Origin of the sequence: Leptothoe sp. PORK10 BA2 (genome assembly GCF_034932105.1) — a bacterium.
GTDB lineage: Bacteria > Cyanobacteriota > Cyanobacteriia > Phormidesmidales > Phormidesmidaceae > Leptothoe.
Map to the genome: position 1 here is coordinate 1 of NZ_JAYGIG010000001.1, position 115343 is coordinate 115343.

The window sequence follows — 115343 nt, forward strand, 5'->3', positions numbered from 1 at the left end:
ATGTTCTGCCGTATTCGCGGTTACCTATCCACTCTACGCAAACAGGGGCATAACGTTCTGGATGCCCTCATGGGATTGTTCTCTGGAAACCCTATAACTCTCCTACCCCAGCCTGAGTAGTTACAAATTAAGTGAGAAACCTATATCCGGATAAAATAGAAAAAAATTGAGAAACCTATATCCGGACAAAATAAAAAAATAAATGAAAACCCTATAAAAACAAAAAAGAGGTTAAATTCCGCCATCTCTGACCTTTTTTCCCAATAAATTCCCTTTTTCAGGTTAGGTTATTGTGCATTAAGGTTATATTTTTTGGCAATGAAATGAATCAGCTCCCTACTTTTATCGGATTAGCCGCTGCAAGCCTACTAGCATTTTCTGCGTCTCCTGCCTCTGCCGGTCAATTTACGGGCTCCTATGATTTTGGTGGCCCGGCCACAAATGGGGATATTTTCAGGTTTGAGTTTGATGGTACGGTTAATGGCAATTTAATAGAGAACGTATCTAACCTGGGAAATTTTTCTTTGGGTGGGGCTCCCATTTTTGAACCAGACAATCCTGGTTTTGTTGTGGTTCCTACGCCTTCGTCCACTGAAAACACCCTTTCTTTTGATGGGGTTGGTTCTAATTTTCTTGCATTAGTAAACTTAAATCCTAGTGATTTTAGAGGTTTTGGTTTTAGTTTTGGTAGTGGTGAGGCAAAGTTGTCTTTTTCTGAAAATACTGGTGGTTTTTTGGTAGAAAGTTTTGATCCAAACCAGTTTTCGGTTATTGATACCACCACCGCCATTCCTTCGCCAGCCCTACTCCCAGGCCTCATCGGCATGGGCTTCGCCGCCATCCGCAAACGCAATCTAGCCCAGTCCGACGAAGCATAGAAAACGTAGGTGGGGTGAGCTGTGAGAATTTTATAGCCACCCTGATGACGTTGCAGGGTGGCTATCTTTTTGGCCGCTTTCCTAACAGCTCCGCCACCCTCCCCACCAGTATCCTCACCCATCATTCGATCTCTCCTAAACCCAGCACATCGAACCACCACCATAAAAAAGGGAGGATGAACAATACCCACCCTCCCAATAACAAAATTCAATCAACCACTAAACAGCTACTTTCGCCTTAAACATCAGTCGCTCATTCTCCACATCAACCACAATCGTGTCGCCACCCTTGTAGTCGCCTCGCAGAATTCCCTTCGCCAGAGGCGTCTCCAAGTCTCGCTGGATCGCGCGATTCAGCGGGCGGGCCCCATACACCGGGTCATGTCCCGCCTCTGCCACAAAGTCTAAAGCCTCTTCCGATATCGCCAGCCCCAGCTTCTGCTCCGCTAGACGCTTCTCCAAAGCCTTCACCTGCAGTTTCACAATCTCTCGCAGCTGAGACTTCTGCAAACTGTGGAAGATAATCATCTCATCCACCCGGTTCAGAAACTCAGGACGGAAGCTAGAACGCAAGGACTCCATCACCCGATTGCGCATCTCCTCATAGCGACTGTCATCCCCAGCTACATCCAGAATGTACTGGGAGCCGATATTACTAGTCATGATGATCACCGAGTTCTTAAAGTCCACGGTGCGACCTTGGGAGTCAGTCACGCGACCATCATCAAGAATTTGTAGCATGATGTTGAACACATCTGGGTGAGCCTTCTCGATCTCATCGAAGAGAATCACGGAATAGGGACGCCGTCGCAAGGCCTCGGTCAGCTGACCGCCCTCGTCGTACCCCACATACCCCGGAGGCGCACCAATCAACCGAGACACGGCATGTTTTTCCATGTATTCCGACATGTCAATGCGGACAATGGCTTCTTCCGTATCAAACAGATAGCTGGCCAGGGCCTTGGCCAATTCTGTTTTACCCACCCCCGTGGGACCTAAGAAGATAAAACTGGCGGTGGGACGATTGGGGTCGGCCAACCCGGCGCGCGATCGTTGAATGGCATCGGCCACCGCCACCACGGCTTCATCCTGGCCAATCACCCGCTCATGGAGTTCATCTGCCAGGTGCAACAGTTTGGCCATTTCCGACTGCACTAGCTTGCTAATGGGAATGCCGGTCCATTTGGAAATAATCTCGGCAATATCCTCCTCAGTGACTTCTTCCCGCAGCAGCGTATGGCCGCTGGACTGGGATTCGGCCAGCTTTTTCTCTGCCTGGGAAACTTGTTCCTGGAGCTCGGTGAGTTTACCGTACTTGAGTTCGGCAGCTCGGTTATAGTCGTAGTCTCGCTCCGCTTGGGCCACTTCAATATTGACCCGATCAATCTCTTCCTTAATCACCTGGATTTGATCGATGCCATCTTTTTCTGACTGCCATTGGGCATTGAGGGTGCTTTGTTCCTCTTTTAGATTGGCCAGTTCCCGCTCTAGGCGATCCAGACGCTCAACCGACCCCGCATCGGTTTCATTCTTGAGAGAGAGGCGTTCCATCTCTAGCTGCAAAATCTTGCGGTCGACCTCGTCTAGCTCTTCTGGCTTGGAGGTGATCTCCATTTTTAGTTTGGCCGCCGCTTCATCCATCAAGTCAATGGCCTTGTCGGGCAAAAAGCGATCGCTAATGTAGCGAGTTGACAAAGTCGCCGCCGCCACTAACGCATTGTCCGCAATGGTGACACCATGGTGCAGCTCATAGCGTTCCTTGAGACCCCGCAGAATGGAAATGGTATCGGGGACCGTGGGTTGATCAACATAGACCTGCTGAAACCGACGCTCTAGGGCAGCATCTTTTTCTATATATTGCCGGTACTCGTCTAGGGTGGTGGCCCCAATGCAGCGCAGTTCGCCCCGGGCTAGCATGGGCTTGAGCAGGTTGCCCGCATCCATGGCCCCCTGGGTAGCTCCAGCACCGACCACAGTGTGAATTTCGTCAATAAATAGTACGATCTGCCCTCGGGAGTCGGTGACTTCTTTGAGAACGGCTTTTAGTCGTTCTTCAAATTCACCCCGATATTTGGCTCCGGCAATTAGGGCGCCCATATCTAGGGCAATCAGTTTGCGATCGCGCAGCGACTGGGGCACATCATTATTAATAATCCGCTGGGCCATGCCCTCAGCAATGGCCGTTTTACCCACCCCCGGCTCACCGATCAGGACCGGGTTATTCTTGGTCCGGCGGGACAAAATCTGAATCGTACGGCGGATTTCGTCGTCTCGACCGATCACCGGATCCAGCCGTCCCTCCCGCGCATATTCAGTCAGGTCACGGCCATATTTCTCTAGCGCTTCGTATTTACCTTCAGGGTTTTGATCTGTCACCTTTTGATGGCCTCGTACATTTTCAACAGCGGTCTTCAGCTGCTTGGCGTTGATCTTCGCCTCCCGCAGCAGGGCTTTCCCAAAGCGATCATCCTCTGGATAGCCCAGCACCAAATGCTCAATGGAAATGTAATCGTCGTCAAAATCTTTGCGAAATGCTTCAGCGCGGTCTAGCAGAGTATTCAGAGAACGCCCTAAATATACGGTGTCGCTCTGCCCTTTGATCTGGGGTTGCTTACGCAAAAATGCTTGGGTGGCGCTGCGCAGGTCCCCCACGGAAGCCCCCGCCTTTTGCAAAATCCGACTGGCCAACCCATCTTCGTCTAACAGAGCCAGCATCAGATGTTCAGTTTCAATCTGCTGGTGTTGCCACTGTTTGGCTAGATCGGTGGTGGTTGCGATCGCAGCCCAGGCCCGTTCCGTAAACTGATTTGGATTTGATGGTTGCATAAGCCCAGCCTCCCGTTGCATGTGCGCTTGCATGTGCGCCTGTTTGCATTCTAGGCACAGACCCACCCATGGGGTGATCGGTGTTCCCCCTAACAGAAGGTGGGTATTGCCGCCCATGGGGCCACATACCTAGCCCACAAAACTTCAAAAGTTATATAAGGTCACTAAAAATAGTGTCATCTTACCCGTAACGGCTAAGGGCAAGCGGGTATGTTACAAATAGGGGCTGATGGGCTGCAGCCAAGATTTCTAAGATTCTAAGATTCTTAAGTGGATCGAGTGGATCGATCGATGGAAATCTGTATCTTGAAAAGATGAGTGTTGACTAGCTAGACGTTTTGCCAAACCTTCCCCCACGAGAGACTGGGCCGCTGCATTCTGCGCTGCGTCAGACGCTATATTCCACCTACTGCGAGCAGCAACCGCTACGACGGATCTCGCGGACATTTTCGCCGCTCGAATTTCTGCGTTTTCTCAGTTATATCAACATCCGCACCGTCAAATCCGTAGTGCGATCCACGCTCCAGCGCCGCCTGCCCAGTTTAGCCTCCGAAATGGCCTACAATGCCATGCTGGGCTTGTTTCCTGGCATCCTAGCCCTGCTGACAGCCATTGGTCTAGTCAACTCCCTAAAAAATACCTTCACTCGGCTGGCCATGAACCTGGGAGAGATTGCCCCAGGAGCCGTGAACGATCTGATCCAAAATTTCGCCAATGAAGTCAGCGCCGGGGAAAACAAAGGCCTATTTTCCATCAGTTTTGTTATTTCCCTGTGGGCCTCCTCCGGAGCCATCAGCGCCGCCATGCGGGCCCTAGACGAAATCCATCAGATTCCTGTCGAACAGCGACGACCCTTTTGGAAAGCCCGACTGCTCTCCATCGGTCTCACCATTGGCACCATCATGCTGCTGATGATCGCCTCCTACCTCGTCTTTATTAGCGCCGGGGTGATCAAACTCGTAGCCCAACAGAGTGGAGGCAGCGTTGGCGTTTGGGTGCTGCGAATTTGGGAATTGCTCACTTGGCCGCTGGCCCTGGGCATTGTGTCGTCCGCCTTTGCCTTTGTCTATCGGTTTGGTCCCAGCCGCTGGACTCGGGGCAAACCCCTGATGCCAGGGGCCGTCCTCGCCGCCCTATCCTGGGCGCTATTATCTGCCTCATTTCGCCTCTATGTGGCCCAATTTGGCAACTACAACAAGGTTTACGGTGCCATTGGTACGGTAATTATTTTGCTGCTGTGGTTATTTCTCACCTCCCTGGTCATGCTGATCGGCGACCAACTGAATGTCACCGTCGGCGAACTGATGATCCACAGCCCGCGCGTGCCCCTAAGCAGACCCAAACGGAAAGGCTCCCAACCGGGGCCTAACCCCTCTAGCAAACTACCTAGCCTAGATAAATCCACCATCAACAAAGATAAACACCGTTAGGGTGAGCCATATCCCCCATCCCATGGCTGTCCCCACCGCCAACAGCCATGGCCTGCCCACCCGCCAAAATTCAAGCCAATATTTCCACAACATCTCCCACCTGCACTATCCCCTCACCCTGGGCGATTAAATTTTGACCAAACCAAATCGCATGGTCCCAACGCCGATAGGTGGCTAAGGTCTTCAAAGGCTCCTTTCCCTGTTCCCCCGTCGATTGCTCTACCCCTGGCACAGAGCAACGGGAGCAGGCTTTAGCTACATCAAAGACGATGTTGCCAATTTTAATGTGCCGCCAGGTATCCTCGGCAAAGGCATCACAGCCCTTCACCACCAAGTTGGGGCGAAACCGGTTCATGGGCACCGACTGCGCCAAACGTCCGTTGAGATCCGCCAGGGACGCTTCTGAAATGAGCAGAAACGGATAGGCATCGGCAAAGCTATTGGGCAAATCAAAACGGCCATGGTCCACAGGACGATGGGTACTCTCCGGCATATACACCAGCTGACAGCCCACCCCCAAAAAATCACTCAGCCACTGGGCGGCCTCATCCCCCATGGAACAGGCCATGCAGTCATCGCCCCACACATCCACGGCCACCATCGCCCCAGGTGTGGGCACCAGCGGCAGCTCCAGGGCAGGGATGTGATGGTTAGCAATAGTCAGCCGTAGGGTCTCTCCGACAGAAACCTGAATCAGGGCCATTTGGGGAAATTTACGCTGGGTCAGAAATTGGCCGTTGCGATCGCACACCATCCAACGCCGATCGTGCATCAGTCCCCGGGCCGTTACCAGGGACTGGTCTAACGTAATCCCCGCCGCCGATTTAATCGGATAGGTATGCAAGCCGCTCAGGGTGATCAAAGCCATCACAATTCTCCTAAGGACGGTTATCCCGCCAAGGATACCCCTGGTTCAACCGTCGTAAAATTATCTATAACATTAGGATAGGCCGACAAAATTGACCCACAGCAGCGCCATGGATAAGCTCTATGCAATGGAAGACGCCCAACGGATTTTGCAACTTGCGATCGCGCAGGAAACCGAATCGGGTGAACTCTCCCGCCAACAGCTGCTAGAAATCGCCGAAGAACTCAACATCAGCCCCGCCACCTTAAAAACAGCTGAGCAAGAGTGGCAGATCATGAAAGGACAAGCCGAAGACCACCGTCTTTTCCAACAGCAGCGTAGACAGAAACTCCAAAGTCAGCTCGTGCGCTATGGCATTGTCATCAGCTTTTTAGTCTTAATCGATGCCGTCACCGTCGGTGGCACCGTCCTCGGTCACCTCGGATTTTCCCTCTACGTTGCCCTGTTCTGGGGCCTGGGCCTATCGCTCAAAGCCTGGCGTACGCTACAAACCTCAGGGGAACGCTATGACCGCGACCTGAACAAATGGCGACGCAAGCGCACAGTACAACAGACTCTCAACGGTGTGGTCAATCGTTTTTTAGGCTCTGCCTAGCCGCTCCATCTAAACGAAAATCCTAGACAAAAATCCAACCCACTAGCTGCCACGGCGTTGTCCATCGGGCCCAGCTCCAGCCTGGTCGTTTTCCCGTCGGTCTGGCAACGGGCTTAAAACTCGGGCTTAAAACTCGTGCTAAAACCGAGTTCAAGGCCGAGTTTTAAGCTGACATAAAGTTTTAATCAAGTTATTTGTGGCCGATCACAACAGACAAAAACTGTTACAAAGCCTACAACCAACGCAGGTCAACGCCAGTCATCGTCAAAAAAGTAATCTCACCAAAGCTAGAAGCATCAACGGTCAGGCTATTTTTTATAAACTTTCCTTGTAGATGCCAAAATCAGTTGCACTTCTTGGACAATCCTGCAATGATATGAGACACAAGGTTGGTTGTGTGTTCCCTTGGTTTCACTAAATAGCTGCGGATATGATTGATTTAGCTCTCTCATACCCGCAGCTATTTAGCTTTAAAATAGTCCTGCGCCAGCCCATGGAAAAATTGCCACCGGATAGCCCAGCGAACCCGCCACCCCCCCAGCGCCGCTTTATTCAAGTTTGCCAATATCGCAGCTGTCAACGGTTTGACTCAGACGCCGTACTCACTGCCTTAAAACAGTACGCTAGCCCTGACCTCATGGTGGCTGCCAGTGCTTGCCTCGGCCAGTGCGGCTCAGGCCCCACCGTCAGAGTTGTCCCAGACAATGTTTGGTACTGCCGGGTCCGCCCCAACGACGCCGATGAAATCTGTGCTCAGCATATTGAACAAGGCAAGCCCGTTCAACGGCTGTTACATCCTCGATTCCATCCCGATTACAACCGACTAATGCAGCGCTTAGCATCCCTAGGGGAAACCGTATAATTCACCCACCAACCCCTCCCTTTCCCCTTTTCATCCCATTGCCCAAATAAATATACATTCCCCACTGGAGAACCGGAGTATACTAAGAGGGTTGCAGCTACAACGCCCTGTGGAACTCTCCTGCAAAAGTGAATACGCCCTCCTAGCCCTGGTGGAACTTAGCCTGAGCTACGCCAAGGGTGAACCCTTGCAAATTCGCCAAATCGCCACCCAGCAAAATATTCCCGATCGCTATCTCGAACAGCTATTGGCCACCCTCCGTCGTGGCGGGTTTGTGAAAAGCCAACGCGGCGCCAAGGGGGGATACTTGCTCGCCCAAGCCCCGTGGAATGTCATGCTGCTGGACATTGTGAATTGTATCGAAGGTCTAGAAAATAAGGACAATGGGAGCGATGCTGTACTGACAACGGAGCGACAGGTTGTTCGGGGGGTATGGCAAGAGGTCCAGGAAGCAGCTAGAACTGTGCTGTCTGCCCATACCCTGCAAGACCTAGTGGATCAGTGCAATGCTAAGCACCAAGTAGATTTGATGTATTACATTTAGCGCATCGGGGAATGGCTAGCCATGCGGATCGCCCAAAACATTACTGAACTAGTGGGTCGCACCCCCTTAGTTCAACTTAATCGCATTCCTCAACATGAGGGCTGCGTAGCTCAACTTGTCCTCAAACTGGAGGGCATGAATCCCTCCGCTTCAGTCAAGGACAGAATTGGCGTCAATATGATTGCCACCGCCGAAGCCGCTGGCCAAATCGAGCCGGGTAAAACCACCCTGGTGGAGCCCACCTCCGGCAATACGGGCATTGCCCTGGCGATGGTATCAGCGGCCAAAGGCTATCGATTGATTTTGACCATGCCAGAAACCATGAGCGCCGAGCGTCGGGCCATGCTGCGGGCCTACGGGGCTGAGTTAGAGCTCACCCCTGGGCATGAGGGCATGGCGGGCTGCATTCAGCGGGCTCAGCAGATTGTAGAATCCATCCCCAATGCCTACATGCTGCAGCAGTTTCGCAACCCGGCCAATCCAGACATCCATCGTCGCACCACGGCCACAGAAATCTGGCAGGACACCGATGGACAGGTGGACTTTTTAGTATCAGGAGTGGGCACTGGCGGCACCATTACCGGCATTAGTGAGGTGCTCAAACGCCACAAAACCACGTTTAAAACCATTGCCGTCGAACCCGCCAACAGCCAGGTGCTCACCGGGGGCAAGCCAGGCCCCCATAAAATTCAAGGCATTGGGGCTGGCTTTGTGCCGGAGGTACTCCAGGTAAACCTGATTGATGAAGTAATCGCCGTCAGTGACGAGGATGCGATTTCTTTTGGCCGCCGTCTGGCCAAGGAAGAAGGGATTCTATCGGGAATTTCTAGTGGTGCAGCCCTATGTGCGGCCATTGAGGTGGGTCGTCGGCCTGAAAACGCAGGCAAATTAATCGTGGTGATTCAACCTAGCTTTGGGGAGCGCTATCTGAGTACCCCCCTATTTCAAGATCCGTCCCTAACGTCCCTAGCCGACCCCCATTAGGGATTCCATCCAAAGCAATCACAGCTACGCCAGCACACCTGCCAAGCCAACCAGCACAGCCACCTCCACCCACTCAACCAGAGCACCATAGGTATCTCCGGTGTGGCCCCCTAGCCGCTGGTTCAGCCAGTGCGCCACCCACCAAGAACTGATCACCCCTAGAGCCACCGCTGTCAGTCCAGCCCACCAGGGCAGCCACCCCAGAGCTACTGTCAACGCCGTCCACCCCATCAGACCCATCAGCCAGGGCAATGTGTGCCAGCGGGAGGGCAGGGCCTGTTTGTGAAATGCGCCTTTACCCTCTGGTTTGAGATAGGCATAGCTACCGATGGCCCATTGCTGTCCCCAACGGCCCCAAGCAGCGGCGGATAAAAGGGCAAACCAGCGATGGTGGGTCATGGCTGCCAAGGCTGTGGTTTTGAGCAGGACAATAGCGATCGCAACCATCACCCCAAAGGCCCCAGAACGACTGTCCGCCATCACCCCCAACCGTCGCCCAGGGTCTTGCACCGCTAACCCATCCGCCGTATCCATCGCCCCATCCAAATGCAGCCCTCCGGTCAGCCATACCCCGACTAAAACAACCAAAGTACTCCGCAATAAAGGGGGCAACCCCAGCCCCAAGAGCCCATCCACCCCGGTCAACAGCCCCCCCAAAGCCAGGCCCACGCCGGGGGCTAACCAGGCAATTTTGTCAAATGCCACCGGCCATGCTGGGGGTAAGGGTAAGCAGGAATAGAACAAAAAAGCTCCATTTAACAAAGCCCACTGCCGATGAATAGCCTGGCAAACAGCCTGAATCCACAGCCCCATACGATAGCCCCATACAGTGCCTCAAAAATACCTAGAATGCCTCAAAAAGCATAACAGCAGTGCATTTGAGGAATTTACTCAGCTCAAAAAACCTAGACAAACATACCTAGAGCAATTAATGATCAGTATTCTGGCCGAAGGCAGTACGAATTTCTGCTGAAATAATTATGAAGACAAGCAGCAATAACCCAGGAAAAAGATTATTTTCACCTTGGACGTTCCAAATAATCAGATTTCATCTATCTTGAATATAGATCGCCTAAGCCTCGGTGTTTTACGGGCCCACTGCTGACTTTAAGCGCCCATCTACCGATCCTGTTATGAGTTATAAACCTTCAAGAAATTCTCTCCCAGCCCCCTGCCTTGTCGATACGGGCACCATCATCAACAAGAAAGATATGGTGCGCATTCTTCAGCATGTGGGACGTGTCCGGTATATCCATTTTCAAGAAGAACAAGTCCTTAAACAGGGCGAAGGATATGTAGTTGAGGTGTTTAACGATCCTCAGCAGTCAACCATTGTGGCCAATAGCAGCCTTTATCTCAACGTCACCAGCTTTGATTACATGGAAATGGATCAGACAGACAGTAATCAGCCCTGTTTCGATCTGGTTCAAGACAATCGCCGCCTGCGCATCCTGCCCTTATCCAACCCCCTGACGGAACGTAGCAGCTGTGGCCTCAATGACGCCACCCTAGAGGCCATGTTAGTGGAAACCCTCACCGCCAGATGGGATGCCTGTTTGGACGATGAAAGTAATCATTTTCCTCACTAGTCGGGTTGTGCCCGCTGTCCCAAATCGAGTAGGGTTTCTTCACAACCGCACCTTGAGGACAGCGCTAACCGTTGGCTATTAAGCATTTCACCTTTGAACACCAAGCATCCTGCTCCCACACTCAGGCTAGAGCAGGCACGTTTCACACCCCCCATGGTCCAGTCCATACGCCACGGTTCATGCCCGTGGGTACACTGGCTAATGTCAAAACCGTAACTCCCGCTCAGCTGCATGACACCGGGGCCCAGATGGTGCTAGCCAACACCTACCACCTACATCTGCAGCCCGGCGAAGATTTAGTGGCCGAAGCGGGGGGCCTGCATAAATTTATGGCCTGGCCTGGCCCAATGCTGACTGACTCCGGAGGCTTTCAGGTATTTAGCCTGAGTAACATGCGCACCATTGCCGAAGAGGGGGTTACCTTTCGCTCCCCCCGAGATGGTCGGATCATCCACATGGGCCCCGAAGAATCCATCCGCATCCAAAATCAGCTGGGGGCAGATGTCGTTATGGCCTTTGATGAGTGCCCCCCCTACCCAGCGACCCGGGAGGCAGTGGAGGCTGCAACTCAACGCACCTACCGCTGGCTCAAGCGCTGCATCAACACCCACCAGCGGAGCGACCAAGCATTATTTGGCATCGTGCAAGGGGGCGTTCACCTGGATTTACGCCAGGCGGCTGCCGAGCAGTTAGTTCAGCTTGATCTGCCCGGTTATGCCATCGGCGGTGTCAGTGTTGGCGAACCCCCTGAACTGATTGAAAAAATTGTTCAGGCCACCACTCCCCTCCTGCCCCCAGATAAACCCCGCTACCTAATGGGGGTGGGGACTTATCGTGAAATGGCCCAAGCCATTGCCGCTGGTATGGATCTGTTTGACTGCGTCATTCCCACTCGATTTGCCCGCCACGGAGCAGCCCTGGTACAAGGGGAACGCTGGAATCTCAAAAATTCAAAATTTCGCCGAGACCTCAAACCCTTAGATGAAACCTGTCCCTGCTATACCTGCCAAAACTTTACCCGCGCCTATCTGTGCCATCTCATCCATGCCCACGAACTCCTGGCCTACACCCTCATATCCATCCACAACATCACCGAGCTAATTCGCTTCACCCAGGCCATTCGTGAAGCAATTTTACAAGATCAGTTTGCCGCAAAATTTCAAGCCTGGCTAGAGCCCTCTAGCAATAACGGTTAGAAAGGATTTCAACAAAGCTTAGACAGACCCACATCATGTTAAGATGTGAGTCAATTATTGAAGCAAACTATCGCAAACGTAGAGAGGTTTTCATGGACGCGGTCCTACTGTTAGCTAAACTCCCCGAAGCTTATCAAGCATTTGCTCCTCTGGTAGATATTTTGCCTATCCTACCAGTCTTTTTCTTGTTGCTGGCCTTTGTTTGGCAGGCTTCCGTTGGCTTCCGTTAAGGTGGCGGTTATCTAAACTGTTATCTGACATGAAAGACCTCCTAGGGTCGCCCGTTGTCGAACGTAAATTGGCTTTTTAGGTTAACTAAAGTTGTCTTTTGCGATCGCACCCTCAACACACTCACTAAACCAATTTCATAACAAAAAGGAAGCACCCTGTAATCGGGATGCTTCCTTTTTGTTATGTCTGTTAGCTGATAACTGAGGAACCTATAAATTCAACCAGGAGCTGGTTCAGCAGGAGGTGGCAATCACTGGAGTCAGCGCGGTGACACCCCTGTCTAGACACCCCTGCCTAAAGGGTCATGTGGGTGTACTTATGCTGTTTAACATTATCTTCAGCAGTGACATTGTGGGAAGCATTCAAAATGCGCTTCTTTTCCGTCGTAAAGTTCATCTCAGAAAATTCCTGGCCATGGGGAACCATATCCTGAATTTCGGCCTTAGTTTGATAGGTTCTGGCAGCAGCCAAGGCCCGTTCGACAAAATCCTCACAAAACTGAACATCCGCCGCCAACGGTATATGGGCTGATGACGGCTGATCATCTTTAACCACCTCCCCCAGCCGCAGACTATAAAGGGTTTTATAGGACGTCGGCACCCCTTTAAGCAGCGCTTCAAAATAGGCAGACGGCACCGGCTCTAGCACTTTGACCGGCAACACCTCACCGTCCTGTTTTGTAAAGCAATGGGCGACACCAACAATTACGTAGTCGCTGTCTGATAGCGCAGCTGGCACAGAAGAAAAAGTCATAATTGCCTGGAACGATTTTGATAGCTTTACCAGACCCAATCCTAACGCCCTAAAGCTAGGGACAGATGATTATGGCTGAATCCGTCATAAAACCCCATGAGCCTTAATGTTTGGCAATCCTGAACTAGATACATCAGCCCACACCAAAAAATTTAGGCGGTGACTGAACCCAGGCAAAACCAATCAATCAATAGAGATAGTTTGTGGCCCTTTGCCAGCGTTGTCGTCGTCGTTGCTACTGCTAGAAACATCAGCCCCTTGATTCTCCAGCCAGCTTTTAACGGGGTCATCCGCCAAGTTCAGCTTTAGCAGACCGGAGGCAAACCCACCGAAAAAGGCCAAAGGCTGCCCTAAAATCTCCTGCACCAGGGGTGTCAGCTCGTCGAGAAACATAAGATTAACAGACTGTTACAAAATACCTTAGTTATCCTAACGCGGTGATGGAAAAACCGGGGCACAATCACCGGAAATGCTTAAGACTGTAAATGTGTTCTAAAACAATAGCTACCGGAGACCTCGGCGACCGCTGGGATAGATCGTATTCCAGTTCGTTTTGGCCTCCGTCAACTGCCGATCAGTCAGCTTAGCCCCAGTCAAATCAGCCCCACACAAGTTCGCCCCCTTGAGATTTGCTCCGGTAAAATTACAGCGGGCCAGGTTTGCCCCCCGCAGATCGCAATTTTCCACATTGGCCTCCCCAAGGTAGGCATTGGGTAATTTGGCATTTTTAAAATTGCATTGGCGTAAATCTGCTTTACTCAGATTCACATTAGTTAAATCAGCCCCTTGTAAGTTACAGCCCGCCAGCTGAGCCCCGGCAAAACTGGCGCCGCTCAGGGCCATCCGCTGTAAGTTAAGCCGAGCTAGAGGCTGCATCGAAAAATCACGATGTCCCCGACGGTAAGCATTATGTAACGCTTCGGGGGTGATTTTTTTGCCATTTCCAGAAAACGGGCCGGACTGACTAGAACTACTGGATAGTAAATTGCCGGAGGGTCGCCGGGGCGACACTGGGGAAGGTTTCGTATGCTGACGTCGCTCCCGGCGAGCCCGAATAGCGGCCGCCATCCGAGCCGATGGAGATACCCCCTCCTGGGAATCGTCTAACCCTAATACTGCCGCCGTATCATCACTGTTAAACAATGGCTGGCTGGAGGGCTCCACATCCTTCGGCACAGTCGTCGGAATCGCCATATTTTGGGCCAGACTATTTAGGTAGGGCTCTAAATCCAGATCCCTGAGAATCGCATCAGCAGAGCTATATCGATGCCGCACCGATATTTCCAACATTTTGCTCAAGACCCCCGCAAAGTGATCGCTCACCTTGACGTGCTGCTGCCATAGGATTTCCCCAGATTGAGGATCGTAGGACATTTCCTTGGGGGATTTGGCCGTTAGCAAATAGAGGCAGGTGACCCCAATGGCATAAATGTCACTGGCATAGACCGGCCGCATGGCCATTTGCTCAGGTGGCGCATATCCGGGTGTGCCCACGGCATAAGCCGTTAAGGCCGTATGCCCGGATTCTTCAGTAGATTTGACCGGATTGACTTTATCTTTAACTGCACCAAAATCAATCAGCACCAATCGCTTATCGGCATCGCGGCGAATCAGATTAGCGGGTTTGATATCTCGATGAATAACTTGATTGCGGTGAATGTACTGCATCACTGGCAGCACTTCGCTCAAAAATTGCTTTGTCCCCGCCTCACTAAACGCGCCTCGGGTTTTGACCTCTTTTTGCAGGGTGGCTCCGTGGATGTATTCCTGGACCAGAAAAAAGTCTGTCCCGGCTTCAAAATAATCCAGCAGACGCGGCAACTGAGGATGATTGCCAATTTTTCCCAGGATCTTAGCTTCCCGAGCAAATAGATCCCGTGCCATTTGCATCACATGGGGAGATTCCGCCGTTGGATGCAGCTGCTTGATCACACAGGGAGGACAACCGGGTAACCCCTCGTCATGGGCCAAAAATGTAGTGCCGAAACCGCCCTTGCCTAATGCGCCACTGACACGATAGCGATCGCGCAGCAATAGGTCCGCTCCACAAGCCAAACATTGTCTGGCCGTAGACGGATTTTTAGGGCTAGGACAATCTGATTTAATGCAGTAGGTCATGTAGCTTTAGCCACCCTGCTCACATATCTATGACTGGGGCTAGATTTAACTATGGCAAGACATTTCAAAACGATTGGGCAGGAAACGACCCTTCACCATCAATCCATCCAAAATAAAAGCGATTGAAACTCGCGCTGTAATATTCAATTACTTTGCAATCCTCAGCCATCAGACATTAGTGATGGAATAGGTACGATTCTTCTAATAGCTTAATTTTATTCCGTCCCAATGCTAAATATTTCCCAGATTGGTCCTCACAGGATGCGCATCAGCCTCAAAGCAATATTGCTGATCGGACGATGATATTTAAATTTATTTATTATCTTTATTATCTTATCCAATAATCTGTGTGGTCATTAGCAATTTAAGAATTGACACCTTTCCAAGCCAAAGGATTGAGCCTAGCTTGAGCAATTGATGGAGAGATTCTCTGAACCTAAAACGACGCGCTCAAACAAACGGATGACCATGACTGAATTGAGCGGATAATATTGATCGATTAACCGGACACTGGTCATCTTTCTTTCAGTTCCAAGCATCCCGAGGTTCAGCAACGGCCACGGATTAAAGCGAAGCTTCAACGGTAGAATAATTTCGGTCTTTTGCTAATTACTACCCTTTTAACCCAGGCTCCATGCGCATTTCTGTCAACTGGCTCAAAGAATTTGTCGATCCACAGTTAACACCTGAGGCCATTGGTGACGCCTTAACCATGGCTGGGTTTGAAGTGGAAGATATGGAGGAACGTCACAGCTGGGCGGATGGTGTAGTCGTGGGTCGGGTGATCGATCGGCAGCCCCACCCCGATGCGGACAAACTCAGCGTATGTACCGTTGATATTGGGGCGGAAGAACCCTCCACCATTGTCTGTGGGGCCGCCAATGTGAGGGCGGATATTTTTGTCGCCGTGGCGCAGGTGGGCACCTACTTACCCCAGGTGGACTTGAAGATTAAGCCCCGTAAGGTGCGGGGTGTGCTTTCGGCGGGCATGATTTGCTCCCTAGCAGAGCTGGGTTTAGGCAAGGATGCAGCAGGTATTCACATTTTTGAGCAGCCTGATTTGCAGCTTGGACAGGATGTTCGGCCTTTACTGGGACTCAATGACACCATCTTGGACCTATCCTCCACCGCCAATCGAGCCGATGCCCTGAGTATGGTGGGCATTGCCCGTGAGGTGGCGGCGATTACGGGGGCCAAGCTAACATTGCCGATGACCGATGGGGCTGCCCCTGGGAAAGCCCAGGGGCGGGTTGCGATCGCCCTGTCAGATCCTAAAGCCTGTCCCATTTACATTGGCACCATCCTAGAGCAGGTGACCATTGGGCCATCCCCCGCCTGGCTCCAGCAGCGCCTAGAAGCCGCAGGCACCCGCTCCATCAACAACGTGGTGGACATTACTAACTATGTGCTGCTGGAATGGGGGCAACCGCTCCATGCCTTCGATTTAGATCGGCTGAGCCAGGGGGCTAACACCACCGTCAGCGTCAGGTTTGGTCAGCCTGGCGAAACCCTCCGGACCCTGGATGGCCAAGACCGCACCCTCAAGGCGGAAACCCTAGCTATCACCGCCAATGATGTCCCCGTTGCCTTGGCGGGGGTGATGGGTGGGGCAGAGTCGGAAGTCCATGGCGGCACCCAAAATGTCTTTCTAGAGGCAGCCTTTTTTGATTCGGCGGTGATTCGGCGCTCGGCCCGGAGCCAAGGATTACGCACCGAAGCCTCGGCTCGCTACGAGCGAGGGGTCAATCCGGCAGAGCTATCACTGGCAGCAAATCGCGCCATCCAGCTCATGGTGGAACTGGCCGATGCCAAGGTCACCCACCAGCAGGATGAACGTACCGAGGTGGGTAAAATCACCCCCATGCGCCAGGTGGGTCTACGGCTGGAACGGGTGCGCCACATCCTGGGTAACTATGTTGCCGACGACGGCATCCCAACGGCCCTGGCTGCAGCGGATGTGGAAGATACCCTGACTCGCCTGGGGTGTAGTTTGGCCGCCGAGGGGGACGGGGTGTGGACGGTGACCGTGCCCGCCTATCGCTATCGCGATTTAGAGCGGGAGATTGACCTGATCGAAGAAGTCGCTCGTCTCTTTGGCTATAACCGGTTTGATCATACCCTGCCCCAACAGACCGCCCGAGGACAGCTCTCGCCAGAGGCGGCCTTGGCCCGACAGGTCAGGTATGCCTTTCGCGGTGCCGGTCTGACGGAGGTGTTGCACTACTCTTTGACTAATCCAGGCCCCCAAAAAGTGGTGCTGGAAAACCCCCTCTTTACTGAGTATTCTGCTCTGCGCTCCGACCTACTGACAGGCTTAATTGACGGCTTTCAGTTCAATTTAGAACAGGGCAATGGTCCCTTGAATGCCTTTGAAATGGGTCATATCTTCGTCAATGAAGCCGGTGAGCTGAATGAGTATGAACGGGTGGGGGGTATTTTGGGAGGCAATGCGGCCCAGGGCCAATGGAGCGGACGCACCGCCCCCATGTCCTGGTACGAAGCCAAGGGCATCCTCGAAACCGTATTTCAGCAGGTGGGTCTACAGGTAGAGTATCGCGCTGATTCAGCAGACGACCGGCTCCACCCTGGCAGAACCGCCTCCCTGTGGGTGCGGGGTCGCACCAGGCTGGGTACCTTTGGCCAACTGCATCCCCGGCTGCGCCAAGAACGGGACCTGCCGGAGGAGGTCTATGGCTTTGAACTGGATTGGGATGCGATCGCAACCTGCCTCGGCAGCGACCGATTCCGCGCCCCCATCTTCAAGGGCTATTCCACCTATCCTGGCTCTGACCGTGACATTGCCTTCTATGCCCCGATGGATGTTCCCGTGGCGGATCTAGAAAAGCTCATTGCCCGCACCGGGGGCCAGCTCCTGGAAAAGGTGATTCTGTTTGATCAGTACAAGGGCCAGGGGGTGCCCACTGGCCAGCGGAGCCTGGCCTTTCGCATGTTTTATCGGTCTAGCGATCGCACCCTCACCGATCAGGACATCGACCCCCTCCAGGACAAAATCCGAGCCGCCCTGGAGAAAAGATTCAAAGTTAGTCTGCGCAGTTAAGGTTAGCCGCCGCCGTTAAACAATTTAGCCAGCCGACGGTGGCTCCGGTGGCTGCTCCTCCTGCTTTTCCTTCGGCGGCCCATTAAAGTAAACCTCTAAAATCTCTTTCACCATGGGGGCCGCAAAGGCACCGCCGCCCCCCCCGGAATGCTCCCCAAAGGCCACCACCACCACCTCTGGCTTTTCAAAGGGGGCATAGGCCCCAAACCAGGTGTGGTTTTCAAAGGGCGGTGCTTCCGCCGTACCACTCTTACCGGCAGGGTTGGGAATGGTCGGCACATTGAGCCGGGTACCGGTGCCGCTGGTCACCACCTTCCGCAGCCCCTCTTGAATGACTTTGACCGTAGCTGGCTGCATGCCCACGGATTTTTTCCATTGTTTAGACTCAGCCCCATCCAGCAAAAGGTGGGGAGTAACCAGGTAGCCACCGTTGGCCGCCACCGCAAACATCACCGCCGTTTGCAATGGGGTCACCTGCATAAACCCCTGACCAATGGTCATATTGATCGTATCGCCCAGATACCATTCTTCTCCAAACATCTCCTGCTTCCAAGCCTCATCGGGCACTAGCCCCGGAGACTCCTCGGTGACCAGTTCAATGCCGGTTTTCGCCCCGAGACCATATTTACGCATCCACTCAATTAGGGGTTCATGGCCCATCCTCATGCCCACCTGGTAGAAAAAGGTATCGCTACTCCATTGCAGGGCACCGGCAAAACCCAGGGGACCAAATCCGGCGTTATTCCAATCCCAAAATACAATGCCTCCAGCGTTAATGTTGGGAAAGGTGGACAACACTGTATCGGCAGAAAAAGTGCCCGACTCAATCCCGGCAGTGGTGGTGATGATCTTAAAGGTACTGGCGGGGGGATAGGCCTGGAGGGCACGGTTTAGAAACGGATTGCCACGACTGTTGAGCTGCTCCCACTGGGCCTGGGTAATGCGGGTGGAAAAGATATTAGGGTCAAAGGTGGGGCGGCTGACCATAGCCAAAATAGCCCCATCGCGGGGGTCCATGGCTACAATGGCACCATTTTTCTCCCCCAGGGCCTTTTCCGCCGCCTTTTGCAGCTCCAGATCTAAAGTCAGGCGAATGTTTTGCCCCGCCTCCGGGGGTTTCTCCCCCATGATGCTCAGCACATTGCCCGCACTGTCCACCTCCACCTGTTGGCCCCCCCACACCCCCCGCAGCAATGGCTCAAAGGACTTCTCAGAACCCATTTTGCCAATGATGTCACCGAGGCGATAGTTTTCACCATTATCGGCAAACTCGTCATATTCTTCCTCGTCAATTTCCCCCGTGTAGCCAATCACATGGGCAGCTAAATCCCCATTGGGATAGCTGCGAATGGCTTCTGCTTCCACCCGTACACCGGGCAATTCGGAGGCATATTCTGCTAGGGCGGTGGTTTGGGCGGGGCTGAGGCCGCGTGCGATCGCAATGGACTGGGTGGACTCATAGCCCGCCGATGCAATCCGCTGCTGAATCTCCTCGATGGGGATTTCCAGCAATTGGGCTAGGCGCTGTACCACCTGATCCCGTTGCTCCACCGGCAGGGCAATCGGCCAGATTGATACCGAATGGGACAGACGACTGCCCGCCAAAATCTTGCCATTGCGGTCAAACATCGTGCCCCGAGCCGGTCGTCGAGGGAGTAGCAAAATCCGGTTTTCTTCCGCTAGCTCACGGTTGCGATCTCCCTCCACCAGCTGCAGGTAAAACAACCGGCTGCCAATTCCCCCCAACATGACCAAGGACAGCACAATCATCATGATCATTGACTGGTACTGACGACCAACAGTGCGTCCTCCCTTGTTATCAGCCTGGGATGCGGGATATTGAAAAAAGGCCATGATTGGGGGTGAGAAGGTTCAGCAATTACAGACGGATTAGCATGAGAGGATCAAACTAATATCAGGGTTAGTCTCCAAGCTGTGACCAGTTTAGCCCCTCGGACTAGATTCCCGCAGCAGGTAGAACCGTGACCATGCAATCTAAAACATGTTTCGGTGAACCCTTAGTACTAGATATTATTAATTGGGATTTGGATCAACTCCCCCTAAAATTAATGCAAACGGACCAATCACAAAGGTTGAATCCTATGGCTCAAACCATCTCTTCACCAACGGTAGACACCACCAAGGTATTGGACGTAGAACTCAAAAACATCGTCAAAACCTTTGGTGACGAGACGGCGGTCCAGGGCCTCAACTTACAAATTCAGCAGGGAGAGTTCTTTGGCATTCTCGGCCCCTCAGGCTGTGGTAAAACCACCACCCTCCGCATGATTGCTGGCTTTGAGAACCCCACCTCAGGAGAGCTAACCATCCAGGGACAGTCCATGAATGGCGTCCCCGCCCATCGCCGCTCGGTCAATACCGTGTTCCAGAGCTATGCCCTGTTTAACCACATGAGCGTATGGGACAACGTGGCATTTGGCCTCAAGGTAAAAAAAATCCCCAAGACTGATCTACGCCAGCGGGTGGGGGAAGCCCTCACGTTAGTCCAGATGGAAAGCTTTGCTAAGCGTTACCCCACCCAGCTCTCCGGCGGCCAGAAACAGCGAGTAGCCCTGGCCCGAGCCCTAGTCAATCGCCCCGCTGTGATGCTGTTGGATGAACCCCTGGGGGCCTTGGATTTAAAACTGCGCAAACAGATGCAGGTAGAACTGACGAACCTGCACCAGCGGCTGGGCATCACCTTTATCATGGTGACCCACGACCAGGAAGAAGCCCTATCCCTATCAAATCGCATTGCGGTGATGAAGGATGGGCAGATCGAGCAAGTGGGTTCCCCCAAGGAAATTTACGAGCATCCCAACACCGCCTTTGTGGCTGATTTTATTGGGGATACCAATCTACTATCAGGCCACATTCAGCAGCATCCTGGGACCCTGACCCTAGCTAGCGGACTGCAAATTGAGATTGCCCCCACTCAGTTAAACGATGGCAATCCGGCAGATATCAGCATTCGCCCTGAAAAAATCCAGCTCTTTGCCCAAGCCCAAACAACGCCACCAGGCCACCAGGCCAACCAGCATCAAGGGGAAGTTAAACACACCCTATATACAGGTCCCCATATTCATTGCATTATTGAATTAGCCACTGGGGAACAGTTACGCGTTCTGCAGCCCAACCACATCCGGTATCAACCCGGGGACAAGGTCTATGTGTCCTGGGCCGCTACCGACTGTCAGGTACTGGGGTCCCCCAGCCCCCCGTAATCAGCTCGCATCTACCACCGCCTAAAACGGTTATCACCCAGGGATCTGGCAGAAAGGATCAGCATGAACAAATTGCCATTTCCCAATCGCTTAAGGTCAGAAAGTGGCTTTAAACTATCAATGGTGTTTGCTTAGAGGAGAAAGACTGTGCCCCCCCGCCTATCTCGCAACTCATCGTTGCTAACCAATACATCCCGTCGTCGCTTCTTGCAGGGTTCTGCCGCTGTCCTCGCGGGAGTAAGCCTCTCAAACTGTCGCCGTACCATCGGTGAGGCCGAGACTACGCCCACTAGTGACCCCAAGGCCGCCGCCCCAGCATCGGGCGTCCTACACATTTACACCTGGGCCGACTACACCGACGATGAGCTGGCCGCACAGTTCACCGAGGCCACGGGCATCGAAGTCAAAATCGATGTCTACGATTCGAATGAAACTATGCTGGCCAAGATGCAAGCCGGGGGTGGTGCCAACTACAGTCTGATCTACCCGTCAGATTACATGGTCAGAGAAATGATTGGCCTAGACTTGCTGACAACCTTGGACAAATCTCGGCTCGTGGGCTTCGATAAAATCAGTGAGAAATGGCAAGATCCTGTGTACGATCCTGACAGTGCACACAGTGTTGCTTATAGCTGGGGCACAACAGGGCTGCTCTATAACTCCGAAGTACTGACAACCGCCCCCACCGATTGGGACTATCTCTGGGACAACCGCGATATACTATCTCGCAAAATGACCCTGCTCGATGACGTGCGGGAAACCATGGGAGCCGTGCTGAGTTCCTTGGGCTATTCCTACAACGCCACTGACCCGGCTGAACTCGAGGAGGCTTACCAGAGACTCCTCGAACTCAAACCCTCCCTAGCTTCTTTCAAATCCTTTGGCTGGCAAGACGAGCTGCTTGGCGGTGACTTGTTACTCTCCATGGTCTATTCCGTGGAAGGCATCCCAGTCAGCCTGGAAAATCCCACCTTTCAGTATGTGATTCCAGAAAGTGGGTCATCGGTGTGGACAGATACCATGGTCATTCCCACATCGGCTCCCAATGTGGATGCCGCCTACGAATGGATCAATTTCAATCTGCAGCCCAAGGTATCCCAGGAAACCGTAGAGCGGCTGTTCTTTGCCACCCCCAATAGTGAGGCCATGACCCTACTCTCCCAGGAGCTGTTGGACAACAAAAACCTGTTCCCGCCTGAAGAGTTGCTGGCCAAGTGCGAAGGCATTGGTCCGGTGGGTGAGGCCAGTGCTCTTTACGACGAGTATTGGACTCAGGTCACGAGTGCTTAGAACAGATGGATAAAGGCATTCGATCCACTACGGTCTTCCCCCATCCCTCGATGCTAGCCACCGTTGGCCGCACTTTAAAGGCGAGTATTGGGCCCCTAGGACTCTTGGGCCCAGCGGGAATTTGGCTGTTGCTACTCATGGTGCTGCCCACGTTGCTGATCTCCGAACTCAGCCTGGTGCCAGGGTTGAGGCCGGGGCAGACGATTGAGGGCTATGGCATACTCAACTACCTGAGGATTTTAGAACCGACTTATTTGCAGGTTTTACAACGCTCAGCCACCTTTGCCACGGGCACTACTTTGCTGTGTTTGGCCCTTGGCTTTCCCGTGGCCTATTGGTTGGCCCTGATGGCTCCTAAGCGCTGGCGAAATTTGCTGCTGGTGCTGTTTATTTTGCCTCTGTGGACATCGTCCCTGCTACGGACCTATGCCTGGATTACGCTGCTGCGATCCTCCGGAGTAATTAACTTGGTGTTGACCAGCCTGGGGCTGCCCCCCCAGGGATTGATGAATACGCCCTGGGCCGTCTATATCGGCATGACCTATAGCTTTTTGCCCTATATGGTGCTGATTTTGTACGCCTCCCTGGAGCGGCTCGATCTACAGCTGTTGGAGGCCGCCGCTGACTTGGGGGCAAATCCACGGCTGGCCTTTTGGCGGGTGACTGTGCCCCAAACCTTGCCAGGGATTGCGGCGGGTTGCCTGCTGGTATTTGTTACCAGCTTGGGGGATTTTGTGGTGCCCACCCTCCTGGGGGGCACCAGCAGCATGACCATTTCCCGATTGATCTACAACCAGTTTTTGGGGGTAGCTCGCAACTGGGGCTTTGGTTCGGCCCTGAGTATGGTGCTCATTTTGATGGTGAGCTTGGCGATCGCACTGCTGCTGAAATATGGCGATCGCAACCCCGATATTTATTCATAATTTACCCAGCACTAATATCCACCCAGAATGCCCATGGACCCTGCCCCTAGTCAGACTGAAAATTCATCCCGGAGGCTACGCATTTCATGGCAGGGAGCCCTAAGCCTGTTGATGTACGGATTTATGTACATCCCCATTATCGTTTTGGGTATTTACAGCTTTAATGAATCTCGCTATGGGTCAATTTGGAAAGGGTTTAGCCTCACCTGGTATCGCAAACTTTTGGGGGATGAGCGGCTGTTGTCAGCCCTGGGGGATAGCTTGACAATTGCCATCTGTGCAGTGTCGGTTTCTTCGGTCCTGGGCACCCTGATGGCAGTGGGTCTGGCGAAATATCGGTTCCCCGGCAAGTCGCTCTATGTCGGCATTTCCTATCTACCGCTGATCATTCCAGATATTGCGATCGCAGTCGCTACCCTAGTCTTCCTAGCCTCAGTCGCCATCCCCCTGAGCCTCTGGACCGCCATTGCCGCCCACATGGTCTTCTGCTTAGCCTACATTGCCATTGTGGTGTCTAGCCGTCTCAAGGGTTTAGATCCAAACCTGGAAGAGGCAGCATTAGATCTAGGCGCTACCCCCACCCAGGCCCTGTTAAAAGTATTAATCCCCCAGCTAGCCCCAGCCATTGTGTCAGGCTGTCTGCTCGCCTTTGTACTCAGCATGGACGACCTGTTAATCTCCAGCTTTACCGCCGGTGGAGCCAATCCCCTACCCATTGAAATCTTTAGCCGCGTTAAAACAGGCATCAAACCCGACATCAATGCTCTCAGCGTCTTACTGATCCTGGCATCCGGCTTACTTGCCTCCTGCTCAGAATATTTTCGCTACAAAAGCGAGCGCAGCTAAAGCTTCATTCATCTCGCCCCGATGAACAGCTCACGAGCATCAACTCATTTATGGTTGATGCTCTTTGACGCATTTAGGTAAGATCACTCAAAAAATGTGCCAACGATCACATCTTCAAGACCTCAGAATCACGGCAAAAGCCTTGCCCATAGACCATAGTAGGGATAAGCCATAAACGTTCTCTCCTCTGACTTTATGACTCACTTCCTGTGATTGTTCCTGGAGTAGACATCATGTTAAGCCACCCCCAAACGACTCAATCCTTAGACAGTCTAATGAGTTCGATCCTCAACCACCGTCGGATCACTCGAGAAACGCAGCGCATACTCATGCAATCTCTCCTAGGCAAAAATCAACTCAACCGCCAGGAACAAGAACAGGTTCAAAAAATCTTTGAGGGAATTACCCAGGGACGTTTACGGGTAATCGACTAAACCACCAGACTAATCTACATCCGTGGATGAATCAGCAGCATCCTTAGGCGTATCAACGTCAGGAATAAAATCGGGCCGAGCGGCATCTTCCCAACCGGGTGGACGCTTGGAGTTGTACCAGGCAAGGGAGCCAATGACGACCGCCGCAATAAAGCCCACGACGTATACCAGCTGAAAATAGTACATGGGAACGCCAGATGCACCGACTTCCCCAAAGAAAAATGCCATAAACGAGACTGTCCTGTTTTACTAATGGCTCACCTGGAAGAGTAAGCCCAACATTATTTGAGTGACTTATATAGTACGTGATTTACAGCGTCCTATTCTGCAGGTGGCCCTGAATCTACGGGTGCTGGCGCAGGGGCCACGGGTGCAGGGGCGGGCGCAGGGGCCACGGGTGCAGGGGCGGGCGCAGGAGCCACCGGTTCTGGCGCAGGAGCCACCGGTTCTGGGATAGAAGGAGCCACCGGTTCTGGCGCAACATCAGGAGCGGGAGCAGCAATGGGATCGGGGGAGGGAGCCGGTTCAGAGGGGGCAGAGCCACTACTGTTGGGTTGGGGCTCTGAAAATCGAGGCTCATCAGACCTGGGCTGGGCGGGGGCAGGCTCTGCCGGAGCCGGAGCCGGAGAGGAGCCGGAACTTTCAGGACGGAAGCTAGGTTCTTCCTCCTCAGAGTAGGTTTGGGAACTGCTACCCGCTTTGTCGGCCACAACTTTGCCCGGTTTAACGGGTTTGGCCTTAATGGAGCCTTTTCGACCCGATAGCCTTGGCAACTCTGGAAATCTTTCGACCGGCAAACCTTCGATAAACTGAGATACGAACTTACGCCAGGCATAGGCAGCCGTACTACTAGCCCCTCGGGTGGGGCTACTGTCGTCGTTGCCGAACCATATCCCTACCACCAGCTGAGGGGTAAAGCCAATGAACCACATGTCTCGATTTTTCTCAGAGGTGCCGGTTTTACCAGCCACCTGGCGACCACTAATGTAAGCGTTACTGCCAGTTCCCCCTTCCACCACGCTGCGTAGCATCCAGGCCATAATGGCGGCGGAGTCTGCATCAATTGCCTGCTTGGGTTCATCGGCAAACTCATAAAGCACCTTACCAGAGCGATTGGTAATGCGTTTAATCCCGTGAGCTTCAACATGCTTACCCTTGGCGGCAAAGGTGCCGTAGGCATTGGTGAGTTCTAGCAGGTTGACTTCCGAAGCCCCCAGGGCCAGGGAATAGGCAGGTAGTAAATCTGACTTGATACCCATGCGCTTGGCCATGGCGATAACGGGTTCAAAGCCAACTTCTACTAGCACTTTGACCGCCACAATATTGATCGACGAGGCTAAGGCCTGTCTCAGCTCCACATTGCCCCGATAGTTTTTTCCGTAATTTTCGGGCTCATATCCATCCACCACATAGCGGGCATCCACATAGTTTTGGTAGGGAGAAGTACCACTTGCAATCGCAGTGCTATACACAAAAGCCTTAAATGTCGATCCTGGCTGACGCTGGGCCTGAGTCACCCGGTTGAACTGACTCTCCTCAAAGTCCGTTCCCCCCACCATGGCATGCACATGACCGGTTTTCGGATTCATCGCCACAATCGAGCCCTGCTCAAACCGTTGCCACCCACCGTACTCCTCCAGCACTTCCTCCAGGGTGGTTTCCGCTGCCCGCTGCCACTTAGGCTTCAATGAGGTTTCCACAATCAGTCCCCCCGCCTCAATCTCATCCGCCGAGATCAGTTCCGGCAGCTGCTTTTGCACATAGATGGTGAAGTAGGGAAACTCACTGTACAAAAACTTCGGCTCATTCGGGGTTGTCGCCACATCACTCTGATAGGCCGTACTGGCTTGGGACTCAGAAATGACCCCATTTTCCAGCATCCGACTGATCACCTTATCCCGTTGCACTCGGGCAGCCTCTTCATCCACCAACGGAGAGTAAAGACTAGGTGCCGGTGCCATGCCCGCAATCAGGGCAATTTCTGCTACCGTCAGCTTTTCCACTGACTTGCCAAAGTAGATCCAGGCAGCATCGGCCACACCATAGGCCCCGGCACCCAGATACACCAAATTCAGATAGCGCTCTAGGATCTTTTCCTTACCCAGTTCTTCCTCTAATTTGTTGGCCAGCAGGGCCTCACGAAACTTGCGCTGAAAACTCCGATCCTGATCCAAAAATACAATTCTGGCTAACTGCTGGGTAATCGTACTGGCCCCTTCCACCAGATCACGATTGCGCAGATTGGAATACATGGCCCGGGCAATCCCCTTATAGTCAATGCCCGCATGCTCATAAAAGCGACGATCTTCCGCTGCAATAAACCCTTGCACCAGGGTGTCCGGCATGTCATCAAAGTCAAGATATTCCTGGGTCGCTGGCCCAATCTTTTGCAGCACGCTGCCGTTGTCGTCTTTGATAGTAATGGTGCCTGTCCGTTCAAATGTCAGAGCATTAGACACATCAGGTAGTTTGGCATTCGCCTCCAACCAAAAGCGATAGCCACGGGTTAATGGCCCCGCTAAACCGACACCCACCAGTAGGGTCAGCCAAAACAAAACAGTCCTGTACAGTGGCTTGGGCAGATTCTCCTTCACGCCCGAGGCAGCAGCCGAGCCAGGAACCTTACCCGTAGACCCATACTGCTTTAATTTACCAATCCAATTAGCCACGTTAAAGAAACCCTACTACCCATCATGCTCGAAACGGTTCACTCATTAATCACCGAGACTTCATTCATTAACGGTGATTAAGTCTGATAGATACCCACACCTGAAACTAATCAGCAGCTCGATTGAGATATCTTGCACATACCTCCAAAAAGGCTATCAGAATCTGTCCTAACTCACCAAATAATCGGTATGTCCCAAGGCTAGCCCCAAAATCAACATACCAATTACTAAAAAGGGTTGCGCACTTGCCTGATATTTCACATCGTTAGTCAGGGGATCCCGTAAAAAATACATGTCCTGAAACGTTATTTGCGGAATAATCATCAGAATCAATAAGACCGCATAGAGGTTTTTATGGATGACCATCAGGTAGACCGCCATGCCCGCCTGAAAAATGTCGATCATCAAGACGCAGATCCACGCCGCTGTCCCCACCCCAAACATAACGGGCAGGGATTTTAGACCGAGGGCCTCATCCCCTTCCACACTCTTAAAATCATTCACCACGGCAATACCTAAGCCCGCCATGCTGTAGAGCAAGGTGAGGACAATCACCGTGGGATTGAGTTGACCAAATAGGGCATGGCCAGCCCACCAGGGCAAGGCAATATAGCTGGCTCCTAGGGCATAGTTACCCAGCCAACCATTTTGCTTCAGCTTGAGGGGTGGAGCAGAGTAAATATAGGAAACTAAGGAGCCCCCGAGGGCTAGGGCCGTCAACATGGGGAAGTCATGCTGAGCCCAACGGTCTAAACCATAGGCAACCCCAATGCCACCGAGCAACAACACCCAAATTTGCACCTGCACCTGCCCCAGACCAATGGCTCCCGAAGGAATCGGGCGATAGGGCTCATTGATGGCATCCAGATCACGATCGTAGTAGTCATTGATGGTCTGGGTGTAGCCAGTCAGCAACGGCCCCGCCATCAACATGCAGGCAAAGGCGGCCACGACATGATCAACGCTCCACACAAAATAGCCTGAGGAGGCTGCCCCGCAGAGCACACCCCAGATTAAAGGGATCCAGGTGATGGGCTTCATCAGCTGCAGGCGAATTTTCCAAATGGAGGTTTCCCCATCGGCAGCACCTTTCATGCCCAAAAGCTGACGGGCCTTGGAGCCTTCTGACACTGGCAGGGCATCGTCGGGCTTGGAGTTAACTGGGGAGGGATTATCAGCCATGGACTTCCAAAATTGGTAAAGGATTTCTAGGGGCCACGAAAACAGCCCTTAGCCAAAGGACAGGATGAGATAACCGGATTGAAACTTAGCACCGGTCACAGAACGCCCCTGCAAAGTCTTAGGTAGGGTTAAGTTCCGGCGTTGGTCCCCGGCCTCAATGGTGACCTCCGGACCATACTGGGTGAGCTGAATCTGCTTTTTATCCAGGCTGGGTAAAAATAGACGCACAGTATTAGTGGCCAAGTCGATTTCCACCGGCGCTGGCGCTGATGGAGCAGCGACATAGTCTGGCAAGGATGCCATCAGCGACTGCCAGTCCCCTATGGGGGCAGGTAACACATACACAGGCAAGGGTTCAAAGTCTTGGCTCTTAGCGGGGGACCGATTGAGCAGCACCCCAGCTACTGTCAGTTCTATTTGCTGGGCCGCGCCCCACAAGTAGCGGGCGGTGGCGATCTCGATATCATTATTACTGGACACCAGATAGGCTCGCACCCGCATGGGATCCTTCACCGCCGCAATCCCTTGTCCGACGAGCCCAGTGCTTTGCTGCACTTCGGGCTGATTGAATAGGTCCCCAGAAAGCCCCTTACCACCGCTGAGCACGGCTCCGGCTAGGGGCTGCACAAAGGGCATCACGGCTTTAGAAAATTGGGAGGCCTGAAATACTTGCTTAAAGCGCCGGAAATACCAGTCTATGCCGGCGGGCATGCCCCACATGCGCAGGCTAGCCTGATTTCCAGGTCCGTCATGGACAATCACGTCGTAGTCACCACTGGCATCATATTCCCGCAGTGCATTCAAGGTCAGGGCCTGATCCATCCCTGGTAGCAGACTGAGTTCTTGACCGTACACCGCCTTAAAGAATGGGTCCCGCAGATATTCGGCCTCTAGTTTTTTCAATTGCTCCCAGTTTTGTTCTAACAGTTGAGCAAACTTGAGCTGCAAACACCATAAGTTGCTGCCTAATGGGGTTGGGATAGAAGCGACCTCATGCCCCAACAGCAGACCAAACCCAGGGCCAGCATCTTCCGTCACCAGTAACACCCGCTGGCCTTGGGCCGATAGCTTTTTGGCAGTTGCGATCGCACAGGTCGAACGACCACTCCCCCCTTTACCCAAAAACGTCAGAATTAAAGCCATCAGTGACCAGCCAGAAAATTAGCAAACAAATAGCCCCTAATCACAGCAAAGAGCACCCCTAAGATGGAGTGCCTTAACTGGAATGCCTGAACCAGCAGCAGCTCTAGGAAACAGCCCCTAGGCAGAAATCTTCCCACGGGTCAACTAACCTGCTTCAGCTCGTCCTCAAAAAACCAGCTAGAAAACTTATCGGAAAACTCCACCACAAGACCAACACCACTACCATCCACCATCTTGAACTGGGTAACCATCCCCTCCTGCCCCAAACGCTTAGCAATAGCGTCCGAAACCCGGTCCCTGACACGTACTACCTTTACCTTTTGCCCTACATCCAACGCCATGCTCCAAGGTCTCCTTGCTAAATCAAATGACTTAAAATATTAAGAATTAAAACCAATCCTCAGTTTATCAGTGTCTTGCTCTTTGTAAGCTATCCTAAAGAACTGTTGCTGGATGTATACCAGCCGCCCTTATTTATGTAATCCCCATCTTTCCTCAATCCCTATGTTGGCCAAGCGAATTCTGCCCTGCCTCGATGTCAAAGCAGGTCGAGTAGTCAAAGGCATTAATTTCGTAGAACTAAAAGATGCCGGTGATCCCGTAGAACTAGCCCAGGCCTACAACCAAGCCGGAGCAGATGAGCTGGTATTTTTAGATATTACGGCCACCCACGAAGACCGCAGCATCATCTTTGATGTGGTACACCGCACCGCTGAACAAGTATTTATTCCTCTCACCGTTGGGGGTGGCGTCAGCTCCATTGACACCATCAAACAGCTCCTACGGGCGGGCGCGGACAAAGTTAGCATTAATTCCGCCGCCGTTCACAACCCTGACTTTATCCAAGCCGCTAGTCATCGCTTTGGCAGCCAATGTATTGTCGTGGCCATTGATGCCAAACGTCGTTCCAATGGCTCAGGCTGGGATGTCTTTGTCCGGGGTGGTCGAGAAAATACCGGTTTAGACGCCATTGAATGGGCACAAAACGTCGTCGCCCGCGGCGCAGGTGAATTACTCATCACCAGCATGGATGCTGATGGCACCAAAGCCGGATACGACCTAGAACTCACCCGCACCATCGCCCAGGCCGTCGAGGTTCCCGTCATCGCCTCCGGCGGAGCTGGCACCTGTGAACACATCCATGCCGCCTTAACCGACGGTCATGCAGAAGCCGCGCTACTGGCATCCCTGTTACATTACGGCCAGCTAACGGTGGCAGAAATCAAAGCCTATTTGACCCAGCAGCGGGTTCCCGTTAGACCCTAACAACAAACCTACCTAAGACTATGTATAGATAGCTCTGACCAAGAGCATTGAATTCTTAAAACACTACTGCTAATTCAGAGCCGTTTTATGATAGCTCTGTTACAGTATGTGAAAGATAGTCGAGATTCTTTAAGATCTGTCTTTTGTATTTTTATCGATGACTTTTTTAATCATAGCCATCGTTGCTGGTTTAGTTATATGGGCCCTCCGCCTGATGGATCGGGCCTTAGTCAGTCAGGAATTTTCCCTGATGCTTGCAGGCTTTCTAGTGGCTTCTTCGGCAGCGGCCATTGTGGGCGTTTACTTCTTGATGGGCGACTACATGATGTATATGAATCAAGGTGAGTTCACATACCAGGACCAGTACTCCTCTGAATTCATCATTTTAAATGAACAAGTATCCTCAGATCAGCTCCTGGATAGTGGATTACTCACCTTCGATCTGGCCAATCTTCCCGAATAATCGCCCATACCTTAAGCTCCATAGATTAACTAGTGGCCCTGGGCAATTTTGCCCAGGGTTTGCTATTTTGTGCCCATAGTTCGCACCCTAACGGATGGCTATGTTCTGGGCTTGTCCCCTACTTTGGCCAGACTTCTGAACTATTGCAGGAGTTTTTGCCATGTGGCGGCACCAACGATGCCATCCACCCCTAAGCCAGCCTGACGCTGAAAGTTTTCCACCGCTCGCTGGGTTTGGGAACCAAAGACACCATCAATCGGCCCCGTATAAAAATTGAGCGCTGACAGTCGCCGCTGTAATTTACTGACATCAGCCCCAACATCATCTAGCCGCAAAACTTGCAACTCTCCTGCCGTACCGGATGCTGGTACATTCCTTGGGGTCTGTGTCCTGGAAGTCTCTGCGCTTGGGCTGCCAGCCCCACCGGAGGAAGATGGACCAGGTAAAAGGGGCTCCTGAGGTTCAGTCAGAACAGCTGGTGTAGGTAAGAGTCGCCGCCAAGTTGCAGGACCAACAATCCCATCGGCCTCTAGTCCTGCATCAGTTTGAAATTGACGAACTGCTGCCATGGTGCCCTGCCCATAGGTGCCATCCACAGCACCAGAGTAGTAACCCATCAGAGCCAACATCGCCTGCAGCTCCTTAACACTAGAGTCGGTACTTCCCAATACCAAAACCCCCTCCGCCTGAGCCAGTACCCTAGGTTTAGGCGACCCAGCCCTGAAGGGATCCGCAGACAAATCAGCCGGTGTCACCGGTGCTGTTACAGCCAGTGCAGGTGTCACCATAATCCCCGACACCGCGGCTAAAGACCAGAGAGGAAAGATCGGATATGAGCCCCAACGTTTCATGTAACAAAAAATCCTATTTTTGGCATGAGCATCGGCCATTGTGGCCTGACACCCAGCTCAAGCCAACCATAAAGATGGCACAGCATGGCTATGGAGTCCAGATAAATTGAGATTTGTAGTGATGTTTCTTGATAGTTGTAGTTAGTCAAACCATGGTCACTCTTTCAACCGCCGATAGGTTCCTGGGCAGCCTACTGGGAACCTACCTAGGGCATAGCTATGTCAATCAGCACCCATGGAACTGCCTCCAGACTAAGGACAGCCAACTCTATCAGTCATGGCTACAGGATATGCAACAGGACCCGCCACCGGGGCCAACGGGATTAGATTTCAGTCCTGCGATCGCATTGCCCTGGTTTTTATATCACCACGCTGACCACCGCACCCGCCATGGCTGGATCGCCCAAACGCTGGCGGCGGATGCCTTACCCCAAGCTAGTCATGCCACTGTACTGATGTATTGTCTGGGGGATAGTTTAGAGTGGCTCATGCAATGCCCTCGCACCGTTCAACACCCGCTGCCCTTGCTGTGCGAACACCTTCAGCGGCAAATCCCCACTTACCCCCCAGGGGTTGTCTCCCAGGTGAACCAGCTGATTGCTTGGCTGGCCCCCGAGCCAGCCAAGCAATCAGCCATACTATCGCCCTCCACGGCGACGAGTCCTTTACATAGCATTAGCCCCTTAGAGGCTGACGTCCCCATGGCGGCTATGGCATTAGCCATCAGGCAATGTCTGAACTACCGAGAAAACCTGGCGTTGGCATTAACCGGTCAGTCAGGACAACCGATCCCTACCATCATCGGCTGTTTAATGGGGGCATGGGGTGGCGCAGCCGTTATTCCAACGCCATGGATCATGTCCCTATCCCCTGAATCTAGACAGCACCTCCGCCATATAGTTCAGCATCTTTATCGTCACTGGGCTGGGATCCGCTGCCTGGGAAACACCGCCGAAACCCTGCCCCTAGATTTATAGGATTTGGTCATGCTCAAAATTGAACTGGCTATAATAGAAGGATAGGTACGCTAAGCATCTCCCAACACTATCAGCCGATTAAGAGGCCGTGGATAAGAAGAGTGATACGCTAAAGCGACTGCTGTAATCATGCTCAACAGACTGTGGAACCAGCGAACCGCAGTACTGTTATCAGTATATTTTTAGGCGTGGATTTTGGGATGTAGGTGAGCTTTTTCAGGCTCTGCCTAGATTTAGGATCTAGGCGAATCCGTAGAACACCACCCATACCTTCAATAGGTTGTTACCCCTAATAACCTCAAGCATTGAAGTTCGTTTTCCAAGACATCTAGGGTATGACCAGGGACATCACAATCTTCCCTTTAACCTTAAAACCAGTGTCTAGTGCTATCAGGCAGTTAGCTCAAGGATATTATCCATCCATTGAGCACCATGACAGCCTGAATTATTGAGGCTTTTCATGCAGTCGGTGACATTCATGGTCAAAGGAATTTGGCAACGTTTGCGTACTTCGGTCGGCTGGTGCAAAGATCAGTTGCCTGAACTCTCTACATCTATACAGCAAAAGTCCAACACAGCCATCCGTCAGTCTACCCGGTCAGGAAAGCATGCAACGGATTTATATGTTGTTTCGCGTCATACGCCCTTCAACCAAACTCAGGTAGCCATTGTACTCACGGTTTTGCTCCTGACGTCGTTCCTTGGTCAAAGATTTTATAATCAACCCTCCCTGACTGTGGGCACCATAGCAGCCGATAATTTTATCGCCCCCTACGATGCCACCCTGCCGGACATGATCACCACTGAAGAAAACCGTCAGGCGGCGCGCAGTGGTTCGATTATTATTCTCCAAATTGATCAAGAAAAAACCCAGGCAATCCTGGAGGAAGCCAACGGAATTTTAGGCCAGGGTAGCAGCCTACGGCAGCAAGCGGGCGCTATTCCCTATTTGTCCACAGCTCAACTATCTAGTAAAACCCAGCAATACTTACGGCAAGCCCCCGCCAAAGATTGGGAGGAACTCTGGCAGTTAGCCCAGCGGTCAGATCTGACTACCAGCATTCTAAAGGGTGGGGGCAAGGGTTCGGCCCAGGGACAAATTAAGTCCTTAGGCACTGATCAGCGCATTGCCCTGGAGGAGTTAGTGCGTCTCCGGGAGCGGGTGTCCCGCCAGACGATGACAGCCGTTCGCAGCCAAGTGGAGGCTAACCGCCAAAAATATATAACGACCAAACCTCAGCTACAGCATCTGACGACTCGCAATGGGTTACAGCCTTTAGATCCTCGACTATTTGATTTGAGTGATGCTGATTGGTTAGCCGTCCAAGCCACTAGCCGCTTGGTGTTAAACCGCATGTTAACCCAGGGTATTCATGCCGGCATGCCAGCTGATTTATGGCAAAAAGCGATTGAGAGCCAGCTGCAAGGGGCGTTACAACTTAAAACTCCAGCGCATCTCAATCGCGATGAGCTGCTCGCTCAAGAGACGACAGCGAAGGAGATTGTAGCCCAAATTGTCGGTGCTGTTTTACAGCCTAACCTGATTGAAGACCAAGAACAAACCAGACTACGGGCAGAACAGGTGGAAAATGAGGTTGAAACCGTAACCGTATCGATTGAGCGGGGTGACGCCATTGTGAATGAGGGCGAAAGCATTAGCCAAGGTGACTTTGTTTTACTCGATCACTTTAATCTCACCCAGCGGCGGTTTAACTGGCTAGGGTTTTCGGGTTTTGGGGTTTTAGTCAGTTCCGGCGTTGGCGCATTGCTATGGATTGATCATTGGCAAGCGGGCGGCCTCCGCCAGCGCGATCATTTACTGGTGCTGTGTCTGATTATGGGTGTAGCGGCGCTGATGGCGCTGAAAATAGCTGGGTTGGGACTGCCTGCAGTCGGTCTATTACTGGGTAGTTTTTACGGCTATATTTTGGCAACGGCCACCATTGGCCTGTTAGTCGTTCTTTTGCCTGTGGGGGGCTCGGTGGCAGTGTTACCCCTCTGTGCGGCAGCCTGTGCGGCCCTAGTGGGGGCTTGGATTGCGCCTCGGTTGCGATCGCGCGAAGAATTTGCCCTCCTAGGAGGCGTGGTGGGCCTGACCCAAGGCCTTGTCCACTTGGTCCTCACCCTCATGTTTAACAGTGTGGCCGCCTCGGTGTGGTACACCGTCATCCGCGACTCAGCCTTATTTGGCGTCTATGGCATCGCCTGGAGCATTGTGGCCCTAGGGGTGAGCCCCTATCTAGAATCCTTGTTTGATGTGGTCACCCCCATTCGCCTCGCCGAGCTGTCAAACCCCAACCGCCCCCTGCTAAAACGACTGGCCGCAGATGCCCCCGGCACCTTTCAGCACACCATGTTTGTGGCCAACCTGGCGGAAGCCGCAGCCCGTGCCCTGGGCCACAATGTGGAGCTAGTGCGGGCAGGCACCCTGTATCACGACATTGGTAAAATGCATGATCCCCTGGGGTTTATTGAAAACCAGATGGGGGGACCCAATAAGCACGACTTGATCAATGACCCTTGGGTCAGTGCAGACATCATCAAAAAGCACGTCACCGAAGGGTTGGTCATGGCGAAAAAACATCGCTTACCGAATGCAATCCAGGCTTTTATACCTGAGCACCAAGGGGCGATGTTAATTAGCTATTTTTACTACCAGGCCCAGGAAATCGCTAGCGAAAATCCTGAGATGGAAGTCAAAGATGAGGATTTCCGCTACGCTGGCCCCATTCCTCAATCACCGGAAACGGGCATTGTCATGCTGGCCGACTCCTGTGAAGCCGCGTTGCGATCGCTCCACCCCGAAGCCTGTGCTGAAGACGCCTACGCCATGGTAAACAAAATCCTGCGGGCCCGGTGGAAGGAGCAACAGCTAATCGATTCTTGCCTCACCCGTAAGGATATGGATGTGATTGCCAATGTATTTGTCCAGGTATGGCAGCAGTTTAACCATAAACGCATTGCCTATCCGAAGGGGGGGTTTACCGCCAAGTAGGCGGCATTTAGTCAGGGTTCACTGCCCTAAAGGTATTCGACGCCTGAGTTTCTGGCTAATAACGCCGTACTTGGGGGCGCAGAACATGGCGATGGCAAACAGGATAGTCATGAGCACCACGATGCTGCCACCGGTGGAAACGTCCAGGTGATAGCTGAGGTAAGTCCCTAGGACACAGGAAATAACGCTGGTCGCCACGGAAATAACCAGCATATGGTCAAAGCGATCGGTGAGTAGATAGGCTGTGGCTCCTGGGGTGACGAGCATGGCTACCACCAGCACAATCCCAGCGGTTTGCAACGCCGTGACGATGGTGAGGGCCAGTACTGACAGCAGCGTGTAGTACATCAGCTGGGTATTGAGGCCAATGGCCTTGGCATGGTTGGGGTCAAAGCAAAACAGCAGCAGATCTTTGCGGCGAAACAAAATGATGGCCAGCGTAGCTCCCCCGGCAATAAAGGTTTGAATAATATCTGACTGGGAAATCCCCAGCACATTGCCAAACAAAATGTGAAACAGGTCCACGTTGCTCGGTATTTTTGTCGCCAGGACTAACCCAAAGGCAAAAAATCCGGTAAAAATCACTCCGATGACAGCATCTTCCTTCAGGCGGGTTTGGGATTTGACATAGCCAATCATCACCGTCGCCCCAAACCCAAAGGTAAACGCCCCAACGGCAAAGGGTAAACCCAAGGCATAGGCCACCACCACACCGGGGACTACCGCATGGGAAACGGCATCCCCCATAAGGGACCAGCCCTTAAGGGTGATGTAGCAGGACAGTACGGCACAGACAACACCGACAAAGGCACTGACCCAAATGGCCTTGACCATGAACCCGGCCTGCAGGGGTTCGATTAACCATTGCCACAGGGGACCGAGCAGGCCCAACACAGGCAAGGTGGCTAAATTATTCATGGTGCCCCTGGAAACGGGACTGGAGCTGGGGCAAACTGCTGAGGGGCAGACCGCCAAAGGTCATGGAGAGGTTTTCTTCGGTAAAGGTTTCGGCGGTTGTGCCTTGGGCCAGGATGGTGCGGTTGAGCAGGATGGTGCGATCGCAAAACGTAGAAATTGACGCCAAATCGTGGGTGGACACCAAAATCGTATGCCCCTCATCCCGCAACTGCAGCAGCAGATTCACCATCCGTTTTTCCGTTTTCACATCCACCCCCGTAAAGGGTTCATCCAGCAAAATTACCCGGCTATTTTGCGCCATGGCCCGCGCCAAGAACGTCCGCTTTTTCTGACCGCCCGACAGTTCACCGATTTGGCGCTGGCCAAAGTCCGTCATGCCCACCCGCGCTAAACTTTCCGACACCTGCCGCCGATCCTCACGGCCCGGAATGCGCAGCATATTCATATGGCCATAGCGACCCATCATCACCACATCCGCCACACTCACCGGAAAGTTCCAGTCCACATCATCCGCCTGGGGCACATAGGCCATCAGCTGACGTTTTTGCGCCATTTTTACCGACAGACCATCAATGTGGACCCGGCCTTGATCAGGGTGTATAAACCCCATAATGGTTTTGAACAGGGTGGATTTACCCCCACCGTTGGGACCGACCAGTCCGGTAATGGTACCGGGCTGAACATAGCAACTGGCGTTGTAGAGCGCCAGATGGGCGTTGCTGTAGGTAACGCTGATGTTTTCGACAGTGATGCCAAAGGTGTCTGATCGCATCGTGGGATAGGGGGTAGAGGAAGAGAGACAGTAAGGTCTCAGGTTTTGTATAAAACTTTAAAGTCTGCGCTTATCCCCTCCAGGGAGGGGTGCCGGAGGCGGGGTGGGTCTCTTGAGCGCCAGCAACCCACCCCGTAGACCTTCCCTGGATGGGAGAGGTGTTGGTAAATTGCCAAACATCATGGTGATAGCAGCCCCTCGCTAATCACCTGAGCGTCATATTCCAGCAGGTCAAGAAATGTCGGCACGGGGCCATCCGCCGTAGACAGCGAGTCCACATATAAACTGCCGCCAAACTTAGCTCCGGTAGCGCGAGCTACTTCCTGCTGACCTTCGTCACTGACGGTGCTTTCGCAAAAAACTGTAGGAATGTTGTGGGCTCTGACCTGCTCGATCACCTCCTGAATCTGCTTGGGGGTGGACTGCTGCTCGGCATTGATAGGCCAAAGGTAGACTTCTTGCAGGTTGTAATCGCGGGCCAAGTAGGAAAATGCGCCTTCGCAACTGACTAGATAGCGCTGGTCTTCGGGTACCTGGGCCAGGTTTGTCTGTAGCTGTTGATCAATCGACTGCAGCTGTTGACTATAGGCAGCAGCGTTAGCGTTATAGGTTGCTGCGTTTTCAGGGTCGAGCTCCACAAACGCCTGGCGAATGTTCTCTACATATATCAGCGCGTTTTTGGGGGACATCCAGGCGTGGGGATTGGGCTTGTCGGCGTAGGGGCCGGTTGCGATCTCAACCGGCTCAATCCCCTCCGTCAAAACTACCGACGGCACCTCCTGCACATTGCCCAAAAACTGCTCAAACCAGCGCTCCAGCCCCATGCCGTTATAGAGAATCAACTCCGCCTGCTGCGCCTTGACCAAATCACTGGGCGTAGGCTCATAGCCATGGATTTCCGCCCCAATGCGGGTAATAGACTCCACCTGCAGCTCATCCCCCGCCACATTCTGTGCCATGTCCGCCAAGATCGTAAACGTTGTCAATACAACTTTTTCCTTACCTGGAGTCGAGTTTTCAGATGAGGGCAAACTTTGTCCACACCCCACAAGGCCCACCAGCAAAGCTATGGCCGATAGCAAAAACCTCGGTTTAACTTGCTTGAATGCTGCCGACACTGCCATTTCATAATCGTTTCATTTTTCATAATTATCTCATAATTGCAGGGCGATGGGGGAATATGCAGCTTAAAATCTGCTTAGACCTGTTTCACCGTGGCTATGCCTGGTCTGGAGCTAAGGTTTACGCCAGGGAGCTTCCACAAGTCAATTCGCCACGTTCACCCCGAGCAACGCTGCCGACGATGGCTTACCCAGCGACTATCCGATGGAGGTAGGGGGATTTTTAGACTGACTGGCCCATAGAGTTGGATTCGGCTGGTTTTGAAGAGGTTGGAGGGTGCGATCGCACCCTCAGACTTTTAGGCACAACAATCGTAAAACTAGTCCCCCAACCTAATACAGACTCACAAATCAGCTCACCACCATGCTGCTCCACAACGATTTGATAACTGATCGCCAACCCCATTCCAGTTCCCTCACCGACGGGCTTCGTCGTAAAAAAAGGCTCAAAAATTTGCTGCTGTAAAGCCTTAGGAATACCAGGACCATTATCAGCAATCGTAATGGCAATACAGTCTGGCCGATCCTCCGTTTTAATCGTAATTTTGCCCGCTTCGTGAGTCCCCAATACATCAATTGCATTATTCAATAGATGCAAGAAAACCTGATTCATCGCCCCGGCATAACATTGAATCCTTGGCAACGTGCCATAGCGCTTATCCAGCAGAATCTTAGGCCGTCTAGAAGTGACATTCAATCGATGAGTGAGCATCATCAAGGTATTGTCCAAATCTGAATGAATATCGACAGTTTTGGCCTCTGATTCATCAAATCGGGCAAACTTTCTTAAGGACTGCACAATATTACGAATGCGCTCTGTCCCCGTGGTCATCGAAGCAATCAATCGGGGAAAATCTTGCCGAATAAACTCCACATCGGCATTATCAACATCAGTTTGCGCATCAGGTGGCAAATTAATGGACTGTTTCTGATAGTGACTAATCACCAGCAGTAAATCATCAACGTACTGCATCGCATGTTCAAGATTGCCATAGATAAAACCCACAGGGTTGTTAATCTCATGGGAAATGCCAGCCACTAACTGCCCTAAGCCCGCCATTTTTTCGCTCTGCAATAACTTAGCCTGGGCCGACTTCAACTCATTTAATGCTTGTTTCAGTTGACTCGCCGTTCTGCGGGCCTCTAGTTCCGACGACATCAGAGCCGCCTCTGCTGCCTTACGATCCGTAATGTCTCTCACCATAATGGTCAAAAAGTTTTCGGACCTTAGTTGGGAAGCCATCGCGGAAACCTCAATGGGAAACCGTCGCCCACCCTGATGTATTCCCATGGCGACATAGGCTGCCCCTGTAGAGCAACCATGGTCCAAAAATTGTTGTAGAGATTGAAAAGCCACATCCTGGGATTGGGCCAAGTCTGTTTCCATCAACTCAGTCAGGGGCTGCCCAATCGGCTTTAACCAGGGGGAGCCAAAAATTGTTTCAACCGCCGGATTCGTACTCCGAACAACCAAGGTCCTAGGATCAACCGTCAAAATACCATCTGCAGCCGTGGTGATAATGGCATTTGTTCTAGCCGTGGACCGCTCTAATGCGTCAACCACCTGGTTATACCACCGGCTAATCTGACCAATTTCCGTCAATGCGCTAGCCGTTGCTATGCGTCGCTGTAAGTTCCCAGTGCGCGCATGGATTTGCATGGTTGCAAACAAATTTTGAAACTCATTCTGTGCCCCATGCTCTGACACGTTTAACCCGACATACTCTTCCCGATGGGATACCCGTAGCAACCCATACTTCTTGAGCAGGACTACAGCCAGTAACGTGACGGTAAAGGCCCATAGTCCACAAGCCAAAACCCCTGACACTTGGACCAAAAACTGATCCCAACGGCTCAACCCAGTTCCCAATCGGTCTAAATCACCCAATAATGCGACGGCCAGGGTGCCCCAAATTCCTGGGCCAAGGTGTACGGGAATAACCCCCACAGCATCGTCAACTTGAAGATTATCCAATAGGGTATCCACTGCTACCATCACAATGCCCCCGACACTACCAATGACCACCGCACCACCGATGGACACCGCATGACAACTGGCTGTAATTGACACTAGGCCAGCCAAGCTACCATTCATCACTGATTTAAAGGGGATATGACGCTTTTGGGCAATTAAGGACCATATCAGGGCAGCCATCAGACCTGCAGATCCGGCCATCAGAGTATTGACTAAAATTCTGGGTACCTGCTCATTAAAGGCAAAGGTGCTGCCACCATTGAACCCAAACCAACCAAACCACAGCAATAGCGCACCTAAAAACGCTAAAGGTAGATCTGAACTGGGTGCTTGTTGCTTGAAGTTTTGTCGAGAAAAACGACCCAGGCGCGGTCCAATCACCACCAAGGCAGCCAGAGAAATCCATCCCCCCAAACTATGGACTACGGTGGAACCGGCAAAATCTACAAAGCCCTTTTGATCTAGCCAACCAGTCGTCACAGTGTGATCTGGAACGCCCCAAACCCAATGACCAAAGACGGGATAGATAAAGCCAGATATCAGTACCGTAAGCAACAAATATGCCCTAAAGGTCATGCGCTCAGCCACTGCACCGGACAGGATCGTAACGGCAGTGCTGCAAAACATGGCCTGAAATAGAAAAAAGATAATGGGCCAACTACCAACCTGGTCAAACTCAGGCAAAAAGTCACTAAAGCCCCACCAGCCGTAGACAGATGTCCCAAACATCAATCCATAGCCAAAAGCCCAAAACACGAGGACTGAAAGGCCCAGATCAGAAATATTTTTGAGGGCGACGTTAATATTATTTTTGCGCCGAGTAGACCCGGCCTCAACACATAGAAACCCGGCTTGCATCAAAAACACTAGGCTGGCACTCACAATCACCCAAAGTTCATCTAATGACATTGGCATGATGGTTCAGTCTCATAGACATACAGTTACTCAACTCGCCCTCAAACGCTGCTAGTCCGGAGACTTAACGATCCCTTGATACATCTGGTGGAGTTGCAAGCGCCTCTAAGCGGGTTTCCGCCACACAATCCACCCTAAAATTGTCAGTGCAGATAATCCTGATACCGCGTCACCCCATGGCATCCGGACAAACACCAGCAGCCCTCTGACAATTTAATCAACTTAAAGCTGCCTCAAGAGTGCCCATCAATCGCCCTTAGCTCGCTTGGGTTCTTCGACTAGAAACCGAGTTTTGTGCTGTAATACGGTCTTAAGTCGTTAAAATCGGTCACTTATGTGGTGCATTATTGAGCCCCAGCTATATTTTGCACAGATTTGCCATCTAAGACTTCGTAAATGCGCCCAAGGCAATCATCAAACGTACCTAACAGCAAAGAATAGCAGGTCGATAATTGCAATATTGCGGCATCAGCGTTCATAGCTTAATCAGAAAAACTACAGTTCTGGCAGTGGACAAGGTTTAATTAAAAAGCTGCATTGGCGACACGTGTTTTGAGTTCTGACAGACCCACCCTCCTAATCATCGACGGTCATTCCCTGGCGTTTCGCTCCTACTACGCCCACGCCAAAAGTCGCGATGGCGGCCTGCGCACATCGACAGGGATTCCCACCAGCGTGTGCTTTGGCTTTCTCAAGTCCATGAGCGACATGATGGTGGTCGAAAAACCTGACTATGCAGCCGTCGCCTTTGACCTGGCCGAGCCCACCTTTCGCCACGAAGCCGCTGAAAGCTACAAAGAAGGCCGACCGGAAACACCGGAAGACTTCATTGAGGATGTGGAAAACCTCAAGGAGCTGCTGGCAGGATTCAAGCTGCCCATTTTGACAGCGCCTGGGTTTGAAGCGGATGACGTCATCGGTACGCTGGCGATCAAAGCCGAGCAAGAAGGGTATGCGGTACGCATTCTCAGCGGGGACCAGGACTTATTTCAACTAATTGACGATAACGAGCACATCAAGGTCTTGCATCTGGGCAGCACCTTTGGCCGCACCAATGGTTTGGCGAAGGAGTTTGGGATTCAAGAAGTCGAAGAAAAGCTGGGGATTAAACCAAACCAGGTCATTGACTACAAAGCTCTATGTGGTGATACGTCGGATAATATTCCTGGCGTACGGGGTATTGGTAAAAAAACTGCTATTAAACTACTGACAGACCATCAGACCCTAGAAGGGGTCTATGCTGCCCTGCCCGAGATGAAGGGGGCCATTAAGCAAAAGCTAGAGGCCGGCAAAGCCGATGCAGAACAATCTAAGTACTTAGCCACCATCGTCACGGATATGGAACTGACTGTGGAGCTAGCAGACTGCAAGCTGGAAGGCTTTGATGAAGGGGAAGTAATTCCGCTGCTCAAGCACCTAGAATTTCAGCACTTTATGAACCGTCTCGGTCAGTTGCAACAAGCCTTTGGGGGTAAGGCAACAGCCACAGCTAAGAGCGTTGCCTCACCAGTTGAGGATGCAGAAACAGCCTTTTTCACAGCGGAAGAAACTGACACTGCCAGCACAGTAAAAGAGATGGCGATTAAGCCTCTGGTCATTACCACAGCTGAGCAGCTGCAGACATTGGTAGTCACGTTGAAGTCCCACACCGATCGTTCTAAACCAGTGGCCTGGGATACAGAAACCACATCCCTTGAACCGATGGATGCGGACTTGGTGGGTATTGGCTGCTGCTGGGGCGCTGGTCTGGAGGACCTGGCCTATATTCCCGTGGGCCATGAAGTGGGGGAACAGCTGCCTCTAGCGGATGTATTGAATGCGCTGAAGCCCATTTTGGAAAGTACTGACTATCCGAAGTCACTGCAAAATGCTAAGTACGACCGGGCCGTTCTGAAACGTCAGGGGATCGACCTAGGTGGGGTGGTATTTGACACCATGCTGGCTAGCTATGTACTCAATCCTGAAAACAGCCATAACCTGACGGATCTATCGCTTCGCTACCTGAATCTGGCAGCCCAAAGCTATGGCGACTTGGTGCCCAAGGGTAAGACGATTGCGGAAATTGCTATAGATCAGGTGGCGGTTTATTGCGGTGGGGATGTTCATGCCACCTATCGGTTGGTACCCATTTTGCAGGCTGAGTTAAATGCAGTGAATGCCCTTGCCACCCTATTCCGCGACATTGAAGTCCCCCTCGAAGCGGTCCTCGCCGATATGGAATCCATCGGCATCCGCATCGATGAAGCCTTTCTCCACCATTTTTCAGAACAGTTGGAAGCCGATCTTTACGAACTACAAATCCAAGCCTACGACTATGCCGGCGAAGAATTTAACCTCAGCTCCCCCAAACAGCTCAGCGTTCTGCTGTTTGAGACCCTCGGTCTGAGCACCAAGAAAACCCGCAAAACCAAAACCGGCTACTCCACCGATGCCTCTATCCTGGAAAAACTCCAGGGCGACCACCCTGTGGTGGACTGCATTGTTAACCATCGCACCTTATCTAAACTAAAATCCACCTATGTTGATGCTCTGCCAAAGCTAGTTCGAGCTGACACGGGTCGGGTCCATACGGACTTTAACCAGGCGGTCACCGCCACTGGTCGCCTATCATCCTCCAATCCCAACCTGCAAAATATTCCAATTCGCACTGCCTTTAGTCGCCAAATTCGTCAGGCGTTTCTCCCCCAAGAGGGCTGGTTGCTGGCCGCCGCCGACTACTCTCAAATTGAGCTCCGGATTCTCACCCACCTCAGCGGCGAGTCAGTCCTCGTCGATGCCTATCGCACTGGCCAAGATGTCCATCGTCTCACTGCTCAACTGTTATTGGACAAAGAGGAGGTCACCTCCGACGAGCGGCGCATGGGGAAAATCATCAACTTCGGCGTTATCTATGGCATGGGTGCCGTGCGCTTTGCCCGAGAGATGGGGGTGAGCCGCATCGAGGCAAAATCCTTTATCGATAAATTTAACCAGCGCTATTCGCGGGTGTTTGAGTATTTGCAGCAAATGCAGCGAGAAGCTGTTGCCCATGGGTATGTGGAAACCATCCTGGGTCGGCGTCGGTATTTCAACTTTGCCAGTAATAGTTTGAAACCGTTAAAGGGGAAATCCCCTGACGAGATCGATCTAGATAATTTACGCCCCGGTGGCTATGATGCCGGTCTATTAAGAGCGGCAGCCAATGCACCGATTCAAGGCTCGAGTGCTGACATCATCAAAATCGCCATGATCCAGCTCCATGAAATCCTCAAGGGATATCAAACAAGGCTGTTATTACAGGTCCATGACGAACTGATTTTTGAAATCCCCCCGGATGAATGGCCGGAGCTGGAGGCAAAAATTGCAACGACTATGGAGTCCGTTGTGAAGTTGTCAGTGCCTTTGAAAGTAGAAATCAATGCTGGAAAGAATTGGATAGATGCAAAATAGCCTTCTGAATAGCACTCTTCAGTAAAAAAACGCTCTCCCCCAAAAGGTAGATCAGTATTTTCACGGGCATATCCAATCATAGATCCAGTATCTCGACTTAGGTGATCGCGGAACCATCATGTCTCGATGGCAAAGATCCCCGACGATATGCCCAATATCTACGCATCAACGGCATCCAGACAATGATTAGGCTCCCACATCAAAATACCTTGATTCAGTAAAACTACTAGTTTCATAGGCATTTTAAAACCTGCTATAAAGCGTTGATTGGAATCTGCTCAACCACCATTCACCTTGGGCATGATGTTTTTAAGCCGAAGTGATATTTGATACTCGGCAATCAGCACCTAGAAACATCATCGATATTAGGTAAGAGAATGAAACTACGTCACTTGGCAACTAGCATTGGTATTGCTGCAACCACACTAGCCGTCGCAGTACAAGCGCCCGCGAATGCATTTGAATTTACGACTAACTACAGCAGTGATTTCAGTGGGAATGACCGCTGGAAAAATAATATCTGGTTAGATTCTGTTGAGTTTACAGACGCATCGGGTAAATTCAAGTCCATTAGCGACTTTACCCTGGTGAAATACGTGGACAACGTCACCAATGACCTCTGGACGGGGGGCAACTCTGGAGCCGCTAGTGTGGACTTGGGCGACTCGGCCACGCTTGATTTAGGAAATGGCACAATTTTGACCCAGGGTGTCGAAGCACCTTCGAGCATTGAACTAAGTGCTGTTCTCAGCAATAAGAATCTGAATAACATCGTCGATACCGAAGATGTGGGTAATTTTGCGATGGATCTTTACTTCGACCAAGCGGTTGATAACCTATTTGTTTGGGAACGAGGCAAGAACAGCAAGATGGACCTCCAGGCCATTGACAATGCCGGTAACGTCATTGGTAATCTGTTGGCACTGAGCAGCTCTAGCAGTTGGAAAGATGCTGGCTTTTCGCTGAATACTCAGGAAATCGGTAGCGCTCAGAAGGTAGGCTCCATCGGTGTTAGCTTAGCTGACCTAGGAGTTGCAGCACCCATCGCAGGTGTGCGAGTCTTCAGCCGTGGCAAAGCTTACCAGGGACCTGACTGGAAAATTCTAGGGTCGATTGCTGAAAAGCAGCCCAGCCCCCCAGAAAGCGTACCGGAACCTTCTGCACTAATCGGTCTGATGGCTGTCGGTGCGATCGCAGCCCGTCACCTCAAACTAGCCTAACGCCCCCTAGAGCAGAAACGAGATGACTAAAAGAGTGAATGGTCTACATAAGGCCATTCACTCTTTTAGTTTGTAGGATTAATTCAACTTCAACACCGCCATAAACGCTTCCTGCGGTACATCCACCGTGCCAATTGCCTTCAGACGTTTCTTCCCTTTGGCCTGTTTCTTCAATAGCTTTTTCTTACGGGAAATATCGCCACCGTAGCACTTGGACAACACATCCTTACGCAGGGCTGGAATACTCGCACTGGCGATAATGCGACTCCCAATCGCCGCTTGAATTGGGATCTTAAACTGGTGTCTGGGAATCAGCTCTTTTAGCTTTTCGGCGAGGGCCTTGCCAACATGATAGGCCTGGTCACGATGGACAATCGCCGCTAATGGGTCCACCTTATCGCCGTTGATCAGCACGTCCAACTTCACCAGAAAGTTAACGCGATAGCCGATGAGTTTATATTCCATGCTGGCATAGCCCCGAGACCGTGATTTCATTTGGTCAAAAAAGTCGGTCACCACTTCCGCCAGAGGGATCTCATAAATTAGGGTGGTACGTCCTTCGGTCAGGTACTTCATGTCTTTGAAGTCGCCTCGGCGGGTTTGGCACAGATCCATCAGGGTGCCAACAAATTCTTCAGGCGTGAAAATCTCGATCTTGACGTAGGGCTCCTCAATCTTTTCCCGGGCTTGGGGGTCAGGCAGCTCGCAGGGATTGTCAATTTTCAGCACTGTACCGTCAATAGTCGTGACTTGGTACACGACGGAGGGAGCGGTGGTGATCAAGTCTAGGTCATATTCTCGCTCCAGCCGCTCTTGCACAATTTCCATGTGCAGCAGCCCCAAAAAGCCACAGCGAAAACCAAAGCCCATGGCGCTGGAGGTTTCGGGCTCATACTTTAGGGCAGCATCGCTGAGGCTTAGTTTTTCTAAGGCATCCCGGAGATCTTCATAGCGATCGGACTCGGTGGGAAAGAGACCGCAAAAAACCATGGGGTTAGCTTCTATGTAACCTGGCAATGCTTCTTCGGCTCTATTTTTCACCAGGGTAATCGTGTCACCGACACGGGCGTCGGCCACAGCCTTGATCGAAGCAGAGATATACCCCACTTCCCCCGCATGAAGTTCATCAACTTCTACTTGTTGGGGGGAAAGCACCCCCAACTCATCAATTTCATATTCTTTGCCAGAGGCCATCAGGCGGATGCGATCGCGACGGCTGATGGAACCATCAATGATCCGAAAATAGACAATCACACCACGATAGCTGTCGTAATAGCTATCAAAAATTAGGGCCCGTAAAGGCTTGTCGGTGGTGTCTTCCGGCTCAGGGACGGTAGCAACAATGGCCTCTAGTATTTCGTCAATGCCGATCCCCGCCTTGGCTGACGCCAAAATGGCATTACTACAGTCCAGACCGATAATTTCTTCGATTTCATGTCTAACCCGCTCTGGATCTGCCCCAGGCAAATCGACCTTATTCAAAACAGGAATAATTTCTAGATCATTTTCCAACGCCAGATAAACATTAGCCAGGGTTTGGGCCTCCACCCCTTGGGAAGCATCCACCACCAGCAACGCTCCTTCACAGGCCGCTAAAGCACGGGACACTTCATAGGAAAAGTCCACATGTCCTGGCGTATCGATCAGGTTCAAGACGTATTTCTCGCCATCCTCAGCCTGATAGTTCATCCGGGCGGCTTGGAGTTTGATGGTAATTCCGCGCTCCCGTTCCAGGTCCATGGTATCGAGCACCTGAGCCTTCATATCCCGCTCGCTGATGGTTTTAGTTTCCTGTAGCAACCGGTCAGCCAGGGTGGACTTTCCATGATCGATATGGGCAATAATCGAAAAATTGCGAATACGGGAAACGGGTACGTCGGTCATGGAAACACAATTCTCAGAGGAATGATCACAGAAGCGCTCAGCTTATCTTAATGCTTTGCTTCAATACTTTGCCTATCCTTGAGACGAACGGAGTGTATCTCAAGGAATCCCTTGCCCACCGAGGACGTCTATTACTTTTAAAGTAATCACCATCTAATCATCTACTGCTCCGTGGCCCATGGCCATGCCATCATTCATGCCATCCATAGTGACAAGGTTTACAAAAAGGGATGACCGTTGATTAATCCCGTGACAAGATGAAGGGTAGATAACCGTCTTACCAACGGACAATCCAGTGCATCTTGCATCAGGCACTAGTAGGATTGATTTACCTTCTGATTCAGAGAATCTGGGGTTTGTCATGCTGCTGACAAACAAGTTTGGTATAGATGTTGCTGATCTAGACAGGACAATCTCGTAAGCATTGTTTAAAGATAGGGCCCATAATTTCTTTCGAATTATGCGATCGCAAGTGACAGCCGACTCAGAGCCTATGGTCGTTCCAGCCACAGTTAATCATTCGTCCCTCGAAGTCATTCACGATCCCGATGGCCAAATTGTGGCCATCCGTTGGCCCGATACGCTACAGGAAAAGCCCGATCGCTACTTACACAAATCCATTAGTCAGCTGTTTGGCCCCGTCGCCATTGCCCCCTATCTGGAACGCGTCACCCAAGTTTTAACCAATGGCGAACCCCAGCAGTTTCAATGTGTTGTGCGCTGTGGCCCCCATCCAGTGGGCCTGGACTTTAACCTCAGCTTAGCCGAATGGCCTGACCAGCCCGGCCAAAAATACCTCAAAGGACAAGGCTCTATCCTCACCGTTGCCAACAGTGCCCGGATGCCACAACAGCTAAGTACCATGGGTATTGTGGCTGACACACCCGCCAGCGCCCAGGCCGGACTCCTAGCCAACCTATCCAATTACCACGGCGTTCTGACCAATATCGCCTCCAATATTCGTAAAACCTTAGAACTCAAAACGATTTGGCAACAAACCGTAGACGGATTAGGGAATCTATTGGATTTACACCGCTGCTTGGTCTGTGATTATTCGGTTGCCATGCAAACCCTAAATGTGGTCGCTGAGTTTCACCAACCCGATCTTGAACCCTGTTTGGGGAAGACGTTTGAGCTAGCCAACAAATCAGATTTCCGGTGCACGATCAATACGCTCAAACCGGTACTGTCAGATTTTGAACGGGAAGACAATAACTCTGGACCCTACACCGTTTTGACAGTGGCCACCTGCTATCGCGATGAGCCTAACAGCGTCCTGCTGCTGCAGATGTCCCCCGATCGGCCCTGGCATCCCCTGGAAATTGACCTCGTTAATGAACTGACAGACCAAGTAGGTACAGCCATTGCCCACGCCAAACTATTTGAAGCCAGCCGGACCTTAGCCGATGATCTGCAACGGGTCAATGCAAAACTGATTGAAAAAAATGATGAGCTGGAAGAAGCCAGACGCTATGCCGAAGAAGCATCTCGGCTGAAAAGTGAATTTTTAGCCAATACGTCCCACGAACTGCGTACCCCTCTCAACGGCATGATTGGCTTCCTCCGGCTGGTGTTAGACGGCATGGCCGATGACCCAGAAGAACAGGAAGAATTTATCGAAGAAGCCCATAAATCAGCCTTGCATCTGCTCAATTTGATCAACGATGTGCTGGACATCGCCAAGATTGAAGCGGGCAAAATGGAAATTGACTTGACCGGTGTTAGCCTGCACGAGTTATTTTGCGATGTGGAAAACTTTACCCGCCCCCAGGCAGAGCAGCGGGGACTGTATTTCACCATGAAAATGCCTGCCACTTTGGATGAAATCAAACTGTACGGCAACTATCAACGGATTTTGCAAGTCCTGCTCAACCTGATTGGCAACGCCATTAAATTTACCCCCGAAGGGGGCGTCACTATCCGGGCTGAGGTTAAGACCCAGAGCGTGCGCTTCCAAAATCGGGTATGGCCAGGACATATCAAAATCAGTGTCGAAGACACGGGCATCGGTGTGTCCTTGGAAAAACAAAACCGACTATTCCAAACCTTTAGCCAGGTGGATGGTGAGCGCACTCGCCAGTACGGCGGCACTGGCCTAGGCTTGGCCATCTCCCAGCGGCTGATCGAGGCCATGGGAGGCAAGGTGCAGTTTATTAGTATGGGGGAAGGCTTGGGGTCCACCGTGACCTTCACCATCGTTTTGTATCAGGAGCCTGTAATTATGGCTGAAGTGGAAGGGAAACAAACCGCCTAAAACCCAAAGCCAGACTCCCATCGCCTTACAAATACTTAGGCCGCTCTGCCTGGGCGATGCTGAGGGTTTGCTCTAAGACATCCCACTGTTGAGCGTCGATCATCTGGATTAGGGTATCTAACTGATGGCGGTATTGATGCAACACCTGCAGGAGGGCTGGGCGGTTGTACTGGGCCATCATGGTGCCCAACTCAGGGTTGCCTCCCCCCACCCGACTGGTATCGCAAAAACCACTGCTAGCGAGTTTCTGAGCTAGGGTCTTGACCTGCACATCGGCCTCCCCCAAACAGGTATGGAGCAGACTGGCACTCACCATCACTGGCAGATGGGAAATGGCCGCCACCGCTTGGTCATGGGCAGTGGGGGTGGACCGGTAGACCTGGGAACCCAGTTGGGTTGCGATCGCAACCACCTGCTCCACCGCCGCAGACTGCGTCGTTTCAATCGGTGTCACCACATAGGGGCGCTGACGAAACAAGCCGGCTTCAGCCGCCGACAGCCCTGACTCTGCTTTACCCGCCATGGGGTGGCCGCCAACAAAATTGGGCCAAAGGCTAGTGGCCGCCGCCACAATCTCCCCTTTGACCGAGCCCACATCCGTCACAATCACAGACGCTGGCAGCAGGTCCGCCAACTGCCCCACCGTCGGCACAATGGTAGCCATGGGCGTGCAGACCACCACCACATCCGCCTCAGCCATGAGGGACAAATCACAGCTGGCCTGGGTTACCACACCTTGCTCCAGGGCAGCCATCACAGTGGCAGGTCGACGAGCCACCCCATAGACGACATAGCCCAGCTGCTTAAGATCCAGGGCCATACACCCACCAATCAGACCTAAGCCGACAATACCAATGGTGCGGGTTGACTGTAGCATCGCAGACTGAACAGGGGACACTAAACTGGACTCTGAACCGGATACGGACACTGACATGGGCAAAAAACAATGGGACAGCTGTGAAATATAAGGGTGGAAACGCCCCTAGCCAGACCTCTGTCCATCAGCGGGCCACCAAACACCCCAGGGGAGTATGTCACAATGAGACACACAGCTTAGTTATTTCTTAGTTATTTGGCGATGGAGAGTCACAGCAAACGTGATTGAGGCAGAGGTTCACCAGCTACTTCGGGAGTTTTTACGCCAGCAGGGCCATAGCCAATGGCCCCACCACTTAACCATGGCGCGGCTGGTGGCAAGAGCTTTACGGCTGGGGCGTAGTGCCCTGCTGCAAACCGGTAGCACCGCCGCCTATCGAGGCCGCTACCGCCTGAGCTATCTGATGCCCGCCCTAGTCTGGCCAGGCCCCATTGTCTTGGTGGTGCCCAATGCCATCCATCAGCAGCTGGTACAAGATGATATTCCCACCCTGCTCCAGACCCTGCCGACCATTAAATCCATTCAAATCGGCGATCGCTGGCCCAGCCAAACCTTTCAAGGCATTTTAATTACCACCCCTAGCGCCTGGCTATCAGCGCAGCTCAGGGCAACCTCTGGGGCGGAGCAATCCCCAGACACAGCCCCATTCCCCCCGAATATTGTCACCCTAATTGACGGCATCGATCCCCTGATGGACTGGGCCCGCACCCAGTTGACCTACAGCCTCAACGATACCGATTGGCACCAGTTAGGTCTGGCCTATCCCTCCCAGCAAGAGGTGATTCGCGATCTGCGGGTCAAGCTCACCCACCTCGCCTTCCAGCATCCGGCCAACCCCTACAGCTGTTATCTAGCCGACAGCGAGGAATATGACCTATTGGCTGAGCTGGATCATCGACTGGCGAGCACGCCCATGGGGCTAGAGGGGTTACCCCCAGCCTGGCGACAGTTTCGGCAACAACTGAACAGGGACGATGGCATGGCTTGGCTGCAACTCAACCGCGACTCAGGCCAACTGACCCTGCAATGCGCACCAGTAACCCTAGCAAAAATGCTAGCTCCGATCTGGCAACGACAACCGGTGGTATTGATTGGGGCAGCGGTAGATGAGGATCAGCGGGCTGAGAGCTACCGTCAGCGCTTAGGCCTAGAGGATCTCACCTGTCTTAAATTTACCCCCGATCGCCAGCACGATGGCATTCAGCTGTATACCCCAGACCAGCTGCCCATGCCCAACAGCAGCCGATTTCCCACCGCCATTTTGCAAGAGATCCGCCATCTGCTCCAACTACCAGAAACCCGCACCCAGCCAACGGTGATTTTAGTGGGTGATACCCCCCTCAAGGCCCAAATCGGCTCGATTTTAGCAGCAGAATATGGGTCTCGGGTCCAGGTTGAACAGCCCGAGCTAGGGCACAACGGCATCCTCGTCACCGGCTGGGAATTTTGGCAGGACTACCGCCTCCGCTGCCCAGCACCAGGGCTGCTGATCATCACCACCCTGCCGATCCCATCCCTGGAAAACCCCCTAGTGGCTGGCCAGGTAGCTTATTACAAACGGTTACACCAAGACTGGTTTCGATTATTTTTGCTACCAACGGCTTTGCAAACCCTGCAGCTTGCGATCGCACCCATCAGTGCCCAGCAAGGCAAAGTTGCCCTCCTCGACAACCGAGTCAACCATCGCAGCTATGGCCGCACCATCCTTAAAACCCTCAACCCCATTGCCCAAAGTACATACCTCGACCCCAGCTGGTTAGCACCCGCAAACCAGGCGCTATAATTGCAAACAAGCCAATGGAGTGAAAAAACCATGGGAGAAGCAAAGCGGCGACAGTCAAAACTAGGTGACAGCTACGGAGAACCTGAACGAATTCTTCCCTGGCTTCCCATCACCAAACAGCAATCTGAAGCCTTTGTCAGCTGGAGCAGCCGAGGAGCCTGGGCTGGCATTGTCGCCATGATCATCCTATGGCTAACCGTCAGATTTCTCGGACCCTTATTTGGCTGGTGGACCCTAGCAAGCTAGGGCAGGGGCCCCAAGTATTAAGCCAAAGGCCTTAAGTTCATGACCAAAATCATCATCTTTTTGGTCAAACCGTTACAAAGAAGACCTTCTGCCTAGACATATAGGCTTAAGGTAGTTATGGTATGGCTAATGTCATAGCTTTTTGACAGCTCCATAGCAATCAATTTTTAGAAATATTTAAGATACTGACAGGGGTTATTCCATAGATTTACTGAGCAGCAAAGGTGCCTTCCAGGCAACAAAGTCTATCTTAGGAATCAGATTGGGTAACTTGAATACACCGACTACCAGATAAATCCTCAAGCATTAGCTCACCTCGGTCCTTAAGGAAACGATCCCCATTTTCTAACCGGCATCATCGTCCTTGCCCACATAGGCAGATTAATGTCAAGACAAAAGTAATTAGTCATTACTTTTTACCTGATGGGTTCCGTTCCGACTGAAGAACAAGAAGAGTTAATTGAGTAATCCATAAAAAATATTAAGTAAAAATTAAGATTCAACCTTACAATGTGACCGGTGGGGAGGAGAACGTAGATGTTTGTTCGACTTGCAGAACAGCACCGCCAATTCGTAAAAGATTTGGTCCTAAATCTAAAGGCGCTAGCCATTGTCCTTGAAAATCAAGGATACCTAGCGTCATGTTACACATGCGGTGATCAGCTCAATAGTGCTTCATTCATGGTCAGCTTAGGCAATGACCATCTCATCCGTTTTCTGGTTTCAGATTACGGTATCACCTGGACAGAAATGCGTGATGATCGAGAACTGATGAAACTGGAAGGGGCCGAAGCGATTAATCAGCTGCAGGAATTGGCTAATCTAGTGAAGTATCGGATCCAGCCTGTGGAATACAAGGTGGCTTATCGCTCTGCATAGGTTACCGGCGAAGCCACGACAGGTTAGCTCTATTGCGCTTACGGTATAAACTATCGGTGGCTTAGCATCATAGGCAGCCACCAGAGTTGTCATTGTCGTTTGATGGGAAGAGTCTCCCTTGGTTGAAGCTGCCTTATTAAGTTGGGAACATAAGTACGTCAAAGCCAATTCGGTGCAGCTTCACTACGTGGCCCAAGGTAGCGGCAAGCTTTTGATCTTGCTCCATGGGCTGTTTGAGTTTTGGTATTCTTGGCGTCATCAACTGCCTTACTTAGCCCGTCAGTTTAAGGTGGTAGTTCCCGATTTACGGGGTTATAACGACTCTGATAAACCCCCTAGTGGTTACGACTTAGATACCCTAAGTTCTGATATTTCTGCCCTTATCCACAGCTTAGGCTACGAGAAAGCCCATGTCGTTGGTCACGACTGGGGTGGAGCAATTGCATGGCATTTAGCCCACCGCTTTCCCAGCAAAGTAGATAAACTGGCCATACTCAGTACGCCCCAACGCTGGCAAACCGTGCTGACCCATGGGCTCTCCCACAGTTGGAGTCATTTACAGCGAAACTGGCATGTCCTGGCGCTACAGACCCCAGGCTTACCCCAATGGTTAATCAAGGAGAATTTATCCTCCCTAATGACCTATCTTTTTCAACAGCAAGTTGTGAGAAAAAGTTCCTTCACCCAGGCCAATGCCGACCTATATCAGGCTGCACTGCAAAAGCCTGGCGTCATTCCCGCCTTACTACAGCATGCCCGTCATTGCTTGAGTCTGACTGACTGGCTCAACAGTTGGTTTAGCCCCTCACGACTCTCAAATCATCCGCTGACATCCCCCACCTTAATCATGTGGGGCGAGGACGATAATTTAGTGCCGACCGACATGTCGGCCCTGGTATCTGCTCATGAAACTATCATCAGCCGCTCAATTGCTGATTGCGGTCATTGGATACAGCAGGAAGCCCCTTACAGCGTTAATCGCGAGTTAATAGAGTTTCTAAGCTAGATAAAAGAGATTTATGGGCATATTTGGACTAAATCAGGCTAAACCCAAAATCTAAAAACATAGGAATCAAAATAGTCCAGATAAAATCACTAGACGCTTTGTAGAAACTGCATCAGAATCAAAAGCTATCCACAATTCCAACCGATGTTATCCGGAAGATTAACCATCTTTTCACAATACATCTGGCCAAGTTTAAGGTTTTATAGAAATGCCGTAAAGTGTCCCATGTTACGAAGGTTTTGGCGAATACTGTATCTGAAGATCTATTTTTTTGCATCCATATCGTCACCTAATTAATAGGGCTCAAACCCGACGTTCTTTTTGAACACTTTATGGCTTATCCCAACAACCTAGCTGAGTATCAAATGATGCTGTCTGCTGAAAACGAAGCAGATACTCCATCTAAGCTGGTCCTATTTCAAGCTTTTTCTAAGCTCTATGAGCATGATCGCGAATTATTAAACGACCTGCTGGCTACTGATGCCAACGCTCAATTACCAGTGGCTGGCTATATTCAAAGTATAGTTTTTGATCAGCAAGTCCATATCATCAGTAACCTCGCCAACGGTAAATCTAGACGCTTTGCCTCTAATGATGGCCTATGGACCATTGGACGCGATCCACGTCAGTCAGACATCGCTATTCCAGATAAGCGCCTCTCTCGGTGCCATGTCGCATTACAGTACAGTCCAGAACAGGGATTTATTCTCTCTGATTTAGAAAGCACCAACGGCACCTATGTAAATGGTGAAAAACTCCAAAGAGTCTACCCCCTGCGGGATGGCGATCGTATCCGCATTGGCGGCGCCCTATTCCATTTCTTTAACTGTAGCCCTGAAAACAGCCAGGGTAATGCCTCCAATAGCTCCGCAGATAGTACCCTGCATTAAACTATCGTCAAACTGGACTAACAACTATTCCTCTGTCCGCAAGATATAGCCATTAGCGTTGCAGCATAAAACGATTGGGCGATCTAGGTTTTAGCTTTTTTGTCACCCTTTGTCTTGCTAGTAGCTGTTCCCTTCTCAGCCTCTTCTTTTGCTTTGGTACCATTGTTATCAGTCGCCTCAGCAGCAGGTGCAGGGGGCGCGGTGGCACCGCCAATCTCTAAAACCTGGCGGAGCTGCTGATCAATGTCAGCCGCTATACCTGGATTATCCACCAGGTAGCGAATTGCATTGTCACGACCTTGGCTAATGTTCTCGCCTTTATAGCTATACCAAGCTCCTTTCCGGCTGAGAATATTGTGTTCTTCTGCAAGATCGACAATACAACCGAGGGTGGAAATACCTTCGCCAAAAATAATGTCAAACTCTGCACTCTTAAAGGGTGGGGCGATCTTATTCTTGGCAACTTTTACCTTGGCACGAATACCAAACTGGTCATCTCCCTTTTTGAGGGTTTGAATACGGCGGATATCTAGGCGGACCGATGCATAGAATTTGAGAGCATTGCCGCCGGTCGTGGTCTCAGGATTGCCATAGGTAACGCCAATTTTCAACCGCAGCTGGTTGAGGAAAATAACCGTACAGCCTGACTTGCCGATATTGCCTGTAATTTTCCGCAGAGCTTGGCTCATCAGTCTGGCCTGAAGGCCAACATGGGTATCCCCCATTTCCCCTTCAATTTCTGCCCGGGGCACTAGGGCCGCAACGGAATCGATCACCACCAAATCAACAGCTGAAGAGCGGACAAGCTGGTCAACGATTTCTAGGCCGGCTTCCCCTGTGTCAGGCTGGGATACGAGCAAGTCATTGATATTGACCCCCAGCGCATGGGCATAAACTGGATCTAGGGCATGCTCGGCATCGACAAAAGCGGCCACCCCGCCTTCTTTTTGAGCTTCGGCAATGGCATGCAGAGCCAGAGTAGTTTTACCTGAGCTTTCTGGACCATAGATTTCGATTACCCGCCCTTTGGGCAAACCACCCCCCAAAGCCAAATCCAAGGTCAAAGCCCCCGTGGGAATCGTTTCAACCTTCATGCGCGTCGCATCCCCCAGGCGCATGATGGCACCCTTACCAAAGTTGCGCTCAATTTGGCCGAGCACTAGATCTAAGGCTTTTTTGCGCTCGTTGTTTTCGGTGGATGTTCTGGCCATGCTGTCTATTTTTTTTAGATAAGGGTTGCCGAGTTCAGCAATTATAAGCTCACAATGTGAAAGCGAATTTTACTGGTGTGGGTCACGCACCTGAGTCCAACAGGCACATCATGCCCCCGTTTGTGATTGTACCCAAAAACATACAAATGTACTATCAAAATCCCCTTTAATTGTCAAAATACTCTGGCCATTCCTATGACCGTAACGAATACTTTGGACTTTAAGGCGGTAAGTGTGGCAGGGGTCACCGAATATATTCAGCTGCTGCTGGAAGGTGACGAACAGCTGCGGAATATATGGGTGATCGGCGAGGTGTCGAGTGCACGCCAACATGGCAGCGGATGCTTTTTTTCGTTGCAGGAGGCGGACGGATCGGCCACCTTGAGTGCCGTCGTCTGGCGTAGCCAACTGCCCAAACTCAGTGTTATGCCCACCGTTGGGGAACAGGTTGTGGTGCTGGGTCAGCTGAAAGTTTATCCAAAACGGGGCAGCTATCAGCTCACGGTTTGGCAGGTCTTGCCGGCGGGGGCAGGGCTGCAGGCCCTACGCTATCGACAGCTACGCAATCGTTTAGCGAGCGAGGGGCTGTTTGATGACGAGCATAAACGTCCCCTACCCGCTTTGCCCACCTGTGTCGCGGTGGTGACGTCGCCCCAGGCAGCGGCTTGGGGCGATATTCAACAGACTCTGGCCCAGCGGCATCCGGGGTTACAGGTGCTGCTGTCCCCGGCCATCGTGCAAGGGGAACAAGCGCCCAAATCCATCGTTCAGGCGATTGAGCGGGTCGGGCAGGATGGCCGGGCCGATGTGTTGCTCCTGGGTCGTGGCGGCGGTGCAGTGGAGGACTTGGCGTGTTTTGATGATGAGCGGGTGGTGCGGGCGATCGCAACCTGCCCTATCCCTGTGATCACTGGTATTGGCCACGAACGGGACGAATCCCTGGCGGATTTAGTGGCCGACGTCTGTGCCCACACACCGACCGCCGCCGCCGAGCAAATCGTACCCGCCCTCAGCAACCTAATCTATTTCCAAGCACAGCTCCTACAGCGACTGGCCCAAGCAACCGGCAGCCAGTTGTGGCAGCAACAGCAGCAGCTAAGACAGCTATCGCTACGGCTGCAGCGACTGCAGCCCCATAGTCAGCTAGAACAAGCACAGCAAGCGCAAAGTTGGCGCATCCAGCGGTTGATCCAAGCTCTTCAACAGCAATTACAAACCAGACAGCATCAGCATCAGTTGTTGACAGAAAAACTGGCCACCCTAAACCCCACCGCTGTTTTACGTCGAGGCTATGCCCTGGTAAAAGCCACCTCTGGCGCTGTGGTTACCCAGGCCAGCCAACTATCCCCTGGGGATAAAGTCAGCGTCCGCCTTGGACAAGGACATCTAGAAGCAGAAGTTCTCAAGGTTACCGAAGAATGATCCTAAGGCATGGCGCTTCGATGGAAGAGCGGCTCAGTTAAAGAATTATCCTCAAGCATGGCCCTTCGATAGGAGATCGGCTCAGTTAAGGACGCCAAAACTTAATCACACCGTCGGTACTGGCACTGGCCAGTAAATTCCCATTGGGTGATAAGGCCACCATCAGCACCGGGCTACTATGCTGGTGGTTGGTGGGAATACCCCCCAGCGGCTCTTCTGATTGGATATCCCAGAGACTTACGTGTTGACGGTTATCACCGATCAATAGGGATTGGCCATCGGGTAAAAAGACCATCGTATTCACCCGTTCCCCCACTTCAAGTTGGGCCTGTTCTTCGATTTGTAAACGTCCCTGTCGAGAACGAATTGACCGCATTTCTACCCCCCGATAATTACCGCTGGCCAAAAACTCACCATCAGGGCTAAAGGCAACACTATCCACACCATTACCTGTATCGATGGTTGTTAACCGTTCAAATTCATCATCTGGATCTAGACTCCACAGGGTGATGAAATCATCATGGCTACCCGCCGCGAGATAACGTTCATCTGGACTAAAGGTTAGGGAGGAAAATCTCCCATCTAATCGGGCACCATCATGGGCACCGGTTTCAGGTTCAAGTACCGTGAGCACTTGACGACGACTCCAGTCCCACAGAGTTACCGTACCGTCATAGTTACTCGCCGCGAGGAAACGACCACTGGGACTAAATTTGACCACGGGGGCAACACCCGCATAGTCTCGCTCCAGCACTAGCTGAGAATTACAGACTGGGCGGTCCTGCTCACAAATACTCAGATCCCAGATCCGCACATCGCCATTAAAGGTGCCGGTCACTAAATAGCGATTATCTGGACTAAAGGCCAAGGAGGTCACATAGCGATCGGTCGCCGGAATACTAATCAGTCGGCGTAACCAGAGGTTTTCATCCCCCTTTAGGGCGGCGTCCACATCCCATACCCGCAGCAGACCATCGCCCCCGGCACTGGCCAACATTTGACCATTGGGACTAAATGCGATCGCATTAACATTCCGTCCATGGGAGATGTTACGCAATAGGGTTAAGGAGTTAACAGCCTGAGCAACCTGAACTGGTTCACCCACCGCTGGGCCTAGGGCCAGAGCCGGAATAGTCACAGTGGATAGGACGGCAGCTAAACTGAGCCCAGCAGACACCCAGCACTTCAAAACAGAATTGGCAATAAACTTGGATCGTTGCATAACCAGAGAAACACAAGAGACAGCATTCACCAGTGACATTTGACGGGGCACCCCTCATCACCACACTAATACTGCATCCTGCTCAGTCTTGAATACTTATTCCATAGTCATTTGCCCAACAGCTCCCCAGGCCGGTTGCCAAAGGCCCTTGGGTCCGCAAAACTATCCATAGCCCCCTATCTAAAGCACCATGCCTAGAGCCAAAAAATCCACTGATACCTGGAACTACGAAGCGTCCGTCGAACAGGTGGAAAGCATCATCGCCCATTTGGAAACGGGCGATTTGCCCCTGGCTGATATTTTTGAACAATTCGAAAAAGCCGTCTCAGAGCTAAAAAAGTGCGACACCTTTTTGCAAGAAAAACAGCAAAAGGCTCAGCTATTGATTGAAACGCTAATGCCAGAAAACGCTGAATAATGCCGCAACAGGTCAGGGGTTCAGCGCTATGGGAAACGGACACTCCCTGACACATCATCCATATAAACATCGCTACATGATAAACAATCGCCACATGACCCACTAGGGGGTTGATCATAGCGTTTCCATTAGTCATCCCATCGTCTAATCAGCCGTAGGGAGCAAGATCGTAAATGCGGTTCCTTTGCCCGGAATGCTGCTGGCAGAAATGGACGCACCAGAGCGGATCAATAACTGCTGCACCAGGGTTAATCCCAAACCCGTCCCTTCAGAACTACTGCGATAAAACGAGTTAAACACCTGGGGGAGGGCCGATGGCACAATCCCCCGACCATTATCTTGAATCACTAAGGCCACTTTGCCATCCACCCGGTGATGGGCAGTGACCCAAATCCGCCCATTGTTATCAGTAAATTGAATGCTGTTGCTCAGCAGGCTAATCAAGACCTGCTTCAGGTGAGATTCGAGCGCTAGGACACAGGGCAAATGATTGGACACCGTGTAGGCCAATAAAATATTCCGCTCTGTAGCTAGGGGTTGATAGGTGCTGACAACGCCAGGGACGAGGTCCCACAGCTTCACTTTTTCTAGGGTTACGGTCTGGGGAGCCAGCTGCAGCTCTAGAAGCTCAAATACATTATTAATCAGTTGGCTTTGCCGATCGCAAGCCTGGCCAATCATCCGTAAGTAACGCTCCCGCTGTTGCGGCTTTAGCGACGACGAATTCAGCAGCGTCAAGGCTGCCTTAATGGTGGTGATGGGGTTATTGAGTTCTTGGGCAGCGGTCTTGAGAAACTGAGGAGTTACCTCTGGAGCAGATGAGCGCGTTACCGAAGCTGGACATCGAGTTGAGGCTAAAGCGGATGGCCTTGCCGTAGAAGCATCCATAGTGGTTCTAAAATGCGCCCAGGGCGGATTAGATTACGTATCTATCTCCCCTAGGGTAGTGAAGGGAAAGGGGGGATAAATGAGTATTTTCACCTAACTTTCCGTGCTAGCACGGAGCATATCCTTCGCCCTGCGCGAGGCCCTTCGCTCTTCGCCCTGCGCGAGGCCCCTCGCCCTGCGCGAGGCCCCTCGCTCTTCGCGAGGCCCTCCGCCCGCAGCTCATAAACTATGGGGAGAGACGCAGCTTGAGGGCAAGTTGGGACTGCTCACGATCATCAAAATGGATCTTCTCTGTGCCTAAAATCTGATAGTCTTCATGGCCTTTCCCAGCAATCAATACACCATCACCGGGCTGGGCAGAAAGAATGGCCTGCCGAATGGCGGCGGCGCGATCGCAAATCACCTGATCTGCCCCCAGGTCAGCCCCAATCCCAGCCACCACATCAGCCAAAATTGCCTGGGGGTCCTCCGTACGCGGATTATCTGAAGTGACCACAATCCGATCCGCCAAATCATAGGCGATACGACCCATCTGGGGTCGCTTAGTGCGATCTCGATCGCCCCCACAGCCAAACACACAGATCATCTGACCAGCAATAAACGGACGGGCCGCCCGCAAAGCATTCTCTAAACTGTCCGGCGTGTGGGCATAGTCCACAATCACGCTGATATCTTGGCTGGGGCTCACCTGCACCCGTTCCATACGACCGGGCACACCACTGAATCCGGCCAGGGAAGAGATCACAGAATCTAGGGATATGCCCAAATGCAGAGCGGCCCCTGACGCCGCCAATAAATTCTCCAGGTTAAACTTACCGACTAAGGGCGAGGTAAACGGAGCTGAACCCATCGGTGTCACCAAGGTACCGGCCATGCCCGTAGCACTGTAGGTCAAATCAACTGGGTGCAAATCGGCGGTGGGATCAGCAATGTGATAGGTCCAAACCTGCTCAGGACTCAAGCGCTCCAAAAGCTTCTGGCCATAGGGGTCCTTACTATTAATAATGGCGCGCCCCTTAAGATAGTCGGGGCTAAACAGTAACGCCTTAGCCTCAAAGTAATCGTCTAGATCCTTGTGATAGTCGAGATGATCCTGGGTGAGGTTGGTAAACACCGCCACCTCAAAGGAACAGCCCCAGGCTCGCTTTTGGGCCAGAGCATGGGAACTGACTTCCATGATGGCGTGGTGGCAATTGGCCCCAACCACCTTGGCCAGCTCCCGTTGTAAATCGACGGGGAAGGGGGTGGTGTGAACCGCCGTTTCCTGGTGTCCGGGCCAGCGAGTATAGAGGGTGCCCAGCAGCCCGGTAGGCAGAGCGGCGGCATTCAGCAAATGCTCAATGATATGGGTGGTGGTGGTTTTGCCGTTGGTACCAGTCACACCCACCAGATTGAGGGTCTGGCCAGGATAGTGGTAGAACCCAGCGGCAAGTTCCCCACAGGCCATGGCGATGTCTGAAATAGGGATAAGTAAGGGGGAATCGTCTGAGGCTGGTTGTTTTTTTAAGGCATGGGGGGAAATGATGGCTGCGATCGCACCGCCCTCCATGGCACTGGGCCAAAACTCCCCACCGTCCACCCGGGTACCCGGCATGCCAATAAACAGGTTACCGGGCTGACAGGTTTGGGAATTCGTACACAATCCAGTGACAGGTTGATCTAGAGCAGGATGATCCAGGCCGGATAGCAAACCAGATGGCACCAAACCAGATGGCAAGTGTGCCAGTAATTCACGCAGCATCATACAGTCATCACCCACATCGTTTGCCGCTATTCTGCCTCAAAAGGGCCGCAACCTAAAGGCTGGGATTTAACGCTATTTGCTCGCAAAGGGCCTTCATAGGTCTGGAACCCTACCGCTATTTACTCGCAAAGGGCCTTCATAGATCTGGGAACCTACCACTATTTGCTCGCAAAGGGCCTTCATAGATCTGGGAGCCTACCACTATTTGCTCTCAAAGGGCCTTCATAGGTCTGGGGACTCTAATACTATTTGGCTTCAAAAGGACCTAAATAGGTGTCTAACATTTTCTCCAATTGCTGCAGCGGAGCCCGTGGTGAAAGCCGAGGCAACGGCTGTTCCTTTTCCAATTCAGGGGTTTCAGGATAAGGAATCAAACGACACAGTACCGGAATTTCATACTGGTATTCCGCAAACCAAGCGGGGTTTTGTGTAATATCCCGAGCTTCGATCTCGATAGGCAGGTGCTGCAATTGAGCTAGCTTTTCCTCCAGACCTTCACACAGGTGGCACCCCGGTTTTGTGTAAAAAATGAGCTTTTTCATATTCGTCATTCTCCTATGCTGCGGAGCAAGATTTAATCATTACGGTTAACGCTTCTCCAAAAGATCGGCTAATCTACATTTCTCCGGTGGGTTATGGGAGATTATTGCGATAGAATAGTTCGGTGATCGTTTACGGGCTAAAACCCCACTTACACATATGGTTTCTTGTGTAGAAGCACAATCACGTAACCCGCTTCAATCAACGCCAAGACTTGATTTTGACCCCAGCCAGCTGGACCTCACCGAACTCAATCGGCGGTTTGAATCAGCCACTCCCCAAGAAATTTTGGCTTGGGCCCTGGCCACCGTTCCCAACTTGGTCCAGATGACATCCTTTAGCATGGGGGCCATCACCCACATGCTTTACCACGAGCTACAGGCCCGGATACCGGTTATTTTCCTGGATACCCTGCACCTATTTCCAGAAACTCTGCAGACGGCAGAGAAAGCCAAACATTTCTACAACCTAGAACTCCATACCTATCGGGCTGCCGCCAGCCGCGATGACTTTATCGCTCAGTACGGAGACAGGCTATGGGAACGGGACGTGGATCGTTTTCATCAGGTCACCAAGGTAGAACCGATGGAGCGTGCCTTGGAAGAGCTATCGGCACAAGCATGGATCACGGGTCGCCGTCGTGACCAGTCAGCCAATCGGCAAATAATGCCAATTTTGGAACGGGACCCCCATGGGCGACTAAAAATTAATCCCTTAGCCAACTGGACCCACAAGGATCTCTGGCGCTATACCTTTGCCCACCATGTTTTATACAATCCGCTCCATGACCAGGGGTATACCAGTATTGGCGATCAGCCCCTAACGACGAAGGTTGAAGCCGAGGAAGACGAACGCGCTGGCCGTTGGAGAGGGAGTATCAAAACCGAATGCGGCATCCATAATTAGGATTGAGGCTAGAAGTTCTAGGCCATCAAATCTATGGTGTGCACTTCATCCGTCCCTTGAGTCCATCCTCCAATCAAACTATTGACAAATAATTCTTGATGCATTCCGAAATTCCCTAGACCCAGAGTGATTGGTTAAGTGTTAGCCCGTAAGTGTCAACATTTAGCAAGAGAATCGACCCATGGAATCCTTGAGTAACTCGCAAGCAGAGCTATGGCGTAGCGCCACCGTAGGCGGTAGCGGTGGTAGATTTTTTTCAGATATCCCCTGGCCTCCCAACGCCAGCGATCGCATTTTGACCCAGACGGCAAAACCGATCGAAGTGCGGGTAAGGGTGGGGCGCAATGTCGACCAAATTCAGATGCGGTGGGAAACAGGCGAATTATCGGCCCATGGCGGCGAGGGCTCCGATATGGAATCCTTCGTCCTGAACCCCAATGAATATATTGCCAACGTTCTGGTGACGGCTCCCGGTGGTCGTTATGTGGGCTCCCTAGAACTGCTCACTAGCCAAAATCGCAGCGTGCTATTTGGTCGTCCTTCAGGCAAAGTGACGGATTTACAGGTACCGCCCAACCATCAGGTGGTCGGCTTTTATGGCTCCAGTGGTCGTTGGATCGATCAGTTGGGGGTAATTGCAGTGCCCGTTAGTCGGCAAACCCAGCCCCCACCTCCCCCAACGCCCAAGCCCGAGCGCCCTGCCAATCCATCCTTGGGGGCCATTCCCCGGGTGGGCATTGAATTAATTAAGCAGTTTGAGGGCTTTGCCCAGGCCTTGCCAGATGGTCGGGCCCAAGCCTACGCCGACCCCCTACGGGGCTGGGAAGTGCCCACCATTGGCTATGGCACCACCCGATATCCAGACGGGGTGAAAGTCAAGCAAGGGGACATTATTAATAAAACCCAGGCAGAAGAGTATCTGATTGACCATGTGGATCATTCCTGCCGCAAGGCCATGGAAAAGATTCCCACCTGGGGCCAGATGAATGATAACCAGCGGGGGGCACTCTACAGTTTTGCCTATAATCTGGGCTCTGGCTTTTATAGGGGCTATGACTTTGAGTCGATCACTCGGGTATGTGATTCGCCTGATCTTTGGGCGGATCATCGTTGGATAGCGGCCCAGTTTGTGAAGTATAGAAACCCAGGTACGTCTGTGGAAGAAGGACTGCGCCGCCGTCGTTTAGCCGAGGCGGAGCTGTTCTGTAAGCGGGCGACTTCAGCCGGACCCAACTGGGATGATGATCATGATGAGGCGGTGGAAGCGGGCGATCGCAAACCGGAGGAGCGGCTGGATCAGATTGTGCGAGATGTTGCTGGCACCGAACCCGTTGGAGCTGGGCTAACACCGGATATGTCCTTTGACACCCTGATTACGCCCCATATTACCTATGGCGAATTTGCCCTGTATGAGGAAGAGCGCCGGTTTCGCTACGACTACCAGTGCAAAACAGCCTACGAAATCTGCCTCTTCCTAGAACGATGCCGGGCTTATTTTGGCGGCTCTCCCTTGGTGATTACCTCCGGCTATCGTCCCCCTGAGGTGAATGCCAAAGTCGGGGGTGCCCGCCTCTCTGAGCATTTGTATGATGCCCCGGAAACAGGGGCGGTAGATTTTTATCTGAAGGACGTCAGCATCTACGAAGTGGAAGCTTGGTGTGATCAAACCTATGCCTACAGCATTGGCTATGGGGCAAAACGGGGGTTTGTCCATTTGGGCATGCGCCCCGGTAAACCAAGGGTACGGTGGGTTTATTAACGGGATATCTCTAGAAAATATCTAGGCAACCCTCTGGGGGTAGGCTGGTAAAGCACCTTAGCTAAACGGTTGATCCGGTGGATTTTTCGGCCTTGCCGACAACGGCATTTATTCGTCCCGATGGTGAAAATCGGGATGAGATCGCAATCCTGCTCCACCAGGTGGTGGATCTCATAGTGGAGACTATGGCTGGGGCAGCGGCTCGCTCCCCCCTCCCCCAGACGGAGGTATCCAAAAACTGGAGTCAGTTGCCCCAGACGTCGATTAGTCAGGAGCAGCTTTTGGAGGAGTTGCGATCGCAACTCCTCCAGTCCATGAATGCCGCCCATCCAGGGTACATCGGTCACATGGACTCCATCCCCACTACCCTGTCTGTCATCGGCGATCTGGTCGTCGCCGCCCTCAACAACAACATGTTGAGCGTCGAAATGTCGCCCGTTTTCTCCCGGCTAGAAACCCTCGTCCTGCGCCAAATCGCCCAGCTATTTGGCCTGGGCACCCAGGCCAACGGCGTCCTGGTCAGCGGAGGCAGTCTGGCCAACCTCCAAGCCCTGATTGTGGCCCGGAATATCGCCTTTAACACCCTCGAACAGGGCATCCCCCAGGGACAACAGCCGGTGTTCCTAGTCTCAGAAGTGGCCCATACATCCTTTCAAAAAGCAGCCATGGTCATGGGGCTGGGCACCCAGGCCGCCATTGCGGTGGCCACAAACCATAATTCTCAAATGGACCTGGACGATCTCCAAGCCAAACTAGCCCAGGCCAAAATCCAGGGACAGCACCCCTTTGCCATCGTCGCCACCGCTGGCACCACCGTCACTGGCAGCATTGACCCCATTGCCGCCATTGCCACCATCGCCCAAGCCCACCAGCTTTGGTTCCATGTCGATGCCGCCTACGGCGGGGCTGTAATGTTTTCCAACCGCCATCGTCACCAACTAGCAGGCATCGAACAAGCAGACTCGGTCACCTTTAACCCCCAAAAATGGCTCTATGTGACTAAGACCTGTGCCATGGTCATGTTTCGGCAGTTTGATCTGCTGCAGCATCACTTCAGGGTTCTCGCTCCCTACATGCACGACCATGACGATTGGCCCAACCTGGGCGAACTCACCGTGCAAGGTACCCGTCACCCCGACATTCTCAAGCTATGGCTCTCCCTGCAGCACCTAGGGCAAGACGGCTACAGCGCCATCATCCACCATAACTATGACCTCACCCAGACATTTACCACCGCCGTCAAAGCCCGCCCCTTTCTGACCCTCGCCAGTGCACCCCAGATGAATCTAGTGTGCTTTCGAGCCGAGCCCGCAGCCATACCGGTGGAGCAGTGGGATGACTGGAATCAGGCCCTACAACAATGGCTCCTAGAAAAAGGCCATACCTTTTTATCGCTACCCATCTACCGAGGGCAACGCTGGCTCAAGGCAGTCTTACTCAACCCCTTCACCACCAAGGATCAGATTAACCAAGTCTTTGCCCAAATCGATAGCTACCATGGCACCCACCAGGGATAACCCTTGACGGACTAAAGTAGAACAAACATACTGAAAGCGATGTGGGTTCTAAAAAGTTAGGGTTCACGCTGCCCCCCACCGGAAAACATCCCTTGAAAACGTCATGGTCAAGCTGCTCCATCTCTCCGATATCCACATGGGTAGTGGCTTTAGCCATGGACATATCAACCCAGCGACCGGATTAAACACCCGCCTAGAAGACTTTGTCGCCACCCTCACCCGGTGTATCGATCGCGCCCTGGATGAAGCAGTTGATCTGGTGCTGTTTGGTGGCGATGCCTTCCCCGATGCCACCCCACCACCGGTGGTGCAGCAGGCCTTTGCCCAACAGTTTCAGCGCTTAGTCAACGCCCACATTCCCACGGTTCTACTCGTTGGCAACCACGATCAGCACTCCCAGGGCATGGGGGGAGCCAGCCTCTGCATCTACCGCACCCTCGGGGTACCCGACATCATTGTAGGAGACAGTTTGACCACCCACCGCATCGAAACCAAAACAGGTCCGGTCCAAGTCATTACTCTCCCGTGGCTCACCCATTCCACCTTACTCACCCGCCCCGACACCGAAGGCCTATCCCTCAGAGAGGTGAATGAACTCCTGCTCGACCGCCTCCGGGTAGCCCTCGAAGGGGAAATTCGACAGCTAGAGCCCGACGTGCCCCATATTCTCCTGGCCCATCTCATGACCGATACGGCCACCTATGGAGCGGAGAAGTTTTTAGCCGTGGGCAAAGGCTTTACCGTGCCCATGGCATTACTGGCACGGCCCTGTTTCGACTATGTCGCCCTGGGTCACGTGCACAAACACCAGATTCTCTGCCAAGAACCGCTGGTGGTCTATCCCGGTAGCATTGAACGGGTAGACTTTAGCGAAGAAAAAGAGGACAAGGGATTTATCCTAGCCGACGTCCAACCCGGTCAGACGTCAGTGGACTTTTGTCCCTTACCCGTCCGTGCCTTTAAAACCATTGCCGTGGATATTTCCAAGACGGATGACCCCCAGGCCGAGCTGGAGCACACCCTGGCCCAAGCCAATATTACGGATGCCGTCGTGCGCCTAGTCTATAAACTCAACCCGGCCCAAATTGAACAGATTGATCATGCCGCATTGCACCAAGCCCTCACGGAGGCCCATGTCTATACCATCCATCCCGAACTGATTAGCCAGCTCACCCGTCCTCGCCTACCTGAACTCACTGCCGACAGCACCCGCGACCCCCTCATCGCCCTGCAAACCTACCTAGCGCACCGCGAAGACTTGGCCGACCTGAGTAGCGATATGCTGCAGGCAGCCCAGGCATTAATCAATGGCGATCTGAATGGTGATCAGGGCAACCCTGAGCTAGACACCACCCTGGACGCAGATACGCTGGTTGCCCATGAAATGCAAAATCAGCAACTGAGGCTTTTATAAGATCAACTTGAGGTTGGCGCGAGTCGTCGCCTGCTACAGCCCTAATATTCCTTGCCCCAGTCCCAGGCAAACCTGGGTGAGAAACTCCAGATTTAGGGTGGCCAGGGTATCGGTGGAACGATGGTAGTGGGGATTGCGCAACTCAGCCGTATCCGTCACCATAATGGCGTTGTAGCCCGCATCCCAAAAAGGGGCATGGTCACTGCGGCGAGTGGCAGGCAAGGGCCGCCCCTGCTGAACCATGGGTAACCAGGCACAATTCACCCCCGCCCCCCTAAAGGCCCGGTTAAATCGCCATAGCATGGGTATTGTCCGCCAGTTACCAATCAGGGCAATAAAATCCCCCGTCCGAGGGTAGAGGTATGCCATCCCAGGGACAGGATAGGCCTGGTCGGGGCCCGACTCACCGGCGCAATACCCCAGCATCTCCAGGGATAACATCAGGTGAACGGGTTGCCCCTGCAAACTCTGCACGTAGGCCCGACTACCCACCAAACCATATTCTTCCAGGTCAAACGCGACTAAATGCACCGGCCGTCGCGGGGGTTGCGCTGAAAATAATCGAGCCAGTTCCAGTAACACCGCCACACCGGTGGCATTGTCATCAGCCCCAGGACAACCAGGCACCGTATCGTAGTGAGCGCCAATCACCACGGGGGCCAAGGGCTGCCGACCGGGCAGGCTGAGGCATAGATTGTAATGCTCTCGCCCCCGATCTCCAAAGGCCATGGATGTCACGGGCCCCAATTGTGCTAATTGGGCACGAATATATTGCCGTGCATAGTAATGTCCCTGGGTCGCTAGGTAAGGATCGCGCTCCCGAATCAAGTCCTGTAGATGGGCCAGCAGACGTGCTTGAACCTGGTCCTTGCCCCGGCTATTCATGATGGAAAAAGACGGATATTACTAGCAGGATTTCACGGATGTTGTACATCACTATCCAGTATTTTTTTCTGGCCTACAGATGATTTTTACTTATTAGCGATCGCAAACTATAACCACCCCTGTCCTAAGCAACAGCCGATAGACCTTAGGGTTGAGACATTCATCTGAGTTAGCATAAGCCGTTCCATCGTTGAGGAACTGATGACAGAACTTATTCATGCTTAAAACAGACGGTATACTGAGGTGATTGTGATTTTAGATACAACTTTTTTGTGCCAGGCCATAGCGTTATCTTCCATTTTTCTGGCAGCAACTACCATCAAAAATTTTGAAACCACGGTTTCGTAGTTTGGGTTGGAGTTGCTTTTTAACTACAAGTGTTCATCTGTCTACTCCTTTATGTTTGATGTACCGGTTCTGGAAGTAACCGTTTCCTCAGCTCCCACCATTACCAATAGTGTGAGCCAAGCCAACCCAGTAGCTCTATCCAAACCGCAGATTTCTTCAGTTTTATTAAACGCTCTGGCAGTGCTGACCCAACCCGTCAGTATTAGTCCAGGTATAGAGGAGAAAATCGGAGAATCAACCGTATCCTCGTCCTCATCCCAGGCTTTATTCTCCAGTGCCCCCTTTCAACTACTAGAGCCGCTAGACCTAGCCAATTCAGCAGCAGACCTAGAAACAATTTTTTCACTCCCATTAGAACTCGACATCCTGGCTAAGACTGCGGATGCTAGTCCTCTAACAGCCAGCTCATCAACCATTGAGCTAGCAGCATCCAGTCTATCAGCCGCTAAAACAGACAGTAGTTATCAGGCATCCGCCACCACTACCCTAAAATCTGCGGCCGAAGAACTGGCCAAAGCCTCTCCTACTAAGTCCAACAAAGATTTGAGTCAATGTTTAGGCTTGCCTCAACTTAACAGCCAAGACATCACCAAATTTCAAGTTGTGCGCCAAGGTACCGTCATTGGCGAAGTGAACGACCTCAACAGCACCGGGCAAGCAGTTACCCTCTTGCAAGGAATGCTACAGCCTGAAGAAATTGTGCCCCATGAGATCACCCCAGTGTTAGGGAACGGACAACCCGCTATCCGGTTAAGTCGAGATGTCCTGCTCCAGGTAGTGCATCAGACTGAACAGGATGTAACTCCTGAGGAGAATCCAGCACTCAACAGCGAATGGGCCGCTATTACCTGGAGCGACCAGCTCCGCCAAGCCCTAGGGAGCACTCCCCTGGATGCTGGGAATGTGCAAGTCATGCTCAAAGGATTCCAACCCTCAGGGCAGCAACTTGATGGCCTAGCCTCTTGGTATGGTCCGTATTTTCACGGTCGTCTCACCGCCAATGGGGAAATATTTGATCAAAATACCCTGACCGCTGCCCACAAAACCTTGCCGTTTGGTACGGTTTTACAGGTGCGCAACCTGAAAAACAATCGCTCCGTTGTGGTGCGTATCAACGACCGAGGACCTTACATTGGCAAACGCTCCCTAGATTTATCTAAGGCCGCCGCCCAATGTTTGGGAAGCGAGACAGCGGGGGTCATTCCTTACGAAGCAACAATTCTAGAACACCCCTCAGCAGCAGCGGCCAAAAATTAACGCTGGGGCAAAGAACCCTACCGCAGCCAAGACTCAGGGCAAATAAGCCTTGGCCCTAAAGCCAAGGCTTATTCATTTTGGAAATCATCAATTTGGCACGGCACGCTAAGGGAGCTGGTTACCAAGTTGGATCAACGTAAAGGTTAATCACATAGGGAGACTGGGTGTTTGGCACCGCAGAAATACAGGCGCAGATCGGTTCTTCTTGCCCCTCAATCTCCACCTCGCAGGCGTGGCATGACCCCATCAGGCACCCAGTGGGAATGTTTACCCCTGCCCGCTCAGCCACGTCTAAAATCGACTCTCCTGGAGTAGCTGACACCGTGACATTATCGGGCAAAAAACTAACCTCAACAGCCATAGCATGTCCGTCTATTTGAACAACAAAGGTCCAGTCTCAATCCTATCGCAAGATTCCTTGAGACTGGCGATCGGTCAGGAGGGCTCAAGCACGGCCACTGTTTGAGTGGACTCCCCCGGTCTATCTTCTAAACTCAAACGCTTGGTGTGCCACCAATCCTGCATTTCACGGGAAAAGGTGTGGGTATATAGGGTAATCACAATGGGCTGGGCCCGGTAACCTTGACCAATAATTTCCACACAATAGGATGGGTGGCGTTGGGTAGATAGATCAACAATAAACCGTCGACCAATGCGTCGCCAGCTCGGTTCTTTGCCCCGCCACTGCAGACGGCAACAGGGCCAAGGTAACTGATCGCGATCAAATAGCCGACAACAAGGCCCTGTAACGCGATAGGTCAAATGGGCACCAGGACTCTGGAAGATATGTCCTGTGGGCCAGGGATGCTCACCGATGGGGGGTTGGGAGGATACTAGCAACTGACTGAGCGCGACAAAACAGGTTTAGACTCAGGTTTAGACTGGCAAAATCGTGCCACGGCCCAGCCTATGATTTAGAACAGTAGTGTACGAAATTTTGTAGGAATATTCTATGGCTGATACCATCACCCCAGCTGTTAGCGATCGCATCTGCAAACACATGAATGACGATCACGCCGACGCTGTCCTGATCTATGCCCAGAAATTTGGCGATGCCACCGCCGCCACCGCCGCCACCATGAAGTCTATCGACAACACAGGCATGGACCTAGACGCCATCGTTGCCGGTGAAACTACCCTTGTGCGGGTCAGTTTTGAACGCCCCCTAGCGGATGCCAAAGATGCCCACCATGTCCTGGTGGAGATGCTAAAGCAGGTTAAGCAAAATTAGAAGATTGAAGGCAAGGGGAGGAAAAACCAAATTGCCCGCGACTTCCCCTAGCTTTTTTCACCCTAGCCCTTTTAAAGCTTGCCTTGACCTAACGCTCTAGATCCGTGGTTGGCACATTACAAGCCCGCCTGAAATCATTCCCACCCCAGTAAGTGGACCCGCACAGATTAGCATCGGTCAAATCGATATCATGCACAAAGGTCAGATCAAAATTTGAGCGCTGCAGTTGAGAACCAACAAACCGAGTTTTATGAATATACGCTTCCATAAAATTGGCCTCTGTCATGTCGGAATACGAGAAATTGGCATAGTTCAGGATTGATTGCTCTAGGTCGGCACCGACAAACCCAGCATTGACAGCACTGGTATTGGCAAAATTAGTCGAACGTAGATCAGCCCCCGAAAGGTTAGCCCCATCTAAAATCGCATAGAAAAAGTTGGCACCTTTTAAATTGGCACCCTCTAAATTGGCGCCCGTCAGGTCTAGGCGTCGTAAATCGGCTCCCCGCAGATCACAACCCGGACATTCCTTAACGCCACCATCCAATACATCATTTATGAAGCGCTGCAATGCAGCTTCATCCAGCGCCTGGGCTGGGGGACTGTCAGCCAGCACACCCGTAAATACTGTGACGGCCACTAAAGCGACCGGGATCTGGCCACAATGCCGTAACCACTGGGGTATTCCTTTAACCATGGACCACATCCTTTCACTGGAGTATTGCAAAACACTTCTATCGTGTCAAATTCAGCATGATGGCGGCAAGTCCCCCGAGAATAAACCTAAAAAAAGTAAACCTAGCTACTCAATGGGGTTAGGTTGTCCGTAGGGTAAGAATATTTGACCTTAGTTTTTCTAAAGCTTCACGCTTCCATCAAGAAAAATTACTGTAACGTCACTTCCTTGTTGCCATCGGGCACCATTCAACACAGGTCCTGCTTCATAGTTTACCAACGCACAACACAATGAAACCACTACGCTTAGCGATAGCTGCCGTTACCGCAGCCACCCTAACAATTTTTGGTGCTACCACCCGCGTAGATGCCCAATCCTTTGATAGTGTCGAAGCCGATCAGGCAGCCTTTGTCCTAGTGGCGGCTCCCGGTGGCGGCCTACTGGGTCGACCAGAATTTATGATCATCGAACAAAAGAGCAATGCTCAGCGATGCTGGAGCGAGTCCGGAGCCCAGCCTACCCAAATTGAGCCCCTGCTATTGAACTTTGACTTTAGTGGCATTTGTGGCCGCAGTACCGATAGCAATGGCTACTCCATTCGCGCCGGGGATGGGGATGCTGGCAGGCGGTTCAACCTCGCCATTACCGAAAAAGATGGTGAATATTTGCTGGTCGCCACACCCAGCTCCTTCCCCACCAATCCCTATCGCAACTCGCCGCCCCTCACCTTGGGTCGCACCTTTGGCAAAGCGAGTAATGGCTTCACTAAAATTTTCCTCAATCCTGGCTGGCGCTTGACCCGTCGTGCATTTGAAGGTCGCACTCTCGGGCATCTTTACCTAACCAATGATGCTACGTTGGCCGCCCTGGTTGAACAAGGGGGTGGTCCTGTCGTCACTGAACCACCGGTGACTCCTCCTGTGGTGACACCACCCACAACGGTTACCTTCCGTGATGTGACTAGCGATGTGTACGCAGCTCAGATTAGCCGAGCCGTAGAAATCGGCTTTATTGCTGGCTTCGAGGATGGTACATTCCGCCCTCGCGAGGCCTTGACCCGTGAGCAGTTGGTATCCATGGTGATTGAAGCCCTGGATGCCGAGGAGAATATTTCCATCGCCCTGCCCAGTGCCGTGACCACTAACCCCTTCACGGATGTTGCCAGCAATCGCTGGAGTGCGGCCAAGATTCAGTTTGCTAGCCAGAGCGGTATTGTCAGCGGCTATCCCGAAGGCGACTTCCGCCCCGCCCAGAAAGTGACTCGGGCTGAAATGATGGCTGTGGTTCGCCGTGCGGCTGAATATCGCAAGCGGGTGCTGGGGCAAGGAACAGCATTAACTCCGACCCAGAGTGCCTTCACCTTCTCAGATACCCAGGGACATTGGGCGGCGGATGTGATTTCTAGCCTGTCGGCTTACTGCGGTATTGCTACCCCGGTAAATGAGTCGGGTTCTGCCTTTGTGCCGAATAGTGACGCCCTGCGTAACTATTCGGCTACGGCTGTTGTGCGGTTGGTGGATTGTGCTAACTAGGTTTTCATTTAGTTAAAGACACGTTGGCCGATGGCATGCCTGCCATCGGCCAATCTAGTTGATAAGGTCATCAGGGGGCTGTTCTGTCGGAATAGCCCCCTTAATTTATGGCGTATACCAACCCCATAGGGATTAAACTCATTCCCAAGCTCATTGCTATCGATGGCAGACAACGCCAAAACATTGGCCCAAAAATTGACCAAATCCACTGAGATTATGATGTAACGGTTAAATAGATTGGGCCAATACGCCGATCGATCTGAGGGATGAAGGGGTCATGCTGGAGTAAGGATATGCGAGTAACAGGCCGATGACGGTTTCAAGGACTGTATGTATTGGTTTTTTAGCGGTAATTACCGTTGGCACATTATTACTGATGCTACCCTTGGCAACAGCTAGCGGCGAATGGACTAGCCCCATTGTGGCTCTGTTTACGGCGACGTCAGCCGTCTGTGTCACGGGCTTGATTGTGGTGGATACGGGGTCGTATTTTTCACCCCTGGGCCAAGGAATTATTGTGCTGCTGATTCAGGTGGGTGGCCTCGGCTACATGACGGCGACTACCCTATTGCTACTGCTGCTGGGCAGACGGTTAGGTCTCAAAGACCGGTTGGCCATTCAGCAATCGTTGGATACGGCTGAATTATCATCTGCCGCATCTCTGATTAAGTCAATCATTGCCATGACAATGGTTTTTGAGCTGAGTGGGGCGTTTTTACTGATGCCTCGCTTTGCCAGTGACTACGGTGCCAGCAGGAGTTTATGGCTCTCCCTATTCCATAGCGTCAGCGCGTTTAACAATGCTGGGTTTAGCTTATTTGCCGATAGTTTGGTGCAGTACGTTCATTCGCCTTTGGTAAATGGAGTGATTGCGGCGCTGGTGATTCTTGGCGGCATTGGCTACCAGGTGATTATGGAGGCGTTTATTTGGATGCGCGATCGCATCCACCGCCAACGCAAACATCAGGTGTTTTCGCTGCACTTTAAGGTGGTCACCAGCACGACCCTAGCCCTTCTAGTCTTGGGGACCCTAGCCTTTTTTGCCGTAGAGTTTTTTAACCCAGACACCCTGGGACCTGAGCCGCTGAATGTGAAACTGCTGGCGGCGGGTTTTCAGTCGGTGATTATGCGAACGGCTGGATTTAACTCCATTGATATTGGGGCGATGAAGACCAGTTCGTTGTTTATTGCGATCGCACTCATGTTCATCGGCGCGAGTCCTGGCAGCACCGGCGGCGGCATCAAAACCACCACCATCAGGATTTTGCTGAACTGCACCCGAACGATACTCAAAGGAGAAAATGAAGTCCTAGCCTACCAGCGGGAAATCCCTGATAAACGGGTGCTAAAAGCAATCAGCGTCGTGGTGGCTTCTGCCATCACCGTGGTAATGGCGACTATTTTCCTATCCCTAACGGACCCAGGCATTGAGTTTATCGAACTGCTGTTTGAGACCGTCTCCGCCTTCGCCACCGTCGGCGTATCGACGGGCATCACCGCAGAATTATCCACCCTGGGGCAAATCGTGATCATTGCCACCATGTACATTGGCCGGGTGGGCATTTTGCTCCTGATGTCGGCCCTATTAGGAGACCCCAAACCCAGCAACATTCACTATCCGGAGGAAGACCTGTTAGTCGGATAAAGACTTATTATGCAGGGTATCTACTTAAGCCTGAAAATCCTGACTAGGTGGGGAATCAGGGGTCAGAAGCCAGTGAGGCCCTGATTCCTGACTCCTGAATACTATCCTTGGGAAAAACGTCCCGCTTTGAGTTGGTAACCATTATCCAAGGCCTGCCTGACCGTTCTCAGAGTCAAGTCGCTGTAATGGCCCATCTCCCTTACACGGCTGCTTCTGGTAATGGTGATGTCGATCGGTGTAATTTTCAATTCCTCTGCCAGGGTGCCTAAAGCTGGATCAATCGCATCAATATTGCCAACCACAATAGTCACCAAGTCCTTAGGCTTCAGATTTCGTTGAGCGGCTGCTAACACCTGCTCCACCGTGGTGGACTCTACTTCCTTCTGAAACTTAAAGACAAAATCTGATGGATAGCCGTAATACTCATAGCGAATCAGCCGCGACAGGGTTTGCTCTGGCGTGGCAAAGTTAAACACAAAGCCGTTCAACACCGCATCTTTGGCATATTGCAATTCCTCAGCCGTGATCGGCTCCTGACGGACCCGCTCAATTTCCCGATACATGGTTTCAATAAAGGGCACCGTTGCCTCAGACCGAGTCTGACCACCGCCAATAAACAAGCCAGGATGATCATAGCGGGGACTCCAGAAGGCATAGACCACATAGGCTAACCCTTGGCGCGACCGAATATCGTTAAACAACCGCCCCCCAAAACCATTGAGCACTTCATTCAAAACCACCATGGGGGCATGGTCCGGGCTATCTAAACGCCCCCCCAAATGACCGATGTGAATGTAGCTCTGGGTCAGTTGCGGCTGATCCACCACATATAAGCCATTGGTTTTCTGCTGTACCTGGGGTAGAGATAAATTGGCCTTACCTTTCACCTCAGGAGACCAATCTGCAAAAAATTCTTCAATTAGGGCCTTCATCTGCCCGGCATCAAAATCACCGCTGATGCCCAAAATAGTTCCCCTGGGCTGAATCGCTGCCTGGTAAAAGTCAACGATGTCATCCCGCGAAATATTGTCCACATCCCTGTATTCCACCATGCGAGCAAACGGGCTTTCTTCACCGTAGATCAGCTTACGAAACTCGCGGGTGGTGACCTCATCCGGGTCGTCATTACGGCGGGCAATACTGCCGCGATATTGGCTTTTAATCAGGTCAATCTTGTCGGGGGCAAAGGCTGGCTGCTGAATCACCTCAGCAAAAATCGAAAATACATCCGCCAAATCTTCGCTTAGGGCGCTAAAACTGGCACTGCCGCTGGTGGCCTCCAGGCTAGTTTCAACCGACGCCGCCCGCTGCTCTAGAAACTGATTGAGCTCGTCAGGGGTATAGCTAACGGTGCCCCCGCTTCGCATAGCTTCCCCCACCATCCCCGCCAGGCCCGCTTTTCCTGGGGGCTCCATAAACTCACCAGCCTTGAACGTGGCGGAGCCACTAATTAAAGGCAAGTCGTGTTTTTCCATCAGGTACACCACCATGCCGTTGGGCAGCTCGTAGCGCTCAAACTCAGGAATTTGAATTTCCCCTAGAGGGGCAAACTCCAAGTCGTTATAATCCCTGGCCGTCACCGCATTGGCAGGCTTGCTCCACCCAAGGGTAAGGACCAAGCCTAGGGTGGCCATAGCTAAGAAAAAACCTGTGGTCAGACGACGTTGGGAGAACCAGAACATAGGAGATATAGGAGGGTAGGCATTGCCCACCAAATCAATGGGCAAAAAATGAGCAAGCAGAAATAGGAAGGATCAACACAGCCATTGAAGCATCGGCATCACCCCAGGAAACAATCAACCATTATGAGTCTGCCGATAGCAGTTTACCAACGGTGCGATTGCTAGGGATAAAGGTTGCTCGAGCCACCCGCTGCACATCTTCAGCAGTCACGGCTTCGATCGTCTTTAATTCTTCGAATACATTGCGCCAATCATCGGTCTTAGCTTCATACTCCGTCAGCAAGCTAGCCATACCTGAGTTGGAATCCAGACTCCGTAATAGGGATGCTTTGGCTTGGGTTTTCACCCGCTGTAGTTCTTCCGGTGTAACGGGTTCCTCCTTCAGCTGGGTGAGCAAGACATCCATCCGTTCAGCCATTTCATCGACGGTGTGCCCAGGGGCGGTCAGACCATACAGCAAAAGAATATTGCCGTAGCGGTCGCCAGGAAACCCATTGGCGCTACCAATGTTCAGGGAGACTTGAGATTGCTCCACCATGTCTTGATACATGCGGGATGTACGTCCGCCAACCAAAATGCTTTCAATCATGGCATAGACCACGTGGTCTGGATGGTTGATGCCGGGACGGTGGAACCCTTCCAGATACCAAGGCTGACTGGGCAAGGTGAGTTCAAAGGATTTTTCTGCCGTTTGTGTCGGCTCTTGGATGGTGACTTCCGGGGGCAAACTACGGGCTTTGGAACGGCCAAAGTAGGCCTGGGCTAATGCTTTCACATTATTGGGGTCCACATCGCCGACCACGGCAGCAATCAGGTTACTGGGTCCGTAGTAGGCGTCAAAAAATTGGGCAACGTCTTCTCGGGTGGCGGTGCGTAGATCCTCCTGGTAGCCAATCACCGGTCGGCGATAGGGATGCTTGTCAAAGGCTACTTCTAGGAACTTTTCAATCAATTGGCCGATGGGGGAGTTATCCACCCGCATCCGGCGCTCTTCGAGAATGACTTCTTTTTCTTTATAAAATTCGCGGAAAACTGGGTCGAGGAAACGGGCTGACTCCAAGGACATCCATAGCTCTAGCTTATTGGAGGGCAAGCTGTAGAAGTATCGCGTGGCGTCGGCGGAGGTAGTGGCGTTCAGACCCTGTCCGCCCGACTGTTCAATAATTTGACCAAATTTGTTTTGTTCGACGTATTCTGCGGCTTGGGCTTGGAGGGTTTCAAACTGCGATCGCAACGCCGCCACCTGTGGCTCATCCCCCGTCTTCTCAGCCGCCATCAGCTGATCAAACACCGCATCCATCTCTTGCAACAGGGGGGCCTCCGCTTGGTAATCCTTCGTGCCGATTTTAGTTGTCCCCTTAAAGGCCAAATGCTCTAGATAGTGAGCCACCCCCGTCTGACCATCCGCCTCATTCACGGCACCCACCTTGGCATATAGCATCATCGACACCACCGGAGCCTGGTGACGTTCCAGCACAATGAACTTCATGCCGTTATCAAGGGTAAACTCGCTAACGTCATTCGCCACCCGATCAATGTAGGGCTGAATCGAGTTTTCTGCGACTTCATCAACGACCAGCGGAACTTGAGCTACCCCATCGGGCACCTGGGCCCAAGCCGGTTCACCCAAGCCAAGCCAAAACGACAGCACTAAAACAGCTGCCCACAAAAATACCGCCCTCGCCCTTACCAACGGAATTACGCCCATAGCACCTCAGCGCAAAATACCGTTACCAGCATAGATACTTTTATATATATTGTGCTGAAAATATAATGATAGTTCCGCGAAATCACGGAATATTCTTGAATACCTGTGCCCTAGCAGGGGGATAAAGCCAGAGTCAATCCGCAGCGCCAAGACTCCCAAAATTGATTACACCCTCTACAGAGCATCTACGTTACGTAGATTGGGTTACGTAGATTTCAGATAGGTATATTTATAAAACGCAAACATCTCGAACAAACCACCGACAATACTTAGGGTCAGGCAAATACTCACCACACCGTGCCACACATCACCGGCCCCAAACGTGACCAAAAAATCCATCAGACGATCTTTCCCCAGATCACTGATGGCGGCCAAAGGAGACCATGAACCCAATGTCAGGGCCCCTAAGGCTATGGCCAAAATGGCTGCAGGCAAAAGGAAGCAAATCCCCGTCGTCAAAACCAAAGATATCAATAGCTGTAAGCCCATCTTTAACCCCCACCACACCGTACAAGGGTGCAAGAAACCACCCCAACCATAGGGGCTATTGATGGCAATAAACGCCAACTTGAGGAATCTTAAATTTTCATAAAATTACAGAGCATTTAGAACCGTAGCTTCATCTTTTGCTTAACCAATTAGAATACTTCGCAACCCTTAGAATATAGATTTGCACCATAGTTCACGCTGTAGGTAATTGCTGCAGGCTGATAGATACCGTGATCTATCACCTGTAGTTTGTTGCTTACTTTGCCCCATCCCTAACGGAGTTGCTTGCCTTGTTCGGCTCATTTTCCACATCCAGCCTGGCCAGATGGGGCCAGCGTCTATTGGCGGCAGTTATGCTCGGCGGTCAAGTAATTGTCCATTTAGTGACCCGCCCCCTACACCGACGTAACACCATCGAGCAAATGGCTGCGGTGGGGCCGGAGTCTTTACTCATTACCCTAGTGACCGCCAGCTTTGTCGGCATGGTGTTTACCATTCAGGTCACCCGAGAGTTTATTGACTTTGGAGCCACCACGGCCGTCGGTGGAGTATTAGCCCTCACCTTAGCCAGGGAACTAGCCCCCGTCCTCACCGCCGTGATCATTGCCGGGCGGGTGGGATCTGCCTTTGCAGCGGAAATTGGCACCATGCAGGTGACCGAACAGATTGATGCGTTACAGCTCCTCAAAACTGACCCGGTGGATTACCTGGTCATCCCCAGGGTGCTGGCCTGCGCCCTGATGCTGCCCCTACTCACCATCCTGTCATTCATTACCGGCATGACCGGGGGACTGATTATTACCTCCACCATGTTCAACATTTCCCAAACGGTTTTTCTCGACTCCGCCCGAGTCTTTCTGGGGGTGTGGGATCTCGTGAGTGCCATGATCAAAGCCCTAGTGTTTGGCGGTCTAATCGCCATCATTGGCTCTAGCTGGGGGCTCACCACCACCGGGGGCGCTAAAGGCGTCGGTCAGTCCACCACCACCGCCGTGGTCACCGCCCTACTGGCTATTTTTATCAGTAATTTTTTCCTGTCTTGGCTCATGTTCCAAAGCTCAGCTGTGACTTTTTAAATCCTCAGGCCAGTTTCTCTGAAGGATTTCCTGGGACAGTGGCCAATGTCCAGCTTATATTTCCACCTCGGTAAGCTTATTGAGATAGCGCTCGATGAGTAAAATCGCCACAATGTCATCAATCGGTCGGGGAATGCTGCGGATGCGTTGGGGCAACAGACGACTGAGCCCCTTGGGGGGAAACATTTCCCAGTAGAGATCGCGGGCCTCCAAACTGCTGTAGCGTTCATCCACCAAAATCACATTCGGAGCCTCCTGCAAACGCGACAGCTCATGTTTCCAAAGCTTTGCCCCGGTCTGATCACCCATCACAATCAGAGAAATGGGATAGGTCTGGCGGAGAGATTCAATGTGATCGATCACCTCCCCCACCAAGATGACCTCGTGGTAACACAGGGTACGATCCACCCCGACAATGGCTAAACCACATTTGTATCGACCTGGATCGAAGCCTAAAATAACCGGTTGCGATAGTTTGGAAAAAACAGTGGAGGTCACAGGGCGAACGGTCCAGAAAAGGCACTAGATATAGGCTGACACTAGGCGCATCGGGCCTCTGTGTTGGATATCACCATTTTACGCCCATCTTTAGGGTGCCTGCATCAGCATCGGACGCCATCGAGCAAGTCTGCCAACCACCAATTCTGCATATTTGGCGAAGGATAGCTTGCGCTTTCAACAAAATCTGGCAAACTAAAGTCTGGCGGAATAAATTGGGTGCGCAGCCAATGGGGGAGAAGCATCCTATCCTGTTGTTCAGTTCGCCTCATTACGGTTGACGGTTTAGGGCACAACCGTTAATTTTGCGCAGATGTTAATAGCATTGACAGTGGTTGTGAATGGAATACCAATGCTATGGTCTAAGTACACTTGTACGCACTAGTTCGGGTGCGCCTGCTTTGTGCATGTAAAGCGAGTTGAACTATCCCACTTTAAGTCTTTTGGAGGGACGACTCAAGTTCCTCTGCTCCAGGGCTTTACCGTTATTTCTGGCCCTAACGGCTCGGGGAAATCAAACATCCTCGATGCCCTTTTGTTTTGTTTGGGGTTGGCTAGCTCCAAGGGCATGCGGGCAGAACGCCTGCCGGACTTAGTCAATCAAAATCATGCCAGTCGCCGCTCCACCGCAGAAGCGAGCGTCACGGCTACGTTTGATATTAGTGATATTCCAGTGGAGCTGCTACAGAGGGATGAGGATGCAGCCCCAACCCCCAACCATGAAGACAACCTAGAGCAACCTGAGGAAGATTTAGCGGCAGAAATAGCTCCAGAAACACCAGGAGATGAGCCTTCGCCTGTAGCTGAGAGCACCCCAGATGCCCATAGCCCCCAGGCCGATATCCAGGCAGGAGAGACCGCCACTCCCGATAACATCGTGCCCCTACCCAGGGAATGGAGCGTCACCCGCCGCTTACGGATCACCTCCCAGGGGAGCTATACATCTAACTATTTTATTGACGGTCAGCCCTGTACCCTCAATGAGCTGCATGACCAGCTCCAAAAGTTTCGCATTTACCCCGAGGGTTACAACGTGGTGCTCCAGGGGGACGTTACCAGCATTATCTCGATGAAATCGCGGGAACGTCGGGAAATTATTGACGAGCTGGCGGGGGTGGCCTCGTTTGATCGCAAAATTGACCAGGCTAAGCTCAAGCTGGATATGGTGCGGGAGCGGGAAGAACGCTTTCGCATTGTGGAACGAGAACTAATTGATCAGCTGGAACGGCTGGATCAGGACCGTAAAAAAGCTGAAAAGTATAAGCAGCTGAAGGCGACGCTACAGGAAAAGACCCAGTGGCAGGCGGTGCTGGTGTGGCAACAGCAACAGCGGCAAGCCCAGCAACTAGAGGAACAAATCGCCCAGGGCAAAGAGCAGGCGATCACCCTGGGCCAGCAACGGGAAGCGTTGATTGCGCTGATTAGCACCACCGCCACCGAGCTAGAGGAGCTCAGCACGAAGGTTAAGGCCCTGGGGGAAGAAGAGCATTTGGCTCTCCAGGCCAAGCTGGCCACCCAGGAAGCCGAACTGCGTCAGCTAGAACGCCAGGAACAGACCCTCACCCAGTCCACCCGAGAGCTGGCGGCCAAGTTGCAGGCCACCCAGGTGGAGTTGCAGCGCCAAAACCAAGACTGGAAAACCCTAGGCCAACAGTTAACCAGCCTGAGTGAAACTGAGCTCACCCAGCTGCAAGCAGCCAAGGATCGGGCGGCGCAAGCGGTGGAGGAAAGTCGAGAAGCGACGAGCGCGATCGCAACCGCCTCCCAAGCCTGGGTCGCCACCCAAACCAACCTCCGCCGAGAGGTTGAGTCCCTGCTCAGTGCCCTCGAACCCCAGCGCAGTGAGCAGGTGCGTCTCCAGGAGCGTCTCCACCAGCTACAAAGCCAAATCGCCAGCCAAACCACCACCCTCCAAGGCTTGGCAGTGGAACTAGCCGCCACCCCCGCCATCGCAGGCACCCAGATCGCCACCACAGAAGCCACCATTCAAACCCTGGCCCAAGCTGTAGCCGCCGCTGAACAGGAACTCAAAATCCAGCGCGCAACCCGCGACCGATTACTCCAAGAACTGCGGGAAAAGCAGCGGGAATTGGACAAGCTGGAAGCCCAGGAACAGGCCCTGCAGGAAACCCATGGCACCCAAGCCACGGAGGTGCTGGTCAAAAGCGGCCTCGCCGGCATCTGTGGTCTAGTGGCTCAGCTGGGCCGGGTAGACCCTAAATATCAAACCGCTTTAGAAATTGCGGCCGGTGCCCGCCTCGGCTATCTAGTGGTGGAAAATGACGGCGTCGCCTCCCGAGGCATCGACATTCTCAAGCGCCAGCGCGCGGGTCGGGCCACTTTCTTACCCTTGAATGCAATTCGTGCCCCCCACCATCAAAAGGTTGGCAAGTGGGAACGCCCCGATGGCTTTATCGACTATGCGGTGGATCTGATTGAATGCGATGACCTCTACCGTGAGGTATTTGCCTTTGTATTTGGTAATACGGTGGTGTTTGAACAACTGCATGAGGCCCGCCGCCATCTGGGCAAATTTCGCATGGTCACCCTGGATGGGGAAGTGCTAGAAAGCAGCGGTGCCATGACCGGGGGTAGCCTGCGCCGCCAGGGTCGGCTCCACTTTGGCACCGTCGAAGCTGGAGAATCGGCTGAAGCTAAAGCGCTGCGGGAACGGATACAGGAAATTGAGCAAATTTTGGTGAGTTGCGATCGCGCCCTAACCAACGCCGATGCCACCGTCCAAACCCAGTCCAAAGCCCTGATCGACGCTCGCCAGAGCTACCGAGAGCAGCAGTTGCAAAACACCCAATCCGAACAGCAACACCAACAGCTGCAACAACGCCTCGACCAAGCCCAACAGCAGCAACAGCAATATCAAGCGGAATACACCACCGCCCAAGCCCGACTGCAAACCCTGGAAACAGCCCTGCCCGAGCAGGAAACCCGACTCCAGCAAAAACGCCAAGAGCTAACCGCCCTAGAAGAATCCCAAACCCACAGCGAATGGCAGCAGGCCCAAATTAAGGTGCGGGCCTTAGAGGCGGAACTGACTGAACGGCAGCAGGCCCTGCAAACAGCCCTGCAGCGACAAAACGAGCTGGAAGTCCAGCGGCAGCGCCTCCAGGAAAAAATTCAGATCGCCCAGCGAACCTTAGACCAGGGTCGTCAGCAGCAACAGACCCAAATTAATCAACAGACAGAATTCAATCAGCAGCAAGCCACCCTGAAACAGGAGATAATCGCCACCCAAGCCGCCCTGGCTGAGCTGGATAAAACCCTAGCCGGGGAAAAAGCCGAACGCGATCGCAAAGAACACCAACTCCGGGACCAGCGCAACCAGCTGCAACAGCTAGAGTGGAAGCAACAAAAACTCAGCGAAACCCAGCAGGAACGCCAACAGCAGTTGACGGATCTGCAAACCGCCCTCGAGACCCAACAGGCAGAACTCCCCGACCCCCTGCCCGAAATCCCAGACGACCTCACCCTAGAAACCCTACAAAACCAGCTCAAGTCCCTGCAGCGCCGCCTAGAAGCCATGGAACCCGTCAACATGCTGGCCCTAGAAGAGTACGAACGCACCCAGGAACGCCTAGAGGAACTCACCACCAAGCTCACCACCCTCGAAGACGAGCGCACCGAACTACTGCTGCGGATCGAAAACTTCACCACCCTGCGCCGTCATGCCTTCCAAGAAGCCTTTGAAGCCGTCAACAAAAACTTCCAGGCGATTTTTGCTGAGCTATCCGACGGCGACGGCTATCTTCAGCTGGACGACCCGGAAGATCCCTTCAACGGTGGCCTCAATCTGGTGGCCCACCCCAAGGGCAAACCCGTCCGACGCCTAGCCTCCATGTCCGGTGGCGAAAAATCCCTCACCGCCCTCAGCTTTATCTTTGCCCTCCAGCGCTACCGTCCCTCACCGTTCTACGCCTTTGACGAAGTGGATATGTTCCTCGATGGTGCCAACGTGGAACGCCTGTCCAAAATGATCCGCCACCAGGCTCAGCAGGCTCAGTTCATCGTCGTTAGCCTCCGTCGCCCCATGATCGAATCCGCTGAACGCACCATTGGCGTCACCCAGGCTAGGGGAGCCTATACCCAGGTACTGGGAATTAACCTCCAGCGGGCTAGCGCTGGGGGATAGGGGAAGCGTTTCGGTTTCACACACTGTCAAAAAAACGAAGTATAGGGTGTAATGTGATGAGGCACGTTTTTTTACTTCAGAAATCTGCCCACTGCATTACGTAGACCTATAGACACTTCACAGTAAACCCCAGCGATGAGTTTTGAACAAAGTCGGCTGCGCTCCGACATGATTGGCACCCAAGTGATTACCCGCGATACAGGCCGTCGTTTGGGCGTAGTCAGTCAGCTTTGGGTCGATATAGATAGAGGTCGCGGTGAAGGCGGCGAAGTCGTTGCCCTGGGGCTACGGGATAATATTTTATCTAGAGTCATCTCTGGACCAGAGCAGATTATGCTGCTGAGCAGCATCCGCAAAATTGGCGACGTCATATTGGTGGATGACGATTCAGCCATTGAAGATGACATCAGCATGGCCAATTACACCAATCTCATCAAAAGTGAAGTGATTACGGAGTCAGGGGAAGGTCTGGGTCGTGTCCGTGGGTTCAAATTTGATGTGGTCAGTGGCAAACTACAGTCCCTGGTGATCGCGTCCATGGGACTACCTCAAATTCCCGATCAGGTGATTAGTTCCTACGAACTACCTGTTGAAGAAATTGTCAGCACTGGCCCCGATCGAATCATTGTCTTCGAAGGATCAGAAGAAAAACTGAAGCAAATTAGCGTTGGCCTATTAGAACGGCTGGGCCTGGGCTCCACCCCTTGGGAGCGGGAAGACGACGGATACATCATGCCCACCTCTGCCAGCAATCAACTCCCATCAGGCGTCAAACAACAAGCTCCACCACCACGACGGGAGGTGGCACCGCCCCAACGGCTCGAACTTGAACAGCCCATTCGTCCTCCGGTGGAACAACCCATGCCTGAGGCTGAGCCCTACCAAGCCCAACCCCTCAACATTCCCCAAAAGAAAAAAGTCATGGAATATGAAGAGGACGACTTCTAATCCTATGGCAGGATAGATAGTCCCCTGCTTGCATCAGCCGATAGAATCCACCCATTCTGGCATGCATGACATCGGTTCCTAGGTCACTTAGTCGTTTTGTGCTCAGTAGTTTTGTGCTCAGTAATTTGCCGTGGCTGTTCTCCCTGCTCCCCTCAACCAGCTATTTGTCATGGGTTTACCGGTACATGCCAGTACCGATTATGTCAGCTGGCTGATGGAAACCATGCGGGCAGGGGTGGGTGGCCATGTCATCACCCTGAATGCGGAAATGTGCGTCCAGGCTGAAACCAATATCGATCTGCAGAAACTTGTTCAGAGCGCCACCTTAGTTATTCCCGATGGGGCTGGCATAGAACTTTATTTTCAGTGGATCCAGCGGCGCAACCTCAAACGGTATCCAGGGATTGAGTTTGCTGTGGATGTCTTAAAACAGCTCCAGCCTACAGAACCGGTGGTTTTCTATGGTGGAGCTCCTGAATTAGCCCAGACGGCAGCGGAACATTGGCAGCGGCAATGTCCAGATTTAAATGTTGCGATCGCACAGCACGGCTATCTCTCAGACAGCGAACAGCTAGATTTCCAAAGCCAACTCCAGGCCATACAACCCAGCATCATCTTTGTCGGCTTAGGAGTTCCCCGCCAAGAACTATGGATTGCCGCCCACCGCCATCTTTGCCCCAAGGCCATGTGGATCGGTGTCGGCGGTAGCTTTGACATCTGGGCTGGGAAAAAACAGCGCGCCCCCCATTGGATGCGTAACAACAATTTAGAGTGGCTCTATCGCCTCTACCAAGAACCCTGGCGCTGGCGACGGATGCTGGCCCTACCCAAATTTGTCCTCCGCTCCATCGGCTATGACCTAGGCTGGCGGACCTAAGCCGCTCCGCAACGCCCCAAAAAGTTCCATAAAATTTATCAAGGTGCTGGACATTCGCCCCATTGCCTATATCCTTGTACAAAGACAAAATACAGTCCCCCAAGCCCCACAGCTCCAATGACCTCCACCGTGACCCCAACCAAACCCCAGTACCCTCGTCCCCCCCAGACTCAAACCGTTCGTACTGGAAGGGTTCAAACAAAGACGGCGGAAGTCCCCTCCTCGGCCCAGCAACCGGACCCAGCATCGTCCTCCAGACCTAAACTGGTTACCCTAGCCGATGTACACAAGACCTACGACAATGGCAGTCAGGCCTTGAGAAATCTCAACCTTCAGGTCCATAAAGGCGACTTCCTATTTATAACTGGCTCCTCGGGCGCTGGAAAATCCACCCTGCTTAAGTTGCTCTATGGCCAAGAACGGGCAACCTCAGGCGACATCATTGTCGATGGCCAAAATCTAGCTCAGCTCAAGGGCAATCGTTTGGCCATGCTGCGGCGGCGCATCGGCATTGTTTTTCAAGATTACAAACTCATTCCCCGGCGCACCGTTGCCGAGAATGTTTCCTTTGTCCTATGGGCCCAAGGATTCAGTCGTCGAGAAATCAATCGTCGTCTCCGCCCCACCCTCCGCATGGTTGGCCTACAACATAAAGCCAGCTGTTTTCCCGATCAACTTTCAGGCGGCGAGCAGCAACGGGTCAGCATTGCTCGGGCAGTTGTTAGCACCCCACCCCTCTTACTCGCCGACGAACCCACTGGCAATTTGGATGTGGACAATTCACGGCAAGTGATCAAAATTTTAGAAAAGCTCAATGCTATGGGCATTACGGTCATTGTCACCACCCACGATGAACAGCTCGTGCGGGCGTCAAATCATCCCGTCGTCCAAATTCAGGATGGACGATTAAACTATGTCAGGCGTTAACAGGCGCTAAACCGATCTGAAATTAGTATGGGTTCTCACCACCGTAGCCTCAAAATCACAAATCCAGTCCACCAAGTCGCCATCGATCTGGGGCCGTTCTTGGGGTAGTGCGCGCTTGACTAACAGCGCTATGTAGCGTTTTTGGCAGAAAACAACGATGATATTGCCAATCTTCGTACGAATCAGCGCATGCTCTAATTCAGGCAGGTCCATGGTGGCAGCCACTAACTGCTGCAGTCCTAAAGACTGAAAAACCAACTGCACCCATTCGGTGTCCGGATGCTGGGACGTGATGAAATAATCACGCGGCAACCCCATGGGATCAAATACAGCCAGGCCTAATATTTGGTCAATCTTAAGCAAACTCACCGCTTTTAATGGCTGTGGATTGGAGGTAGACACTAAAACGCGGAGAATTTTAACGTGCAGCCAGATTAGCAGATTTTAGCTTCCACACTAAACTAGACAATAGGTTAGTAAAAACATGGGCCACAACTGGGACCAGCAGATTTTGAGTCGCCAGGGCACTGTACCCGAGCAAGGCCCCCACACAGGTGGCCCATAGCATATAGGGCCACTGCCGTAAGTCACTCATGTGCAACAGGCCAAAACATAGACTGGACAGGACCAAAGCCCAAGCATTAGCTCCCAACGCAGGCAACATCACACCGCGAAAAAGCAGTTCTTCACTAATGCCAGGGAGCAAGCCTAACCAAACCACATCTGGCAAGACTAAGGGTTTTAAAACATAGTCCAAGTACACTTCGGCACTGCGACGATAGGCGGGCCATAACCGATAAAGCACACCACTCGCTGCGGTAATCCCCACACCGAACAACAAACCTATGGTCAATGGGTAAAACCCCATCTGGCTCGGTAGCTGCTCCACTGTATCAAACAGCAACCAAAGGCGCGCGATTAAAAACAGCACTAGAGCTGTCGCTGCGATCGCAACCAGCACCTGGGTGCGGGTCAACGGATCCATACTGGAACTAGGTGGGACAGGTTGATTCAAAAAAACAAGCGGCATCAAGCATACCGCACTCGACAAACGATACTATCTTACGCTGTCCCAGGCCGCTCGCCCATGGGCAAATCTCCACAGACTGAGGACTATGGGCCATAAAAAGCCGCCGAGGCTTCCCCTGATTCCCCAATCTGCGTCGAAACTCCCTCTAGCGCAATATTTTGACACAAGCCATAGACAAAGTACAGATTGAGGTCAATACAGGAGAAGTTCAAAAAATAACTTATCGCCAAATAAAAAGCTAAAATAAATCAACAAAAACCTTTCTCACCTATTCAGGAATAGACCCTTAAAACAGAAAAAGTAAAAACAACAATAAAATCCATAAATCCTTACCCCAAAAGAACTACATAGTCTAACAAATAGATTAGATATCCACTTTAAATCCAAGATTAAGTTTAATCATATTAATTTATTTGAGTTAAAAAATAATTTTTATAAGTCCATATAATCAAGGCAGTCTAATGTTAAAAGAAACAAAAAACTGGGATTTATTTATATATCGATACTCAAGCATGGCAGCATTTTTATTGCCTTGCTCACAAATGAAAAAAACCTATGGCAACGTCCTTTAATTTATCGGACCACAACGACGACGTTAATATCTATGAATGTGAGGTCCGTCTCAAGTTTCGGATCATTGAGGATAAGCTAGCCATCGACGAGCGCGATCAAAGTGCTCTATTAGAATCCTTGGTGGATGCCTACACCTATGGCGATGACGAATATCTAGAATCCCTGGAATCTCAGATCAGCATTCAGGAAATTCAGGCCCTAGAGGCCTCTCCAGAAATGCGTCGTCAGCTTATTCGTCTACGAAACTGTCGAAATTTAGCCTAAATACCGATAGCGAGGGTATCTCAAATGGCAACCATCAGAAAAAACTACGAATAGAAGTTTGACATTGATTCCCTCCCATTTGTATATTTATAAAGGCCACAAAAGATAAAGGCTCCATGCCCCCATCGTCTAGAGGCCTAGGACACCTCCCTTTCACGGAGGCGACGGGGATTCGAATTCCCCTGGGGGTATTAAAACAATTCGCCAGAGGCCTTATAGGGCCTCTGGCGAATTGTCTTTAAACACACTTTGAATAATTCTTGCTCGTTTCCAGTGGTCGGTGGGGTAGGTTTATGACCCTATGCAGACTATGGGCACCCCTAGGGTTTAGGCAAATTGCTGGGTGGTGCGATCGCAAATTGCTAATAAATTTTGAGTCAGGTTATGGCAAAGATGATGCTCAATTAACTGGATAGGCATCGCCAATGGGGGCTGCACAATCAGTTCATAGGACAAGACAGTAGCCGTCCGCTCACCCACAAGCGCCGGTTGCAGAGACCATTTACCTAAAAACTTCTTAAAATCACCCTCAACCATCGAAAAACCGATTTCACGGGGAAAGACCTCGGTCATATCCAAAATCACCCGCGCACAAAACTTGAAATTCAGAAAACACTGGGCACCGATTTGCTCCAATCGGATACCACCATCAGGACGTCCCAATAAGCGACTAGTGGTCAAGTTCGGCACAAAATCCGCCAGACTTTCATAATCAGTCAATACTTTCCATACCTGCTCCAACCCACAAGGTATGACCACAGCTGCCAAAATCTGACGCTGGCGGGGCGCAATCTTTTCAGTTTTGATGCTTACCCGCTGAACCACAGAAGTGCTCAACCGGAGCACAGAGTCATCAGCCCCTGCATTGGGAGTAAGCGATAAAGCGTCCTGATTCACCGTTAACCAAACCTATAAAACAGCAGGTCTAAAACTAGGTATATATTCCTAGCAGCTTAACCTATCTAACTTCGAGAATCACATCTACAAAAGAAAAATATCACTCTTTCCCCATAGAATCTGATCGCTAAGTCACAGCATTACTCATATACATCAGCATACTAGATAGACCTCGCTCCCATAGAGTGCCCGAGTAGCGCCAACTGTACGCAACCAAGCCAACCTCGAAGAGGCATACCTTAATTAAATACACCAGATACAAGCCCCACACCGCATAACTTAAGTTACACGGACAAGATTTATAGAGGGATGTGCATCTCCATATTGTCTATCTATATATAGATATATAGATTGTGCATCTCTATATAGATAGACAGCTTGACACAATCGCTTCTCCTATCCATCTAGGCTTCTATATATGTCCCGTCTATATATAGATGCCTAGATGCTGCCACTTGTGTCTCAGTAGGGTCCTGTCGGTTAACTGCCCTATCCCCCCAGACCCTATCCCAGCAAAATTTCCCAGGGAGCCCCACCCATGAAAAATACCTCTCTCCCCTAAGCAACAGCCCCAGTCCACTCCCCAGCCTTTAAGATGTACAGGTGTCACTGTTTACACAAAAACTAAAGCTGCCTCACTCGGAGTAACATCGTGCTGCTTTCAAAAGGGTTTGAAGTCGAAATGTATACTGGCCGAGCCGATGGAGAGATCATCGGCCTCGCGGACAAGATTACCAAATCCGTTAGCGGATTTGTCCGCGAGCCAGACAGTCGCAATGTTGAATACACCACGCCCCCACTCCAGCAATACGAACAATTACTGTGCGAACTGGTCTCACCTCGACGCCGATTGAGACAGTTCCTGCAAACCCTCGACCCTAGCTACACCCTTATCCCTGGCAGCACCCTATCCACAGGTAATAGCCAAGTTTTCCACCGGTCTGACCCGAACAATCCCTATCACGCCTACATCGAAAATACCTACGGTACCGACGTCGTTACCGCTAGCATCCATATCAATCTTGGCATTAGCGATCCAGAAATGCTCATGCGCGCTTGCCGCCTCATTAGGGCTGAAGCACCACTCATCCTCGCGCTCAGCGCATCTTCCCCCTTTCTCGACCACCGCATTACCGGCTATCACTCCACCCGATGGCATATCTTCCCCCAAACCCCTCAGCATGTCCCCCTATTCGAAAGTCACGATCACTTCATTCAATGGACAGAAGCCCAGCTCCAGTTAGGCACCATGCAAAATGTCCGCCATCTCTGGATCTCTGTGCGCCCCAACGGAGACTGCCGCCCTTACAATCTCAATCGGATCGAAATTAGAATTTCAGACCTAGTGACCGATCCAATACATCTCTTAGCCATTACTGCCCTCCTAGAATCTCGCCTACTTCAACTCCAACAAGACCCAAGCCTAGACCCCCTGATCTCTAGTCAACTACCCAGCCATAGTCGCCATGATGACCTGCTAGAAATTATTGCTCACAACGAACAACAGGTAGCCAAAACCAGCCTTAACGCCCAGCTACACCATTGGCAGACCGGAAAACCCATCAAGGCCGCCGATTGGATAACGCAGATTTACAACGAAGTTCTACCCATTGCTAAGACCCAGGGCATTGCCTGCTTCCTCACCCCCATCAAACAAATTGTGCGAGAAGGCAACCAAGCCCAAAACTGGCTGAAACAAATTGAGGCTGGCATGGATGTATCCCAAGTTATCAGGCAAACCATTGAAGTGATGGATCGCCAAGAACAATCTCTACAAGGCGATCTCTGCCTACCTGCTTGAAAACACCAATGGTCCATCCCCTAGTCGACCCAACCATCTAAAGCATTAGATGTGACAGTTATTTTTGTGTCCCATGCCACATCTGTGTGGCCGCATGAGCCGTTTTGCAGGTCAGGAAACTTAAAAATTGATCCAGGCTCAGAATTTAGATCGATTGATTAGCAACGCCTATATAAAAGTCATCCTTAATATCCCCGATACGTCCATTCAGGGACATTCACCCTCGGCGATCTCACTATTCACAATTCTGTCAATGCCCAAAATTGTCCTTGTCCATCCAGAAATCCCGCCTAACACAGGCAATATCGCCCGCACCTGTGCAGCCACCGCCACCGAACTACATCTAGTAGAACCTCTAGGCTTCGAACTCAGTGACCGGTATCTCAAGAGAGCGGGCTTAGATTACTGGCCCCATGTCAAACTCCAGGTCCACCCATGCCTAGAAGACTTCTGTAAATATAGGCACTCCATGGGTGGCAGACTCATAGGATTCACCGCCAAAAGCGCATATAGCTATGTAGAGATTAAATATCGAGAAGATGACTGGCTCTTATTTGGCAGCGAGAGTCAAGGACTTCCTAAAGCAATGCTAGAAGCCTGTGAATATAGGGCAAAAATTCCCATGCCCCATGACAGCGTCCGTAGTCTCAATCTATCAGTATGTGTAGCCGTTGGGCTCTTTGAAGCACTCCGGCAAATCGGCCATTTAGCCTCACCACCGAAACCTTAACCCCCTGCGCAAAAAGCCAGGTAGTCGTCACACCAGCACAGGCCCAAGCCAACTATATATCTATGAACTTATAAATATATAGAGACAAGCTTGGATATCTGTACGAAACGCAAATGCAATCTGCTATGTGACCGTGCTATGTGACCAGCAGCACAACCGACATCGCCCAAGACACTCTAGATAAAGGATGATTTTCAGTCAAATACCACGAGGCTTCATCCGTATACCAGACCTAAAGACAGTCACCTAAGATACAAACAACCCATGACTGCGATAAAAATTTTCTATAGCGGTCCAATCAAGAAAACCTTTTCCTAGCGATCAAATGCGTGAAATAACTGGGCAGCCTAGGAAAGCCAGGGTTTCTAGAGTCAATAGACTCAGAAAATTAACAGCATCAAAAAACAGGCTGATTTCTATGCAAAATGCCATCTGCAGTTATGGCAGAAAAACAGCTTAAACAGCCTCCAGCATTAGGATTCAAGAGATTAAACATGACGGTCTTAAGCCCTTACCAGAATAAAAATCCATAGCAAATTCAATTTCATGTTGATTTTAGAGAATCTAATGGAACTTGTTTTGTACAGGATTGATCTTTTGATTAAGTCGTGTAAACTTGCCTAAGTTGGGTAAGTAAGGGTGTTAGTCTCACACAGGGCATTTTTTTGGCTCAATGCTGCTCCACCTCATCTACCTGATTCAACTTGTAGTCAACGACCCGCTAGCGGTCAACTGCATAGGGACAAGTTGGTTTCGAACAGTTGAACGCCGGTTATTTAGGAGGTTATTCCTTGAAACGTGCAAATTCTCAGGAGCCCAAGTCTGAAACAAGTCATTCATGTTTATCGAACATGAATGCTGTTACCGAGCAAGGTCCGTCTGGAAATACTGGTAGCTCAAAGTCTGCCGCTATGTTAGGGCTTGCACTCTCATTTGGTGCATCTGGAGTTTTATTCGCAGATAGTGAAGCAACCGCAGCGGTTGGGGCATTTGTTAACACAACATCCGCAGCTTCAAGCGAATCTCCCCAGCTCCCATCTGTGTTACAAAATCGGCTGGATCAACCCTCGTCTACTGGCCAGGGTCTAGCTATGTACCATACGGTTGAGCATGGCGATAGTCTTTGGCAAATTGCGCAAGAGCATCGCGTTGAGATTAAAGACATCAAGACTGCAAACCGCATATCTCCCGATGAGCCTCTGCAAGTAGGCCAAGTCATTAAGGTCCCTAGCGAACAAGCGGTCCAACCAACGCTAGTTTCTTTGCTTCCAGGAGTACAGAGTACTGCCACCAATCGGGCTCAAAAGCCTACTTTGGAAGACCTAGTTGCAGGTATTCCGACTAATACCAATTTTCCTGTCATTGAGAGTATTGAGCAAGCTGAAGCACCTACCAATGTTGAAGAGCCAGCCGTCGTAGCTGTTGAAAATTTAACAGGTGATGTTTCTCTACGTTCTGCTGGACTTGTATCACAGTCCGACGGATTTCAAGCTGACCTCCAGAAACTAGCTTCAAATCAGCAAATTTCTGATGTTCGCACCCGTGAAGTGGTCGAAACTGATTTGGTCGAAACTGATTTGGCCGCGAGTTCAATCACCCAGTCTGATGTGGTGAATGATATACAGCCTGAGGTAGAGGTCAATGCTGCCAATACACCAGAGCCTTCATCATCTACAGATGCCATCGATACGGCATATCAGGCCTATGAGGTTCGTAAGGGCGACACAATAGGAAACATTGCTGTTGCCTTAGGTACTACTCCTGAGGAAATTGCAAATGTCAATGGAATCGAGGATCCTGATTTCATCGTTGAGGGTGATACCCTGGCTTTGCCAGAGGATGTCATTAAAGAGCTAGTAATTGAGGATGCTTCGGTTTCTATTGCTCAAGCTGCTCCTGAACTAGCTACATCTACTTCACTCAGAAGTTTTGATGGCACTCGGTTAAGTCGCTTACAGTCAACGATTGATAATCCGATCGATGCTTCCCTTACACTGCAACGATTACGCAGTGACCAAGCAGCCATCGCATCAAATACTGCTAATGCAGAACCTGGCATTGAAGCTGATGCAGTAACGGTTGATGAGCCCTATACAGCTGATCTTTTAGCAGATGTTAATTCTGCTCAGCAGCTCAATTCATCACTAGAAGCGGAGAATCGTCTCGCCTTGAGGCAGGAAACTCCCCCTGCTGAAAGCATTGTGGTAAATCCTCAGTTTGCCGGTGGCAGCTTAGAAGCAAGGGCAATTTCATCGGACGATGTGTCCCAGAATAGCGAATTATTAGCTGCGGCACCTCTTGATCCGAGCGTTTACGTTTCTTCGCCAACACCAGTCGCCGGACAGGTTGTCTCACCAGAGATGCCTATCTTGCCATCAGCTGATGAGTACTTACCAGAAGCTCCTAACTACTTCAATGGTTACATATGGCCTACCCATGGCACCCTAACTTCTGGTTATGGATGGCGTTGGGGTCGCATGCACCGTGGAATTGATGTAGCCGGTCCGGTGGGTACCCCCATTGTTTCCGCAGCAGCTGGTGTAGTTGAGACTGCAGGCTGGAACTCAGGTGGATATGGCAATCTGGTTGAGGTTCGCCATGCTGATGGCAGCATGACTCGCTATGCCCACAATAGCCGTATCATGGTTAGATCCGGACAACGGGTTGCCCAAGGACAGCACATTGCTGACATGGGTAGCACTGGCTATAGCACTGGACCACACCTACATTTTGAGGTTCATTTGCCTAGCCAAGGTACAGTCAATCCCATGGCGATGCTACCTGGACGTTAGTCAACTTAGTCATCTTTTTCCTGGAAAATCGTTAGCTTGCAAAATGGCAGGCTAACGATTTTTTTCAGGCTTCCTATGCCTTTGGAAAGGCCTAACCTATTACCTTTAACCCAGCCAAAAGCTGCAAAAACCTCGACCGATTTACTGTGTAGTTGCTTGACATTTCGTGATAGGTTAAATTAGTCGCTGAGTATAAAGTGACATCAATTGGCTCAGTAGCTCAGTGGTAGAGCAGGGGACTCATAAGCCCTTGGTCACGTGTTCAAATCACGTCTGAGCCATTTTTATTTTGCATATATCGCGTTACTCTATGGACTGTGCTACTTTGATTAGCAGCCTAAGCAGTTTATAGTTGCGCTTTAGAGTCATATACGAGCTTGTCTCTAGGCTGTCCTTTACTGGGTCGCAAGGTCGCCGATTGACGGGGCACAAAAACCGTCTCTGAATTGACATCATAGCCATCAGGCCTAGGCTGACATTGTTTGCATAAATTTGCATAAAAATAGTTCACTAAATTTGTGTGGGAGACGAACGGATGAGTAACCCAGCGGCAGGATATCTGCGTGTCGGTCAGTCTGCTCCTGACTTCACGGCAACAGCCGTCGTTGATCAAGAGTTTAAAACCATTAAGCTATCTGACTATCGCGGCCAGTACGTTGTTTTATTTTTCTATCCCTTAGACTTTACGTTTGTTTGTCCGACCGAAATTACAGCCTTTAGCGATCGGCATGGCGAGTTTACAGCTCTAAACACTGAGGTGCTTGGAGTTTCGGTAGATAGCGAGTTTTCCCACTTAGCTTGGATTCAGACAGACCGTAAATTAGGTGGTTTAGGGGATTTATCCTATCCGCTTGTGTCTGATATCAAAAAAGAAATTAGCTCTGCCTACAATGTGCTTGAACCTGAGGCTGGCGTGGCACTGCGTGGTTTATTTCTAATTGATAAGGATGGAACAGTGCAGCACGCCACTGTCAACAACCTGTCGTTTGGTCGTAGCGTTGATGAAACTCTACGGGTATTGCAGGCAGTGCAGCATGTTCAAACTCATCCAGATGAGGTCTGTCCAGCGGGTTGGACACCTGGAGATAAAACCATGAACCCTGATCCTGTGAAATCGAAGAAATTTTTTGCTTCAATTTAGGATTTTTGGTCACTACCTTAAACCTCAAATCTATTTAGTTTCAACTATTAGGTGCCAATGGCCGCAGCTTTCAATCTGACCTCTATGGACTTTCGAGGGGTCATTAGTAAGCGATTTGCTAAAAACTTTTTACCATTACCTGCGCTGCCTAAATTTCGGCTAGGCCAGACTCTACCTGATTTTGAGTTGCCTGCCGTGGGGCAAAGGGCACCCGTTAAATTATCCCACTATCGTCATAAGGCGGTGGTAGTTCTGGTATTTACCCGTATTTTTACCGAAAAGCAGTATTGTCCTTTTTGTTATCCCCATATTTTGTCCATGGGGGAGGCCTACGGGCAGTTTGAGCAGCGAGGGGCGGAAGTACTCATGATTACGAGTACGACTATGCCGCAAAGTAAACTCATCCAGCAAGACTTGGGCCTAGGAATGCCATTGCTGGTCGATCCTCACTGTGCCAGTTTTCGTCAATATGGTACAGGCCAAGCATTGGGGGCCCCACTACCGGCACAGTTTGTGATTGACCGATCAGGCAAACTGACGTTTCAGCATTTATTTTCCTTTGCCCACAGGAACGCTAGCTCAGAACGCTTGCTGTGGGCTGTACACAATGCCAGCCGTTAGTTGAGCCCCATCGAAGGGAGCATCTAACGCAAAAGATTAAATCAACGGAGAGGGAGGGATTCGAACCCTCGATAGGGTTTACACCCTATAACTCCTTAGCAGGGAGCCGCTTTCAACCACTCAGCCACCTCTCCAAGTTCAGAGCTGCATTATAACAAGCTATCCTCAGCCTGGTAAAGCTTTCTGTCGTTATTTCTGGTCATAATGCGCGGCAACCGGTGTTTAAAGCCACAAAGAATTTCCCAGGAAATGGTGCCAATGCTATTAGCCCAGTCATCTGCGGTGATTTTCTGCGAAGGTGAACAGCCCAGCAGGGTGACGATGTCACCCTCTTTGAGGCCCGGCATATCAGATATGTCTAACATGAGTTGGTCCATGGTGATAGCACCGATTTGGCGAACGCGGCGATCACCGATGATCACATCGAGCTGGTTAGATAGCTGACGTGGGATGCCGTCTGCATAGCCAATACCCACCACAGCGATAGTCATTGGGTGCTGGGCAATAAAACGATGACCATAACTAACACCGGCCCCAGCAGGAATGTTTTTGATATGGGTAATGCGAGCTTTGACCTCCAGCGCTGGCTGTAAGTTGAGCACAGATCGCAGGTGGGGCGCTGGCGGTAACCCATATAACCCCAGTCCCACCCGTACCATGTCGTACTGCAACACAGCGGCATTAGTGAGGGTGGCGGCTGTATTCGCTAAGTGGAGGCAGGTGGGTAGTTTATTCTGGGCTTTGAGGGTTGCGATCGCAACCTCAAAGCGCTCATGCTGACGGTACATTTCTGTCCCATCTTCGTCATCTGCAGTCGCAAAATGGGAATAAAGACTGGTAATCTGCAAAGCAGACAAGTCACTGACAAACTCCACAAACTCCAAAGCCCGTTGCCAATCAAACCCTAAACGGGACATCCCCGTATCTAGTTTGATGTGGACCGGTAATGGCAAACATGCATCGCTCAAGGCTTCGGCAAATACCAGTGCTTGTTTGGGCGTAACCAGGGTCGGTTGCAACTGCCAACGGGCCAAGGCCCGCACCTCATCAGCGTGATGCAATGCCCCCATCACTAGAATCGGCACCGTCAACCCGGCCTGACGCAGCTCAATCCCTTCCGGCACCGTTGCCACTCCGAGCCATGTCGCCCCTGCAGCCAAGACAGTCTGAGCGACCGTAACAGCACCATGGCCATAGGCATCCGCCTTCACCACTGCCATCAAGTCAGTAGTGGGACGAAGCAAACCACGAAATTGCTGCACATTGTGATGGATAGCCTCCAGATTAATCTCCACCCAAGCCCGCGAGCATCGCATGGCTGAAACACTTGGGGTATCCTCCCACCTCAGCATCCTGCTTCTCCTTGATCAAAAACAGCACTCCACAGCCACGGTATCCCAAGTACCTAAGCACCTCAGCGACCTGTGTTAGTATCAAATCACAACTTTGTTAATGAACCTCAATGAGTAAGGTTCTTGTCTTAAATGCTTCCTATGAGCCGTTGAACATCACGAGTTGGCGGCGGGCTATTGTGTTGATTATTAAGGGCAAGGCCGAAACTGTAGAGCATAACGGGCTGGCAGTCTACACAAGTTTTCCACTGCCCACCGTGATTCGCCTACGTCACTATGTTCGCATCCCCTATAAAGACATTCCCCTAACTCGCCGCAACCTACTATATCGAGATAACCATACTTGCCAGTACTGCGGTTATGCCGGTGATGGACTCACCCTCGACCATGTGGTGCCCCGCTCTCGCGGCGGCAAGGAAGTATGGGAAAATATGGTCTCCGCCTGTGTGCGTTGCAACGTCAAAAAAGGCAACAGAACACCCAAGGAAGCCAGAATGCCACTGCGGATAACCCCCCGAAAACCCCACAGTAGCCTTTACTTTGAGATTGCCCGCCATACCCGTGGAGATGCCCATCAAGAATGGCGTAAGTATGTCATTGGCCTGCCCCATTAAGAACTCTAGTTAACGACCATACCCATGTCATCTTTCCATCTCCATTTGAACCCACTCATTCCCGCCAATGGCACATCAAGACGCATTGCTGCAATCTTCCAATCGGGCAAACTATAGATCAAACATGGATTTGAGCGATGGTCCTGCAGCTTCATTACGCCATCTGCTGATCACCCATGCCGGTAGTCGGCAACTGGTTTTACTCCAAGACTTTCCAGACCCTGATGCCCTCTCCTCAGCTTGGACCTATCAGCTGATTGCAGCTGAATACGATGTAGACTGCGATATTTTCTATTCGGGCACCCTGAGCCATCAAGAGAATATTGCGTTGGTGAAACTTACAAACCTACCGGCTAAACGCTGGTCAAACCAAAAACCCCCAGACTTGTCCCAATATGCAGGCTACGTATTAATAGACACCCAAGGCACCACCAGTCACCTGCTAGAACGAGTCCAGGGGGCTGACTTGCCATTACTCGTGGTGATTGATCACCACAAACTACAGAAGAAACCCAAGGCAGAATTTACTGATATTCGTCCAGAAGCTCGGGCAACAGCCACAATTTTGACCCAGTATCTCCAGGCAGGTCTTTTAGATTTAGACCGTAGCAACAGTAAACATGTCAAGTGCGCTACGGCCCTGATGCATGGCTTACGATCGGATACGGGGCAACTCATGCAAGCTACGGAATCTGACTTTATAGCCGCTGCCTACTTGAGTCAATATTGTGATGCTCAGTTATTGCGCGCTATTCTCCGGGCATCCCGCTCGAAACGGGCCATGGATGTAATCGAACGTTCCCTGCGTAACCGCAAAATTCAAAATAGTGTTTCCATGGCGGGGGTGGGCTACCTACGCTATGAAGATCGGGATGCCATCCCTCAAGCCACAGACTTTCTACTGACCGAAGAAGACGTTCACACAGCGGTAGTGTACGGCATTGTGCATGATGAAGATGATGAACGGGAAGTGGTGATTGGCTCCTTACGCACTAGTAAAATCACCCTCGACCCCGATGAGTTTATCAAGGAAGCCTTTGGTCAGGATGATCAGGGCCGCTTTTTTGGGGGTGGTCGCTCCATGGCCGGTGGGTTTGAAGTCCCAGTGGGCTTTTTGTCAGGCTTCTATGAAAATGGTGATTACAATCGTCTTAAGTGGGAAGTTTTTGACTTACAAATCAAGCAAAAACTCCTGAAGTTAATCAATCCAGAGGACGGGGTGATGAATACAGACTAGGAAACCCTAACCATCAGCATCACAATCGACACCATACCCCCCAGCATGCAGATCTATTTTATTCGCCATGGCATTGCCGCTGATCGCGGTAGCTATGGGGAGGATGAACAGCGACCGCTGATTCCCAAAGGGATTCACAAAACCCAACAGGTTGCTCAGCGGTTATCGCAATTGGGTATTAGCTTTGACACGCTGCTAACGAGTCCGCTGATGAGAGCCGTGCAAACGGCTGATATTTTTTGCCAGGCAAATTTGGCAGCGGATTATCACATCTTTCAACCGCTGGCACCGGCTGGCAACATCCAAGCATGGTTAGATTGGCTGACTAACTGGCGGGGCCTTGGCCATGACACCCTAGCTTTAGTCGGTCATGAGCCGGACCTAAGTCAGTGGTGTCAACAGCTGGTGCAAGGGTCTATAGATGATCGATGGATTTTGAAAAAGGCAGGCATCATTGGTGTGACTGTGCCGAGGACGGCAAACCCGATTGGCCAAAGTCAACTTTTTTGGCTAGCTCCCCCTCGATTAATGCTGTAGTGAACTAAGACTGTGTATTGAAAAGTGAACCCTTGTTTTCTCAGTATTTTTCCTTGAGGAAAGCATCTCAAATTCCGTTGAGAATGTCGAAAGGGGTCACTTCTCGATATCCTTACAATACGTATCAATGTAGAGAACAGCGATAGGACGATTAAAGATGACTCTATGCGAATATCGCCCTGGTTTAGAGGGAATTCCCGCCACAGAATCGAGCATTAGCTATGTCAATGGTCAGGAAGGGATTTTAGAATACCGAGGCATTCGTATTCAAGAGTTGGCTCAAAAAAGTACCTTTTTAGAAACGGCCTATTTACTGATCTGGGGCGAACTGCCCACCAAGGAGGAGCTGGAAGCCTTCAAGAAGGAAATTCAACATCATCGTCGCTTAAAGTATCGCATCCGCGACATGATGAAGTGTTTTCCTGAAAGCGGACATCCCATGGATGCCCTGCAGGCTTGCGCTGCGGCCTTAGGGCTATTTTATTCCCGACGAGAATTGGAAGATCCTGTTTACATTCAGGCAGCTGTGGTCCGCCTACTCGCCAAAATCCCCACGATGGTGGCGGCCTTCAAGCTCATCCGCAAAGGCAATGACCCCGTGCAGCCCAGGGATGATTTAGACTATGCAGCTAATTTTTTATATATGCTGAATGAGGAAGTGCCTGATCCTCTCTCAGCTCAGATTTTTGATGTGTGCCTCACTCTCCATGCTGAGCACACTATCAATGCTTCGACGTTTTCAGCGATGGTTACCGCGTCAACGCTGACCGATCCTTATGCGGTGGTTGCTTCGGCGGTGGGTACTTTAGGCGGTCCACTGCACGGTGGTGCGAATGAAGAGGTGATCGCCATGTTGCAAGAGATCGGTTCAGTGGAGAATGTTCGTCCCTTTGTTGAGAAGCAGATGGCGAGCAAAGGGAAAATTATGGGTTTTGGGCACCGGGTGTATAAGGTGAAGGACCCTCGAGCGGCGATTTTACAAAAGCTGGCGGAGCAGCTATTTGAGAAGTTTGGCCAGGATGAGTATTATGCGATCGCACTAGAACTAGAAGCCGTCGTCACCGAACGACTCGGTGCCAAAGGGGTCTATCCCAACGTAGACTTTTACTCCGGATTGGTCTACCGCAAGCTCGGTATTCCGACGGATTTATTTACACCGATATTTGCGATCGCACGGGTGGCCGGGTGGCTGGCCCACTGGAAAGAACAACTAGCAGAGAATCGAATTTTCCGACCCACACAAATTTATACCGGCCCCCATAACCAGTCATACACCAGTGTGTTGGAGCGTCCACATCTTTAGGATAAACAGCCCCAGCCCCCTACCTCCGAGCGTAACAACTCCGTATAAATCCGGAAACATCTGGGTGATGGGCATCACCCCCCTTGTCAATACTGAGAAATCAAACGAAACTAATTTCAGTGACGATTTTCAGGAACTCCAGCCCCCCTTGATGCATATCAAGGGGGGTTTTTATTTAATTAACGTTTGATCTATGACTATAAGTAGGAATTCCTATTGCTATAGCCGGAGTATTTCGCCTTTGGCGACATATTAAGCGTTAGAATCATTAGGGCTATTGGCCCTTAGACCCCCACTTCCTATACATATACTTTGGGTATGAGTTCTGGAATCGACCTGCAAGAGAGCTTCATTCAAATACTCATCTCACTGGGGTTATCCCCAGCTTTGGCTAAATTACTTTGGCTGCCGCTACCAATGGCGCTGATCCTAATCGCCGCAACAGTTAGTATTTTTATCGCCGTTTGGCTAGAGCGTAAAATTTCTGCCGCCGCCCAGCAACGTATTGGTCCTGAATATGTTGGTCCGCTGGGTGCACTACAAGCAACGGCTGACGGCGTCAAATTAATTTTTAAGGAAGACATTAATCCGGCCCAGGCGGACCCAGTCCTATTTACCCTAGGGCCAGCCATTGTCGTCATCCCGGTATTTGTCTCTTACCTGGTGGTGCCCTTCGGGCAGAACATGGTGATCACAGACTTAGGCATTGGCATTTTTCTATGGATTGCCCTCTCCAGTGTCACCCCCATTGGCCTGCTCATGTCTGGCTATTCTTCCAACAATAAGTACTCCTTATTAGGAGGTCTCCGGGCAACAGCTCAATCCATTAGCTATGAGATCCCGCTCGCCCTAGCTGTACTAGCCGTGGTGATGATGTCTAACAGTCTCAGCACCATAGACATTGTCAATCAGCAAGCCAGCTACGGCATTCTCAGCTGGAATATATGGCGACAGCCCGTCGGGTTTGTCCTGTTTTGGATTGCCGCCTTAGCAGAGTGCGAACGGTTACCCTTTGACCTACCGGAAGCCGAAGAAGAAATTGTCGCTGGTTATCAAACTGAATATGGCGGCATGAAGTTTGGATTATTTTACGTCGGCTCCTACGTCAACTTAGTGCTATCGGCCATGATGGTATCGGTACTCTACCTAGGTGGCTGGAGTTTTCCCATCCCCATTGAAGTCATTACCGCCGGTCTAGGCCTTAGCGAATCCACGCCATGGCTACAGGTCATGACTGCTGCCCTGGGGATCATGATGACCCTACTCAAGGCTTACTTCCTCGTCTTCTTAGCCGTCCTGCTACGTTGGACAGTCCCCCGCGTCCGCATCGACCAGCTCTTGGATTTAGGCTGGAAGTTTTTACTCCCAGTTGCCTTAGTCAATCTACTGCTCACAGCGGCACTCAAGCTCGCGTTCCCATTTGCGTTTGGAGGGTAAAACAATGCTCAACTTTCTCAAGCAGGTTGGCGACTACGCCAAGGAAACCGTCCAAGCCGCCAAATATATTGGTCAAGGGCTATCGGTCACATTTGACCATATGAAGCGTCGCCCCATAACGATTCAATATCCCTATGAAAAATTGGTGCCCTCTGAGCGGTATCGCGGTCGCATCCACTTTGAGTTTGATAAGTGTATTGCCTGTGAAGTCTGTGTCAGGGTATGTCCGATTAACTTGCCAGTGGTGGATTGGACCTTTGACAAAAGTACGAAGAAAAAGACATTAGACCATTACAGTATTGACTTTGGTGTTTGTATTTTTTGCGGTAACTGCGTTGAATACTGCCCCACCAACTGTCTCTCCATGACCGAGGAGTATGAGTTAGCGGCCTATGACCGGCATGAACTGAATTACGACAACGTAGCCCTCGGTCGTCTGCCCTACAAAGTCACAGATGACCCCATGGTCACCCCCATGCGAGAGTTGGCCTATCTACCCAAGGGAGTGATGGACCCCCATGAATTACCAGCAGGATCACGCCGCGCTGGTAAACTACCTGAAGAGATCTTGGCTGAATTAGAAGCCTCTAAAACAGCTAAGGGTGATGAAACAACAGATTAATCGTTGGCTCAGCTCAGTTAGTGTCTGACCAACCCCTGATATAACGCAAAAACCACAGCAGCCCACACAATCGGAGTAGCAGTGAACTTAGCAGAAGGCGTACAAATCGTTTCCCTAGGCATCCTTGGTGTATTGATGCTAGTCTCCGCCCTGGGGGTGGTTCTACTTTCTAATATCGTCTACTCGGCATTTTTGTTGGCCCTGGTCTTTGCCAGCATTTCAGGACTTTACGTCTTGCTCAATGCCGGTTTTGTCGCCGCCGCCCAAATATTGGTCTATGTCGGTGCCGTCAATATCTTGATTCTTTTCGGTATCATGCTGGTGAACAAACGGGAAGATTTTCAACCCCTATCCAATGCATGGATTGGCAAAGCAGCAACCGCTGCCGTTTGTACCGGGCTATTTACCTTACTTAGTTCTATGGTTCTGGCCACACCTTGGCAACTATCCTCAGCCATTCCTGCCGGGGAAGCCGCCATTGAGATCATTGGCCAGCATTTCTTCAGTGACTTTCTACTGCCATTCGAACTAGCCTCTGTGCTGCTGCTGATTGCATTAGTAGGGGCGATTATTTTGGCCCGTCGCGAATATGTGCCCGATGATGAGCCGGAAAATGAACAAAAGGTTTTGACATTAAGGGAACGTCCCCGGGAACTGGTGGCTGCGGGTAACGACCCCCAGGACAAATAAACATATTGGCATCAAGCGATCTTTAGGAAGAAGCGGGGTAACTATGCAACTAGAGTACTTTTTGATTCTTGCGGCTGCGCTTTTCTGCGTAGGCATCTACGGTCTCGTCAGTAGCCGTAACGTCATTCGAGTACTGATGTCCATTGAACTGATGCTGAATGCGGTGAATCTCAATTTAATGGCGTTTTCAAATTACTTGGACCCAGCTGAAATTAAAGGACAGGTGTTTGCCGTATTTGTCATTACCATTGCCGCTGCTGAAGCCGCTGTAGGACTGGCGATTGTCCTGTCGATTTATCGCAACCGCGACACGGTGGATATGGAACAGTTTAATTTACTCAAATGGTAGTTTTTTAACCTGGGCCTATTGCTCTGGTCTTGAAAGAAACGCATGAATCAACCCATAAAACGTCCAAGGGGGCAGGCTAATGTAGCCTGCCCCCTTGGACGTTTTATGGTGTTAAGCCGATTGTGTTAACGCATTTTGGCCCTAGACCACTATTCTGGCCAACCCTTCTCAGATTGAGACTTCACATAGGCAGCAACATCAGCAATGGCTTTATTGCTAATGCGTCCCTGAAAAGAAGGCATGGCCCCTCTACCATTCGCAACCTGATAAATAATGGCATCAACATTATGCTCTGAGCCGTAGTTAAACAGATAATCCTCAAGGGCCTCCTGCTTTAGGGTCTGGGAAGACGATACGGCGTTGCTACCGCCCACGTGGCATATAGCACAGTTTTTAGTAAAGACTTGCTTACCTGCAGCCACATCCCCGGCATAGGCAGGCATCGCAAACATAACAGTTGCAACGATTGCCAAGATCGCGGTCACAATAGCTCTCATGCTAGATACTCCTCTCAAAAAACTAAAGCGTGTTGATCAAAAACCAGCGAAAAACTAGCCTATTACCAATATAGAGAGGGTTTTGGCGATGTCCCGAGCTAGGGTGAGACATCTTACATTTTTGTAATGCCAGTTCCCGTACGTTCTAGTCCCAGTTGAATTAATCGATCAACCAGTTGCTCAAACGGAACGCCAGAGGCTTCCCACAGAGTGGGGTACATGCTGGTAGCCGTAAAGCCTGGGAAGGTATTAATCTCATTGATAATCACTTCCCCTGTCGCTTCTATATAGAAAAAATCTACCCGTGACAGGCCTGCCCCATCAATGGCTTGGAACGCTTGAATTGCCTGTTCTTGCACCATGGCCACAATCTTCTCTGGGAGCAGTGCTGGGATGGCTAAATCGGCTTGTCCACTGGTGTATTTAGTTTCGTAGTCGTAAAAATCGGCATTAAAACTAATTTCGCCGATCACAGACGCTTGGGGATGATCATTGCCCAAAATGGCGCATTCGATTTCCCGAGCCACCACCCCCGCCTCCACGATGATCCGGCGGTCATAGCTAGCAGCGCTGTCCAAGGCCGCTTCTAGCTCTTTGCGATGCTTGGCCTTAGCAATCCCTACGGAGGAACCTAGATTGGCAGGTTTGACGAAGCAGGGGTAGCCCAGGGTAGCTTCTATGTCGTCACACAGCTTGGGGAAAATACAGGGGTTGGAATAGACTTGCGATCGCAAAACCTCCATATACTTCACCTGGGGTAATCCCACCTGGGCAAAGGCAGACTTCATCGCCAGCTTATCCATGCCCACCGCTGAGGCTAAAACACCACAGCCCACATAGGGCATTTGCATCAGTTCAAATACCCCCTGCAAAGTCCCATCCTCACCATTCGGACCGTGGAGCACAGGAAACCAAATATCGATCCCATTCACAGCTGACGGTATGCGCGTTGTCGGCTCTACAGGAATCCCGTCCTCAACCACCAACGAGGTCCCCGATGTCAGCACATCCTGGGCATCCATCACCCACACTCCATCCTTACGGATATAGACAGGCACTACATCATACTTCTCAGCATTTTTTCCCAGGCCTAATGCTCGGGCAATTGCCTGAGCAGAAAAAATAGATACCTCATGCTCTCCAGAGCGTCCACCAAACAATAAGCCTACGCGCATCTTTGCCATTGAATCGGCCTCTTTATTCATCCCAAAACAACGCCTGTTACTGAATCTAAGGTTCATATTAAGGCGTTTATCGATCCCAGACCTCACCCACCCACAGCAAAATCTTGACCACCGCATTCATCGACAGATACAAAATGGCAAAAAAAACTCCTAGGCCCCAAAAGGGCTTAGGAGTCAGACATCAGGGTGCATCTACCAGTTCACTGTCCAGCCTATTAGCCCCCAAATCCGGACAAAGTTCCCATACCCCACCGTCGGATACACAAAATGGCAAAAAAAGACTCCTAGGCCCCAAAAGGGCTTAGGAGTCAGACATCAGGGTGCATCTACCAATTCACTGTCCAGCCTATTAGCCCCTCAATCCGGATAGAACAACGGGCCAACTTAAGAGCAACTATCCGTCACCATGTCCGACAAAGCAGCATCAAGATTTCAGCAACCCAGTGTCAAAAAGCAACAGGACCAGAGATAATGCCAAAGAACCTTTGACCTTACTCGCGATCTGTGAAGTATTTTTTCTTGTCCGACGGCTGGACAACCGGCAGAGTATGGGAGTTTGGCGGCCTGTGGAACGAAATTGCCTGGCAGCGCAAACCAATCATGAATAGGCTAAGTCTCTACATAGAAGAAGCCACAGAAAAACTGTGGCTTTACCAGGTCGAAGACGACGTGCTGATGGTGGAGGTACTCGCCGAAGGCGAAACCGCTACCCCCATTGGCCAAGTCGTCCTAAAACGTCTAATCACCGCTGACCAGGTAATAGAAAAGTTATGTAGCAGCAATGCAGCGGTGACCACCAATCCTGAACTTGCCGCCGTAGCTCGGCAACAGGACAGCCCCCTATAAGGCCCCCATCAACCTCATTCCCATAGAGCTCAGCCCCATGGCCACCCCTACATAACCCTGATGTAGCAGTACACCTATAACGTCGACCGTAAGTTACTCACAGCCCGCCGCAGGGAAGCCAGGGCCCGATTGTAACCCAAGGCAGCACTGACCCAGTTACCTTCAGCCTGGGTCAGTTCTGAGGTGGCCGTCAAGACATCTAGCTGCGTTCCTACGCCAGCCGCTTCCCGTAGCTTAGCCAATTCCAACGCCTGGGCCGCCTGGTTAATAGCTGTGCTCGCTGTCCTCACATTGTCTTCATTAGACCGCAGGGTAAAGTAAGCCTCTTCCACCTCAAACCGCACCTGATCCAACGTTTCAGAAAAACGTTCTTCAGCAATATCAGCATTCAGCTCCTGCTGCAGTGCCCGAGACCTGGCCGCACCACCATCCGCCAAAATCATATTAAAGCGGGCACCAAAGTTATACGTGTCGGAAGAATTGTCCAACAAGTCACTCCAGCTATAGTTAGCAAACAAACTCACCTGAGGTCGATTAGCCGCTCGGGCGGCTCGGGCCCGCTGAGTACTAATTTCCCGTTGCACCAACTGTTGCTCTAGTTCCACCCGACCTTGAAAGGCCAGAAGAATACTGTCCTCTAGGGTCAGCTCCCACCGTTCATAGCTAGCATCCCAATTCTCTGGAGCGGGAACAGGCATGGCGTTGATATTTAGAGTGGATGGTAAATTCAGCAACCGGGCCAGATTGCGCCGAGCAATCCGCTGGTCTGCCTGGGACTGCACTACCGCTTGCTGAGCATTAGCCAATTGCACGTCCGCCCTTAAGACATCAAACCGAGTACCCACACCTTCCTGTTGACGCAGGGAATTATCCCGCTGGTTACGTTTGGCTTCTTCGACAAACGCTTGATTGATGCGAATCTGCTCACCACTCTCCTGCAGATCGTAGTAGAGACTCGTTGTCTCTAATCTCAGGGCTTCACGACGACGGTCAACCTCAAGTTCACTCAAACGTACTTGTTCTTCCGCTGCCCGCACCGTCGCCAGTCGTTGACCCGAAGTGAATAGATCGTAACTAACTCCCACAGTTGCATCCAACGTGGTGTCAATACCATCGTTACCAACCGAACCAAAAGCCGTTTGAGTACTATTTTCCTCTTGGGCGGTCAGGTCAGCCGAGGTAGTCACCACCGGAGCATAGGCCGCGCGGGCCTCTGCCAACTCAGCTTCTTGCTGTTCTAACTCTAATAAAGCAACCTGTAGATCTTGATTATTAAAGTACGCCAACTCAATGGCTTCTTCGATGGTGATGGTCCGTTCATCACCTGCGGGTAAGGCCACCTCCGATTCCACCGTAGGTACAGTCAATGGATTAGGATCCGCTAACAACTCCGCAGGCGGCAAGTCGCTTGTATCAAGTAAATCTCCAGGGGCAGTAGAGGGTGCTTGCCCCGTCTCAGGAACAATTTCCCCTGTTTCGATATCAATCGGAAGTGTTACAGGAGCCTCATTCCCAGGTAGTGCATCCACCTGCTCATCCACAGGCCCATCAGCGGATTCGTCCTCAACCTGCGGCGGAGAATTTTCATCATTATTAGCCGGCTCATCCTCTGGCAAGTTGGGGAGCTGGGTGAATTGATTCAGTTCCGCCAGTAAGAAACTATCCTGCGCTGCCCCCAACCGAACGGACTGATCCGTAAGAGTGGATGATGCCACACTAGCTATAGCCGCAGGCACAAACATATCTGACCGTGGCAAAGCCTCCAAAGTTGAGGCTTTAGTAACAGACGATACTTCACCTGTTGCTAAAGCCTCAACTGATTTGTCAGATGCTGATGTAAACGGCGTGATGGTGGATATGAATACGCTACTGTTTGAATCATCCATTAACACCTTAGCCATGGCGGGGGCTGGAAGGGCGGACAGTACTCCGCTAAAAACAGCTACCTGGACTAAGAAAGATTGGTTGATGTATCCCATAGTGTTTGCGTCAATCGATAGCGAATTGCTTTAGTGAGTTTATTCACCAAGCGAGTCAACAAGACTGCTCGGCAGGACATCTAAAATCCTTGCAATGACAGGATATCTAAATCTTCGTAGATAATGCTTTCAATCCATGTTTTACAAAATCAGGCCCTCAGCTAGAATCGTCCAAATATCTTGGAATCACACTCATAGCGAAGGTACACGATCTGATCGGATACAAGTCTGCAACAGCCCATCAATGTCATCTACAGGCAAAACGGAACACTGTAGTTGAGCCATCAGATCTGCTAAAGACATATCGTCAAGAAAATAGGTATCGTCAGGTGTACCATGCTGGCCTCGCTTCAACATCAGAGAAGGCAGTAACAGGCCATCGCCTAGGTCACACCCTTTTAGCTTGCCTAAAATATCGTAACCCGTGAGCAACCCAGTGACCGTAATCTCCTGTCCCCAATAGTCACTATTTAAAGCAGCCATTTCAACAGTCAGCCCCTGGACCTGATTGAGTCGATTAACAATCGGCTCAAATGCTTTCTCCACCGCATTGCCAACTACCCAGGTTAAGCATTTGGGATGCTCAATACTGAGGGGCAATTGCTGGGCAGCCGTCTCAAACTGCTTAAGAAATAGGCGAATGGACCCCACACCATTGCCAATTTGGGGATAAGTTTCATAGTGGGATTCCGGCGGTAGTGGCTGCTGAGCAATTAAAAACCATTCGTCTGCTAGCCAAGTAAATGTGGAGGCAACGTTTTGTTTGAATTCAGTCTGGAGAGCCTGTACTTGGGCAATGACCTCCTTGGCTTTGTCCACGGTCACAGGCAGGAGCTCATCTGCAGTGGGCCGAAAGCGGGTCAACCCGACTGGGACAACGGCCACTGACGCCACGGCAGGCGTATCCCCTGTGTGAAACTGAGCCAAATCCCGTAGGGTGCGTTCTAAATGAGGGCCATCATTTATGCCAGGACATACAACGACTTGGGCATGAATCTGTAAACGATGCTCTTGAAACCATTGAAGCTGCTCTAACAGCAGTCCAGCTCGAGGATTTTTCAGTAAGCGCTGCCGCACCCCCGGCTCAGTGGCATGGACAGAGACATACAGGGGAGACAAACGTAGCCGAGCGATGCGCTCCCATTCGGCTGGGGATAAATTGGTCAGCGTCAGATAACTGCCATAGAGAAAGCTCAGGCGATAGTCGTCGTCTTTAAGATACAGAGTATCGCGATTACCAGGGGGCTGCTGGTCGATAAAGCAAAAGGGGCAACGGTTGTTGCATTGGATCAGCCCATCAAAAAAGGCGCTTTCAAATTCCAATCCCAGATCTTCATCACAGTCCTTTTCGATCTCCACCGTGTGGACCTGGCCAAACCCATCTAAAACCTCTAGGGTCAGCCATTCATCGGCACAGAGAAAACGGTAGTCAATGAGGTCACGGGGACGCTCACCATTAATAGACACCAAGCGATCGCCAGGTTCAAAGCCTATGTCTTCGGCAATGGAATCGCTAAGAACCGTGGTAATGACAGCCGGCTGGATAGACGCAGTACGCATAGACCATGGGGCTAGACAATTACTTCATCATACTTAGGGAAAGGGATACTGAGGAAAAGGCCTTGCTGATCCTCAGTATCATTTAATGCAGCTCACTATGACTAGAGGTTACTAGACGTTTTGAATGGTTTTAGTGGCCAGGCCCACGAGAATAGCGACACCAAAGGCAAGACGATACCAGACAAATACCCAGGTGCTGTGGTTTCTGAGAAACTTGATGAGCCATGCGATCGCAAGATAGGACGAAATCACCGCCGCAATCAGTCCCCCCACCAAGGGGATTAAACTAGAGTCGCCCACGGTGGCCATCTCCTCCAGCAGCCCCTTCAGCTCCACCAACCCCGATATCAAAATCGCTGGTGTACCCAAAAGGAATGAAAACCGCGCTGCGGTATCTCGCTCTAAGCCCAAAAACAAGCCAGTTGTCAGCGTAGCGCCCGAGCGTGAAACCCCAGGGACCAAAGCCAGGGCCTGACCAAGTCCAACACCAATGCCGTCCCACAAATCCAGCTTCTCAAAATTTCGCTTGCGAGTTCCCACCGCCTCAGCCACCCCCAGCAGTAACGCCATCACAATAGAGGTAATGGCAATTGCCGGGGTACTACGAATCACGGACCCCTCATACTGAGCTTCGAAGAACATCTTGATCAGCATGCCGCACAACACGATGGGAATCGAGCCCAGAATAATACCCAGGCCCAGACGAAACTCTGAAGACCGATAGCGCTTTGCCAAGGTCGCACTGATCATATTGCGAGTCACCGTGGTCAAATCGTCCCAGAAGTACCACAAAATCGCCGCCAAACTTCCCAGCTGAATGACCGCCGTAAACGCCACACCCGGATCTCCCCAACCAAGGGCTACGGGCACAATTTTGACGTGGGCCGTGCTACTAATGGGCAAAAATTCCGTTAATCCCTGAACAAGGCCAATCACAATGGCTTGAAATAAATTAATTTGTGCTGCTTGGCTCGTAGGCGATTGGGCCAAAAGCTCAAATGATTGGCAAACAAACATGAATAATGCTCCAAAGCTTAAACGCTATCAATCGGGGCTAATGTAGCTCTTCCATCAAGGACACGCCCCATCTGCCTCTAAATCCTGATGGCATCATCCGGCATCAACCCATGGCAACACGAGTCGACCTTCGACCAGAGTCATAAATGGCAATCTAAGTTAAGTCGAGAACCCGACCCTAGACAGTCAAAATACATCGTACAAAGAACAGATGTATTAATAACTAGCCCTACTTACATTGCCACTGAGGACCAATCAAGACTCAAAACTACATCCAAAGAAAATATGGAAATTCAATATAAATCAAACTTATATTCGCTAATCTGTATTTCGCTAATCTATATTTCGACGTGGAAATTAGATTACAGGGTTCACCGCGTATTTTTTTTGAATACTTTTACATTTCCAAACGATTTACATAAGCCAATAACATTTAGGTCGCTATTTATTAAGCTACTGTTCCTGAGCGACCCAATTAGCATGTTATGTTAACAATAATTAACCTTTCTCAGAATTCAACCGAATTCATCAGGCAGCATTGCTATCCGAAACTTCGCCTCAACCCAAACTTACTGAACGGTTAACTGTCACGTCTGAGCAGCCCCAGGCCTCTCGACTGCATACATTCCTAGCCTCGGCATTCCTGGTTAGTGTGCCCGTATTTATTCAAGCCCCCCTGGTGCGACTTCAGCCCTGGGTGAGTTTATCCATAACTTTAGTCTGGCTACTCAGCGGTTTATCCATGTTGCGCCAGCCAGCCCTCAAATTTTGGGGAGATTTGGCCCTAGGTTTTACATGGACATGGCTAGCAGGCAGTCTTTACTGGGGATGGCTGAGGCAGAACCCCTATGTCCATTTGCCCGTTGAGGCGATTGGGTTACCCATTGTTATTATCTTTCTCAGCCAGAATCGCCTTAAAATCGGCAGTTACTTCTACATCGG

101 protein-coding genes and 3 tRNA genes (1 of these 104 running past the window's edge) are annotated in these 115343 nt (G+C 51.4%); 61 read left to right on the top strand and 43 right to left on the bottom strand.

Annotation, left to right across the window (positions count from 1 at the left end; genetic code table 11):
* The first annotated feature begins 323 nt into the window (after positions 1 to 323).
* Entirely contained in the window at positions 324 to 878 is a 555-nt protein-coding gene (locus VB741_RS00005) for a PTPA-CTERM sorting domain-containing protein (RefSeq protein ID WP_323363075.1), read from the top strand.
* Positions 879 to 1097: 219 nt separating this feature from the next.
* Here the strand turns inward: VB741_RS00005 and clpB are convergent, their stop codons facing one another.
* Positions 1098 to 3704 (bottom strand): ATP-dependent chaperone ClpB, encoded by a 2607-nt coding sequence (clpB, locus tag VB741_RS00010; RefSeq protein WP_323363076.1) that lies wholly within the window; start codon positions 3702 to 3704, stop codon positions 1098 to 1100.
* Between the two features lie 338 nt (positions 3705 to 4042).
* Here clpB and VB741_RS00015 point away from each other — a divergent pair, with 338 nt between their 5' ends.
* Positions 4043 to 5134, top strand: coding sequence for a YihY/virulence factor BrkB family protein (locus VB741_RS00015; protein WP_323363077.1), 1092 nt, complete (start codon positions 4043 to 4045; stop codon positions 5132 to 5134).
* A 70-nt stretch (positions 5135 to 5204) separates the two neighbouring features.
* Here VB741_RS00015 and VB741_RS00020 read toward each other — a convergent pair whose 3' ends face one another.
* Positions 5205 to 6002 (bottom strand): MOSC domain-containing protein, encoded by a 798-nt coding sequence (locus tag VB741_RS00020; RefSeq protein WP_323363078.1) that lies wholly within the window; start codon positions 6000 to 6002, stop codon positions 5205 to 5207.
* Positions 6003 to 6111: 109 nt separating this feature from the next.
* Between VB741_RS00020 and VB741_RS00025 the strand changes: the two genes are divergently transcribed.
* The 4 genes from VB741_RS00025 (at position 6112) to cysK (ending at position 8987) form a co-directional block, all read left to right on the top strand.
* Positions 6112 to 6597: a 2TM domain-containing protein gene (locus VB741_RS00025; protein ID WP_323363079.1), complete on the top strand. Its 486-nt coding sequence runs from the start codon at positions 6112 to 6114 to the stop codon at positions 6595 to 6597.
* A gap of 430 nt (positions 6598 to 7027) precedes the next feature.
* Complete coding sequence (locus VB741_RS00030; protein ID WP_323363080.1) at positions 7028 to 7459, top strand: (2Fe-2S) ferredoxin domain-containing protein; 432 nt, start codon at positions 7028 to 7030, stop codon at positions 7457 to 7459.
* Positions 7460 to 7568: 109 nt separating this feature from the next.
* Positions 7569 to 8003: an RrF2 family transcriptional regulator gene (locus VB741_RS00035; protein WP_323363081.1), complete on the top strand. Its 435-nt coding sequence runs from the start codon at positions 7569 to 7571 to the stop codon at positions 8001 to 8003.
* Positions 8004 to 8024: 21 nt separating this feature from the next.
* Positions 8025 to 8987 carry a cysteine synthase A gene (cysK, locus tag VB741_RS00040; RefSeq protein ID WP_323363082.1) on the top strand — a complete coding sequence of 321 codons (963 nt, stop codon included), beginning with the start codon at positions 8025 to 8027 and terminating at the stop codon, positions 8985 to 8987.
* A gap of 24 nt (positions 8988 to 9011) precedes the next feature.
* On the opposite strand, the gene cobS is transcribed toward cysK, so the two are convergent.
* Positions 9012 to 9800: an adenosylcobinamide-GDP ribazoletransferase gene (gene cobS / locus VB741_RS00045; protein ID WP_323363083.1), complete on the bottom strand. Its 789-nt coding sequence runs from the start codon at positions 9798 to 9800 to the stop codon at positions 9012 to 9014.
* 320 nt (positions 9801 to 10120) lie between these two features.
* Here cobS and VB741_RS00050 point away from each other — a divergent pair, with 320 nt between their 5' ends.
* The 3 genes from VB741_RS00050 (at position 10121) to VB741_RS00060 (ending at position 12002) form a co-directional block, all read left to right on the top strand.
* The gene (locus VB741_RS00050) at positions 10121 to 10576 is read left to right on the top strand and encodes a hypothetical protein (RefSeq protein ID WP_323363084.1); all 456 of its coding nucleotides are present in this window, start codon (positions 10121 to 10123) and stop codon (positions 10574 to 10576) included.
* 77 nt (positions 10577 to 10653) lie between these two features.
* On the top strand, positions 10654 to 11772 hold the full coding sequence (gene tgt, locus VB741_RS00055; RefSeq protein WP_442786254.1) for a tRNA guanosine(34) transglycosylase Tgt: 1119 nt from the start codon (positions 10654 to 10656) through the stop codon (positions 11770 to 11772).
* Positions 11773 to 11864: 92 nt separating this feature from the next.
* The gene (locus tag VB741_RS00060; RefSeq protein ID WP_215619641.1) at positions 11865 to 12002 is read left to right on the top strand and encodes a photosystem II reaction center protein K; all 138 of its coding nucleotides are present in this window, start codon (positions 11865 to 11867) and stop codon (positions 12000 to 12002) included.
* 295 nt (positions 12003 to 12297) lie between these two features.
* Here VB741_RS00060 and VB741_RS00065 read toward each other — a convergent pair whose 3' ends face one another.
* From VB741_RS00065 to VB741_RS00075, 3 genes are all read right to left on the bottom strand, one after another.
* Positions 12298 to 12756: a hypothetical protein gene (locus VB741_RS00065; protein WP_323363086.1), complete on the bottom strand. Its 459-nt coding sequence runs from the start codon at positions 12754 to 12756 to the stop codon at positions 12298 to 12300.
* A gap of 183 nt (positions 12757 to 12939) precedes the next feature.
* Positions 12940 to 13149, bottom strand: a complete 210-nt coding sequence (locus tag VB741_RS00070) for a hypothetical protein (RefSeq protein WP_323363087.1) — start codon at positions 13147 to 13149, stop codon at positions 12940 to 12942.
* Positions 13150 to 13260: 111 nt separating this feature from the next.
* The gene (locus tag VB741_RS00075) at positions 13261 to 14874 is read right to left on the bottom strand and encodes a serine/threonine-protein kinase (RefSeq protein ID WP_323363088.1); all 1614 of its coding nucleotides are present in this window, start codon (positions 14872 to 14874) and stop codon (positions 13261 to 13263) included.
* A gap of 634 nt (positions 14875 to 15508) precedes the next feature.
* Here VB741_RS00075 and pheT point away from each other — a divergent pair.
* Complete coding sequence (gene pheT / locus VB741_RS00080) at positions 15509 to 17932, top strand: phenylalanine--tRNA ligase subunit beta (RefSeq protein WP_323363089.1); 2424 nt, start codon at positions 15509 to 15511, stop codon at positions 17930 to 17932.
* Positions 17933 to 17956: 24 nt separating this feature from the next.
* On the opposite strand, the gene mrdA is transcribed toward pheT, so the two are convergent.
* Positions 17957 to 19786, bottom strand: coding sequence for a penicillin-binding protein 2 (mrdA, locus tag VB741_RS00085; RefSeq protein ID WP_323363090.1), 1830 nt, complete (start codon positions 19784 to 19786; stop codon positions 17957 to 17959).
* A gap of 248 nt (positions 19787 to 20034) precedes the next feature.
* Here mrdA and VB741_RS00090 point away from each other — a divergent pair, with 248 nt between their 5' ends.
* The 5 genes from VB741_RS00090 (at position 20035) to VB741_RS00110 (ending at position 24649) form a co-directional block, all read left to right on the top strand.
* Positions 20035 to 21156, top strand: a complete 1122-nt coding sequence (locus tag VB741_RS00090; RefSeq protein WP_323363091.1) for an ABC transporter ATP-binding protein — start codon at positions 20035 to 20037, stop codon at positions 21154 to 21156.
* 147 nt (positions 21157 to 21303) lie between these two features.
* Positions 21304 to 22446, top strand: a complete 1143-nt coding sequence (locus VB741_RS00095; RefSeq protein WP_323363092.1) for an ABC transporter substrate-binding protein — start codon at positions 21304 to 21306, stop codon at positions 22444 to 22446.
* Between the two features lie 50 nt (positions 22447 to 22496).
* A complete protein-coding gene (locus VB741_RS00100; protein ID WP_442786255.1) occupies positions 22497 to 23369 on the top strand; it encodes an ABC transporter permease in 873 nt (290 codons plus the stop codon).
* Between the two features lie 33 nt (positions 23370 to 23402).
* Complete coding sequence (locus tag VB741_RS00105) at positions 23403 to 24215, top strand: ABC transporter permease (protein ID WP_323363094.1); 813 nt, start codon at positions 23403 to 23405, stop codon at positions 24213 to 24215.
* Between the two features lie 233 nt (positions 24216 to 24448).
* On the top strand, positions 24449 to 24649 hold the full coding sequence (locus tag VB741_RS00110; RefSeq protein WP_323363095.1) for a hypothetical protein: 201 nt from the start codon (positions 24449 to 24451) through the stop codon (positions 24647 to 24649).
* A 9-nt stretch (positions 24650 to 24658) separates the two neighbouring features.
* On the opposite strand, the gene psb35 is transcribed toward VB741_RS00110, so the two are convergent.
* The 5 genes from psb35 to petP form a co-directional block, all read right to left on the bottom strand.
* Positions 24659 to 24877, bottom strand: a complete 219-nt coding sequence (gene psb35 / locus VB741_RS00115; RefSeq protein WP_323363096.1) for a photosystem II assembly protein Psb35 — start codon at positions 24875 to 24877, stop codon at positions 24659 to 24661.
* Positions 24878 to 24969: 92 nt separating this feature from the next.
* Entirely contained in the window at positions 24970 to 27318 is a 2349-nt protein-coding gene (locus VB741_RS00120) for a transglycosylase domain-containing protein (protein WP_323363097.1), read from the bottom strand.
* Between the two features lie 168 nt (positions 27319 to 27486).
* Positions 27487 to 28500, bottom strand: a complete 1014-nt coding sequence (gene chlG / locus VB741_RS00125; protein ID WP_323363098.1) for a chlorophyll synthase ChlG — start codon at positions 28498 to 28500, stop codon at positions 27487 to 27489.
* 48 nt (positions 28501 to 28548) lie between these two features.
* Positions 28549 to 29643, bottom strand: coding sequence for a Get3/ArsA fold putative tail anchor-mediating ATPase NosAFP (locus VB741_RS00130; RefSeq protein WP_323363099.1), 1095 nt, complete (start codon positions 29641 to 29643; stop codon positions 28549 to 28551).
* Positions 29644 to 29783: 140 nt separating this feature from the next.
* The gene (petP, locus tag VB741_RS00135) at positions 29784 to 29978 is read right to left on the bottom strand and encodes a cytochrome b6f subunit PetP (protein WP_442786256.1); all 195 of its coding nucleotides are present in this window, start codon (positions 29976 to 29978) and stop codon (positions 29784 to 29786) included.
* Positions 29979 to 30147: 169 nt separating this feature from the next.
* Between petP and hisF the strand changes: the two genes are divergently transcribed.
* Positions 30148 to 30909, top strand: a complete 762-nt coding sequence (gene hisF, locus VB741_RS00140; protein WP_323363101.1) for an imidazole glycerol phosphate synthase subunit HisF — start codon at positions 30148 to 30150, stop codon at positions 30907 to 30909.
* A gap of 157 nt (positions 30910 to 31066) precedes the next feature.
* Positions 31067 to 31372 (top strand): hypothetical protein, encoded by a 306-nt coding sequence (locus VB741_RS00145; RefSeq protein ID WP_323363102.1) that lies wholly within the window; start codon positions 31067 to 31069, stop codon positions 31370 to 31372.
* Between the two features lie 140 nt (positions 31373 to 31512).
* Here VB741_RS00145 and VB741_RS00150 read toward each other — a convergent pair whose 3' ends face one another.
* A complete protein-coding gene (locus tag VB741_RS00150; RefSeq protein ID WP_323363103.1) occupies positions 31513 to 32160 on the bottom strand; it encodes a peptidoglycan-binding domain-containing protein in 648 nt (215 codons plus the stop codon).
* A gap of 215 nt (positions 32161 to 32375) precedes the next feature.
* Between VB741_RS00150 and VB741_RS00155 the strand changes: the two genes are divergently transcribed.
* Together VB741_RS00155 and VB741_RS00160 are read left to right on the top strand one after the other, a co-directional pair.
* Positions 32376 to 33200, top strand: a complete 825-nt coding sequence (locus tag VB741_RS00155; protein ID WP_323363104.1) for a hypothetical protein — start codon at positions 32376 to 32378, stop codon at positions 33198 to 33200.
* A 460-nt stretch (positions 33201 to 33660) separates the two neighbouring features.
* The gene (locus VB741_RS00160) at positions 33661 to 36195 is read left to right on the top strand and encodes an HD family phosphohydrolase (protein ID WP_323363105.1); all 2535 of its coding nucleotides are present in this window, start codon (positions 33661 to 33663) and stop codon (positions 36193 to 36195) included.
* Positions 36196 to 36213: 18 nt separating this feature from the next.
* Here VB741_RS00160 and VB741_RS00165 read toward each other — a convergent pair whose 3' ends face one another.
* The 4 genes from VB741_RS00165 to amt all read right to left on the bottom strand — a co-directional run bounded on the left by VB741_RS00165 (position 36214) and on the right by amt (position 41896).
* Positions 36214 to 37113 (bottom strand): metal ABC transporter permease, encoded by a 900-nt coding sequence (locus tag VB741_RS00165; RefSeq protein WP_323363106.1) that lies wholly within the window; start codon positions 37111 to 37113, stop codon positions 36214 to 36216.
* Complete coding sequence (locus tag VB741_RS00170; protein ID WP_323363107.1) at positions 37106 to 37885, bottom strand: metal ABC transporter ATP-binding protein; 780 nt, start codon at positions 37883 to 37885, stop codon at positions 37106 to 37108. Before VB741_RS00170 ends, VB741_RS00165 begins: the two co-directional genes overlap by 8 nt.
* A gap of 179 nt (positions 37886 to 38064) precedes the next feature.
* A complete protein-coding gene (locus VB741_RS00175; protein WP_442786252.1) occupies positions 38065 to 39009 on the bottom strand; it encodes a metal ABC transporter substrate-binding protein in 945 nt (314 codons plus the stop codon).
* 220 nt (positions 39010 to 39229) lie between these two features.
* Positions 39230 to 41896 carry an ammonium transporter gene (gene amt / locus VB741_RS00180; protein WP_323363109.1) on the bottom strand — a complete coding sequence of 889 codons (2667 nt, stop codon included), beginning with the start codon at positions 41894 to 41896 and terminating at the stop codon, positions 39230 to 39232.
* A gap of 552 nt (positions 41897 to 42448) precedes the next feature.
* Between amt and polA the strand changes: the two genes are divergently transcribed.
* Together polA and VB741_RS00190 are read left to right on the top strand one after the other, a co-directional pair.
* Positions 42449 to 45325: a DNA polymerase I gene (polA, locus tag VB741_RS00185; protein WP_323363110.1), complete on the top strand. Its 2877-nt coding sequence runs from the start codon at positions 42449 to 42451 to the stop codon at positions 45323 to 45325.
* 377 nt (positions 45326 to 45702) lie between these two features.
* Positions 45703 to 46545, top strand: coding sequence for an exosortase-dependent surface protein XDP2 (locus VB741_RS00190; protein WP_323363111.1), 843 nt, complete (start codon positions 45703 to 45705; stop codon positions 46543 to 46545).
* Between the two features lie 78 nt (positions 46546 to 46623).
* Here VB741_RS00190 and lepA read toward each other — a convergent pair whose 3' ends face one another.
* Entirely contained in the window at positions 46624 to 48429 is a 1806-nt protein-coding gene (lepA, locus tag VB741_RS00195) for a translation elongation factor 4 (protein WP_323363112.1), read from the bottom strand.
* Between the two features lie 460 nt (positions 48430 to 48889).
* On the opposite strand from lepA, the gene VB741_RS00200 reads away from it, so the two are divergent.
* The gene (locus VB741_RS00200; protein ID WP_323363113.1) at positions 48890 to 50683 is read left to right on the top strand and encodes an ATP-binding protein; all 1794 of its coding nucleotides are present in this window, start codon (positions 48890 to 48892) and stop codon (positions 50681 to 50683) included.
* A 25-nt stretch (positions 50684 to 50708) separates the two neighbouring features.
* Here VB741_RS00200 and VB741_RS00205 read toward each other — a convergent pair whose 3' ends face one another.
* Entirely contained in the window at positions 50709 to 51560 is an 852-nt protein-coding gene (locus tag VB741_RS00205; protein WP_323363114.1) for a prephenate/arogenate dehydrogenase, read from the bottom strand.
* Between the two features lie 220 nt (positions 51561 to 51780).
* Between VB741_RS00205 and VB741_RS00210 the strand changes: the two genes are divergently transcribed.
* From VB741_RS00210 to VB741_RS00230, 5 genes are all read left to right on the top strand, one after another.
* Positions 51781 to 53343, top strand: a complete 1563-nt coding sequence (locus VB741_RS00210; protein WP_323363115.1) for an ATP-dependent DNA helicase — start codon at positions 51781 to 51783, stop codon at positions 53341 to 53343.
* A gap of 30 nt (positions 53344 to 53373) precedes the next feature.
* Positions 53374 to 53589: a DUF2839 domain-containing protein gene (locus VB741_RS00215; protein WP_323363116.1), complete on the top strand. Its 216-nt coding sequence runs from the start codon at positions 53374 to 53376 to the stop codon at positions 53587 to 53589.
* Positions 53590 to 54126: 537 nt separating this feature from the next.
* Positions 54127 to 54468, top strand: a complete 342-nt coding sequence (locus VB741_RS00220) for a DUF1815 family protein (protein WP_323363117.1) — start codon at positions 54127 to 54129, stop codon at positions 54466 to 54468.
* A gap of 118 nt (positions 54469 to 54586) precedes the next feature.
* A complete protein-coding gene (locus tag VB741_RS00225; RefSeq protein ID WP_323363118.1) occupies positions 54587 to 55474 on the top strand; it encodes an alpha/beta fold hydrolase in 888 nt (295 codons plus the stop codon).
* A 332-nt stretch (positions 55475 to 55806) separates the two neighbouring features.
* Entirely contained in the window at positions 55807 to 56364 is a 558-nt protein-coding gene (locus tag VB741_RS00230; RefSeq protein ID WP_323363119.1) for an FHA domain-containing protein, read from the top strand.
* A gap of 83 nt (positions 56365 to 56447) precedes the next feature.
* Here VB741_RS00230 and recA read toward each other — a convergent pair whose 3' ends face one another.
* On the bottom strand, positions 56448 to 57575 hold the full coding sequence (gene recA / locus VB741_RS00235; protein ID WP_323363120.1) for a recombinase RecA: 1128 nt from the start codon (positions 57573 to 57575) through the stop codon (positions 56448 to 56450).
* A gap of 195 nt (positions 57576 to 57770) precedes the next feature.
* On the opposite strand from recA, the gene xseA reads away from it, so the two are divergent.
* Positions 57771 to 58997 carry an exodeoxyribonuclease VII large subunit gene (gene xseA, locus VB741_RS00240; RefSeq protein WP_323363121.1) on the top strand — a complete coding sequence of 409 codons (1227 nt, stop codon included), beginning with the start codon at positions 57771 to 57773 and terminating at the stop codon, positions 58995 to 58997.
* A gap of 85 nt (positions 58998 to 59082) precedes the next feature.
* On the opposite strand, the gene VB741_RS00245 is transcribed toward xseA, so the two are convergent.
* Entirely contained in the window at positions 59083 to 60219 is a 1137-nt protein-coding gene (locus VB741_RS00245) for a WD40 repeat domain-containing protein (RefSeq protein ID WP_323363122.1), read from the bottom strand.
* Between the two features lie 190 nt (positions 60220 to 60409).
* On the opposite strand from VB741_RS00245, the gene xseB reads away from it, so the two are divergent.
* Complete coding sequence (xseB, locus tag VB741_RS00250) at positions 60410 to 60637, top strand: exodeoxyribonuclease VII small subunit (RefSeq protein WP_323363123.1); 228 nt, start codon at positions 60410 to 60412, stop codon at positions 60635 to 60637.
* A 144-nt stretch (positions 60638 to 60781) separates the two neighbouring features.
* On the opposite strand, the gene VB741_RS00255 is transcribed toward xseB, so the two are convergent.
* The 3 genes from VB741_RS00255 to VB741_RS00265 form a co-directional block, all read right to left on the bottom strand.
* Positions 60782 to 61525 carry a sensor histidine kinase gene (locus VB741_RS00255; protein WP_323363124.1) on the bottom strand — a complete coding sequence of 248 codons (744 nt, stop codon included), beginning with the start codon at positions 61523 to 61525 and terminating at the stop codon, positions 60782 to 60784.
* Positions 61526 to 61751: 226 nt separating this feature from the next.
* Positions 61752 to 63269: a UDP-N-acetylmuramoyl-L-alanyl-D-glutamate--2,6-diaminopimelate ligase gene (locus VB741_RS00260; protein WP_323363125.1), complete on the bottom strand. Its 1518-nt coding sequence runs from the start codon at positions 63267 to 63269 to the stop codon at positions 61752 to 61754.
* A gap of 245 nt (positions 63270 to 63514) precedes the next feature.
* Positions 63515 to 63811, bottom strand: coding sequence for a glutaredoxin family protein (locus tag VB741_RS00265; protein ID WP_323363126.1), 297 nt, complete (start codon positions 63809 to 63811; stop codon positions 63515 to 63517).
* A 157-nt stretch (positions 63812 to 63968) separates the two neighbouring features.
* Here VB741_RS00265 and cysH point away from each other — a divergent pair, with 157 nt between their 5' ends.
* The 4 genes from cysH to sbcD all read left to right on the top strand — a co-directional run bounded on the left by cysH (position 63969) and on the right by sbcD (position 69405).
* On the top strand, positions 63969 to 64715 hold the full coding sequence (cysH, locus tag VB741_RS00270; protein ID WP_323363127.1) for a phosphoadenosine phosphosulfate reductase: 747 nt from the start codon (positions 63969 to 63971) through the stop codon (positions 64713 to 64715).
* 181 nt (positions 64716 to 64896) lie between these two features.
* A complete protein-coding gene (locus VB741_RS00275) occupies positions 64897 to 66474 on the top strand; it encodes a D-Ala-D-Ala carboxypeptidase family metallohydrolase (protein WP_323363128.1) in 1578 nt (525 codons plus the stop codon).
* Positions 66475 to 66551: 77 nt separating this feature from the next.
* Positions 66552 to 67991 (top strand): pyridoxal phosphate-dependent decarboxylase family protein, encoded by a 1440-nt coding sequence (locus tag VB741_RS00280; protein ID WP_323363129.1) that lies wholly within the window; start codon positions 66552 to 66554, stop codon positions 67989 to 67991.
* A gap of 103 nt (positions 67992 to 68094) precedes the next feature.
* The gene (sbcD, locus tag VB741_RS00285; protein ID WP_323363130.1) at positions 68095 to 69405 is read left to right on the top strand and encodes an exonuclease subunit SbcD; all 1311 of its coding nucleotides are present in this window, start codon (positions 68095 to 68097) and stop codon (positions 69403 to 69405) included.
* A gap of 33 nt (positions 69406 to 69438) precedes the next feature.
* On the opposite strand, the gene VB741_RS00290 is transcribed toward sbcD, so the two are convergent.
* Together VB741_RS00290 and VB741_RS00295 are read right to left on the bottom strand one after the other, a co-directional pair.
* The gene (locus VB741_RS00290; protein WP_323363131.1) at positions 69439 to 70290 is read right to left on the bottom strand and encodes a M20/M25/M40 family metallo-hydrolase; all 852 of its coding nucleotides are present in this window, start codon (positions 70288 to 70290) and stop codon (positions 69439 to 69441) included.
* A gap of 93 nt (positions 70291 to 70383) precedes the next feature.
* The gene (locus VB741_RS00295; protein ID WP_323363132.1) at positions 70384 to 70509 is read right to left on the bottom strand and encodes a hypothetical protein; all 126 of its coding nucleotides are present in this window, start codon (positions 70507 to 70509) and stop codon (positions 70384 to 70386) included.
* A gap of 180 nt (positions 70510 to 70689) precedes the next feature.
* Here VB741_RS00295 and VB741_RS00300 point away from each other — a divergent pair, with 180 nt between their 5' ends.
* Positions 70690 to 71895, top strand: a complete 1206-nt coding sequence (locus VB741_RS00300; RefSeq protein ID WP_323363133.1) for a septal ring lytic transglycosylase RlpA family protein — start codon at positions 70690 to 70692, stop codon at positions 71893 to 71895.
* Between the two features lie 118 nt (positions 71896 to 72013).
* On the opposite strand, the gene VB741_RS00305 is transcribed toward VB741_RS00300, so the two are convergent.
* Both VB741_RS00305 and VB741_RS00310 read right to left on the bottom strand, forming a co-directional pair.
* Entirely contained in the window at positions 72014 to 72256 is a 243-nt protein-coding gene (locus VB741_RS00305) for a 2Fe-2S iron-sulfur cluster-binding protein (protein ID WP_323363134.1), read from the bottom strand.
* A 74-nt stretch (positions 72257 to 72330) separates the two neighbouring features.
* Positions 72331 to 72735 carry a hypothetical protein gene (locus VB741_RS00310; protein WP_323363135.1) on the bottom strand — a complete coding sequence of 135 codons (405 nt, stop codon included), beginning with the start codon at positions 72733 to 72735 and terminating at the stop codon, positions 72331 to 72333.
* Positions 72736 to 72847: 112 nt separating this feature from the next.
* On the opposite strand from VB741_RS00310, the gene VB741_RS00315 reads away from it, so the two are divergent.
* Positions 72848 to 73126 carry a DUF2470 domain-containing protein gene (locus tag VB741_RS00315; RefSeq protein ID WP_323363136.1) on the top strand — a complete coding sequence of 93 codons (279 nt, stop codon included), beginning with the start codon at positions 72848 to 72850 and terminating at the stop codon, positions 73124 to 73126.
* 88 nt (positions 73127 to 73214) lie between these two features.
* Here the strand turns inward: VB741_RS00315 and VB741_RS00320 are convergent, their stop codons facing one another.
* The gene (locus VB741_RS00320) at positions 73215 to 73823 is read right to left on the bottom strand and encodes a pentapeptide repeat-containing protein (RefSeq protein WP_323363137.1); all 609 of its coding nucleotides are present in this window, start codon (positions 73821 to 73823) and stop codon (positions 73215 to 73217) included.
* A gap of 269 nt (positions 73824 to 74092) precedes the next feature.
* On the opposite strand from VB741_RS00320, the gene VB741_RS00325 reads away from it, so the two are divergent.
* On the top strand, positions 74093 to 75334 hold the full coding sequence (locus VB741_RS00325) for a DUF3747 domain-containing protein (protein WP_323363138.1): 1242 nt from the start codon (positions 74093 to 74095) through the stop codon (positions 75332 to 75334).
* A gap of 310 nt (positions 75335 to 75644) precedes the next feature.
* Positions 75645 to 76979, top strand: a complete 1335-nt coding sequence (locus tag VB741_RS00330; protein ID WP_323363139.1) for a TrkH family potassium uptake protein — start codon at positions 75645 to 75647, stop codon at positions 76977 to 76979.
* Between the two features lie 101 nt (positions 76980 to 77080).
* On the opposite strand, the gene VB741_RS00335 is transcribed toward VB741_RS00330, so the two are convergent.
* The 3 genes from VB741_RS00335 to VB741_RS00345 all read right to left on the bottom strand — a co-directional run bounded on the left by VB741_RS00335 (position 77081) and on the right by VB741_RS00345 (position 80804).
* Positions 77081 to 78661, bottom strand: coding sequence for a M16 family metallopeptidase (locus tag VB741_RS00335; protein WP_323363140.1), 1581 nt, complete (start codon positions 78659 to 78661; stop codon positions 77081 to 77083).
* Positions 78662 to 78782: 121 nt separating this feature from the next.
* Entirely contained in the window at positions 78783 to 80369 is a 1587-nt protein-coding gene (locus VB741_RS00340; protein WP_323363141.1) for a M16 family metallopeptidase, read from the bottom strand.
* Between the two features lie 204 nt (positions 80370 to 80573).
* Complete coding sequence (locus VB741_RS00345; protein ID WP_323363142.1) at positions 80574 to 80804, bottom strand: hypothetical protein; 231 nt, start codon at positions 80802 to 80804, stop codon at positions 80574 to 80576.
* Between the two features lie 344 nt (positions 80805 to 81148).
* Between VB741_RS00345 and VB741_RS00350 the strand changes: the two genes are divergently transcribed.
* Positions 81149 to 81934 carry an MlaE family lipid ABC transporter permease subunit gene (locus VB741_RS00350; protein WP_323363143.1) on the top strand — a complete coding sequence of 262 codons (786 nt, stop codon included), beginning with the start codon at positions 81149 to 81151 and terminating at the stop codon, positions 81932 to 81934.
* Between the two features lie 54 nt (positions 81935 to 81988).
* On the opposite strand, the gene VB741_RS00355 is transcribed toward VB741_RS00350, so the two are convergent.
* Positions 81989 to 82432: a resolvase gene (locus tag VB741_RS00355; RefSeq protein ID WP_323363144.1), complete on the bottom strand. Its 444-nt coding sequence runs from the start codon at positions 82430 to 82432 to the stop codon at positions 81989 to 81991.
* Positions 82433 to 82835: 403 nt separating this feature from the next.
* Between VB741_RS00355 and smc the strand changes: the two genes are divergently transcribed.
* From smc to ftsE, 4 genes are all read left to right on the top strand, one after another.
* Positions 82836 to 86576, top strand: coding sequence for a chromosome segregation protein SMC (gene smc / locus VB741_RS00360; protein WP_323363145.1), 3741 nt, complete (start codon positions 82836 to 82838; stop codon positions 86574 to 86576).
* A gap of 135 nt (positions 86577 to 86711) precedes the next feature.
* Positions 86712 to 87524, top strand: a complete 813-nt coding sequence (locus tag VB741_RS00365) for a PRC-barrel domain-containing protein (RefSeq protein ID WP_323363146.1) — start codon at positions 86712 to 86714, stop codon at positions 87522 to 87524.
* 169 nt (positions 87525 to 87693) lie between these two features.
* Positions 87694 to 88401 (top strand): WecB/TagA/CpsF family glycosyltransferase, encoded by a 708-nt coding sequence (locus VB741_RS00370; protein ID WP_442786257.1) that lies wholly within the window; start codon positions 87694 to 87696, stop codon positions 88399 to 88401.
* Between the two features lie 129 nt (positions 88402 to 88530).
* Entirely contained in the window at positions 88531 to 89328 is a 798-nt protein-coding gene (ftsE, locus tag VB741_RS00375) for a cell division ATP-binding protein FtsE (protein WP_323363148.1), read from the top strand.
* A gap of 6 nt (positions 89329 to 89334) precedes the next feature.
* Here the strand turns inward: ftsE and VB741_RS00380 are convergent, their stop codons facing one another.
* Both VB741_RS00380 and VB741_RS00385 read right to left on the bottom strand, forming a co-directional pair.
* Entirely contained in the window at positions 89335 to 89730 is a 396-nt protein-coding gene (locus VB741_RS00380) for a hypothetical protein (RefSeq protein WP_323363149.1), read from the bottom strand.
* A gap of 16 nt (positions 89731 to 89746) precedes the next feature.
* A complete protein-coding gene (locus VB741_RS00385) occupies positions 89747 to 90343 on the bottom strand; it encodes a CPBP family intramembrane glutamic endopeptidase (RefSeq protein ID WP_442786258.1) in 597 nt (198 codons plus the stop codon).
* A 570-nt stretch (positions 90344 to 90913) separates the two neighbouring features.
* Between VB741_RS00385 and VB741_RS00390 the strand changes: the two genes are divergently transcribed.
* Together VB741_RS00390 and VB741_RS00395 are read left to right on the top strand one after the other, a co-directional pair.
* A complete protein-coding gene (locus VB741_RS00390; protein WP_323363151.1) occupies positions 90914 to 91195 on the top strand; it encodes an Npun_R1517 family heterocyst differentiation transcriptional regulator in 282 nt (93 codons plus the stop codon).
* A gap of 118 nt (positions 91196 to 91313) precedes the next feature.
* Positions 91314 to 91386, top strand: a tRNA-Glu gene (locus tag VB741_RS00395).
* Positions 91387 to 91522: 136 nt separating this feature from the next.
* On the opposite strand, the gene VB741_RS00400 is transcribed toward VB741_RS00395, so the two are convergent.
* A complete protein-coding gene (locus VB741_RS00400) occupies positions 91523 to 92092 on the bottom strand; it encodes an SRPBCC family protein (RefSeq protein WP_323363152.1) in 570 nt (189 codons plus the stop codon).
* A gap of 652 nt (positions 92093 to 92744) precedes the next feature.
* Here VB741_RS00400 and gshA point away from each other — a divergent pair.
* The 6 genes from gshA to VB741_RS00430 all read left to right on the top strand — a co-directional run bounded on the left by gshA (position 92745) and on the right by VB741_RS00430 (position 99177).
* A complete protein-coding gene (gshA, locus tag VB741_RS00405) occupies positions 92745 to 93893 on the top strand; it encodes a glutamate--cysteine ligase (protein ID WP_323363153.1) in 1149 nt (382 codons plus the stop codon).
* A 253-nt stretch (positions 93894 to 94146) separates the two neighbouring features.
* Positions 94147 to 94623 carry a tRNA (cytidine(34)-2'-O)-methyltransferase gene (locus VB741_RS00410; protein ID WP_323363154.1) on the top strand — a complete coding sequence of 159 codons (477 nt, stop codon included), beginning with the start codon at positions 94147 to 94149 and terminating at the stop codon, positions 94621 to 94623.
* Between the two features lie 761 nt (positions 94624 to 95384).
* Positions 95385 to 97415: a peptidoglycan DD-metalloendopeptidase family protein gene (locus VB741_RS00415; RefSeq protein WP_323363155.1), complete on the top strand. Its 2031-nt coding sequence runs from the start codon at positions 95385 to 95387 to the stop codon at positions 97413 to 97415.
* Positions 97416 to 97624: 209 nt separating this feature from the next.
* A tRNA-Met gene (locus tag VB741_RS00420) sits at positions 97625 to 97696 on the top strand.
* A 254-nt stretch (positions 97697 to 97950) separates the two neighbouring features.
* The gene (locus tag VB741_RS00425) at positions 97951 to 98556 is read left to right on the top strand and encodes a peroxiredoxin (protein ID WP_323363156.1); all 606 of its coding nucleotides are present in this window, start codon (positions 97951 to 97953) and stop codon (positions 98554 to 98556) included.
* An 84-nt stretch (positions 98557 to 98640) separates the two neighbouring features.
* Positions 98641 to 99177 (top strand): peroxiredoxin family protein, encoded by a 537-nt coding sequence (locus VB741_RS00430; protein WP_323363157.1) that lies wholly within the window; start codon positions 98641 to 98643, stop codon positions 99175 to 99177.
* Positions 99178 to 99222: 45 nt separating this feature from the next.
* Here the strand turns inward: VB741_RS00430 and VB741_RS00435 are convergent.
* Positions 99223 to 99311, bottom strand: a tRNA-Ser gene (locus tag VB741_RS00435).
* 15 nt (positions 99312 to 99326) lie between these two features.
* A complete protein-coding gene (gene alr, locus VB741_RS00440; RefSeq protein ID WP_323363158.1) occupies positions 99327 to 100529 on the bottom strand; it encodes an alanine racemase in 1203 nt (400 codons plus the stop codon).
* Between the two features lie 110 nt (positions 100530 to 100639).
* On the opposite strand from alr, the gene VB741_RS00445 reads away from it, so the two are divergent.
* The 8 genes from VB741_RS00445 to nuoK all read left to right on the top strand — a co-directional run bounded on the left by VB741_RS00445 (position 100640) and on the right by nuoK (position 107318).
* On the top strand, positions 100640 to 101143 hold the full coding sequence (locus VB741_RS00445; protein ID WP_323363159.1) for an HNH endonuclease: 504 nt from the start codon (positions 100640 to 100642) through the stop codon (positions 101141 to 101143).
* A gap of 124 nt (positions 101144 to 101267) precedes the next feature.
* Complete coding sequence (locus VB741_RS00450) at positions 101268 to 102380, top strand: DHH family phosphoesterase (RefSeq protein WP_442786259.1); 1113 nt, start codon at positions 101268 to 101270, stop codon at positions 102378 to 102380.
* 45 nt (positions 102381 to 102425) lie between these two features.
* Positions 102426 to 102917: a phosphohistidine phosphatase SixA gene (gene sixA, locus VB741_RS00455; protein ID WP_323363161.1), complete on the top strand. Its 492-nt coding sequence runs from the start codon at positions 102426 to 102428 to the stop codon at positions 102915 to 102917.
* Positions 102918 to 103074: 157 nt separating this feature from the next.
* On the top strand, positions 103075 to 104220 hold the full coding sequence (locus VB741_RS00460) for a citrate synthase (RefSeq protein ID WP_323363162.1): 1146 nt from the start codon (positions 103075 to 103077) through the stop codon (positions 104218 to 104220).
* Between the two features lie 318 nt (positions 104221 to 104538).
* Positions 104539 to 105657 carry an NADH-quinone oxidoreductase subunit NuoH gene (gene nuoH / locus VB741_RS00465; protein WP_323363163.1) on the top strand — a complete coding sequence of 373 codons (1119 nt, stop codon included), beginning with the start codon at positions 104539 to 104541 and terminating at the stop codon, positions 105655 to 105657.
* Between the two features lie 4 nt (positions 105658 to 105661).
* Entirely contained in the window at positions 105662 to 106279 is a 618-nt protein-coding gene (ndhI, locus tag VB741_RS00470; RefSeq protein WP_323363164.1) for an NAD(P)H-quinone oxidoreductase subunit I, read from the top strand.
* Between the two features lie 81 nt (positions 106280 to 106360).
* Positions 106361 to 106969, top strand: a complete 609-nt coding sequence (locus VB741_RS00475) for an NADH-quinone oxidoreductase subunit J (protein WP_323363165.1) — start codon at positions 106361 to 106363, stop codon at positions 106967 to 106969.
* Positions 106970 to 107012: 43 nt separating this feature from the next.
* Positions 107013 to 107318, top strand: a complete 306-nt coding sequence (gene nuoK / locus VB741_RS00480) for an NADH-quinone oxidoreductase subunit NuoK (RefSeq protein ID WP_323363166.1) — start codon at positions 107013 to 107015, stop codon at positions 107316 to 107318.
* Positions 107319 to 107467: 149 nt separating this feature from the next.
* On the opposite strand, the gene VB741_RS00485 is transcribed toward nuoK, so the two are convergent.
* A complete protein-coding gene (locus VB741_RS00485; RefSeq protein ID WP_323363167.1) occupies positions 107468 to 107815 on the bottom strand; it encodes a c-type cytochrome in 348 nt (115 codons plus the stop codon).
* Between the two features lie 113 nt (positions 107816 to 107928).
* Complete coding sequence (locus VB741_RS00490; RefSeq protein ID WP_323363168.1) at positions 107929 to 108999, bottom strand: D-alanine--D-alanine ligase family protein; 1071 nt, start codon at positions 108997 to 108999, stop codon at positions 107929 to 107931.
* Positions 109000 to 109503: 504 nt separating this feature from the next.
* Here VB741_RS00490 and VB741_RS00495 point away from each other — a divergent pair.
* Positions 109504 to 109845 (top strand): hypothetical protein, encoded by a 342-nt coding sequence (locus VB741_RS00495; RefSeq protein ID WP_323363169.1) that lies wholly within the window; start codon positions 109504 to 109506, stop codon positions 109843 to 109845.
* Positions 109846 to 109919: 74 nt separating this feature from the next.
* Here VB741_RS00495 and VB741_RS00500 read toward each other — a convergent pair whose 3' ends face one another.
* Positions 109920 to 111560: a TolC family protein gene (locus VB741_RS00500; protein ID WP_323363170.1), complete on the bottom strand. Its 1641-nt coding sequence runs from the start codon at positions 111558 to 111560 to the stop codon at positions 109920 to 109922.
* On the opposite strand from VB741_RS00500, the gene VB741_RS00505 reads away from it, so the two are divergent.
* On the top strand, positions 111547 to 111858 hold the full coding sequence (locus VB741_RS00505; RefSeq protein WP_323363171.1) for a hypothetical protein: 312 nt from the start codon (positions 111547 to 111549) through the stop codon (positions 111856 to 111858). The genes VB741_RS00500 and VB741_RS00505 overlap by 14 nt on opposite strands.
* Positions 111859 to 112016: 158 nt before the next feature.
* Here the strand turns inward: VB741_RS00505 and VB741_RS00510 are convergent, their stop codons facing one another.
* Complete coding sequence (locus VB741_RS00510; RefSeq protein WP_323363172.1) at positions 112017 to 113384, bottom strand: TIGR03279 family radical SAM protein; 1368 nt, start codon at positions 113382 to 113384, stop codon at positions 112017 to 112019.
* A gap of 111 nt (positions 113385 to 113495) precedes the next feature.
* Entirely contained in the window at positions 113496 to 114401 is a 906-nt protein-coding gene (locus tag VB741_RS00515) for an undecaprenyl-diphosphate phosphatase (protein WP_323363173.1), read from the bottom strand.
* 538 nt (positions 114402 to 114939) lie between these two features.
* On the opposite strand from VB741_RS00515, the gene VB741_RS00520 reads away from it, so the two are divergent.
* A protein-coding gene (locus VB741_RS00520; RefSeq protein WP_323363174.1) for a DUF3120 domain-containing protein crosses the window boundary here: on the top strand, positions 114940 to 115343 show its 5' portion. Its footprint extends 298 nt past the window's final position; 404 of the gene's 702 nt are visible here — the first part of the coding sequence; its start codon is at positions 114940 to 114942; its stop codon lies beyond the right edge, outside the window.

What these genes read in the sequence shown, in the direction of transcription:
- VB741_RS00005 (WP_323363075.1), top strand. Translation starts at nt 324, where the DNA reads ATGAATCAGCTCCCTACTTTTATCGGATTAGCCGCTGCAAGCCTACTA.
- clpB (WP_323363076.1), bottom strand. Translation starts at nt 3,704, where the DNA reads ATGCAACCATCAAATCCAAATCAGTTTACGGAACGGGCCTGGGCTGCG.
- VB741_RS00020 (WP_323363078.1), bottom strand. Translation starts at nt 6,002, where the DNA reads ATGGCTTTGATCACCCTGAGCGGCTTGCATACCTATCCGATTAAATCG.
- VB741_RS00025 (WP_323363079.1), top strand. Translation starts at nt 6,112, where the DNA reads ATGGATAAGCTCTATGCAATGGAAGACGCCCAACGGATTTTGCAACTT.
- VB741_RS00030 (WP_323363080.1), top strand. Translation starts at nt 7,028, where the DNA reads ATGATTGATTTAGCTCTCTCATACCCGCAGCTATTTAGCTTTAAAATA.
- cysK (WP_323363082.1), top strand. Translation starts at nt 8,025, where the DNA reads ATGCGGATCGCCCAAAACATTACTGAACTAGTGGGTCGCACCCCCTTA.
- cobS (WP_323363083.1), bottom strand. Translation starts at nt 9,800, where the DNA reads ATGGGGCTGTGGATTCAGGCTGTTTGCCAGGCTATTCATCGGCAGTGG.
- VB741_RS00050 (WP_323363084.1), top strand. Translation starts at nt 10,121, where the DNA reads ATGAGTTATAAACCTTCAAGAAATTCTCTCCCAGCCCCCTGCCTTGTC.
- VB741_RS00060 (WP_215619641.1), top strand. Translation starts at nt 11,865, where the DNA reads ATGGACGCGGTCCTACTGTTAGCTAAACTCCCCGAAGCTTATCAAGCA.
- VB741_RS00065 (WP_323363086.1), bottom strand. Translation starts at nt 12,756, where the DNA reads ATGACTTTTTCTTCTGTGCCAGCTGCGCTATCAGACAGCGACTACGTA.
- VB741_RS00070 (WP_323363087.1), bottom strand. Translation starts at nt 13,149, where the DNA reads ATGTTTCTCGACGAGCTGACACCCCTGGTGCAGGAGATTTTAGGGCAG.
- VB741_RS00075 (WP_323363088.1), bottom strand. Translation starts at nt 14,874, where the DNA reads ATGACCTACTGCATTAAATCAGATTGTCCTAGCCCTAAAAATCCGTCT.
- pheT (WP_323363089.1), top strand. Translation starts at nt 15,509, where the DNA reads ATGCGCATTTCTGTCAACTGGCTCAAAGAATTTGTCGATCCACAGTTA.
- mrdA (WP_323363090.1), bottom strand. Translation starts at nt 19,786, where the DNA reads ATGGCCTTTTTTCAATATCCCGCATCCCAGGCTGATAACAAGGGAGGA.
- VB741_RS00090 (WP_323363091.1), top strand. Translation starts at nt 20,035, where the DNA reads ATGGCTCAAACCATCTCTTCACCAACGGTAGACACCACCAAGGTATTG.
- VB741_RS00100 (WP_442786255.1), top strand. Translation starts at nt 22,497, where the DNA reads ATGCTAGCCACCGTTGGCCGCACTTTAAAGGCGAGTATTGGGCCCCTA.
- VB741_RS00105 (WP_323363094.1), top strand. Translation starts at nt 23,403, where the DNA reads ATGGACCCTGCCCCTAGTCAGACTGAAAATTCATCCCGGAGGCTACGC.
- VB741_RS00110 (WP_323363095.1), top strand. Translation starts at nt 24,449, where the DNA reads ATGTTAAGCCACCCCCAAACGACTCAATCCTTAGACAGTCTAATGAGT.
- psb35 (WP_323363096.1), bottom strand. Translation starts at nt 24,877, where the DNA reads ATGGCATTTTTCTTTGGGGAAGTCGGTGCATCTGGCGTTCCCATGTAC.
- chlG (WP_323363098.1), bottom strand. Translation starts at nt 28,500, where the DNA reads ATGGCTGATAATCCCTCCCCAGTTAACTCCAAGCCCGACGATGCCCTG.
- VB741_RS00130 (WP_323363099.1), bottom strand. Translation starts at nt 29,643, where the DNA reads ATGGCTTTAATTCTGACGTTTTTGGGTAAAGGGGGGAGTGGTCGTTCG.
- hisF (WP_323363101.1), top strand. Translation starts at nt 30,148, where the DNA reads ATGTTGGCCAAGCGAATTCTGCCCTGCCTCGATGTCAAAGCAGGTCGA.
- VB741_RS00145 (WP_323363102.1), top strand. Translation starts at nt 31,067, where the DNA reads ATGACTTTTTTAATCATAGCCATCGTTGCTGGTTTAGTTATATGGGCC.
- VB741_RS00150 (WP_323363103.1), bottom strand. Translation starts at nt 32,160, where the DNA reads ATGGTGACACCTGCACTGGCTGTAACAGCACCGGTGACACCGGCTGAT.
- VB741_RS00155 (WP_323363104.1), top strand. Translation starts at nt 32,376, where the DNA reads ATGGTCACTCTTTCAACCGCCGATAGGTTCCTGGGCAGCCTACTGGGA.
- VB741_RS00160 (WP_323363105.1), top strand. Translation starts at nt 33,661, where the DNA reads ATGCAGTCGGTGACATTCATGGTCAAAGGAATTTGGCAACGTTTGCGT.
- VB741_RS00165 (WP_323363106.1), bottom strand. Translation starts at nt 37,113, where the DNA reads ATGAATAATTTAGCCACCTTGCCTGTGTTGGGCCTGCTCGGTCCCCTG.
- VB741_RS00170 (WP_323363107.1), bottom strand. Translation starts at nt 37,885, where the DNA reads ATGCGATCAGACACCTTTGGCATCACTGTCGAAAACATCAGCGTTACC.
- VB741_RS00175 (WP_442786252.1), bottom strand. Translation starts at nt 39,009, where the DNA reads ATGGCAGTGTCGGCAGCATTCAAGCAAGTTAAACCGAGGTTTTTGCTA.
- amt (WP_323363109.1), bottom strand. Translation starts at nt 41,896, where the DNA reads ATGCCAATGTCATTAGATGAACTTTGGGTGATTGTGAGTGCCAGCCTA.
- VB741_RS00190 (WP_323363111.1), top strand. Translation starts at nt 45,703, where the DNA reads ATGAAACTACGTCACTTGGCAACTAGCATTGGTATTGCTGCAACCACA.
- lepA (WP_323363112.1), bottom strand. Translation starts at nt 48,429, where the DNA reads ATGACCGACGTACCCGTTTCCCGTATTCGCAATTTTTCGATTATTGCC.
- VB741_RS00200 (WP_323363113.1), top strand. Translation starts at nt 48,890, where the DNA reads ATGCGATCGCAAGTGACAGCCGACTCAGAGCCTATGGTCGTTCCAGCC.
- VB741_RS00205 (WP_323363114.1), bottom strand. Translation starts at nt 51,560, where the DNA reads ATGCTACAGTCAACCCGCACCATTGGTATTGTCGGCTTAGGTCTGATT.
- VB741_RS00215 (WP_323363116.1), top strand. Translation starts at nt 53,374, where the DNA reads ATGGGAGAAGCAAAGCGGCGACAGTCAAAACTAGGTGACAGCTACGGA.
- VB741_RS00220 (WP_323363117.1), top strand. Translation starts at nt 54,127, where the DNA reads ATGTTTGTTCGACTTGCAGAACAGCACCGCCAATTCGTAAAAGATTTG.
- VB741_RS00230 (WP_323363119.1), top strand. Translation starts at nt 55,807, where the DNA reads ATGGCTTATCCCAACAACCTAGCTGAGTATCAAATGATGCTGTCTGCT.
- recA (WP_323363120.1), bottom strand. Translation starts at nt 57,575, where the DNA reads ATGGCCAGAACATCCACCGAAAACAACGAGCGCAAAAAAGCCTTAGAT.
- xseA (WP_323363121.1), top strand. Translation starts at nt 57,771, where the DNA reads ATGACCGTAACGAATACTTTGGACTTTAAGGCGGTAAGTGTGGCAGGG.
- VB741_RS00245 (WP_323363122.1), bottom strand. Translation starts at nt 60,219, where the DNA reads ATGCAACGATCCAAGTTTATTGCCAATTCTGTTTTGAAGTGCTGGGTG.
- xseB (WP_323363123.1), top strand. Translation starts at nt 60,410, where the DNA reads ATGCCTAGAGCCAAAAAATCCACTGATACCTGGAACTACGAAGCGTCC.
- VB741_RS00255 (WP_323363124.1), bottom strand. Translation starts at nt 61,525, where the DNA reads ATGGATGCTTCTACGGCAAGGCCATCCGCTTTAGCCTCAACTCGATGT.
- VB741_RS00260 (WP_323363125.1), bottom strand. Translation starts at nt 63,269, where the DNA reads ATGATGCTGCGTGAATTACTGGCACACTTGCCATCTGGTTTGGTGCCA.
- VB741_RS00265 (WP_323363126.1), bottom strand. Translation starts at nt 63,811, where the DNA reads ATGAAAAAGCTCATTTTTTACACAAAACCGGGGTGCCACCTGTGTGAA.
- cysH (WP_323363127.1), top strand. Translation starts at nt 63,969, where the DNA reads ATGGTTTCTTGTGTAGAAGCACAATCACGTAACCCGCTTCAATCAACG.
- VB741_RS00275 (WP_323363128.1), top strand. Translation starts at nt 64,897, where the DNA reads ATGGAATCCTTGAGTAACTCGCAAGCAGAGCTATGGCGTAGCGCCACC.
- sbcD (WP_323363130.1), top strand. Translation starts at nt 68,095, where the DNA reads ATGGTCAAGCTGCTCCATCTCTCCGATATCCACATGGGTAGTGGCTTT.
- VB741_RS00290 (WP_323363131.1), bottom strand. Translation starts at nt 70,290, where the DNA reads ATGAATAGCCGGGGCAAGGACCAGGTTCAAGCACGTCTGCTGGCCCAT.
- VB741_RS00295 (WP_323363132.1), bottom strand. Translation starts at nt 70,509, where the DNA reads ATGAATAAGTTCTGTCATCAGTTCCTCAACGATGGAACGGCTTATGCT.
- VB741_RS00300 (WP_323363133.1), top strand. Translation starts at nt 70,690, where the DNA reads ATGTTTGATGTACCGGTTCTGGAAGTAACCGTTTCCTCAGCTCCCACC.
- VB741_RS00305 (WP_323363134.1), bottom strand. Translation starts at nt 72,256, where the DNA reads ATGGCTGTTGAGGTTAGTTTTTTGCCCGATAATGTCACGGTGTCAGCT.
- VB741_RS00315 (WP_323363136.1), top strand. Translation starts at nt 72,848, where the DNA reads ATGGCTGATACCATCACCCCAGCTGTTAGCGATCGCATCTGCAAACAC.
- VB741_RS00320 (WP_323363137.1), bottom strand. Translation starts at nt 73,823, where the DNA reads ATGGTTAAAGGAATACCCCAGTGGTTACGGCATTGTGGCCAGATCCCG.
- VB741_RS00325 (WP_323363138.1), top strand. Translation starts at nt 74,093, where the DNA reads ATGAAACCACTACGCTTAGCGATAGCTGCCGTTACCGCAGCCACCCTA.
- VB741_RS00330 (WP_323363139.1), top strand. Translation starts at nt 75,645, where the DNA reads ATGACGGTTTCAAGGACTGTATGTATTGGTTTTTTAGCGGTAATTACC.
- VB741_RS00335 (WP_323363140.1), bottom strand. Translation starts at nt 78,661, where the DNA reads ATGTTCTGGTTCTCCCAACGTCGTCTGACCACAGGTTTTTTCTTAGCT.
- VB741_RS00340 (WP_323363141.1), bottom strand. Translation starts at nt 80,369, where the DNA reads ATGGGCGTAATTCCGTTGGTAAGGGCGAGGGCGGTATTTTTGTGGGCA.
- VB741_RS00365 (WP_323363146.1), top strand. Translation starts at nt 86,712, where the DNA reads ATGAGTTTTGAACAAAGTCGGCTGCGCTCCGACATGATTGGCACCCAA.
- VB741_RS00370 (WP_442786257.1), top strand. Translation starts at nt 87,694, where the DNA reads ATGGGTTTACCGGTACATGCCAGTACCGATTATGTCAGCTGGCTGATG.
- VB741_RS00390 (WP_323363151.1), top strand. Translation starts at nt 90,914, where the DNA reads ATGGCAACGTCCTTTAATTTATCGGACCACAACGACGACGTTAATATC.
- VB741_RS00410 (WP_323363154.1), top strand. Translation starts at nt 94,147, where the DNA reads ATGCCCAAAATTGTCCTTGTCCATCCAGAAATCCCGCCTAACACAGGC.
- VB741_RS00425 (WP_323363156.1), top strand. Translation starts at nt 97,951, where the DNA reads ATGAGTAACCCAGCGGCAGGATATCTGCGTGTCGGTCAGTCTGCTCCT.
- VB741_RS00430 (WP_323363157.1), top strand. Translation starts at nt 98,641, where the DNA reads ATGGACTTTCGAGGGGTCATTAGTAAGCGATTTGCTAAAAACTTTTTA.
- alr (WP_323363158.1), bottom strand. Translation starts at nt 100,529, where the DNA reads ATGCTGAGGTGGGAGGATACCCCAAGTGTTTCAGCCATGCGATGCTCG.
- VB741_RS00445 (WP_323363159.1), top strand. Translation starts at nt 100,640, where the DNA reads ATGAGTAAGGTTCTTGTCTTAAATGCTTCCTATGAGCCGTTGAACATC.
- VB741_RS00450 (WP_442786259.1), top strand. Translation starts at nt 101,268, where the DNA reads ATGGATTTGAGCGATGGTCCTGCAGCTTCATTACGCCATCTGCTGATC.
- sixA (WP_323363161.1), top strand. Translation starts at nt 102,426, where the DNA reads ATGCAGATCTATTTTATTCGCCATGGCATTGCCGCTGATCGCGGTAGC.
- VB741_RS00460 (WP_323363162.1), top strand. Translation starts at nt 103,075, where the DNA reads ATGACTCTATGCGAATATCGCCCTGGTTTAGAGGGAATTCCCGCCACA.
- nuoH (WP_323363163.1), top strand. Translation starts at nt 104,539, where the DNA reads ATGAGTTCTGGAATCGACCTGCAAGAGAGCTTCATTCAAATACTCATC.
- ndhI (WP_323363164.1), top strand. Translation starts at nt 105,662, where the DNA reads ATGCTCAACTTTCTCAAGCAGGTTGGCGACTACGCCAAGGAAACCGTC.
- nuoK (WP_323363166.1), top strand. Translation starts at nt 107,013, where the DNA reads ATGCAACTAGAGTACTTTTTGATTCTTGCGGCTGCGCTTTTCTGCGTA.
- VB741_RS00485 (WP_323363167.1), bottom strand. Translation starts at nt 107,815, where the DNA reads ATGAGAGCTATTGTGACCGCGATCTTGGCAATCGTTGCAACTGTTATG.
- VB741_RS00490 (WP_323363168.1), bottom strand. Translation starts at nt 108,999, where the DNA reads ATGGCAAAGATGCGCGTAGGCTTATTGTTTGGTGGACGCTCTGGAGAG.
- VB741_RS00510 (WP_323363172.1), bottom strand. Translation starts at nt 113,384, where the DNA reads ATGCGTACTGCGTCTATCCAGCCGGCTGTCATTACCACGGTTCTTAGC.
- VB741_RS00515 (WP_323363173.1), bottom strand. Translation starts at nt 114,401, where the DNA reads ATGTTTGTTTGCCAATCATTTGAGCTTTTGGCCCAATCGCCTACGAGC.